This is a genomic window from Streptomyces sp. NPDC005408, from assembly GCF_040606445.1.
In the GTDB taxonomy this organism is placed as follows: domain Bacteria; phylum Actinomycetota; class Actinomycetes; order Streptomycetales; family Streptomycetaceae; genus Streptomyces.
On the sequence record NZ_JBEXEX010000013.1, the window covers coordinates 74,648 to 173,421 of the forward strand.

A 98,774-nucleotide genomic window follows, 5' to 3' on the forward strand; every position below is an offset into this window, starting at 1 on the left:
AGGACGTCCCCTGGCCGTGCAACTCCACCAAGTACATCTCGCACTTCCCGGAGACCCGCGAGATCTGGTCGTACGGCTCCGGCTACGGCGGCAACGCCCTGCTCGGCAAGAAGTGCTACGCGCTGCGCATCGCGTCCGTCATGGCACGCGACGAGGGCTGGCTCGCCGAGCACATGCTGATCCTCAAGCTGACCCCGCCGCAGGGCGCGTCGAAGTACGTCGCCGCGGCCTTCCCGTCCGCCTGCGGCAAGACCAACCTCGCCATGCTGGAGCCCACCATCTCCGGCTGGACCGTGGAGACCATCGGCGACGACATCGCCTGGATGCGCTTCGGCGAGGACGGCCAGCTGTACGCGATCAACCCGGAGGCCGGTTTCTTCGGCGTAGCGCCCGGCACCGGTGAGCACACCAACGCCAACGCCATGAAGACCATGTGGGGCAACTCGGTCTTCACCAACGTCGCGCTGACCGACGACAACGACGTGTGGTGGGAGGGCATGACCGAGGAGCTGCCCGCGCACCTCACCGACTGGAAGGGCAACGACTGGACGCCGGAGTCCCAGACCCCGGCCGCCCACCCGAACGCCCGCTTCACCGTCCCGGCCGGGCAGTGCCCGATCATCGCGCCGGAGTGGGAGGACCCGAAGGGTGTGCCGATCTCGGCGATCCTCTTCGGCGGCCGCCGCGCCACCGCGGTGCCGCTGGTGACCGAGTCCTTCGACTGGCAGCACGGTGTCTTCCTCGGTGCGAACGTCGCCTCCGAGAAGACCGCCGCCGCGGAGGGCAAGGTCGGCGAGCTGCGCCGCGACCCGTTCGCCATGCTGCCGTTCTGCGGCTACAACATGGGCGACTACATGGGCCACTGGCTCAAGGTCGGCAAGAACGCCGACGCGTCCAAGCTGCCGAAGATCTACTACGTGAACTGGTTCCGCAAGAACGATGCGGGCAAGTTCGTCTGGCCGGGCTTCGGCGAGAACGGCCGCGTCCTGAAGTGGATCGTGGAGCGCCTGGCGGGCAAGGCCGAAGGCGTCGAGACGCCGATCGGCATCCTGCCGACGCGTGACGCGCTCGACACGGACGGCCTCGAACTGCCCGAGGCGGACCTGGACTTCCTGCTCAAGGTCGACAAGGAGGTCTGGCGCGAGGAGGCGGCGCTGATCCCCGAGCACCTCAACACCTTCGGCGACCACACGCCGAAGGAGCTGTGGGACGAGTACCGCGCGCTGGTCGCCCGTCTCGGCTGAGGACCCTTACCGCCTGAACTGAAGAAACGTCGCGGCGGGCCTGCCCGACGTCCGCCCTGACCTGTGGGGTCACACTCGGCCCGCCGCGTCCCCGGCCCCCGGAGCCCCCTCACGGCTCCGGGGGCCGGATCTTTTTCTTACGTGGCACCCGGCCCGCGCGCCTCTGCGGCACGCGGGCCGGGGCCGTCAGTGGGCGCCTGCCGGTTCGAGGGCGGCGGAGTGCACGTCCATCCGCTCGGCCGCGAGGATCGCGGCGGCGGTGTCCGCGCGGGAGGCGGCGACGACGAGGGCACGGCCCGCGATGGCGTGGGCGCGGCGGTGGAGGACACCGGGGTCGGCGGTGGTGAGACCGGCGTGCCGGGCGGGCGGCGCGCCGCGCAGCCGGGCGACCTGCTCGGCGATGCGCTCGCCGGCCTCGTCGAGGCCCAGCTCGTCGGTGACGGCGAGGAGCGCGGACAGGTGACCCGCGAGCTGGATGTCCAGCTCTTCCTCGCGGCTGCGGTGCGGGTAGTCGGCCTGCATGCGGTCGACCGACTTGGTGCGGATCGGCTCGTACATGGGATGGCCTCCTGCGTGGGTCGTCAGGAGACCATCCTAGCTTGGATTCCGTCTAAAGTTGAGCTGGATCCGGTAAGGCGTGCCGGAGAGGGCCTACGGCTGGCTGTAGCCGTCCAGGAACGTCCCGATCCGCGTCACCGCATCGGCAAGATCCTTCACCGCGGGCAGCGTCACGATCCGGAAGTGATCGGGCTCCGGCCAGTTGAAGCCCGTACCGTGCACGACCATGATCTTCTCGGCGCGCAGCAGGTCGAGCACCATCTGCCGGTCGTCCTTGATCTTGTAGACCTTGGGGTCGAGCCGGGGGAACAGATACAGCGCGCCCTTCGGCTTGACGCAGGTCACGCCCGGGATCTGGGTGAGCAGGTCGTACGCGATGTCCCGCTGCTCCAGGATCCGCCCGCCCGGCAGGACGAGGTCCTCGATGGACTGCCGGCCGCCCAGCGCGGTGGCGACCGCGTGCTGCGAGGGCATGTTCGCGCACAGGCGCATATTGGCGAGGATGGTCAGGCCCTCGATGTACGAGGCGGCGTGCGCCTTCGGGCCGCAGACCGCCAGCCAGCCGGAGCGGTAGCCCGCCACGCGGTAGTTCTTGGAGAGCCCGTTGAAGGTCAGGACCATCAGGTCCGGCGCGACCGTGGCGGTCGGCGTGTGCGTGGCGCCGTCGTAGAGGATCTTGTCGTAGATCTCGTCGGAGCAGACGATCAGGTTGTGCCGGCGGGCGATCTCGGTCAGGCCGCGCAGCATCTCGTCGTCGTACACCGCACCCGTGGGGTTGTTCGGGTTGATGATCACGATCGCCTTGGTGCGGTCGGTGATCTTCCGCTCGATGTCGGCGAGATCGGGCATCCAGTCGGACTGCTCGTCGCAGCGGTAGTGCACGGCGGTGCCGCCCGCGAGCGACACGGACGCGGTCCACAGCGGATAGTCCGGGGCCGGTACGAGCACCTCGTCGCCGTCGTCGAGCAGCGCCTGCATCGACATCTGGATCAGCTCGGAGACCCCGTTGCCGAGGTAGATGTCCTCGACGTCCAGGTCGATGCCCTTGGTCTGGTAGTGCTGCATCACCGCGCGGCGTGCGGACAGCAGGCCCTTCGCGTCGCCGTAGCCGTGTGCGTCGCCGAGGTTGCGGAGGATGTCCTCCAGGATCTCGGGCGGGCACTCGAAACCGAAGGCCGCGGGGTTGCCGGTGTTGAGCTTGAGGATGCGGTGACCTGCTGCTTCAAGCCGCATTGCCTCCTCGAGGACGGGGCCCCGGATTTCGTAACAGACGTTTGCGAGCTTCGTCGACTGGATCACCTGCATGTCCGTGAGCTTACGGGCGCGTAAAGCTGATCGCTTGGTGTTTTCGGCCACCGGGACCTGGCGCGAATGTCCGGTTTGTTGCATCGGCCGGTGAGAGCGCCCGCTTCCCTTCGAAAGGGCCGTCGGTACGGTCCGTACGCCTGCGGTTTGCGTTGTTGCGGCCGGAAGCGGAAGGTCCGGTGTTGTCCTCGTCACCTTGTCGGTGGTGCGGCCTACGGTGGGCGCCATGACTCCGCTGAGCTTCGACCGCCACTGCGCGGAAATCGTCACCCAGACCGAGCTGTTGAGGACCTGCGTCGACGGCGCGGACCTCACGACGCCCGTGCCGTCCTGCCCCGGCTGGAACGTCGGCCAGTTGGTGCGCCATCTCGGCGGCGGTCAGCGCTGGGTGGAGGCGATGGTAAGGACCCGGGCGACGGAGCCCGCCTCCGACGATCACTTCCGCGATCTCTCCCCGTACGCCGACGAGGACCCTGCCGTGCTCGGACCCTGGCTCACCGAGGGCGGCGCGCGACTGGCGGACACCCTGCGGGCGGCCGGCCCCGACGCGAAGGTGTGGACCCCGGTCCCGGGGGAGACGGCGGCCTTCTTCGCCCGGCGCTTCGCGCACGAGACGCTCGTCCACCGGGCGGACGCGACCTTGGCCATCGGCGCGGATTTCACCGCCGGCCAGGAGGTCGCTCTCGACGCTCTCGACGAGTGGATGGAACTCGGCTCGCTGCCGCAGGTCTTCGACTACCACCCCGAGCAGCGCGAACTGCTCGGCCCCGGCCGCACGGTGCACCTCCACGCCACCGACACCCCGCCGGAGGCCGCGGCCGAGTGGGTGGTGGACCTCACCGGCGACACGATCACCTGGCGCCGCGCCCACGAGAAGTCGGCGGTCGCGGTACGCGGCCCGCTGACCGGGCTGTTGCTGGTGGTGTACGGACGGCGGCCCGCGCGAAGTGAGGGCATCGAGATCTTCGGCGCCGAGGAGCTGCTCGACTTCTGGCTGGAGAGGGTGGGCTTCGGCTGACGGGCGGGCGGCCGGACGGCAGGTGGCTGACCGGCCATCGAGCGTGCTGCACGCCAGAGTTACGGTGCCGGGATGCGAATACCCCGTCAGGCAGCGCGCGTTGCCGTACTCGACCCCGATGGTGCTGTGTTCCTCTTCCGCTACGACAACGAAGAGGTCGGCGTCCACTGGGCGATGCCCGGCGGCGGTCTCGAGCCCGGTGAGACCCCGCAGGAGGGCGCTCTGCGCGAGCTGCGTGAAGAGACGGGCTGGACCGATCTGGAGCCCGGGGCGCTGCTGTGCACCTGGGAGCACGACTTCACGCGGGCCGGTGTCCCCGTGCGCCAGCACGAACACATCTATCTGGCGGACGGTCCCCGCCGGGAGCCCGCGGACCATGTCGCGGCCGCGCACGCCGAGGACAAGATCCTCAGCTGGCGCTGGTGGACCCCGCGGGAGCTGGCGGACTCACCCGACGCCCTGTGGCCGCCCGATCTCCCGGCGCTGCTCTCGGCCAGGGCTCCCGGTCAGACCAGTGGCTTCACTGACATCAGCAGGTGCTGATGCAGGGGCCGCGCCCCGTCGTCCGAAGCCGGTGACAGGCCCGTGAGCATGGCGCGTTGCCCGGGGCCCAGCAGCTCGAACCGGACGACGGACGCGTCGAAGGAGGCGAGCGCGTCGATCAAGTACGAGGGGTTGAAGGCGACCGTCACATCGTCGGCGCTCGTGAGGACGGCGGGCAGTCTCTGTGAGGCGACGTCGTCCTCGTAACCGGCTTGCACATGGACCGAGTTGTCGCAGAACGCGAGCTGGAGCGGGCTGTCGCCCTCCGCGACCACGGCGACGCGCCGTACGGCGTCGAGCAGCGGGCCCAGGTCCGCCGAAGCGACGATCGGCCGGTCCAGCGCGAACAGCTTGTCGTGGCGCGGCAGTCGGCCTTCCAGGAGGCGGCTCGTGATGCGCATCCCGCCGTTCTCAAAGCCGATGGAGCCGCCGTCCAGGGCGACGCGCACCGTGCCGGACCGGTCGAGGGAACGGGCGATCTCGGTCAGCCGGCGCGCGGACACGACGACATCGGCCGCGACATCGGGCGACTCGGGCTGCCATACGAGTGAGCGCACCGCGTAGCGGTACCGGTCCGTCGCAGCCAGCGTCATCGTCCCGCCGTCGAGGCCCACCCGGATTCCGGTGAGGACGGGCAGCGCGTCGTCGCGGCCCGCGGCCACCGCCACTTGGGCGACGGCCGCGGCGAACGCCTCCGCGTCCACCTCGCCGCGGAAGTCCGGCAGTTCAGGCAGCGCCGGACAGTCGTCGAGCGGCAGCACCGAGAGCCCGAACCGGGCGCCGTCACCGGCCACGGAGAAGCGTGATCCCTCCACCGCGCAGTCCACCGGCCCCTTCGGCAGCACACGGCAGATGTCGAGCAGCCGGCGCCCCATGACCAGCACCTTTCCGGGCCGTACGGTCTCCGCCTCGACCTCGATACGGGCCGACGCCTCGTAGTCGAGTCCCGAGATACGCAGCCGGTCCCCGTCCGCTTCGAGCAGTAGCCCGCCCAGCACGGGCACGGGCGACCGCGTGGGAAGTACGCGCGCCGCCCAGCCGACGGCATCGGCGAAGGTGCTGCGCTCTGTCCGGAACTCCATGCGTGGGCCCTCTTCCCCTCGATCGAGGGCGTGACGCTATCGACTGCCACTGACAGTGACCCCCTTGATGGTCCCGGCCCCTTGACGGTCCCGTTCCGCGCTCACATACTGGCGGCCAAATCGATTTGGCCGAATCGATTTGGCCTCCGTCCGGGCCGGATCTCGGCTGCCGTCATCAACGCCGAGGCCGTCGGCAAGGAGATCGACAAGCGCGCCGACGTGCCCAAGACCATCCGCGGCGACGCGGTCACCTCCCTCGCCGGCGGTCTCTTCGGGCTGCCCCTGATGGTGACCAGCGGCGAGAACATCGGCATCGTGCGCGTCACCGGCGTACGCAGCCGCTACGTCACCGCGGCAGCCGGGGCCGTACTGATCGTCATCGGCTTCCTCGCGCCCGTCACCCGCGCCATCAGCGTGATCCCCTCGGCCGTCGTCGGCGGCACCGCCATGGTCGTCTTCGCCGTGATCACCGTGCTCGGCGTGCAGATGCTGGGACGGTCCGACCTCGACCGGCACACCAACACCTTCATCTGCGCCGTCGCGCTCGCGCTCGGGCTGCTGCCGATCCTCATACCCGGTGTGTACACAGGCTTCCCGTCGGGCGTACGGATCCTCCTCGAAAGCGGCGTCGCCGTAGGGGCGTTCGTGGCCGCCGTCCTCAACATCCTCTTCCACCACGTACGTCCGCGGCTGACGCGCGACCCGGCCCCCGTCACTGCCCCCGCCTCTGCCCTCGCCACGGAAAGCGACCGATGAACCACGACCTGACAGCCGACTTCCTCACCGGCAGCGGCGAACCGCAACTCTTCCTACCCGATGCGGTGTTGATGACCGAAGGCATCATGGACGGCCACGCGGTCGTCGTCGCCGACGGCTTCTTCCGCGCCGTCGGACCGTCGGCAGAGCTGGAGCGTACGCATCCGGATCTGACGCCGGTCCGGCTGCCCGGACATCTCCTCATGCCCGGATTCATCGACACGCACCACCACCTGACGCAGAGCTTCGGATCGGCGCTCGCCTACGGGGAGCCGTCGGAGATCTTCCGGCGGGTATGGGTGCCGCGATCCATGTCAACGAGCATCTGGCCGGTGTCGAGCGCTCGCTCGTACGGCACGGCGTGCGGCCCCTTGAGTATCTGCACCAAGTCGGCGCGCTGGGTCCGCAGTTGCTCGCCGCGCACACCACCCTGCTCACGCCCGGCGAGCTGACCCTGCTCGCCGGCACCGGGACCGCCGTCAGCTACAACCCCGTCGCCAGCGCCTGGAAGGGCAACGCAGTCGCCCCGGCGACCGCCATGGCCGAGCGCGGAATCCGCTTCGGCCTGGGCACGGACGGCACGCGGGGCGACGCGTTCCGGCTGGCCGAGGCGGCGGAGTTCGCGCAGCGGCTCGCGTACGGGATGGCCGGCGGCGACTCCTCGTGCGGCGCCGGCTGGACCTGGCTGGAGCACGGCACCGGCGGTGGCGCGGACGCGGCCGGACTCGGGGCGCGTACGGGCCGGATCGCCGAGGGCGCCGCCGCCGACTTCCTGCTCGTCGACGTCTGCACACCGGAGATGGGGCTGTCCTGGGATCTGCCCTGGGAGCTCGTACGGCGAGGCAACCGCGACCAGATCACGGCGGTGTACGTGGGCGGCCGACTGCGGCTGTGGCGCGGCAGGCCGACCGACTGGGACGGCCCGGCGCTGGTACGGCAGGCCGCCGAACTCGCCCGCGAGGTGGTGGGCCGCGCCTCCATCACCCGCGCGCACCCCACGTCCACGCAGGCACGGGCGGCGCGGTGAGCACGGAGACGGTGGCGGTCCTCGCGGTTACGGTGGCGCTCGCCGCGTTCGTCCAGGGCACCAGCGGCCTGGGCTTCGCACTGATCGTCGCGCCGGTGGCCGGGCTGCTCGATCCAGCCCTGGTCCCGGTGTTCGTCCTCGCGTCGATGATCCCGCTGAATCTGTACGTAGCCTGGCGCGAGCGATCCTCGCTGGACCTGCGGGGAGCGGGCTGGATCACGGCGGCCCGCCTCGCCGCGACCCCGGCCGGACTCGCCCTGCTGTGGGTGATCCCGGACCGCAGAATCGGCCTGTTCGTGGGGGCGGCGACGGTCCTCGCGGCCCTGGTGAGCCTGGCCGCACCGGTGTTCACGCCGGGGCGCGGGGCGTACGTGGGCGCCGGCGTCGTCACCGGTCTGACGGAAACGGCGACGGGAGTGGGCGGCCCGCCGCTCGCCCTCGTCTACCAGCACCGCCCCCCGGCGGAACTGCGCTCGACGGTCGCGGTCTGCTTCCTGGTGGGGGAAGTCGCGTCCCTGGCACTGCTGTTCGCGACGGGCCGGGGAAACGCGTCCCAACTGGGCTGGGCGGCTGTGCTGCTTCCGGCCCTGGCGACGGGCGCGTGGCTGAGCCGCCTGGTCCACGGGCGGGTGGACGCGCGGCAGATGAGGTTGTTCGTGCTGGGGTTCGCGGTGGTGTCGGGGGCGGTGCTGATGCTGGGCACGTGAGGACGGGCACGGCCCGCCGCAGGCGTCACCCCCCTCCCCGCAACGACGACGCCCTGGCAATCACCTCCGGCTCGGGCACCGCCCCCATCGTTCCCACGACCACGTCCCCCCGCAACCGCGCCAGCAGCAGCTCCACCGCCGCCGACGCCGCCTCGTCCAGGTGCAGGTCCACCGCCGTCAGCGGTGGCTCGCACGTCCGGGCCCGCAGGCCGTCGTAGCGCGTCGCCACCAGGACGTCGTCGGGGATACGGCGGCCGCTGTCCCGGATCGCCCTGACCGCGCCCACCGCGAACGCATCCACCAGCGCGCACACCGCGTCGGTCCCGGGGTGGTCGGCCAGCAGCGCCGCGCACGCGTCGTATCCGGCCTGCTCGCCGCCCTCCTCGGGAGCCGTCACCACGATCGGGGCCCAGCCGTGCTCCGCCGCCACGCGTTCGAACGCCGCGCGCGCGTCCACCGCCGAATGGCGGGAACCCGCGCCGATCAGGAGGGCTGGACGGCGGGCACCCTGCTCGCGCAGATGGGTCAGCAGCAGCTCGGCGACCAGGCCGCCACGCAGATCGACGTACGGAGCGTCGTCCTCGGGCGAGACGGGCCGCCCGAGCGCCACATACGGCAGGCCGCGCTCGCGCAGCTGCGCCGCGGCCGCGTCGTTCACGTCGGGCTCGACGACGATCGCGCCGTCGATGTCCACGGAGTACAGCGCCGAACCCGACTGCACGGGCGGTACGAGCACGAGCGCGTAGTCGTGGACCAGGGCACGCTCGGCTGCCGCTGCCGCGACCTCCATGTAGAACCCGAGATGGGAGGGGCCGCCGGCCACCGCGAAGGGCATCGAGGAGGCGAGCGCGATGGCTTTGGCCTGACCACGGCGCAGGCGCTGGGCGCGCAGATTCGGGCGGTAGCCCAGCTCGGCGGCAACTTTCTTGATGCGTTCGCGCGTCTTGGGGTCGACCTTGCCGAGCCCGTTCAGGGCGTGCGAGACAGTCGTCCGGGACACCGCGGCCGCCTTGGCGACATCCGCGATCGTCGGCGGCCGGGCGGCGCCGGAACCGGGACCGGACGTGGGACCGGAAGTGGGCATCTGCGCGGACGCTCCTCGCTCGCTGCGGACGGGTGACCCTCCACATCTTCGCCGAAGCCGCCCGCCCGATGCCCCGGCCACCAAAAACGGGCGGCCGGGGCATCGAGCCTGCTCAGGACTCCGGGCATTCCTTCCAAGCGAGCCGATAGATGGTGTTGATGGAACCGTCCGTCGAGTCCATCGTCATGAAGCTGGTTGTTTTCTTGGGGTCCGATGTCCCGGCGGCCACGCGCACTTCGGTGTTGATGTTGAAGTTACGCTTCACCCCGCACGGTGCCCATACCAACTGACCCCATTCCGTGGAGTCCGTCGCCTGCCAGTTGTCGTCGAGCGGCCCCTTGAAGCCGTGATTTCTCGCCGCCGTATCCGGCGATCCCTGGAAGTAGTACGACGATTTCTGCAGGGCCGTGGCGCCGGTCTGGAGGCTCGCGAAGCCTCGGTAGTCGGCGCTGGCTATCGCGTACGTGAAGCCCTGGGGGACATGGACGACCAGGTTGAGCTGGCAGTTCTTGCGGAAGTCGGTCGGGCTCGCGCCCACGCCCACCTTCGCGAGGTACTCGCTGTACGTGACGGTGAAGGCGGTGTTGTCCTCGGACACGGCCACCGCGGCGGACCCGGGGCGACAGCCCGATCCATTGACCGTGGCGACGTCGATCGTGATTTTGTCCGGGGGCGCGATGTGGACCGCGGAAGCGTCCTGAGCGGCCAGCAGCGAAGCGAGAATTGCCGCTGTCGCGCCGCCCGCGAAAAGTGCACGGGACATGATTCTCCCATCGGGGAAATGTGAGGGGTTCATCCGGAACAGGCCATGGTTAGCCATGGACATGTCAACTCTTCAAACATTTCTTGGCCTTCTCGAAGAGCCGGATCGACTGGAATGGTAGATACCAACGCAGGGGCTGGCTAGGGCCGTTATCGGCCAGCCGCACCCCGGCAGGGCCGCACGCAAGGGCGAGGCCCCGGGGAGCACTCTCGTGTTCCCCGGGGCCGCTCGGACCGAATGTCAGCCGTTGATGCAGGTGTTGCCGAAGGCCGGGTTCAGCAGGCCGATCACGCTGATCGTGTTGCCGCAGACGTTGATGGGAATGTTAATCGGAACCTGAACGACATTGCCGGACAGGACGCCGGGGTTACCCACGGCGAAGCCGTCGGCGTCCACGTCCGCCATGGCGGGGGCGGCGGCGCCCAGGGCCATGATGATGCCCGCCACGACGGCTGCAGCCTTCTTGTACTTCATTCTGTGATCCTTTCGGCAGTGGTGCCGTACGCAGGCGCGACCGTCGCGCTGCGCTGCCAGTTCCCTGTTCATGAACACCGCTGCAGGGACTAGTGACGAATGGGTCCCCGCAAAGAGACCTCAATATGGCCGCCAGTTCGAAAAGTCACTCGTATGCCTCGTCGCCGCTTTATCCAACTGCCGAGTAGTTTCTTTGAGATATCACTCATCCTGCTTCTCAGGACGCATTTTCTATTTCATTGGAACATTTGACGCCCTGAATGAGCGCGCCCCCGAACGCGTGGCGCTCGGGGGCGGACTCACGACCGAAAGTGCTCAGCTGCCGGTGCTTCCGTTGCCGGACGCGATCGGGATGTTGTCGAGGATGTGCGACAGCGGGTCGTCGCCCTTGACCTGAGTGGAGTTCTCGGTGCACTGCTGGTTCTGCTGGCTCGTGATGAGGTCCTGGACGGTGATCGGGACGACGCCCACGACGGAGCCGACGTCGCCCTTGATCGGCAGTCCGATGCAGGGCTTGTTGAGGGAGCCCTGGATGAGGCCGATCTGCGGGCTGAAGTCGCCGTGGGTGGCGGAGTTGCCGTAGATCTGCGAGGCGCCCTCGCCGCTTACCGAGGTCACCTCGTCGTTGCCGATGGCCAGAGCCTGCGGGGCCATCGAGGCGCCGACGCCCACCATCGAAGCCGTGACGGCCGCAGTCGCCAGAATCTTCTTGATCACTTTGTGTCCCTTTTCGCTTTGATCGATCGATCGTGGAGCAGGCTGATCAACTGCGCCCAACGGGGTTTGGTTCCGCGCATTCACCCGAATGCCGCAGCATTTTGATATGTGGTGCGCGCGCAAATATCGGCGGAGGGCCTCCAGGGCCCTCCGCCGATGGGAGCAGATCGTCGCGCGCCACCCGGATGCGTCATGCCAACTGGAGGCACGACTGCCCCACGACACAATGCGCCGCCGGCTGGAGGCCTGCAACCGGAGCAGATGCTATGTACGGTCTGCACGGCCATTCCATCACTACTGGAGGGGCGGGCGGCCCCGAATTCACCCGTTTGCCGAATGAATTCGCGGCGGTCTGAGCAATTCCGAATTGAGGCACAATGAGGGCGTCCAGCACGCAAATCGAAGCGGTGAAAACAATATGACAATGACAGCGCATGGGCCGGTGTCCGTAGCGCAGCCGAGACGCCATAGGGCCCACTGGAGCGACATCGGCGGCGGTCGTCCCTTCGCGTGGCTGCTGGTGATCACGGGTGCGGCGGGTCTGCTGGCGTCGTGGGTGATCACGATCGACAAGTTCAAGCTGCTGGAGGACCCGGGTTTCACGCCGGGGTGCAGTCTGAATCCGGTGGTGTCCTGCGGGAACGTCATGAAGAGCGGGCAGGCGTCGGCGTTCGGGTTCCCGAATCCGATGATGGGGCTTGTGGCGTACTCGATGGTGATCGCGATCGGGGTGGCGCTGCTGGCGGGGGCGCGCTACCGGCGCTGGTACTGGCTGGGGCTCAATGCCGGGTGCCTGTTCGGGGTCGGCTTCTGCACCTGGCTGCAGTACCAGTCGCTGTACGAGATCAACGCGCTGTGCCTGTGGTGCTCGCTGGCCTGGGTCGCCACCATCGTGATGTTCTGCTACGTCACGTTGCACAACATCGAGCACCGGATCATCAAGGTCCCCGACGGACTGCGCAAGGGGCTGCTGGAGTTCCACTGGATGCCGCCGGTGCTGTGGATCGGCATCATCGGCATGCTCATCCTGACCCGCTGGTGGGACTTCTGGACCAGCTGAGCTCAACTCCCGTACATACACCACAAAGACCCCGGCACTGGCTTGTGCCGGGGTCTTCGGTGTGATGCTCAGATTCAGCTGCCGGTCGCGGCGTTGCCGGACAGGACTGGGATGTTGTCGAGGATGTGCGACAGCGGGTCGTCGCCCTTGACCTGGGTGGAGTTCTCGGTGCACTGCTGGTTCTGCTGGGTCGTGAGGATGTCCTGGACGGTGATCGGGACGACACCCGCGACGGAGCCGACGTCGGCCTTGGCGGGCAGTCCGATGCAGGGCTTGTTGAGCGAGCCCTGGATGAGGCCGATCTGCGGGCTGTAGTCGCCCCACGTCTCGGAGTTGCCGTAGACCTGGGTCGAGTTGCTGCCGCTGTCCGACGTCACCGTGTCGTTGCCGATGGCCATAGCCTGCGGGGCCATCATCGCGCCCGCGGCCGCCACGGAGAGGGTGGCCGCCGCAGTCGCCATAACCTTCTTGAGCATGTTCCGTCCTTATGTTTCGTGGATGCCCCCGGTGGAGCTCCCTGGACAACTACCACCCGCGAGCATTGGTTCTCCCGGTTCACTCAAATGGCCCCGTGCCGGCGCGCTCGTAGGGAAATTGGGCCGAACAGGGGGCACCGGCAGTGTTGGCCGTGTCATCTCTATGGGTAATCCGTTTCGATTGGTGTGAGCCCTAATGTTGGGCAGAACATCGAACAGAAGGTGCTATCTCCCATGAAGACTGCCAAGAAGGCCGCCCTGGTTCTGGCCGCCGCCGGCCTCGCTGCCGGGTCCGCCGCCGGCGCCGCGTTCGCCAATGCCGGAGCCGAAGGTATCGCCGCCCACTCGCCGGGTGTGCTGTCGGGCAACCTGGTTCAGGTGCCGGTGCACGTGCCGATCAACGTCTGCGGCAACACTGTCAACGTGATCGCCGCTCTCAACCCGACCTTCGGCAACGCCTGCCTGAACCGCTGACCTTGCTTCACGCATAAAGGTGGCGCAACCGGCTTCGCACCGGTTGCGCCACCTTTTTCGGTTCTGAGCCGGGAAAACGGTGGGAGGGGGTGCGACCGCCGACGGTCGCACCCCCTCCCCAACACGCTGCCGCGGGCGGCCGGTTCAGCCGCCCAGCTCGACCCCGCCGAGCATGGGCGTGAGCTTGCCGGCCGTCTTCAAGACCTCCTGAGGGGCGTTGCCCTTGAGGTTGTTCACATCCATGGCCGTGCCGGCGACGTCCTTCACCATGTTCTTGCCGCCGTTCAGCACCGGCGCCTGTCCGAGGGTCTCGGCAAGACCGCCGTTGAGGCTCATGGGGGGCATGGGCGTCGTCGGCGCAGCCATTGCGGGAGACGCCGCCCCCATAGCCACTACGGAACCGGCAACGATCGCAGCAACCCTCGAGTACTTCATCTCTTCGAATCCCTTTCTCCGACGGCGTTTCTCGCCGTCGTCGACATGGGTAACGAGACCTGACCGGAGGAGAAACCCCCGGTTCCGGGCATTTCTCGACACGCCACACCATCGCGTGTACCGCGAAGATTCTCGTATCACCTGCTATTGGGTAGAACAGCCTTTGCGGCAAAGGTATTCACAGCCCGGTGCCGGGCCCGTCGCTCGGGGACGGACCCGGCACGATGGCGAAGTCTCGGTGGTCAGAGGTTCGCGCACTTGTTGCCGAAGGCCGGGTTCAGCAGGGCGATCACATTGACCGTGTTGCCGCACACGTTCACCGGCACGTGCACCGGCACCTGGACGACGTTGCCGCTGACTACGCCGGGGGAGTGTACGGCGGCGCCCTCGGCGGACGCGCCGTTGCCGTGGGCCGAAGCCGCACCCGCGGCACCCATCAGCGCTGCAGCGCCCGCGGCGGCAATGGCACCGGCCTTGACGAAGTTCTTCATCACACGATTCCTTTCGGTTCGGTCCTTGGAGCAACCGCTTAACGAGCCGTCAGCGCATGGGATGTGCGCGATCACCCGATGGTTTATTCCTGTGCGGCAGTGAGAGCGGCCGGACGTGCTGTTTTATGGGCTTCGGCAGGGCCCCTGCCGGCAGGTCCAGATGGCCGTACGCGAGTCTGACGTGATTTCCAACTAGCTTTCTGACAAAGTGCACTCCTGTTTTGCGACTTCGACATGTTCTACGTCGATTCTGTTCTTCGCGGGACTGCTGGTTCGTGATCGTTTACTCCAAGTCCGCGCTTGGCGCTGGAGGTTCAGGCAGGGTGCCGGTCATGGAGCCAGCCCCGGCGCGGCGGCGGACCGGGGAGCGTGTCGGCGGCGCCCCCCGGTTGCGGCGGATAGCGGGAGAGCCGGGTCCACTCCATGTCGGGTCTGCCGGGCAGGGTGCGGCCGGCCGCGGCCCACTCCCGCGCGAGCTGTTCGTAGATGGGGCTGGTGCCGGCGGGCGGACTTGCCGGATTCGGGGCTGAGAGCGTCTGGACGCGCTGCCATCGGGCAGAGGCGTTGGTCCTTGCCATACGACCGCCAACGCGCACCCGCGGGCGAAGTCACTGCCGCGCTGGGGTATTGGGGGACAGGAGGAACGGTTTTTCGACCCTGTCGCACGTAACGGTGAGATTTATCCTCGCGACACGATGCACAGCGGCGGGATTCGCCACCGCGGCCGTGAAGATACGGAAACGGCCCGCGGAAGGAAGCGATGCGACGATCGTATGGTTCAACTGCACCGTGGGAACCTCATCGCGTCCTGGCAGTTGTAGTTCCTCCATCCAGGTGAAGGAGTGAGGTCGCCGTGGCCTGCAGGGCATTAGGGTGCCGAGCCATGACCACTGCTTCCACTTCTAAAAACTCCGTCGTGCGCAGCCATTTGGGCACCCTTTCAGTACTCGCGTGGACCGGGGATCCCGAAGAGGGCAACGACATGCCCTATCTGATCGCCTACTCCCTGGGCAACGGCAAAGAGGGCGCCGAGGCGGGCGAGGCAGCCGTCCTCGCGGTGATCGACGAGCTTGGGCTCACGGTGGGCGGCGGCCTGTACGACGCCACCCGCGCGAACAACTCCCCGATCCGGCTGCTCGTCGAGGGCGGCAAGGCCGTCGTCAACATGCCGTATCTGACTGCCCAGTGCGCGGCCCCGCAAGAGTGGCTGAGCGCCGTCGAGCAGCGCGGCCATGCGCACTTCATGGTGGCCAGCCGCCCCTGGCCCGAGGCGGTCCCGGGCAAGCCCGTCACCGAAGAGATGCTCCAGGCCTTCCTCGGCGACGAGGACACGCTCACCAGCGCGGCCCACATCCTGCTGCCGGTGAGCAAGCTGCGCCGCTGATCCCGGCGCCGAGGAGCGGCAGTTCACGGTCACGAGGTTGCGAAGCAACACGGCCGCTACCTCCTGTAGTCCGAGTTGGCCATGCCTGCCCCACGCGACGGATCATGACGCGATCACGTTGCTGCGGACAGGGGAACTTTGCACCGATTCAGCCATCTGGCTCGTTGGTCCAGGCAGCAGAGAGTCTGCGCACAGAGGGGACATACGTACCAATGAAGTTGACCACCCGCGGGTCTCTTGCGGCATTCATGGCGTGCATGGCTTCGGCGGTGGCGGCCGCACCCGCCGTCGCCGGGCCGTCGGTTCCGGTCACCCTGCCGCTGGAGAGCCTGGAGACGGTCCTGCCGGTCGAGGCGCCGGCCCTGCGCGCCGGAGTGCCTGTGCCTGTCCCCGGCGCCCCCGATGGGCCGCGCTACGCCACCGGGAAGCTGCTGCCCGAGGGCACTGTGCCGCAGGTGCCGTTCACCAGCACACTGCCGGAGACGCTCCTCGAAGCCCCCGTCGAGAACCCGCTCGGCGAGGGCAACATCGGGGTGGCGCGCGCCGCCTCCGAGGCCACCGACCTGAAGCTGACCAGCCCCGGCGCCTCCGTCGGCGCCCCCGTGTCCGAGCCGCGTGCCGACCTCTTCGGCCGGCCCGAGGCGGTCCTGCCGGAGCTCTCCGTGCTGACCCCGACGCTGCAGGGCACCCCGGCCGCCGATCTGCTGCTGCGCTGACCGCCCGCCTCCAGGTGGCCGGAAGCCCCACCCCCGGGCACCCGGACGAGAACCCTTTCGCCGCCCCGTCGTTGTCAGCACGAAGCACGGCCAGTCACAAGAGCGGACGAATGCGAGGGGGCGGACGGCATGGGCCTCACCATGCACAGCGGCGCTGCGGGCATACGGGGAGGGATCCTCACCCGGCGCATCGTGGTGCGCGCGGCCTTCACCATCGGTGTGATCGCGGGCACGGCCGGGGCGCTCGCGCCGATCCTCGCCAGGAAGGCGGGACGGCCGACGACGCGCGCGCCGCGCACACCCGGACGTGAGCTGGAGCGGTTCACCGAGATGTACCGCGGCCGCCACATCCAGGGCACGGCGGCCTTCATGGTGCCTGCCGGCGGTGGCACCGGGCGCGCTGCCGCCGTCGCCCTGCCGAGCGTCGAGGTCCGTATCGACGGACGCCCGCTGCATGTCATGCGGCGGGCGGACGGCAGTTATCTGAGCCTGGTCAACCACTACGAGTCGTTTCCGACGCTGCGTGAGGTGGCACGTGCCGCCGTCGACGAACTCGGCACCGCCCAGTTGTCGACGACTCCTCTGCACAGCGTCTGAAGCGGGAGGGAGGGCGGCACCGGTGTACACCCGCAAGAACCAGCGAAATCTCACCCGTACGGAGAAGAAGCGTCTGGTCAGCGCGATTCTGGAGCTCAAGCGCTCAGGGCGCTACGACGAGTTCGTCAGGATGCACGGCGAGTACTACGTGCCCGACGCTGAGGACGGTCCGAGGGTGGCCCATATGACTCCCTCGTTCTTCCCCTGGCACCGCAGATACCTGCTGGAGTTCGAACGCGCCCTGCAGGCCGTCGATTCGGGGGTGTCGATTCCGTACTGGGACTGGACGGCGGACGACACACCAGCGTCGTCGCTGTGGGCGGAGGACTTCCTCGGAGGCAACGGCAGGAAGGGTGACCGGCAGGTGATGACGGGCCCCTTCGCCTACGGCAACGGGAACTGGCGGCTCACGGCCAGGGTCACCGACGGCAAGTTCCTCACCCGCAACTTCGGCCGCCCCGCCGATCCCCTGTCGCTGCCGACCAAGGCGGAGGTGGCCAAGGCGCTCCGCCAGCCGCTCTACGACGCAGCGCCGTGGGACAGCACCTCGACCTCGGGCTTCCGCAGCGAGATCGAGGGGTGGGGAGCCGGCGGCTCCCAGCGGTGGCGCAACCACAACCGGGTCCACCGCTGGGTCGGTGGGGTGATGGTGGGCGCCACCTCGCCCAACGACCCTGTCTTCTGGCTCCACCACGCGTTCATTGATCTCCTGTGGACCCGCTGGCAGAGCGCGCATCCGGGCTCCGGCTATCTGCCGCGCAAGAAGCTGCCGGAGTCCGATCCGCAGTACGGGCGGGTCTTCGGCCTCGACGAGCCGATGCCCCCGTGGAATGTGCCGCCCTCCGCGCTCCTGGACCACAAGCGCTTCTACCGCTACGAGGCGTGACACGACTGTGGCCTCCCCCTTTCCACAAGGGTGAGGCCACAGTGCTCGTGATGGGGATCAGCCGCCGTAGCCGCCGTGGTCCTTGTCGCCGTAGCCGCCGTGGTCCTTGTCCGAGTCCGAGGCGTTCACGCACTGGTTGCCGAAAGCCGGGTTGAGCAGCGCGATCACGTTCACGGTGTTGCCGCAGACGTTGACCGGGATGTGGATGGGCACCTGGACCGCGTTGCCCGAGCCGACACCGGGGGAGTGAGCGGCGACACCGTGCGCTCCGGCGTCGGCGGCGGCCAGGCCGGCACCACCGGCCAGGATCGCACCCGTGCCGGCGACGACAGCGGCTGCCTTCGCGATACGCGACATCAGTTCTCCTTGCAAGATCAGAGCTCGACCGCAGGGCTTGCGGCCTTCACGTTGCTTCAACGCCGTAACGCATGGCCGGTAACGGATGAAAATCAAACTCATCGCCATGGACGGCACCTGACCGGAAACCGTCCCTTGTCGGCCGACCCGGATCCCCCAACAATGCGCATGACAAACCGAAGACCCCTTCGGTCACAGAAGTCGCAAGAGGGGACCCCCACATGAACAAGCCTCTCGTCGGCGCATGCCTCGCCCTGGCACTCCTCGGGGCGGGCGCGGCACCCGCGGTCGCGGTCACCACCGCGGACACGGCGCCGGCCGGCACGACCACCGCATCATCCCGGGCCACGGCCCAAGCCGACGTCAAGGCGGTCGACTTCGCCGGGACGGTGGCGCTCAGCAACTGCTCCGGATCGGTGGTGCGTATGCCCGCATCGGAGCCGGACGACCCGGCCCTCGTGCTCTCCAACGGGCACTGCATAGAGAGCGGCTTCCCGGCCGCGGGCGAGGTCATCGTCGATCAGCCGTCCAGCCGCAGCTTCAGCCTGCTCAACTCCGCGGGCAGCAGAGTCGCCACGCTGCGGGCGAGCAAGATCGCGTACGCGACGATGACGGACACCGACATCTCGCTGTACCAACTCACCAGCACCTACGAGCAGATACAGAGCCGCTACGGCATCAAGGCGCTCGAACTGAACGCCGCCCACCCGGTGCAGGGCACCGCCATCAAGGTCGTGTCCGGGTACTGGAAGCGGATCTACAGCTGCAATGTCGACGGCTTCGCCTACCGCCTGAAGGAGGGTGAGTGGACCTGGAAGGACTCGGTCCGCTACACCTCCAGCTGTAACACGATCGGCGGCACCTCGGGCTCGCCGGTCCTCGACAACGCCACCGGCAAGGTCGTCGCCGTCAACAACACCGGCAACGAGGACGGCCAGCGCTGCACCGACAACAACCCGTGCGAGGTCGACGAGAACGGCAAGGTCACGGTGCGCCAGGGGATCAACTACGCCCAGGAGACGAACGTGATCGTCCCGTGCGTCGGCCTCGACAACAAGATCGACCTGGGCCGGGCGGGCTGCACGCTGCCCAAGCCGTAGGCCGTGTCTTCGAAGTCCCGCCGACCGTGACCCGGGCCGAGGTCACGCCGTTGGACTTGCGTGATCAGTTATAGGAAGGCCGCCGCTGTCGCGGCCGTCGTCTGTGCCGTGGTGGTGCCTGCCGTGGGCAGTGCGCACGCAGCCACGGCCGACGGCGGCCGCGGACAGTCCGGCGAGATCGACAGAAATCTCATCAAGGCGCCGCCCGGAGGCGTCCTCGCCCCCGTCGCGAATGCCGTTCCCGCTGCCGGAGGGCTGCTCTCACCCAAGTAATCCGTTCGTATGTTCGAATTCGGAGGTACCCTGGAGACATGGCAGCACATCTCCAGGGTTCACTCTTCGACCAGACCGACGAGATACGTCTCGGTCCGCTGAAGGGCGTCCGGCGGACCGTGCTCGGTGACGGGGCATGGATCGATCTGCTGCCCGGCTGGCTCGGCGGGGCCGACGCTCTCTTCGAGGAGCTGGTCTCCTCGGTGCCGTGGCGGGCCGAGCGGCGGCAGATGTACGAGCAGATGGTCGACGTGCCACGGCTGCTCGCCCACTACCGCGAGGACGACCCTCTCCCGCACCCCGTCCTCGACGAGGCCCGCGCCGCGCTGTCCGCGCACTACGGCCCGGAGCTCGGCGAACCGTTCATCACCGCCGGGCTCTGCTACTACCGGGACGGTCGCGACAGCGTCGCCTGGCACGGCGACACCCATGGGCGGGGCTCCCGGGAGGACACCATGGTCGCCATTCTGTCCGTCGGCGACCCGCGCGATCTGGTGCTGCGGCCGCGCAGCGGTGACCGGCTGCCCCTGCGCAGGCCGCTCGGGCACGGCGATCTGATCGTGATGGGCGGGTCCTGTCAGCGGACCTGGGAGCACGCCGTGCCGAAGACGGCGCGCTCCGTGGGGCCGCGCATCAGCATCCAGTTCAGGCCGCGCGGGGTGAGCTGAGGAGACTCACGCGGGTGTCCGGCGGACCGAGCGGCCCGCCAGTACATCCGTACGCGAACCGTCCTCGATCACGAACCTGCCGTCGATCAGCACATACGGGATGCCGAAAGGCAGCGTACGAGGGGCGTCGAAGGTCGAGCCCGCCGCGACCGTGTCCGGGTCGAACAGCACCAGGTCTGCGCGGTAGCCCTCGCGGACCAGGCCGCGGTCCGGCAGGCGCAGCCGGGCGGCCGGGCGGGAGGTCAGGTGGGCGACAGTCTCCTCCAGGGAGAGGATGCCCAACTCCCGTGCGTACCGGCCGAGATACTGCGGGAAGGTGCCGTACGCCCGCGGGTGCGGCTTGTGCCCCTGCAGGATGCCGTCGCTGCCGCCGGTGTGCACGCGGTGGCGCATGATCTGCCGGACGTTCTCCTCGTGGCCGACGTGCTGGAGGATCGTCGAGCCGAGGCGGTCGTCGACGAGCAGACGGCGGGCGGTGGTCCAGGGGGGTTCGCCCCGCGCATCGGCCGACTGCTGGATCGTCCTGCCGACGCAGCTCGCGAGCCCCGGGTCGCTCACGCCGGAGATCTCGATCGTGTCCCACTCGATGGGCACTCCGTGGCAGCCGTCCGAGCCGATCTCCTCCAGGTGGTGGCGGATCTTCTCGGCGCTCTCGTCGTCCTTCAGGCGGGCGAGGACCTTCTCGAGCCCGCCCTCGCTCGCCCAGCTCGGGAGCATCGCGACGAGCGTGGTGCAGCCGGGGGTGTACGGGTAGGTGTCGAGGCTGATGTCCGCGCCGGCGTCGAGGGCCTTGTCGAGCAGGGCGAGCAGATCGGGGGCCTTGCCCTTGTTCACGCCGAAGTTCATGGTGGCGTGCGCGAGATGGAGGGCGCAGCCGGCGTCGCGGGTGAGGCCGACCATCTCCTCGTAGGCCTCCAGGGCCCCGGCGCCGTACGAGCGGTGGTGCGGGCAGTAGTAGCCGTCGTAGCGGGCCACCACCCGGCACAGCTCGGTCAGTTCGGCGTTGTTCGCGTACATGCCGGGGGTGTAGGTCAGGCCGGACGACATGCCGACCGCACCCTGTTCGAGCCCCTCGGCGACGAGCTGCTTCATGCGCTGGAGTTCGGCATCGGTCGCCGGGCGGTCGTCCCAGCCCACCGCGTACATCCGGACGGTGCCCTGCGGGACGAGATACGCAGCGTTGACCGCGATGCCGCGGTCGAGGCGGTCCAGATATTCGCCGACCGTGCGCCAGTCGAAGTCGATGTCGCTGCCGTCGCCGTTCCAGCCGGTGATGGACTTGCGGACCTCGGTGAGAGTCGCGTCGTCGACGGGCGCGTACGACAGACCGTCCTGGCCGAGGACTTCGAGGGTGACGCCCTGCGCCGCCTTCGCCTTGTGCGCCGGGTCGCGCAGCAGGGCGAGGTCGCTGTGCGCGTGCATGTCGATGAAGCCGGGGGAGAGGGCGAGTCCGTGCGCGTCGAGGGAGCGGGTGGCGGACAGCGCGGGGTCGCCCTGGCGGCGTACGGCGGCGATACGGCCGCCGTCCAGGCCGACGTCGGCGCGGTACGAGGGCCCGCCGGAGCCGTCGATGACGCGCACGTCGCGGATGACGAGATCCATGGCCCGGCCTCTCAGAAGAAAGTGCGGATGTAGTCGGTGACCGTGCCGTCCGCCTCGACCAGCGGGATCAGCTGCCACTTGTCGAAGCTCGTGCACGGGTGGGACAGGCCCATGCCGACCCAGTCACCGACCTCCAGGTCAGCCTCCGGGGTGGTGCGTACCCAGCCGTGCTGGTCGGACAGGCCGCTGACGGTGATGCCTTCGGCCGTGCGGATCTCGCCGGTGCGGGCGTCGCGGACGACCTGGGCCTCGGGGAGATCGAGGTCGTACGCCGCGTCCCGCTTGCCCGCGTTGACGAAGGCCTGCTCGGGGGAGGGCCGGGAGACGACCTGGGCCCAGAGGCGGAAGGCGGGCTGGAGCCGGCCCTCATCGGGGATGCGGTTGAAGGGGGTGAGGTGGCGGTAGTGGCCGTCGTCGTGCGAGACGTACGCGCCGGAGCGGAGCAACTTCAGTACTGGGAGGGAGAGTTCGGGGATCTCGGCGAAGACGTCGGCGACCGCGTCGAACCAGGCGCTGCCGCCCGCGCTGACGACGATCTCGTCGGTGCCGCCGAAGCGGCCCGCCTTGTCGAAGTCGGCGGCGAGCGCGGTGAGCCGGCGCAGCCAGGCGCGCACGCGGTCGCCGTCGGCCTGCGGGACCTCGCCCTCGTAGCCGGCGACGCCGACGAGGCGGAGGGTGCCGGCCGCGGCGACGGCGTCGGCGACGGCGGCGCAGTCGGCCTCCGTGCGGGCTCCGGTGCGTGCGCCGTCGCCGGCGCCGAGTTCGACCACGACGTCGAGGGGCCGGGACGCGCCTCGCAGTGCCTCGTCCATCAGCTCGACGCCGCGTACGGAGTCGACGTAACAGATGAACCGGAAGTCCGGGTCGGCGTCCAGCTCGTGTGCGAGCCAGCGCAGGGCGGCCGGGTCGACGACCTCGTTGGCGAGGAAGATCCGCTGGATGCCGTAGGCGCGGTAGACGCGGGCCTGGTGGGGGACGGCGGCGGTGATGCCCCAGGCGCCGTGTGCGAGCTGGCGGGCGAAGAGCTGGGGGGACATGGAGGTCTTGCCGTGCGGGGCGAAGGCGAGGCCGTGGCGCTCGGAGTACGTCTCCAGGAGGGCGAGGTTGTGCTCGACGGACTCGGCGGAGAGGGCGAGTACGGGGGTGGTGAAGCCGCCGGTGAAGAGGTTGCGGCGCTCGGCGGCGAGGGAGCCGACGGTGAGGTGGGCGGTCTCGGCGTCCGGGGGGAGTGCCTTGAAGCGGTGGTCGACGGGTTCGTCGGCGAGTCGTCCGACGGGGGTGTCGCCTGCCATGGATCCTCCTCGGGGCCTGTAACGACTGGCGTTGCATTATCTGCAACGCCCATTGCGCATCTCGCTAACGGCTGTCTAACATCCGAGCCAACGCCGGGTCAATGGTGCGCCCGGCGGCCGACCAGTGAGGAGCCTGAGCGATCGTGACCGCCACCGTGCCCGGATCCGGACCCGTGGACATCGTCTGCCTCGGCGAGTCCATGGTCACGTTTCTGCCCACGGCGCCGGGCCGCCTCGCCGACGTGCCCTCCTTCGTACGCGGCATCGGCGGGGCCGAGTCCAATGTGGCGTGCGGTCTCGCGGCGTCCGGCCACAGCGCCAAGTGGGTGGGCCGCGTCGGCGCGGACGGCTTCGGTGAGCACCTGGTCGAGGCGATCGCGTCGTACGGCGTCGACACCTCGGCGGTCCAGCGGGATGCGCTGCGGCCGACGGGGATCTACTTCCGTACGGCGGGCGACCGCGCGGACGGCGCGCACGAAGTCCTCTACTACCGGGCGGGATCCGCGGCGTCGGCGATGTCGCGGTCGACGCTGCCGGACGAGGACGTGTGGTCGGGGCGGATCCTGCATCTGTCCGGGATCACCGCGGCGCTGTCGGCCGACTGCCTGGCGCTGATGCGTGACTTGACGGCTCGGCGCCCGGGGCGCCCGCTCGTCTCCTTCGACGTCAACCACCGCCCCGGCCTGTGGCGTGACGAGGGGGGCCCACGGGTCCTGCTCGACCTGGCCCGGGGTGCGGACATCGTCTTCGTCGGCGAGGACGAGGCCGAGGAGGCATGGGGGGTGCGGGGCGCGGATGCGATCCGGGAGGCGCTCCCGGAGCCGGACGTGGTCGTGGTGAAGCGGGGGGCGGAGGGTGCGGTGGCGTACGCCCGCCGCGCCGAGCCCGGCGGGGCTGAAGTGGACACCGTCACCCACGCGTCGGCGCCCCGCGTCGACGTCGTCGCCCACGTCGGCGCCGGCGACGCCTTTGCCGCCGGGTTTCTCTCCGCCACCCTCCGCGGGCTCCCCGCCCACGCCCGGCTGCGGCACGGGCATCTCATGGCCGCCGCCACCCTCACCGTCGCCGGGGACCTAGCCACCCCGCCGACGCGGGCGCATGCCGACCGGCTGGCCGCACTCGAGGACCGCGACTGGGGGAGACTGCGACTCGGCCCCGGCTGGACCGCGGCCGCGGAGCAGGGCCCGCAGGACCCGCAGGAGGTACGTATCCCATGAGCCAGACCGTCGACCGCGCGCTGAGCATCCTTCCCTTGCTCGCCCAGGGACCCGCCGACCTCGGACAGGTCGCCGAACGCCTCGGCGTGCACAAGTCCACCGCGCTGAGACTGCTGCGTACGCTCCACGAGCACGGACTCGTCTACCGGCAGCAGGACCAGCGCTACCGCCTCGGCGCCCGCCTCTTCGCCCTCGCCCAGGAAGCCGTCGAGAACCTCGACGTACGCGAGATCGCCCACCCCCATCTCGTCGCCCTCAACGAGCAGATCGGGCACACCGTCCATCTCGCCGTGTACGAGGAGAGCGAGGTCCTCTACATCGACAAGGTCGAGAGCCGCTATCCCGTCCGGATGTACTCCCGGATCGGCAAGCCCGTCGCGATCACCGTCGCGGCCGTGGCGAAACTGCTCCTCGCCGACCTTCCCGAGCCCGAGCGCCGTGCCCTCGCCGAGAAGCTCGACTACCCCATGTACACATCCCGTTCGATCCCGAACTCCGCCGCGTTCCTCAAGGAGCTCGGCGTCGTACGCGAACAGGGATGGGCCACCGACCTCGGCGGCCACGAGGAGTCCATCAACTGCATCGGGGCCCCCATCCGCGGCGCGGACGGCCGGGTCGTCGCCGCCATGTCGGTCTCGGCGCCGAATGTCGTCGTCACCGCCGAGGAACTCCTCACCCTCCTCCCGCTGGTGCGCCGCACCGCCGACGCCATCACCCGGGAGTACTCGGGAGCTGTGCCCGATTCAAAATCCCCATCCCCGAAGGAAGCTTCATGAGCGAGAAGACCGCGATCACCCCCGCCACCCACACAGCCCCGCCCGCCAAGTTCTCCCACGGGGTCAAGAAGGGCAACATCCTCCAGGTCGCCGGGCAGGTCGGCTTCCTGCCCGCCGTCGAGGGCGAGGCGCCGACGCCCGCCGGGCCGACCCTGCGTGAGCAGACCCTCCAGACCCTCGCCAACGTCAAGGCGGTCCTCGAAGCGGGCGGCGCGAGCTGGGACGACGTGATGATGACCCGCGTCTATCTCACGGACGTCGGCCACTTCGCCGAGATGAACGAGATCTACAACGCCTACTTCGAGGAGCAGGGCCTCAAGGAGCCCGCCTCGGCCCGTACGACGGTCTACGTCGGCCTCCCCGCAGGCCTCCTGATCGAGATCGACGCCCTGGCAGTCCTCGGCTGAATCTGCGACTGACATCCGTCTGATCTTGTCCAACCCCCCACTGCACGGGGCGGTGCTCTTCCCCCGAGCGCCGTCCCGCGGTCCCCCGCGCCCCCTTTTTCGCATCGCGGCTTCACGTGGTCGTCCGGCTTTCCCGGGCTCACCCCGCGATTCGCGTTGCCCGGAAACAGAGAGACTCCCCATGTACATCGCCGCTGACGCCCCACCCCCACCACCGCCCCACACCGGCGGACTGCTCCTCCTCATCGACGGCACCGCCGGGCTGCTGACCGTCGCCGCCCTCGGTATCGCGCTCCTCCTCTTTCTGATCATCAAGGTCAGGCTGCAGCCGTTCGTCGCGCTGCTCGCCGTCTCCATAGCCGTCGGCCTCGCCGCCGGTCTCTCGGTCACCGAACTCTTCGGCACCGTCCAGAAGTCCGCCGCCGTCTCGGTCATCGAGTCCGGTATGGGCGGCATCCTCGGACACGTGGCGATCATCATCGGTCTGGGCACCATGCTCGGCGCGATACTCGAAGTGTCCGGCGGCGCCGAGGTGTTGAGCTCCCGGCTGCTGCACCTCTTCGGCGAGAAGCGCGCCCCGCTCGCCATGGGCCTCACCGGCCTGATCTTCGGTATACCCGTCTTCTTCGACGTCGGCATCTTCGTCCTCGCGCCGATCGTGTACGCCGCCGCCAAGCGCTCCGGCAAGTCGATCATCCTCTACGCGATGCCCCTGCTGGCCGGTCTGTCGATGACCCACGCCTTCCTGCCGCCGCACCCCGGCCCGGTCGCCGCCGCCGGTCTGCTCCATGTCTCGCTCGGCTGGGTCATCCTGATGGGCATCGTCGTCGGCCTCCCGGCGGTCCTGGCCGCCTGGGTCTACGCCGCCTGGATCGGCAAGCGCCTGTTCGTCGAGGTCCCGCAGGACATGGTGGAGGCCGCGGAGGACGCGAAGGCCGCCGTCGTCGCCGAGCAGACCGCCACCGGACGCACCCCGCAGGAGCGCCCGGTCTCCCTCGGCACGGTCCTCGCCATCATCGGTACGCCGCTGGTCCTGATCCTCGCCGCGACGTTCTCCTCCATCGCGCTGGACCCGTCCACCCTGCGCTCGGTCATCGAGTTCTTCGGCAGCCCCTTCGTCGCCCTGACGATCGCCCTGCTGATGGCGTACTACCTGCTGGGCCTGCGCCGCGGCTGGTCCCGTAAGTCCCTGGAGACCGTGTCGACTTCCTCGCTGAAGCCGGTCGGCAACATCCTGCTCGTGGTCGGCGCGGGCGGCGTCTTCGGCGCCGTACTGAAGGCCAGCGGTGTCGCCCAGGCGCTCTCGGACGCCTTCAACGACATCGGTCTGCCGGTCATCGTGCTCGCCTATCTGATCTCGCTGGTGCTGCGTGTGGCCCAGGGTTCGGCGACGGTCGCGATCGTCACCACGGCGGGCATCGTGCTGCCGCTGGTCGAGAACGGCGACCACTCGCAGGCCTTCCTTGCTCTGGTCATCATGGCGATCTCGGCCGGCTCGATCTTCGCGTCGCACGTCAACGACGGCGGATTCTGGATCGTGGCCAAGTACTTCGGGATTTCGGAGCGGGACACGCTGAAGTCGTGGACGGTCCTGGAGTCGGTGCTGTCGGTCGCGGGCTTCGTGGTCGCCGCGGCGATCAGTCTGGCCGTCTAGGCCCTGCCCCGCGTACGCGGAAGGGGCGCCCGGTACCGAGGTACATTTCCGGGCGCCCCTTCGCTCACGTATCAACTCGTGCAGTACTGCTGCTCCTTGCCGATCGACCGGTACATGCAGTCCGCGTTCTCCAGCAGCTGGAGTACCGCGTCCTTGTTGCGGCTCGTCTCGCGCTCGATCACCTCGTCGGGCGGGTAGAAGCCGCCGCCGCCCGAGGACGGATACATCTCGAACGTGTAGCTGAAGATCTTCTGGTTGCCCCACAGCCAGTCGTCGATCGTGCCGTCCGTGATGTACAGCTCGCTCGACTGCTCGGGCGTGTAGCCGTTGCTCGCGGCCATCTTCTGGCCGACGGCGGCGTGCGCGTCCCGGTCGTCCTGGGTGAGGCCGGGGCCGGTGTCGTTGTAGGTGTAGCCGTACGGCCAGAGGACCAGCTCGCTGTACGTGTGGAAGTCGATGCCCGCCTTGATCTGCTGCTTGCCTCCGACGACCCGGCTGCGTACGAAGTTGGCGACGACCTTCACCTCGGGCGCGGACTCGCCGGCCGTGCCCCGGTAGGTGTCGGACGACGTGCTGCCGGACGAGCCGCCGCAGCAGCCCCACTTGTAGGCCCAGTTGCGGTTGAGGTCCGTACCGACGTACGAGGAACCGGAGTTGGGCTGCCGGTTCTTGCGCCAGCTGCGGTACGAGCCGGTGGCGATGTCGTACTCGCCGCCGTCGGGGTTGAGGTCGGGCACGATCCAGATCTCGCGGCCGTTGACGGCGTTGGTGACCCGGGAGTCCTTGCCGTAGCCCGCGCCGAGCTCGCGCACCAGATAGAGCGCCATCTCGACCGTGAGGTGCTCGCGCGCGTGCTGATGGTGGGTGAAGAGCACTTCGGGCTCGGCCTCGTCGGTGCCCACATTGTCGCTGATCTTGATGGCGACGATGTCCTTGCCCTGGTACGACTTGCCGATGACGCGCTTGCTCATGATCGACGGATACTGCGCGATGCGCTGGTCGAGCTCGGTGCTCATCTCGGCGTAGTTGTGGTACTTGGAGTCGGCCGACGGGAAGTCCATCGGCCGGACGGCCGTCCCGTCGCGGCGGTCGGGAACCTGGCCCACCGCCCGCAGTTTGTAGCCGAGGGCCTTGAGCTTGGCGGCCTCCGTCGGGTCGGCGGAGACGACGACCACATGGCCGTCGGAATCGTCGATGGTCACGCCCGTCCTGGCGAGCGCGGTGCGCGTGACCTTGTCGGCGTGGATGTCGATCTCGTACTGGCGGATGTCCTCGTCCGTGGAGACGGGGGGTGGCGCCGATGCGGTGGCGGTGGCGTTGGCGGTGATCGGTGCGGCAAGTGCCAGTGCCAGCAGGGCCGCCAGTGCCGCGGACCTTCTGCCGCGGATGCGAAGTCGCATGCTGTCTCCTGGGTGTGGAGTGTGGGGGGTTGATCAGTTGCGACGCATGTCGTGCGGGTGTGCGCACATGGTGATGCTCTGGCATGACCCGGTCAAGGGGCAGGCTTCGGCCATACGCGGTGGAGCGCGGGCTCGGCGAGGGCGGCGTGGGCACCGTTCATCTTGTACGCCCAGTTGACGGACGCGCGGCGGCGATGAAGGCGGCGCGTCCCGAACGTGACGCGGATGCAGTAGTCCGGTCACCTGCTTGACCGCAATCCCGCCCGGTGACCGAAGGGCTGGGCGCACAGGCCCTCTTGCGCGATCTCCCCCGACCCCGCTTTGGTGGCCTCGGTGACCTCAGTCACATCCTGGGACGAGCGGAAGGCGGCCACGCTCATGGCAGGCACCACCGAGAGCAACGCGACGGACGAGTCCGTCTACCGCCCGCGCAAGTCGAGTTGGAAGTACATCGGCCCCGGAATCGTCGTCGCCGCGACCGGCGTCGGAGCCGGCGACCTCGTCGCGACGCTCATCGCGGGCAGCAACTTCGGCTACACCCTCCTGTGGGCCGCCGTCATCGGCTGTGTCGTCAAGATCTCCCTCGCCGAGGCGGCGGGCCGCTGGCATCTGTCCACCGGCCGTACGCTCTTCGACGGCTGGGCGAGCCTCGGCCGCTGGACCACGTGGTTCTTCGTCGTCTACGTCGTCATCTGGGGCTTTGTGTACGGCGCAGCCGCGATGTCGTCCAGCGGCCTCCCGCTCCAGGCCCTCTTCCCCGACGTCATGGGCCTCAAGTGGTGGGCGATGCTGACCGGCGTGGTCGGTCTGATCTTCGTCTGGTTCAACAAGTACGACGTCTTCGAGAAGGTCATGACCGTCCTCGTCGGCGTGATGTTCGTGGTCACCGTCTATCTGGCGATACGGGTCACCCCGAACCTCGGCGACGCGTTCGCCGGACTGCTGCCCGTCCTGCCCGACGAGAAGGACTCGATCCTCAACACCCTCGGCCTGATCGGCGGCGTCGGCGGCACCATCACCCTTGCCGCGTACGGCTATTGGGTCAACGCCAAGGGCTGGACCAACACCAGCTGGATGAAGGTGATGCGGCTCGACAACCGGGTCGCGTACATCACCACCGGCATCTTCGTCGTCGCGATGCTGTTCGTCGGCGCCGAGATGCTGCACTCGGCGGGCGTCGCCATCGCGAGCGGCGACAAGGGTCTGGTCCAGCTCAGCGACATCCTGGCGGACCGCTACGGCTCGGCCACCGCAAAGCTCTTCCTCGTCGGCTTCTTCGCGACGTCGTTCACCTCGCTGATCGGTGTCTGGCACGGCGTCAGCCTGATGTTCGCGGACTTCGTCGAGCGCTATCGCAGGGACAGGGCGGGCGCCGTGGACACCGAGCTCAGTGGCGAGGCGGTGGCCGCGGGCAAGCGCGAGAGGTCGGGCCCCTTCCGGGCGTATCTGCTGTGGCTGACCTTCCCGCCGATGATCCTGCTCTTCCAGGGCCAGCCGTTCCGGCTCGTGATCATCTACGGAGTGCTGGGCGCGGCCTTCATGCCGTTCCTGGCGCTGACCCTGCTCTGGCTGCTCAACTCCAGCCGTGCGCCGAGGGAATGGCGCAACGGAATCCTGAGCAACGCCATGCTGGTGATCGCAGGACTGCTCTTCCTGGTGCTGTGCATCAAGCAGATCGCCGACCAGCCGTGGTCGGAGTTCTTCTGACCTGGGGCACCGTCAGAGGCGTACGGCCCGGACGCCCTCGGTGTCCGGGCCGTACAGCATTCCGTCCCGCACCACCGGGTCGTCCGCGAGCGCCCCGTCGCACGCGAGCCGCCACCGGGGTTCACCGGTGGCGATGTCGTAGGCCCACCAGGCGGTGTCATGGCCGACGAGGGCCAGCCGCCCGGCCGGGACCGGCAGCGTCCAGGACGGCTGATCGCGGTCCTGGCGCCAGAGCTGTTTGCCGGTCAGGGCCGAATGGGCGAGGACATAGCCGGGGCGGTCCTCCCCCAGCTGTTTGCCGTCCTCGCCGTGGTAACTGTCGCCGGACGAGAGCAGGATCGTGTCGCCGTACGGAACGACCTGGTCCCGCGCGTACTGCGCCGTCGCCGCCGTCCAGGTCCGGCGGCCGTCGTCGGCGGCGTGTGCGTGCAGACGGCCGCGGCCGTCGTGCAGATACACCGCCTTGCCGTCAGGGGTCGCGGTGATCGTTCCGTCCAGGGCCGGGACGTCCCAGCGCGGGGCGCCGCCGTCCGCGTCGTATGCGTACAGACGGGTGCTGCCCATGGGGCCCGAGACCAGATGGACGGTATCGGGCCCGAGCGCGAAGGCCGGGGCCTCGGTACCCCGGGCGCCCGGGACCCGCCAGCGTTCGCGTCCCGTCGCCGGATCGCAGGCGGCGACGCCATCGGGCGTGCTCCGGAAGAGGACGCCCCGCTTCGGATCGGGTGTGAAGAGCCAGGACATGTCGGTGCGCCACAGGACACGGCCGCTGCCTGCGTCGATCCCGCACAGCGCACCCTGCTCCAGCACCTGGCCGTCTTCGTCGCTCCGCGCGCGCAGCTGTACGCAGAGCACACTGCCGAGCACGAACGGCCGGTCGGGCTCACCCTCTTCCACGAGCGGCCCGGCACGCCACAGCCGCTTGCCGTCGCTGCTGCGGTAGGCGTGGACGAGGCCGTCCTGGCTGACGCGGAAGACCCTGCCGCCCGCGACCGCGACCATGTCGGGTTCGGTCCCCCTCGACGTGCCGCCCTTCGTGCTCCAGCGGGTGTCGCCGGTCCGTGCGTCCAGGGCGTACAGCAGATCGGGTCCGACGGTCGCGGCATAGACCGTGCCGCCGTCGACCGTGAGCTCGCCGTAGACGCCTTTGTCGAACGTCCAGGCCGTGGCCCGTTTCTTCGGCCCGCTCTCCTGCGCAGTGCACGCACCCACCAGGCCCGCCGCGCCCACCAGGCTCAGCACACCCAGCGAGCCGCGCAGCAGAGTGCGGCGGCCGATACCGGAGTCGTCCCCCATCGCGTTCACGGACGCAACGTACAACAACGCGTAGCAGCGCCACCGTGGGGGCGGTGGCGCTGCTGTCTCAGGGCGTGCGAGCAGTGGTTACGGGAGAGCGTGGACGTGCGGGCCGACCGCGTTCGACCAGGCGTTGCCCGACTTCGCGTCCCAGTTGGTGGACCAGGTCATCGCACCGCGCAGCGACGGGTACGTCTTGGACGGCTTGAACGATCCGCAGTTCGTGCCCCGGGCGAGGCAGTCGAGGGCGTTGTTCACGATCGTCGGCGAGACATAGCCGCTGCCCGCGCCGCTGGTCGATGCGGGCAGACCGAGCCCGACCTGGGCCGGGGCGAGACCGCCCTCCAGCTGGATGCAGGCGAGCGCGGTGAGGAAGTCCACCGAGCCCTGCGAGTAGACCTTGCCGTCGCAGCCCAGCATCGAACCACTGTTGTAGTACTGCATGTTGACGACGGTCAGGATGTCCTTGATGTTGAGCGCCGTCTTGAAGTACTCGTTCGACGTCGACTGCATGTCGATGGTCTGCGGCGCCATGGTGATGACGAGCTTGGAGCCCGCCTTCGACGAGAGCGACCTGAGCGCCTGCGCCATGTACGTGGAGTTGAGGCCGTTCTCCAGGTCGATGTCGACGCCGTCGAAGCCGTACGTCTGCATCATCGAGTAGACGGAGTTGGCGAAGTTCGTGGCCGAGGTCGAGTCGTTGATCGAGACGGTGCCGTTCTGGCCGCCGATCGAGATGATCACGGACTTGCCTGCCGCCTGCTTGGCCTTGATGTCGGCCTTGAACTGGTCGACGGTGTAGCCGCCGAGCCCGGCCGAGTCGAGGTTGAAGGTGACACCGCCCGGTGTGCCGGTCGCGTCGGCGAAGGAGACCGCGATGATGTCGTAGTTGGCGGGCACGTCGCTGATCTTCTGGACCGTGGCGCCGTTGTTGAAGTTCTGCCAGTAGCCGGTCACCGCGTGCTTGGGCACCGTACCGCCGCCCCCTCCGCCGCCGGAGGCCGAGGTGGTACCGGTCACCGCGGCGGACTTCGCGGACTCACCGGCCGCGTTGGTCGCGGTCACCTGGAACTGGTACGAGGTGGAGGCGCTCAGCCCGGTCGCGGTCGCCGACGCACCGGTCACCGACTGCACCTTGCTGCCGTTCTGGTAGAGGTTGTAACCCGTCGCGCCTGTCACCGCGTTCCAGGACAGCGCCACGGAGGACGAGGTCACGGAGCCCACCGCGACACCGGCCGGGGTGGCAGGCACGGTCGGCGAGGGGTCACCGCCACCGCCACCGTCCGGGCCGAAGACGTTCACATCGTCGGCGTAGTAGGCGGCCTGCCCGTACCAGCCGTGCGTGTAGACCGTCACCGAGGTCGTGCTCGAGCCGGTCGTGAACGTGGTGGTCAGCTGCTTCCAGCCGGCTGAGTCGGGCGTCCAGGTGGACACGTCCGTCGTGCCGGTGCCGCTCGCGCCAAGGTAGGTGTACCCGCCCTGCACCCACGCGCTGAGCGTGTACGTCGAGTTGGGCTTCACCGCCACGGTCTGCGTGCACTTGGCGTTGTCCTGCCCCGCGGGAGTCCCCTTGAGTGCGGAGGCGCCGCCGTGGACGGGCGAGGAGACATTGGTCCCGCTGCCGGCGGAACAGGTCCAGTTGGCGAGCCCGGACTCGAAGCCGGCGTTCTTGGCGACATTGACGTCGACGGCCTGGGCGGTGCCTGTGATGCCCACGAGGGTGAGGCCGGTTCCGGCAGCGAGTGCGAGCACTCCGCCGAGCCATCTTCGGGAGAGTCGTCTCCGAGAGCGTGTGGTGCGGTCCACTTGCTGCCTCCGGTGGGGGAGTTGGGGGTGTGGAGGGGATTGAGGAACGGTGGCCACCGCTGGGCGTAAAACTGGTCCAGACCAATCGGGTTGTCAAGACCTGTGGCACCGATTCGTATACACACACCCCTGCGCAGGCCGGTGGGCGGGTCGAGGAGTCAGGCCTCGTCCTGCAGCCGGTCCGCGGCGTACCCCGCCACACACCCCACCACCAGCACCGCGTTGGACAGCAGCACGCCCTCGGCGGCCAACTCCCGCCACTGCACCGCCATGTTGAGCGCCTGTGCCACGACCGGCACCGCGAAGGCGGCCGTCAGATGCGCGGGCACCGACTCCCGGAACGGCTCACGGTGGATCCGCGCCGCCGCCCAGGCGGCCAGCGCGATGCACAGAGCGTTCGGCACATGGATCAGCAGCAGCCTGCCGCCGAAGGTGTCCAGGCGCGGGCCCGTCGCCAGATGGTCATAGACGACCGTGGCCTGCAAATACTCGCTGAAGACGAGCACGACGGCACCGGCCCCCCAGGCCCGTACGAGCGCGAACAGCGCCGCACCGCGCCGCTCCTGGTGCGCCCTCTGGTAGCCGTACCGCGTCATCGCTTCATGACCGTGATCGAAGCAATGATCTTCTTCAGATCGCCGTCAGCGAGCCGGCCGCCGGCCGCGTCGATCCGTACGGCATAGGCCCTGTCCCGCGCGTCCAGTCCGGCCACGATCACGCCCTTGATCCGCGTCCCCTGCTGCGTGAACTCGAAGTCGACCCGGCGCGCCTCCTCCTCGCCCCTGGGTCCCTCGACCCGGATCTCCCGCTGCCCCTGGAGCTTCGAACCGAGCGCGATGCCCGCCTCGGCGGCGATCGCGGCCTCCTCGGCGGAGTCGGCCTCGGTGTAGTCCAGCTGGACGGTGATCATTCCGACCGCCTTGCCGTCGGCGGTGAGGGTGGCAGCAGCCGCGTTGTGCTTGCTGCGCTGGGCATCGCTCTGCGGTACGAAGGCGGGCGGATGGGCGACGGTCACGGCCGGCGTGCGGAGGGTCGCCCACCCCTCGGGAGCCTGGCCGGCCGTGTCCGTACCGCATCCGGCGGCCAGCAGAGCGACACCTGCGAGCAGCCAGGAGCCGGTCGTCTTCCTTCTCATCGCATGTCCTCCCTCGCCCGTCGGCCGGTCAGTTCGCGCAGTAGCTGTACGGCACATAGTTACGACCATTCCCATGGGGTGCTCCCAGGAACTCCGCGGCATTGAGGGTCTCCTCCTTCTTCTCGGTGGAGACCGAGAAACCAAGGCTCAGCCCCAGATTCAGCTCGAAGCCGTACTCCGCCGCCTCCGTCTTCCCGGTGTAGGTCGTCTTGCTGGACAGGCCCTCGTCGAAGAGCAACTGCCCGAAGGGGTCGTCGGCACCCGGCCGCCGGGTCGGAGCATGGTCGTTGAACATATAGGTGAAGGGCGCGCCGTACTGCCCGCTCCCGTCCAGCCAGTCCTGCGCGACCTTCCGCCCGGCATCGCCATCGGCTCCCGGCGGGAAGCTGAGCGAGTTGGTGACCACCTCGATCCCGGTGGCCGGATCGCCGCCCTTCGCCCCGGCGCTGCCGCCGCGCTTGTCCTTCCCGGACTTGCCGTTGTCGCCGCCGACCTTGGCCCCGTCCTTGGTCGAGCCCTTCTCGACGGTCCGGGTCATGTCGATCCGCACCAGCTTGCCGGTCTTCTTGTCGTGCGTGACGGTGATGGTCCCGGTCTGCGTGGTCGACGCGGACGCCTCCCCGCTGAGGGGACCTGCCTCGTAGCCGACCTTGGTCCCGTACTCGACGGACGCGCTGTACGTGTACGAGTTGGTGCCGTTGAAGTCGTTGTCGGTCCAGGTCGCCTCGGGCGTGAACTTGAACGATCCGCCGAGGGTGCCGCTGAGCTTCTTCTCGTCCCCGGCGGAAATCTTCAGCCCACCGGCGGCGGAGGTTTCGAGGGCGACCTTGCCGTAACTGATGTGGCGGTTGCCGAGCTTCTCCTCGATGCGCTTGCGCAGCTTCTCCTCCTCGGCCATCGGCCCCTTGCCGAAGAAATAGAGGATGCTGCTGCCGAGCCCGCCGCCCTGGGAGTTGGCGTGCCGGTTGGCGAGCTCGTACGTCTTGAGGGACTCGAGATCATCCCGGAAGGCCGCGGCGTCCGCCTCGCTTTCGAAGACCCAGGTGTCCCCATTGGTGACCTTGATCCCGGCCCCGAGCTCGACCTTGTCCGAGCCGAACTTCCCGACCTTGGCCCCGGGCTTCCAGTCCTTCTTGGCGGCGACGGACGCCGCGTCGGTGAAGGTCATCATGACCCGCTGGTCCCGGTCGTCGACGGCGCCGTCGCCGTTGACGTCGGAGTTGGCCTTGAAGGTCTGCTGCTGGAAGCCGTACTCCTCGCCCCATTCGATGAAGAGGACCTTGGCCTTGGCGCCGGCCTTGTCGGTGATGGAGGAGATCTGGCAGAGAGGGGGTTCGTAGTCGGCGTCGGTTTTGGGTTTGGCCTGGGGGTCGGGGGCCGAGCTGCAGGATCCACCGGTGATCACGCAGATGATCTTGTCGCCGATCATCCGGCCCACGCCCAGCGTCGTCACCGCGGCGATGACAGCGATCAGGACAACCAGCATTCCGATGTACTCAACGGCGGTGGTGCCTCTGTCGCCTGCCGGGTTCCGCGCCCGGCGACCTCTTGTGCGCCTCATCCGCCGTCCCCCTCGGTGGCCATGCCTCTCGTACAAGGAATCGGGGGGAGCGTACGAAGGAGTGCGCCGGGCTGGCGTGGGCCCGGAGACCCAACACGGGCCCAAAACGGTCCAGGGCCCTGGCGAATTCACTCCCGTGAAACGAGAGTTAACCTCTGACGCCTTCGCCCGTTTTCGCCTGTGCGGAGCGTGTGCGAGTTGTGGCCCAGAGATCTGAAAGGTGTTCTCTGCCTCGTATGACGCCGATAAAGTGCGGGGCAGAAGCACGGAGCAGTAGGTATCTGCGGTCGCCGGGCCCCCGGCGTCCGGGGCTGAACGGGGAACCAGCGTGCCGACCGCGATAGCTGTCACCAGCGCCGATCTGGTGCTGCCGCCCACCGACCACCAGACGCCCACCGCGGCACTGCTCCACTCGCCCGACGCCCAGCCCCTGGACGCCGCGCTCGCCGACATGACTGTGCTGCTGGAGCAGCACGGCTATGTGATCGCGCTCTATCCCGCGACCATTCCCGTTGCCCACGAGCGCCGGCTGCACACAGTTCGCTCGGTCCTGGAGAGCGACCGGATCGCCTATCTGAAGCTGGATCTGCCGCCGCTGGGCGTGGCCGTACTGGTACGCCAGCTACGGCAGTTGTCGATCTGCGACTTCAGCGCGGGCGTCGTGGCCTCCGCCGCCCGTCTGCTCTCCCACTACATCTACGCGGGCGCGCTGCTGAACTCCGTGACCAGGCTGGACCGCGTTCCGGTGAGCCTGAAGTCCCATGCCAAATCGTGGGTCCCCGGTTCCCAGTTCGCTGTGCTGGCCAACCCGAACCCTCAACTGGTCAAGATCGGCGCCGGCGAACTCACCGGTCCCCAGTTCGGTACGCAACTGCTGGTCGGAAAAGGGCAGTTGCAGAGCGAGTGGGTGAGCTCGACGCTCGCCCCCGCCTGGCAGGTGCAGGGCCTCCAGGAAACCGCGCTCCCTTCCGATTCCCCCCGCTGGTGGGGCACGTCCAGACTGATCGAATTCGCCGCCTATCTGCCCGATATCTCCGTGCTCTACCAGCTGGTTTCATCCGTACGGCGAGAGGTGTGCACCTGGTGCGGAATTGAACTCATAGGTGATCGCTGCGGCTTCTGCTCGGCACCGCTTGCCCATGCCGAGAACCAAACGCACACGACTGGTGTCCTGAACCAAGGGGCCCCGATGCATCAGGGTTCGTAACCGGCCGTTCGGGCCGTCCCCCGGAGGCTCCACCTCACCGGCCCAGCCGCAGCAGCTCAGGTAAGTGCACAGTTCCGACTCTGTCCGCTCCCTCAACGCTCCTGAACGAGGTTCTCCCGCCCATGAATTCACGTCAGCGCCGTGGCGTCATACTTCTGCTCCTGTCGGTTCTCTGCGCCTTCGGTGTGTTCGCCGGTGTCCTGTCGGTCATCAGTGATGTGAATTCCAAGGTCGGGCCCGAGGTGACGGCTTACCGGATCAAGACCGACGTGGCACCGTACACGGCCCTGGAGCCCGGGCAGTTCGAGAAGATTTCGATGCCCAAGCGCTGGCTGTCGCAGAATGCCGTCACCGATCTCGCCGTGGTGAGGGGAAAGATCGCCGTCACGCAGCTCAAGAAAGGCTCGCTGCTGCAGGACGACATGATGGTGAAGAAGCCCGCGGTCGGCAATGGTGAGCAGGAGATCGCCATCATGATCGACGCGGCCACCGGTGTGGCAGGAAAGATCACGCCAGGTTCCCTGGTCAATATCTTCGCCACCTTCGCCGGCAAGAAGGAGGGCGAGGCGGACCAGTCGCGCATCATCGTGCCCAACGCCAAAGTCATCGACGTCGGCCGGATCACCGCGCTCCAGCCCGACAAGAACGACCGCGGCAGCGGACTCACCCAGGCCGTGCCCATCACCTTCGCCCTCAACACCACGGACGCCCAGCGCCTCGCCTACGCCGAGTCCTTCGCCGAACACGTCCGCCTGGCCCTCCTCGGCAACTCCAGCCCCACCACGCTGCGCCCGGGGGACAGCACCTACACCCTCGACGAAGACAAGAACAAGTGAGGGCTGCATGACCACGCGAATCATCCCGGCAGTCGGCGACGCCGACGCCGCCCGGTCCATCACCACCCTGCTCAGCCAGCTCCCCGACGCGGAGCCGGCCGGCCCGGTGGGCGACTCGACAACGCTCCTCGACACCCTGGCCCGGCTGGCCGGAGAGTCGATCGACGAGCTGCCCGAGGTCGTCCTGGTGCACGAGCGGATCGGGCCGGTTCCGGCGCTCGAGGTGATCCGGGAAGTGGCCCTGCGTTTCCCCGCGGTCGGGGTCGTGCTCATCACCTCCGACGCCAGCCCCGGGCTGTTCTCGGCGGCCATGGACTCGGGTGCACGAGGTCTGATCGGTCTGCCGCTGAGCTACGAGGAGTTGGTCACCCGGGTTCAGGCGGCGGCCGGCTGGTCCGTCGGAGTGCGCCGCCACCTCGGCCAGGGCACAGAGGTCTTCTCCGGTCCCGGCGGCACCGTCGTCGCCGTGGCGGGCGGCAAGGGCGGCGTCGGCACCACGCTGACCGCGGTCCAACTGGCCCTGGCCGCACAGGCCTCCGGCCAGCACACCGCGCTCGTGGACATGGACCTGCAGGCGGGCGACATCGCCTCGTATCTGGATGTGCAGTTCCGCCGCTCGATCGTCGATCTGGCGGGGATCCAGGACATCTCGCCCCGGGTGCTCCAGGACGTGGTCTTCCACCACGAGAGCGGCCTTGGCCTGCTGCTCGCCCCGGGCGAGGGAGAGCGCGGCGAGGAGGTGACCGACCGGGTGGCGCGGCAGGTCGTCAGCGCACTGCGCCAGCGCTACCAGGTCGTGGTCGTCGACTGCGGTTCGCAGATGAGCAGCGCCAACGCGACCGCCATCGAGATGGCGGAGAAGGCGGTCCTGGTGACCACTCCGGACGTGGTCGCGGTGCGCGGGGCCAAGCGCATGGTCCGGCTCTGGGACCGGCTGCAGATCCGCAAGGCGGAAGAGACGGTCACGGTGGTCAACCGCCATATACGCAATACGGAAATCCAGCCGCCGCTGATCGAGCGGATCACCGGCACCCGCGTGGCGCGGATCGCCGTCCCGTCGAACTTCAAGGAACTCCAGGGTGCGGTCGACGCCGGCCGTATGCAGGATCTGGAGGCCAAGAGCACCGTGAAGCAGGCGCTGTGGGGCCTGGCCGGAGAACTCGGCCTGGTGAATACGGCGGAGATCGAGGGCAGGACCAAGGCCAAGGGCGGACGGTCAGCGAATGACCGGGGGTCGCTCACGTTCGGTCGCCGCTCACGTGGTGACGCATCGAGTGAAGGGAAGTGGGGGGCAGGGGGATGAGAAACAGATGGAGCAGCAGACATCAGCGGGACGAGGAACGCGACAGGGGCCAGATAGCCGTCGAGTTCGTCGGCATGCTGCCGCTGATTCTCCTTACGTGTGTGCTGCTCTGGCAGGCCGTGCTGTTCGGATACGCGTACACCCTGGCGGGCAACGGCGCGGACCGGGCGGCGCACGAGGCGGCCGTGAACTACCTGCGTCCCGACCAGGGCGCGCAGTGCCAGGAGGGCGCACGCCTGGGAGTGGCCGACCCGGACTACGACTTCGTAGCCGAGTGCACCGAGGATCTCGGGCACAACTCAATGCGGGCGAGCGTCGTGGTGAAGGTGCCCGTCCTGATACCCGGCCTGATCGACTACTCGTTCGGCACGGTGACCGGCAGGGCCAGTTCACCGCTGGAGGAGGACTGAACCGATGACCAGGCGCAGAGACGACAAGGGCGCGACCGCGGTCGAGTACATCGGATTCCTGCCGATCCTGATTCTCATCGGGATCTGCCTGCTCCAGTTCGGTCTGGCGGCATACGCGATGCAGCAGGCCGGCACGGCGGCGCGTACCGCGGCCCGCATCAGCTCTCAGAGCAACGACGACGTTGCGGCCAAGGCTGCGGGTGAGGCGGCCGTCAGCGACCTCATCAAGGAAGGAACCCGCGTCGACATGGGCGGTTCGGCCGACGACGCCACGGCGACGGCCACCGTCCGGATCCCCTCGGTCATCCCCGGGTTCCACTTCGACCCGGTGAAGCGTACGTCCACCATGCCGCGCACCGACGAATAGACCGGCACAGCGAAAGAGTTGGAGAACCGATGAGCCTTCTGGAGCGCCGAGGCGCCCCCGAGGAGAACGGCGGGAACCGTGAAGACGGTCATCTCGTCGCGACCTACCGGGCGAAGCTGCTTCAGGAGATCGACCTCGCGGAGATGTCTGCGCTGGCCGCGGTGGAACGCCGCGTCCGGCTGGAGCGCGTGCTGGGTCACATCATCAGCCGGGAAGGCCCCGTCCTCTCCACCGTCGAGCGCGCCCAGCTGATCAGGAGGGTCGTCGACGAAGCCCTTGGACTCGGCATTCTCGAACCTCTCCTGGAAGACGCGTCAGTCTCCGAGATCATGGTCAACGGCCCGGACCAGATCTTTGTGGAGCGCGGTGGCAGGGTCGAGCAACTTTCGATGCGCTTTGCCTCCAACGACCAGCTGATGCAGACCATCGAGCGCATCGTCTCCACGGTCAACCGCCGGGTGGACGAGTCGAATCCGATGGTCGACGCCCGGCTGCCCAGCGGCGAGCGCGTCAACGTGATCATTCCTCCTCTGTCGCTGACCGGCCCCATCCTCACGATCCGCCGCTTCCCCAGAGCCTTCACGCTGCGCGAGCTGATCGGCCTGGAGTCGCTCGACGAGCCCATGCTCTATCTGCTCTCGGCGCTCGTGCAGTCCAAGATGAACATCATCGTGTCCGGCGCCACCGGCACCGGAAAGACGACGCTGCTCAACGCCCTGTCCGGACTGATTCCCGAGGGCGAACGTGTGATCACCATCGAGGACTCGGCCGAGCTGCAGCTGCAGCAGTCGCATGTGATCCGGCTGGAGTCCCGCCCTCCGAACGTCGAGGGCAAGGGGCGGATCACCATTCGTGACCTCGTCCGCAACTCGCTGCGTATGCGCCCGGACCGCATCATCGTCGGCGAGGTCCGTGGCGGCGAGACGCTCGACATGCTCCAGGCGATGTCGACGGGCCACGACGGCTCGCTCGCCACCGTCCACGCCAACAGTGCCGAGGATGCGCTGATGCGACTGCAGACCCTCGCCTCGATGTCCGAGGTGGAGGTCCCGTTCGCGGCCCTGCAGGATCAGATCAACTCCGCCGTCGATGTCATCGTGCAGCTGACCCGCCATGCCGACGGCTCCAGGAAGATCACCGAGATCGCGCTTCTCGACTCGCACGGGCGGGAGCCCTTCAAGATCGCCTCGGTGTGCCGGTTCCTCTCCCAGCCGATGGGAGCCGACGGGAAGATCCACGGGCACTTCGAGTACTACCCGCTGTCCCGCCGTCTCGCCGACCGCCTCTTCATGGCCGGCCAGCCCGTCCCTCAAGCCTTCGGTATCGCACAGTCCGACGAACAACTCGCCTCCAGAGAAGCCAAGTAGCGAGCAGGTGTCAGGAATGAATCGACTGGATCAGCTGACGATCGGCGCCACACTGCTCTTCAGCGCGCTCCTGATCGCGGGTGTCCATACGTACGCCTCGGGCAAGGCCCAGCGCGCGGCGCTCGAACTGCGCCTGTCGTCGACACAGCAAATCGCCACCCCCGGGCGGCGACGGCGCTTCCGGGGCGTCGACCGCAGACTGAAACAGACCCGCTTCGGCAAGAAGATCGAGCTCCGGCTCGCCGCCACCGGTCTCGATCTCACGCCAGGTGAGTTCTTCGTCTACATGGTCGCCGCCGTCGCCGGCTTCTGGCTCCTCGCCAGCTCGGTGCTCGCGTCCTTCTTCGGCCCGATCGCCGGACTGATCGCGCTCTGGTCCGCCTTCGCGTTCCTCAACTGGCAGCGCCAGAAGCGCATCGAGAAGTTCATCAACCAGCTGCCCGAACTCTCCCGCATCATCGCGAACGCCACCCAGGCGGGGCTGGCCCTGCGGATGGCGATCAGCCTGGCCGCCGAGGAGCTGGAAGAGCCTGCGGGAGACGAACTGGCCAAGGTCGCCAACGCTCTCGCACTCGGGCATTCCATCGACGACGCCCTGGGAGAGCTCGCGGACCGGCTGCCCTCCCGCGAACTAGTCGTCCTGGTCACCACCCTCGTGCTCTCCAACCGCTCCGGCGGCGCCATCGTCAGCTCTCTGCGCAACCTCACCGAGACGCTGGAAGAGCGCAAGGAGACCCGGCGCGAGGTCAGGACCCAGCTGTCGCAGGTGACGCTGACCGCGTACATCGTCCCCGGCATGGGACTCGCGATGCTGATGCTGATGGACAGCGTCTGGAGCGGCGCACTGGACAAGATCACCGGAAACACCCTGGGGCAGGCGGTCGTCCTGCTCGCCCTGGGGCTCTACCTGGTCGGCTTCTTCCTCGTCCGCCGACTGGCCAAGATCGAAGTCTGAGGGCCGCCATGGAACTGTTGCTCGCACTCGCCGCCGGACTGTCCGTCACCGGCATGTTCTACGGGATCAGGCTCTACCGCGCCGACGCCAGGCTGCCGTCCGACCTGGCCGTCGCCCTCGAAGTGGGCTCCACCCGCACCACCGCCGTCGGCGGCGGCATCGACCGCCTGGGCATACGCTACGCGCCCGCGGTGCTGCGCATGATGGGACCCAAGCGCGTCAACAAGCTGCGCATACGGCTCGACATGGCGGGCAACCCCGGCGGTCTGACCGTGGACCGCTACGCCGCCCGCCGCGCCGTCTACGGCTTCATCGGCGCGCTCGGGGCGTTCGCCCTGCTCATCAACGCGCACCCCTTCTTCGCGCTGCTGTTCGTGGCCTTCGGTATCTGGTGGGCGGAGGTGGGAATCTGGGCGGCCACCCGGGCGCGCAAGGCCGCCATCGAGCGCACGCTGCCCGACTTCCTCGATGTGCTGGCGGTCGTCGTCTCGGCCGGCCTCGGCTTCCGCCAGGCCCTCGACCGAGTGGCGGAGCGGTACCGGGGGCCCTGGGCCGACGAGCTCAAGATCACGCTCCGTCAGATGGACATGGGCATGAGCCGCCGCGATGCCTTCGAACAGCTCCGCAAGCGCAACGCGTCCGAGCAGGTCGCCCAGTTCGTCACCGCGCTCCAACAGGGCGAGGAACTCGGTGCGCCCATCGTCGACACCCTGATCGCCATCGCCAACGACATGCGCCGTACGGACGCCCAGAATGCCCGCCGCAGGGCGTCCAAAGCCGTACCTCAGGCGACGGGCATCGTGACCATGCTCATGGTCCCGGCCACGATCCTGCTCATCGGCGCGGGCATGTTCCTCGGCTCAGGCATGAGCATCGGCGGATGAGCAGGGGATCCTGCGGAAGGGGGAAAGCTCCATGGCACTGCACCAGGTGTCCACCGGACCGGCCGGCACCATGACGGCGGACGGCGTGCTCGGCGTCGCATCCGGCGATGTCGTTCCCGCCGAGCCGGCGCTCAAGATTCAGCTGAGCGCGCTCCAGGCCATGTGCCGTCAGGTCTTCGGATTCCGGCTGGCGATGATCGCGCTGGCCACCCCCTTCGCCGTCGTGGGCGCGGCATCCGGCTGGCCGACCCTCCTCGTCGGCATCGCCATCCTGGTCACCTTCATGGGCTCCTACGTCCTCTTCCGTGACTGGGAGCGCTTCGGTCCACTCCTGCTGCAGCACCCCTGGCTGCTCGGCATCGACGCCTTCTTCGGCGCGCTGCTCCTGATCACCGCAACCCCGGCCAGCCCCCTGAGCTACGTCACCATCTGTACACCGCTGCTGGCCGGCCTTGTCTACGGATGGCGAGGTGCCGGCGTCTTCGCCGCACTGACCATCCTGATCATCTTTGCCGCTTACGCCGCCAACACCCAGCTCCAGGTGTCGATCGCCGGTTCCACGCTTCTGCCCGGCCTGTGCGCCGTGCTGGGCGCGGTCGGAGTCAGCCTCCGCCAGTTGATGCTCCGTTTCGGTACGGCGACCCAGGCACTGAGCGACGTACGCTCGCGGCTCGCTGTGACCGAGGCCGTCCAGGGGGAACGTGCCCGTCTGGCACGCGAGATGCACGACTCGGTCGCCAAGACCCTGCACGGTGTGGCGATGGCCGCAGACGGACTGGCCTCCTCCGCCGACCGGATGGACCCTCTCACCGTCAAACACCAGGCCGACATGGTCGCCAGATCCGCCCGCCGTGCTGCCGCCGAATCCCGCGAACTGCTCTCCGACCTGCGACGCCAGACCGATCTCGGAGCCGCCGGGGTGGACGTGGTCGCAGAACTCGGCGCCCGTACGGATGACTTCGCCCGGCGGACCGGGTTGCGAGCCACCTGGCGCAGGCTCGGTGAAGCGTCCGTACCCGGCGTCCCCCACGCTGTCGCCCGGCACTTACTGACCATCGCGTCCGAAGCGATGGAGAACGCCCAACGCCATGCAAGGCCCACCTATGTCGACGTGTCCGTAGGGGTCGTCGACAGAGCGCTGCGCATCAGCGTCTACGACGACGGGTGCGGCCTGCCGCCGGGCACGTCACTCGACGACCTCAGAAAAGCGGGTCACTTCGGACTCGTCGGCATGGTCGAGCGCGCCGCCGGAATCGGCGCCCGAATCCGCATCGGACGTGGACGGGCGACCAAAGGAACCGAAGTCCGACTCGAGATCCCCGTCAGCGCACTCCTGCCCAGCGGTCTGCCGCCCGCCGTACACCCGTCGCTCACGCACTAGCCAGTCCCCACCCACACCAGTCCCCCACACACTGAAAGGAGGCCGCACCATGCCGGACGATTCGTCGTACACGTCAGGACAGCAATTGCCGTCGTCGCACGTGTCCCAGCACACGTCCTCGCACAGCACACCCATCCGCTCCGAGCACACACCTGCGCAGGTACCACTTCCCCCGCCGGCCGCGGCATCCGGAGGGTTCCCCGCCCTCCCCGCTCCGGTGACGCCGACACCGCTTCGCGTCGTCGTCGCCGACGACAACCCCGTCGTACGGGCCGGGCTCCACGTGCTGCTCTCCGGTCGCGAGGACATCGCGGTCGTCGCCGAGGCAGCCGACGGGCGCGAGGCCTATGAGGCGGTCCAGCAACACCGTCCGGACGTGGTGCTGCTCGACGTCAGGATGCCGGGCGTCGACGGCATCTCCGCGCTGCCGCATCTGGTGCGCATCGCCCCGGTGATGATGCTGACGTACAGCCGTGAGAGCGAGATCGTGCAGGAGGCGCTGCGCCTGGGGGCGGGCGGCTACCTGGTCCACGGCGAGTTCACCGCCGACCAACTCGTCGACGCCGTACGGGACATCACGCAGGGCCGGGCCCACTTCACGGTGACCGCGGCCAATGCACTGCTCGCCCACATGAGAGGCGAGCCTACGCCGGCCGGGCCTCAGGCCCTGCCGGACGGGCTGGGACAGGTGTTCACCACCGGTGTGCCCAATCAGGGTGCGACTGCACACGGTTCCGTACCGCAAACCGATCCGCGCCAGACGTCCAACTTCGGGCTTCAGGGCGGCCCCTATGTATCAAACTCATTGCAGCCACAGCAGGACTCTTCGCGTATGCAACCGAATGTGGGACAGTCGTCCAAGACGGAGTTCAGGCTGAGTTCGAGGGAGGTGGAGGTGATGGATCTGATCGCGTCGGGCATGACCAATCAGCAGATCGCCGCCACCTGCTTCATCAGTGAGAAGACGGTCAAGAACCACATCAACCGCATCTTCGCCAAACTGCACAGCACCAGCCGCAGTGAGGCCATCGCGGTATGGCTCGGCACGGCACATGGTCACGGCGGTGGCGGTGGCGGTATGCCGAGGGGAGGCGCGGGCCATGGCTGACGGCACGGCGGTGCGCGCTGCGGGCCATCGGGCCCACCTTCCGAACGGCCAGGCCCATCCTTCTCTTTGGGCCTTGGATTGGGCCCTGGGACCCTCTGCCGGGACCACCGGTCCGTCGTACGTTTCTCGTGTCGAAAGCGGCACCGGCCAGGAGGAAGCCGGTTACGCGGAAGGCACACAGGAGACTTGCGAACCGGCCGGTGTGCGGCCGGCCGGACCCGGAGGGGAACATCATGTCGAAGGACATCGCGCTCAAGACGGCGGTTGCGACTCAGCTTCGTGTGAGCGGCTGGAAGAACACGGCGATCGAGCGGATGAGCCGCAGGGCCGACAAGGGTCAGACCTCGGTCGAGTACATCGGCATGCTGGTGGCGGTCATTGCGATCATCGCGATCATCGTGACGATGAAGCAGGACATCGGCGAGACGATCGGCAAGAAGATCAAGCAGGTTGTCGGCACGGCCGGCGGCTGACACTTGCTGGAGTGACCCGCAGGCAACGCGAGGCAGGGCAGGCTTTCCCCATCTACATCACGGTGGTGGCGGGCCTGCTCTTCCTCGCGTTCGCGTATTTCGTGGTCGGCGTGTCCGCCGACCAGCGAAATGGCGCCCAGGGTGCTGCCGACGCCGCCGCGCTGGCCGCAGCCCGGGATGCGCGCGATCAGATCGTCGACAAACTGCTCGGGCCGAAGCTGCCGGACGACTGGGCGGACCTCATTCTCGGACGAGGGTTCGGCCCCGGCGCGGTATGTCAGGCCGCCGATGAGTACGCGCAGAAGAATGACTCGGACAGGACCAGTTGCCTGCCCTACTACGGGGAGTACTGGGGTTTCACGGTCGGGGTCGAAACCAAGAAGACCATCGGTGATTCGGTGATCCCGGGTACTGCGGACGAAAAGGGCGAGGCCAAAGCCAGGGGTGTTGTCGTGCCGAAATGTTCGCTCAGAGGAGCGAAGCTGGATTGCGACGGCCTGGGCTCGTTGATCGATCCGGACGACCTGGGTAGCGTGCCGGACCTGGCTGATCTTTTCACCGTCCGTCTGATCGACGCGAACTGACCGAGTGACAACTAGCAGAGGAATTGCAGTCATGAGCATGCGGCAGATCTCACAGGCGCGCAGGACGGCGGCGGCCGTCACCGCGGCGGTGGCGCTGATTTTCACGCTGGCCGCGTGCGGCAGCGACGGTGACAAGCCCGACAAGAGCGCCAACGCCGGCCAGTCGTCGGCCCCGGACAACGGAGGCGCGGTTGACCAAGGGGGCAAGGGAGATCCAGGCAGCGCCAAACCTCAGCCGGACAAGGTCATCGCCACCTTGAAGGGCGAAAAGGGCATCGAACTGGATATCACCGCCGCCGTACGGGACTCCGGTGGCTTCGTCACCATTAATGGGAACCTTCGGAACACTACGGACCAGGACTTCCAGGACACGACGGACTGGCGTGGATCCGAGTTGGAGATCGCACAGGCCGTCGGAGGCGGGTCGCTTGCCGGGGCCACTTTCGTGGATTCCAAGGAGAAGAAGCGCTACTACGTCCTGCGAGACACCGAGAACCGTCCCCTCGTAACCACTCTCAGCAGCGTCGCGGCCAAGGCCAGTGTGCCTGTGTTCATGCAGTTCCCGGCGCCGCCCGAGACCGTGAACCAGGTGACGTTCTCGCTACCGACCTTCCAGTCTGTGGCGCTCCGGCTCGGAAGCGAGTGAGGCATGCGAGTCAGCACTGGATTCGTGCGTGGCAGGGCCGTGTTCATCGGCTCCATCGCCCTTGCTCTGACCGTTGTTGCCGTCCCGTCGGCAGGCGCCGACGATGGACCGCGCCCCAAAGCCGAGTCCGTGTACGAGGGGAAGATCGACGTCAGTGACCCCGACCTCAAGATGGTCGACGGCGCGACGCTCGCCTCGCCCAAGGTTCTGGAAATCAAGCAGGTCGTCGGCGACGAGGCGGGCAATGAGCAGCGCGAGGACTCGAATTCCGAGGTCAAGTTCAGCCTGCAGGCCGAGGTCCTCTTCGGCAAGGACAGCGCAAAACTGAGCAGCGACGCCAACTCACGTATCAAGGCGATTGCCGAGGAGATCAAGAAGCAGAACGCCAAGAAGGTTCGGGTGTTCGGCTTCACGGACGACCTGGGCTCGGCCGAGCACGGTGATGTGCTGTCCAAGCAGCGCGCCGCCGCGGTGCACGGTGTGCTCTCCCAGGAACTCGCCGCCGTAGGCATCACCTACGAGATCCGGGGATACGGCGAACAGTTCCCGATCGCCGAGAACAACTCCGAGGAGAACCGACGGAAGAACCGGCGTGTGGAGGTCTCCTTCCCGCGCGGCACTGCTTCCTAGACATCCTGGACTGCGTGGGCTCCGCCGCAATCTCCTTGCAGCGGGGCCCACGTCCCGTGTCCGCCCGAGGTGAGCCCGACTTTGGGCCCTGGGGCCCACGACTGTGCGTGGACCGCGCTTTAGCGTCGTGTGCATGTCGCGTATGGGGGTAGTGCGTCAGCTTCGCCGGCGGATGCGTGCGCTGTTGCCGCGCACCGATGCCAGGGCGCTCGGGCTGCGGAAGTCGCAGTCGGGGCAGACGGCGGTGGAGTACATCGGTCTGGTCGTCGTCGTGATCGCCATCATCGGCGCGCTGGTGGCGACGGGTGGTGTACCCGAGGTGGGCAAGGCCATCGGGAACAAGATCTGCCAGGCGGTCGGCGGCAGTTGTGGCGTCGATGGCGGGGGAGACCCGCAGGCGGGCGGAAACCCTTCCGAGGACGACCAGCCCGCCTCCGACGACGGAACCGGCGACGCCTCCGAAAAGCCCCAGTCCCAGCTCGACTACGAGAAGGCCCTCAAGGAGCTTCAGGACGCGCAGAAGGACGAGAAGTCCAACCAGGACAAGGCCATCGAGGCCGCAAAGGAACTCGCGAAGATCCTCGCCGACGAACTCGGCATCACCGACGCGCTCGACTGCATCACCAAGGGCGACATGGGCGCCTGCACCGAGACGCTCATCAATGTGCTCCTCAGCCTCATCGGCGGCGCCGTCGGGAAGCTTGCCGCGAAGTACGGGGCGCCCTGGAAGTGGAAGAAGGCCGTCGAGCTCGTCAGGAGGCTCAAGAAGCATGGCGGGGAGTTGTACGACGGGCTCAAGGGGCTCATCAAGAACCGCAAGCGTGTCAAGGACGCCGAGAAGGCGCTCGAGGATGCCAGGAAGAAGTGGGACCCCGACAAGCCGAAGAAGCCCGACAGGCCGACGTGTCTTGCCAGCCACAGCTTCCTTCCTGGTACGGGGGTTCTGCTCGCGGGCGGAGTCAGTGTTCCGATCGAATCGGTACGTGTGGGGGAGCAGGTCGTCGCGACCGATCCGGCGAGTGGGGTCACCGCGCTGCGGCGGGTCACGGACACCTTCACGACGTACGACGACAAGCACTTCACCCGGCTGAGCACACCCGCGGGCACGGTCACGGCCACGGACACGCACCCCTTCTGGCTCAGCAATGAGCGGCGGTGGGCGGACGCCGCCGAGGTCGCAGCCGGGGACGAGCTGCGGCTGCCGGGCGGGGGCTCGCTCGTGGTCACCGCGGTCTCCCGGTACACCGAGCGGCGGACCACACACGACCTCGCGGTCGCCGGTATCCACGCGTACTACGTGGGAATCGGGTCCTCGTACGCCCTCGTGCACAACAACAATCCCTGCAAGGAGTGGGAAGCGGATCCCAGCGTCAAGGGGCCCGCGGCCGGGAAGAAGCTGAAGCCGCCGCATCAGCGCCACACCGTCGCCGGTGCGAAGAACGGCATGGTGAAGGAGAAGAACACCGTCATCCTGAAGGGGCGCGAGGCCGAGATCGAGGGCGATATCCAGGGCATCGCGGAGGGCAAGGCGAAGCTCGTCGACAACGGCAGCGCGTATGAGATCAACGGCCGCAAGTACGGGGTCGAGGAGAACGGCCGGACCTTCCCGATATCCGGCAACGGGCTCGTGGAGCTGAACCGGAACGAATACGCGGCCCTCAAAGAGATCGCCAAGGCGGGCGGGCGGACGGACGTGCCGGCGTTGACTCGGAACCCGCGGTTCGCGAACAATCCTGAGGTCGTGGAGAAAGCCAAGAAGATCTACGACGGGACGTACCCGTGACGGGTGATCTGTTCACCGTGGCCGTGCTCGAACCCGACGCGCTCGTCGCCGCTCTCGCCGATTGTGTGGGGGTCACTCCCGCCGATGTCGATGTCGCCGACGCGAACGGGGACCCGGAGGCGCGGAACTGGGACGCCCCCGTGCTGTGCGTCTACACCCGGCTGCCCGGTGGGGGCCTCGGCCTCATGCTCGATGTGTACGTCGCGGAGGGGGCCGGCGAGAGAGAACCTGCCGGCGAACTCGACGAGGCCGGCCTGGCGCGCAGGCTCGCGGCGCGGGCGGGGACGACCGTGCTGCACCCGGCCGAGTCGGTCCCGCCGAGCGCGTACTGGGCGGTGACCGCGGAGGGTCTGGTGACGCGCGCCCGGCTGTACGACCCGGACGAGCACGAGGATCCATACGTCGTCGACGCCGTCGAGGCACCGGTGCCGGATCTTCCGGACGCCCAGGTGACGGTGCTGCCGGAGATCCTGCGCGAGGAGCGCATCGACATCCCGGTGACCGATGCCTTCACGGCCGTCGTCCCGGACAGCTCGGCGGGCAGCGAGGCGGACGCGGCCCGCATCGGCCTGGTGATGTGGGAGCGGCTGGTGCGCAGGCTCGAACGGGACTGGGCACCGTCGGGACGGTATCGCCCGGATCTGTACGAGGAGGATCTGTCCGAGCGCGACGAGCTCGAGGTGCTGGAGCCGCGGCTTCCGGAGGCGTACGTGAAGCCCTTCCGTACGGCGCTCGGGCAACTCGACGACCTCTTCCGTACGCATACGGTGCCGACGGATGCCGACGACGCGGCGCAGTGGTGGCGGGGCCGGCGGCCCCGGCGCGTCCCCTGGGAGGACGAGGAAACGGGGGAGCGGACATGAAAGTGCCTTTCGGCGCATGGCTTCGGGACGAGCTGGGGGTGCCACGGCGCGCCCGGCTGCTGGAGAGCAGCCCGCGGTCCGCGGTGTGGCGCGTCCGGCTGGACGGGGGCACCGCCGTCGTCAAGCAGCTCGTCGCGGGCGCGGGAGCCGATGAGCGGTACGCGCGCGAGGTGGCCGCGCTGCGGCTCGCCGGTCCGGTCCAACCACCTGTTGTGCCACGACTTTTGGGCGTGGATCCCGACGAGCGCGTACTGGTGCTGGAATACGTGGAGCACAGGCCGCCGCGTGCGGGCTGGGAGGTCCAGTACGCGACGGCGCTCGCCCGGCTGCATGCGGCGGGCGCGGAGGGGGGCGGCGCGGAGCTGCCGCCCTGGGCCGGGCCGGACGCGAAGGACACCGTGTCGTTTCTGGGCTTGGCCGACGCGCTCGGGGTCCGGATCCCGAACGGCGTCGAGGAGGAGCTGGCTCAACTCCTCGACAGACTTGGCGAATTGAACGGGCCGCGCGCCCTGCTGCACGGCGACCCCTGCCCGGGCAACGATCTGCACACCGGCGACGGCATCCGCTTCATCGACTTCGAGCAGGCCTGCCTCGGCAATGCGCTGATGGAGCTGGCGTATCTGCGGATCGGCTTCCCCACCTGCTGGTGTGTGACCTCAGCACCCGAGCCGCTGCTGACGCAGGCTGAAGCCGCATACCGCGCGACCTGGCGGGAGGCGACCGGTACGGAGGTCGAGGGTGAGCTCGCCGACGCCTGTGCGGGGTGGCTGATCCGGGGCGACGCGCTGGTCCAGCGTGCGGAGCGCGGGACCGTCGATCAGTTGGCCCGGGTCATGGACGAGGACTGGACGTGGGGGACGGTGAGCGCGCGGGAGCGGCTGGTGCACCGGCTCGCAGTGGTGGCCGGGATGAGCGGCGGCAGTGAAGCGGTGGGCGGCCTCGGGCGGCTCGGCGCGGACATGCGTCTGGCCGTGCTCGACCGCTGGCCAAGACTCCGGGCCGTGCCGAGCCGCAGGCTGTAGCCGACGCCGAGCTGCAGGCCGTAGCCGGGCGGCGTTTGGGTCCGTGGGCCCATGCGGGGGCGTGAACACCGCTGTTAGCGTGCGGCGACCGAACCCTGACAACGGACGAGGTGGGCACGGATGAGGCGGCGTACGGGAGTGGTGGCAGCGGCCTTGGCCCTTGCCGTGGGGCTCACGGCCGGCTGCGGTGGCGCGGACGACACCGCCGGAAAGCCGCAGCAGCCGAAGAAGGAGACCGCCGCCACGCCCGCCACCACCCGGGCACCGACTCCGCAGGCCCCCACCCCGGCTGCCCCCGCCACGCCCCAAAAGGACCTCTCCAAGGCCGACTTGGAGAAGGCGATCCTCGCCACGGGCGACGCGGCGGGGTTCAACGCCGGCCCCCTGGGCGCCCCGCCGTCCCAGGGCGAGAGTGCCGACAAGCCCGAATGCGCCCCGCTCACCGCCGTCATCAACGGCAAGCCCGAGCCCCTCGCACAGGCCTCCGCCTATCGCCAGCTCACGGGCGCCAAGGACAACCGGCCGGCCGTGTCCGAGTTCCTCACTGCCCACGGGGTGCAGGGCGCGGCGACGGTACTGAGCCGGTTGCGTACCGCCGTCGATGCGTGCGAGGGCGGCTTCACGGCGAGCGGCGGTGAGGGGTCGTCGAGGTACAAGGGCGTGAAGGCGCTGCCGGTCGCCAGGGTCGGCGACGACGCGTTCGCCTATCAGGTCACCGGCGACTTCGAGGGGCTTCCCGTACCCCTGGTCTTCCAGGTCGTACGGTCCGGCGGCACGCTCGCGACCTTCTACACCGGGAACTTCGAGGGGCCGCAGACCCCGAAGATCCCGTCCGTCCTCCTCACGGCACAGACGGCGAAGCTCAGGTAATCGTCAGCTGCGGGCCGGGGCGCAGCCCCCATTCCGCCATCGCCCCGGCCTCCGCCTCCAGCACATGCCGCGCCCGCAGCCGCGGCATGCCGAGCCGTCCCGGCTTCATCGTGTGGACGTCGAGGACCCTCAACTCCCTGTCCAGGTACGCCACATCGATGGGGAAGCGCATGCGGAAGGTGTGCACGCTGTTGCACGGCGTCAGCAGGATCGCGCCCTCGATCCCGTCCCGTCCCAGCAGCCCGCGCCGCCGCGGCCCGTACGAAGCGGCGATCTCCACCGGGACACCGCTCTTGTGCCCGGCCACTCTCAACGTCCCTGTGCCGTTGTGCCATTGACGCCGTCCACCCATGGTCGTAGACCGTAGCGCCCGGCGTACGGCTAGGGGGTGTCTTTTGGATCAGGCCGGATCAGTGAGCGGCCCGCCGCGGAGCGGCTGATGTCACTGCGGTGCGTGCGATCGCAAGGCGGAGGATGGGGGTCCCCCCGCCGAAGGCAGGGGGAGAGCCGACGCGGAGCGTCGGCGACTGACGACAACGCAGCGTGGGGGCACCTCCCGTGCCCGAAGGGCTACGGGGGAGTGCGTGCCAGGGCACGCGAGCCCGGCAAGATTCGAAAGACACCCCCTATGGGCCCCGGATCAGCGGGAGTGGGCCCCAGGGCCCATGACCGGCCGGGAATCGCGGCCTACGATCGCTTCCGTGTACGCCACGCTGATCGCCGCCGCCGCCCTGTGGGGCGCCGTCGCGGGGCTGTTCGTCCCGCGCGCCGCGTACCGGCTCTCCGTCGAGCCGGAGGAGGAGTGGCGCGACGCCTGCCCCGCCGGGCACCCGTTCACCGGGCCCGCGCAGGGCTGGATCGGCGGGGCGCGGTGTGCGGCCTGCGCCACGGCCGTTCCGGCCCGTACGGCAGAAGGCGAAGGCGCGGGTGAAGGCACGGCGGCCCGCGAACCCGACGCGCCCGCCACAACCGCGCCCGCAGCAGAAGCCCCCGCCCCTTGCTCCCAGCCGCTCGTTCCGCTCGTCAGCGCCCTTGTCTGCACGGCCCTCGCCGCCGCCACCGGGCCGCGCCCCGAGCTGGCCGTCTGGCTGCTGATCACGCCCATCGCCGTACTGCTGGCCCTCGTCGACCGCAACGTCCACCGCCTGCCCGACCAGCTGACCCTCCCGCTCGCCGCCGCGGCCGCCGCCCTCCTCGGGCTCGCCGCGCTGCTCCCCGGCGACGGCGGCTCCTGGCCCACGGCACTGCTCGGCGGGCTCGCCCTCGGCGCCGCCTACTTCGTGCTCTTCCTGATCCACCCGAACGGCATGGGCTTCGGCGACGTCAAGCTCGCGCTCTCGCTCGGCGTCGTCCTCGGCTGGTACGGCTGGGCGGTGCTCTTCGCCGGAGCCTTCGCGGGCTTTCTGCTCGGCTCGCTGTACGGGCTCGGGCTCATGGCCCTGCGCCGCGCGAGCCGCAAGACCGCGATCCCCTTCGGGCCCTTCATGATCGTGGGCGCGCTGGCTGGAGTGCTGCTCGGAGCTCTCGCGGCGGCTCCGTAGGACCGCCTGCCGCCCGCCACCCGTCGCACATACCTACAAGACAACGCGGCCTTCGCCGCGCAGTATCGACGGTATGGACAACAAGCCGGTCAACCTCACCGAAGCCCTCGCCTCCTTCGACGAGGTCTACAGCCCCCGCATCGTCGCCCGGATGAACGACTACGACGTACGGATCGCCCACACCGCCGGAGAACACGTCTGGCACGTCCATGAGGACACCGACGAGTTCTTCCTCGTACTCGACGGGCGTTTCGACATCGCCCTGCGTGCCGCCGACGGCACCGAGTCCACCGTCGAGCTCCACCAGGGTGACACCTACGTCGTCCCGAAAGGCGTCGAGCACAAGCCCTCCTCGCCCGGCGGCTCGATCCTGATGTTCGAGCCCTCCGGTACGAAGACGACGGGCGACCGGCACGACGGCGAGATTCCCGAGCATGTCGACAGCACCACGGGACACGACCTTTCATGAGCGGATCGAGTCCGGGATGCCCGTCTAGCATCCGGATGCATGCGGACATTTTCTGACAATGCGGCGGTACGGCGTGGAGTTCTGCGGTCCCTGATCCCCGCCCCCTCGCCGGAGCCCGGGGCCCGCCCCGCTGCCCGCTTCCCCGCCGCCCTGCTCCCCTGGAGCTGGGCGGCGGCGTTCCTTCTGCTCTATGCGACCGTCGCCGTACGCCGCCACATGCTCATGCGCACCACCGGCTACGACCTCGGCATCTTCGAGCAGGCCCTACGCGCCTACTCCCAACTGCGGCCGCCCATCGTCCCGTTGCGCGGGGACCACTTCAATCTGCTCGGCGACCACTTCCATCCGGCGCTCGCCGTCCTCGCCCCCCTCTACCGCCTCTGGCCGTCCCCCCTCTGTCTCCTCGTCGCCCAGTCCGCGCTCCTCGCGCTGGCCGCCGTGCCGCTCGTGCGCTGGGCCCTGCGGGTGCTCGGCCGCCGCCCTGCGCATGCCGTCGCCGTCGGCTACGGCCTGAGCTGGGGCATCGCATCGGCCGCAGCCTTCGACTTCCACGAGGTCGCGCTCGCCGTTCCGCTGATCTCCTTCGCCCTGGAGGCGCTCGGCCGGCAGCGCTGGGTGCAGGCCGTCGCCTGGGCGGCCCCGCTGGTCCTGATCAAGGAGGACCTGGGCCTCACCCTCGCCGCCCTCGGCGGCTACGTCGCGTGGAAGGGGCCACGCCGCCTCGGCGCGATCACCGCCGCCGCAGGACTGCTCGCATCGGCGATCGAGATCAAGCTGCTGCTGCCCGCCTTCAACCCGGCCGGCGGCTACGCACACGGCGAGAACCTCGCCGAAGGCAGCCACAGCTCGCTGCTCAGCACCATCGCCTTCGCCCCGCTGGACGCCCTGCGCCCCGACGTCAAAGCCATGACCCTGGTCCTGGTCTTCGCCCCGTCCGCGCTGCTCGCCCTGCGCTCATCGGTGGCGCTGCTCGCCGTGCCCACACTCGCCTGGCGGATGCTGTCGCAGAACGCCTTCCACTGGGGCACGTCCTTCCACTACAGCGCCGTCCTGATGCCGATCGTCTTCGCCGGTCTCATCGACACCCTGCGGCAGTGGCGCGGCGTGGACCATCCGCTCTCCACCCGCCATCTGCGCGCCTCGCTCGTCACGGTCCTCGCGGTCACCGTCGTCATGCTGCCGTCGTTCCCCCTCGCCCAGCTGGCCCAGCGCGCCACCTGGCACACCACGCCGCACATCCGGGCGGCCCGCTCGCTGCTCGCGCAGATCCCCGACGGTGCGACGGTCGCCGCCTCCAACCGCCTTGCCCCACAGCTCACTTCACGCTGCGAGGTCGTCCTGTTCCCGACCTTCCCGGTTCACGCGCGGCTGTACGAGTACGACACGAAGCAGCTGCCCCGCCCCACCGCGGAGTGGATCGTCCACGACAGCAGCGCGCCCGAGGCATGGCCCTACCGGACGGGTCACTGGCCCTACCCACCCGAGCAGCAGGCCGCCGAACTGGACGCCGCTCAGCGCAAGTACGGCTACGAGCGTGTTGCCCAGCGCGACGGCATCACCCTGCTGCGCCTCACGCATGCGCGCCGACCGTGACCCTCCCCACCGTCAACTCGGCCTGTCCCTGAAGGATTTCGCCGACCCGGTCGGCCTGCTGCTCCAGTTCCCGGCGGCTCGCGGCCGTCTTCAGCGCATCCCCGATAGGCTCCACGGTCACAGTGATCCGCCGCCCCGACCGCCGCTGGTGCCAGACACCGGCGACGGTCCCGCCGACGAGCACGACCGGGAAGTTCCCGGCCTGCCCGCCGGCCAGCGCCCGCTCGTACGCGGCTCCGGGGAACAGCAACTCGCGCGGCTGCGAGGCGATGGCGTACGCGTCGAAGTACGGCAGCAGCCGTACGCCCTGCGGAAGTTCGTCCGGGAACCCGGCATCGCCCGCGGCCACCCATGCCGGGCTGCCCTCGAACACGACCTCCTCGATGCGTGCCCCGTCCGCGAGCGAGGCGAAGAGGTCGGCGGCCCAACCCCTGGGTGCGGCAAGCCACTTGGCGAAGTGCTGCGGTGTCGCGGGCCCGTAGGCGCGCAGATAGCGGTCCACGAGCGCGGCCAGTGCGGCAGGCCCGTCCATGGGGGTGATGCCGGGACTGGTGTAGGTCGCCTTGCGGCCGCGGTTGGGCGCGAAGCGGAGCACCCCGCGGTGCGCGGCCCTGTGCATGACCTGGCGCCAGCGCGGCCACTTGTCCTGGAAGGCGTCCATCACCCGGTCCCCGGCCCAGGAGCCGGTTCGCGCGACGATCGCCTCGGTCAGCTCGTCGATCGTCAGCTCGGCGCCGGCGAGTGCGTCCCCGATGGCCGCGACGACCTGGTCGGTCTGCTCGGCCGTCATCCGTACGTCCGCGGGCTGGGGGCTCGGGCCGGCCGGGATCGCGGACAGCGCACCGGTCCACAGCGGAAGATCGGCCGCGGGCAGCAGATGAACGGTGCCGCGCGGCCCGTACGTCTTCACCAGGCTTCCTTCGCTCCACAGTGCCTCGCGCACATCGGCCCGGGTCGCGCCGCCGTCCAGCCGCAGGGCGAGCGACAGCTCGGCGGCGGACAGCACCTGCGCATGCGCCCCGAGCATGGCGGCGGCGATCCGGGCGGGGGAGCTCTTGGCGGGTGCGGCCAGTCCCTGGCGCGCCAGCCTGCGGGCACTGGCCTGGGTCCACGTCACACTGCGTTTCGTCATGCGGACGACTCTAGGAGCCATATAGGCCAGTTCCTGTCCTCGTTGCGAAGGGGCTGAACCAACCCCCGCCGACTCCCGTACGGTGGAGTACTGGCGAAACGGTAAGTACTGGTCGGACGAGAGGAGTTGGCGTGGGCAAGGTGAAGTCGTCCTACAGCTGCGGTCTCGACGCCGCCGTGGACGTCGTCGGCGGCAAGTGGAAAGCCCTCATCCTGTGGGCGCTGCACGACGGGACGTACCGCTTCGGGGAGCTGAAGCGCCATGTGAGCGGCGTCAGCGAGAAGATGCTCATCCAGCAGCTGCGCGAGCTGGAGGCGGACGGCGTTGTGCATCGCGAGGTGTACCGCGAGGTCCCGCCACGGGTGGAGTACTCCCTCACCGAGCTGGGCCAGGCGCTCAACACCGCACTGCTGCCGCTCGGGGAGTGGGGCGACGCCTTCATGGGGCAGATTCTCGCCAACAAGGCCAAGGAACAGGCCGTCTGACAGGGAGCCGCCGCCCAGCGTCAACGATGAGCCCGAAGCCGGGTCCCTCTTGGGGGGTACGGCCCCCGGGCGGGCTCCGGCCCCGGAAGCCGCCGCTTTCCGGGCCCGGCCCAGGGTGCCCGCGTCGCCTCCGTATCCGGAGCGTGGCTACGGCATGGCGTGGCACTCAGCACCACTTACGAAGGGTTATGGTGGAAACCCCCCCTCGGGCCGGTCCGTATCCCCCCCCACGGACCGGCCCGTTTTTTCCCTCCGCCTTCTTGGGCGCTCTCTCAGCCGCGCCCGGCCCAGATGTTGGTGCCCGCGGTGTCCACGGCGAAGGTGTCGATCTCCTTCAACTCCTCGGCGCTCAGGGGCGGCCCGGCCAGCGCCGCGACGTTCTCCTCCAGCTGCTGCACGCTGGACGCGCCGATCAGCGCGGAGGTCATCCGCGGGTCCCGCAGCACCCAGGACAGCGCCAGCTGGGCGAGCGACTGACCGCGCGACACGGCGATGTCGTTCAGACCGTTGAGACGCCGGGTGACCTCGTCGGAGAGCAGGTTCGGGTCCAGGGACTTGCCCTGCGTGGCCCGCGAGCCCTCCGGGATGCCCTTGAGGTACTTACCGGTGAGCAGGCCCTGCGCGAGCGGCACGAAGGAGATGCAGCCCATGCCCGCGTTCTCCAGCGTGTCGAGCAGTCCGTCGTCCTCGATCCAGCGGTTGATCATGGAGTACGAGGGCTGGTGGATGAGGGCGGGGACGCCCATCTCCTTCAGCAGTCCGGCCGCATCGGCGGTCTGCTCCGCGTTGTACGACGACACACCCACGTACAGCGCCTTGCCCTGCTGCACGGCGGAGGCCAGCGCGCCCATCGTCTCCTCGAGCGGAGTCTCCGGGTCGAAGCGGTGGGAGTAGAAGATGTCGACGTAGTCGAGCCCCATCCGCTTCAGGGAAGCGTCGAGGGAGGAGAGCAGATACTTCCGCGAACCCCACTCGCCGTAGGGACCGGGATGCATCAGATAGCCTGCTTTGGTCGAAATGACCAGTTCATCGCGGTACGCAGCGAAGTCCTGCGCAAAGATCTTGCCGAAATTGAGCTCGGCCGAACCGGGCGGCGGCCCGTAGTTGTTCGCCAGGTCGAAGTGCGTCACACCCAGATCGAAGGCGCGGCGCAGGATGGCGCGCTGCGAGTCCAGGGAGCGGTCGTCGCCGAAGTTGTGCCAGAGGCCGAGGGAGATCGCGGGGAGCTTGAGCCCGGAGCGGCCACTGCGCCGGTACTCCATCGACTCGTAGCGGTCCGCGTAGGCTCGGTAGGAGGAGGAATCAGTCACGCATCCCTCCTTATCACGGACTTGTGACAGACCGGGTTGGGCCGCTGTGGCCCGTGCGCAGTACTGTGGCGGCTTCGGGGACTGCCGCACACGGGGGTCAGGGACTGTGCTGCATCTCCTGGGGACTGTGACATCAGCGGCCGGCGCCGCGGAGCCCCAGACCCCGCGCAGTAGGGCCGGTGAGCCCGACAGAACCGAGAGGTGAACTCAGTGAACTTGCGCGACCTGGTGTACGGGCTCTACGCACGCCGGGTGGAAGGCCGCCTCGACCACGCCCAGGTGCCCAAGCACATCGGCGTCATCCTCGACGGCAACCGTCGCTGGGCCAAGGCGTCCGGCGGCACCGCCGCGCAGGGCCACAAGGCCGGGGCAGACAAGATCTCCGAGTTTCTCGGCTGGTGCCACGAGACCGATGTCGAGGTCGTCACGCTGTGGATGCTGTCCACGGACAACTTCGACCGGCCCGAGGACGAGTTGATCCCGCTGCTCGGCATCATCGAGGACACGGTCCGTGACCTGGCCGCCGACGGCCGCTGGCGTGTCCACCACGTGGGCACGCTCGACCTGCTGCCCGCCCGCACCCAGTCCGTAGTGAAGGAAGCCGAACAGGCGACCGTCGGCATCGACGGAATACTTGTGAACGTCGCTGTCGGCTACGGCGGCAGGCAGGAAATCGCGGACGCCGTCCGCTCCCTCCTCCTGGAGCACGCGGACAAGGGCACCAGCTTCGAGGAGCTCGCCGAGATCGTCGACGTCGAGCACATCTCCGAGCACCTCTACACCCGCGGCCAGCCCGACCCCGACCTGGTCATCCGTACCAGCGGCGAGCAGCGGCTGTCCGGATTCATGCTCTGGCAGAGCGCCCACTCCGAGTACTACTTCTGCGAAGTCTTCTGGCCCGCCTTCCGCAAGGTCGACTTCCTGCGCGCGCTGCGCGACTACGCGGCGCGTCACCGCCGCTACGGCGCCTGACGGGATTCCCGCGGCTCACGTACACCCGGGTGAGTGCTGTCACCCCGTGTTCATCCATGCGCCGTCATATGCCATGGCATGGCTGCGCATGTTCGAGGGAATATCCCTTCCAGAGTGAGTGGCATGGAGTCCGCTCACCCGGGAGGCCCTTTGCACCAGGACGACCGTGCAGTACCTGCACGGACGACGGGGAGGGCCGGTGTTCGGCCCGCGCATCGGCGCCCGAGCCCGGCCCCATCCCCCCGCGACGCCGTCGCAGTCGCACCCCGACCTCATCCGAGGGGGTACGTCCTTCCGTGGTGAACAGCACAAAGCGCCGCATGCCCGACAGGCGCACCTACGTTCTCGACACCAGCGTCCTGCTGGCCGACCCGAACGCTCTGACCCGCTTCGACGAGCACGAAGTCGTGCTCCCGATCGTGGTGATCACAGAGCTGGAGGCCAAGAGGCACCACCCGGAGCTCGGTTACTTCGCCCGCCAGGCCCTGCGCCTGCTGGACGATTTCCGTATCCGCTTCGGACGCCTCGACGCCCCCATCCCCATGGGCGACCTCGGAGGCACACTCCGTGTCGAGCTCAACCACTCCGATCCCGGCGTCCTTCCGGCCGGCTTCCGATTGGGGGACAACGACTCACGGATTCTGGCGGTGGCCCGCAATCTCCAGGCCGAGGGGTACGACGTCACGGTCGTCTCCAAGGACCTGCCCCTGCGTATCAAGGCCTCGTCCGTCGGCCTGCTGGCCGAGGAGTACCGCGCCGAGCTGGCCATCACCGACTCCGGCTGGACCGGAATGTCGGAACTGCCGCTCTCCGCCGAACAGGTGGACCTGCTGTACGGAGAGGAGACGCTGTACGTCCCCGAGGCTGCCGAACTGCCCGTCCATACGGGCCTCGTCCTGCAGTCCGAGCGGGGCAAGGCACTGGGCCGGGTCTCGGCCGAGGGCAATGTGAAGCTGGTGCGCGGCGACCGGGAGGCCTTCGGCATCCACGGCCGCAGCGCCGAGCAGCGCATCGCGCTCGATCTGCTCCTCGACCCGGACGTCGGCATCATCTCGCTCGGCGGCCGGGCCGGCACCGGAAAGTCGGCGCTGGCCATGTGCGCCGGTCTCGAGGCGGTCCTGGAGCGCAGGCAGCATCAGAAGGTAATGGTCTTCCGGCCGTTGTACGCCGTGGGCGGCCAGGAGCTCGGCTATCTGCCCGGCACCGAGGCCGAGAAGATGAGCCCCTGGGCGCAGGCCGTCTTCGACACGCTCTCGGCCGTGGCGGGCCGGGACGTGATCGAGGAGGTGCTGGGGCGCGGCATGCTCGAGGTCCTGCCGCTCACCCACATCCGGGGCCGCTCGCTGCATGACGCGTTCGTCATCGTCGACGAGGCCCAGTCCCTGGAACGGAACGTCCTGCTGACTGTTCTGTCCCGTATCGGGGCCAATTCCCGGGTTGTTCTCACGCATGATGTGGCACAACGGGACAATCTGCGCGTCGGCCGATATGACGGAGTCGTCGCCGTCGTCGAGAAGTTGAAGGGTCATCCGCTCTTCGCGCATGTCACCCTCACCCGCTCCGAGCGCTCGCAGATTGCGGCGCTTGTGACCGAAATGCTGGAGGAAGGCTAGATCTAGCCCGGAATACAAGCTGTTGGTGCAGTACGGCAGTTGGCGCCGCCCGGCAAAGCGCAAGAGCGTAGCCGGGCGGCGTCGTGCTGTCCCCCGGTTTCCGTAAAACCCCTGGCCCAAACGGCATGTGACCTTTCACACGCAACGAAGAATTGCCTTGCGGCGTCGGCTTCCGGCAAAGTCTTGCTTCCGTCAGGCCCCGCATACGACACACCAGCACCACCCGGTGCACCGCACCACACAACTCAAGACCTGCCGTCGTGTGCCGCCCGAGAGCTTCATGCGGCTTCTCCCGTGAGGGAGTTGCCCACCGGGTCCGCGCCTCCCGTGACCCAAGTAGTAGGGAGGCCAGTGCCAGGGGCACGATTGCGCTCGCGAGGTCACCGAAGCGGGCGATGCTGGAAGGAAACCGTGTGAGCCGGATCTCGGTCCGGGGATTCGCCGTGGCATCTGCCACTGCGGTCACCACCGTCGGCGCCGTCGTGGGCGTTGCGTCGGGCAATGTCCAGCCCTCGAGCGACAACCTCGAGGCAACGGCAGCCGACGCGACACTCCTCGCAGACATACCCGTGGGCCACCAGGCCCAGATTCAGGTCTCGTCCCTGACGCAGCAGGCCGACGCACAGGCCGCTGCCGCCGACGCGGCCGCGAAGAAGTCTGCCGAGGAAGCCGCCCGCCTCCAGGCCGCCAAGACCGCCGAGGCGAAGAAGGAAGCCGCCGAGGAGAAGGCGCAGCGCGAGGCCGATGCGAAGGAGCGCGCCAGCCGCGACTCCGTGCGCGACGCGTCGAGCTTCTCCGCGAAGAGCTCCTACTCCGTCGCCGAGGTCCAGGCGATCGCACGGCAGATGATTCCTGCCGACCAGTTCCAGTGCTTCAGCAACATCGTGGACCACGAGTCCAGCTGGAACTACCAGGCCCAGAACGCCTCTTCCGGCGCCTACGGTCTCGTCCAGGCGCTGCCGGGCTCGAAGATGTCCTCGGCCGGCGCCGACTGGCAGACCAACCCCGCGACTCAGATCAAGTGGGGCCTGAACTACATGAACAGCCGCTACGACAGCCCCTGTGGCGCGTGGTCGTTCTGGCAGGCCAACAACTGGTACTAGTTGCGGCCGACGCTCAACTTCGCAGAGCCCCTCACCGTCATACGGTGAGGGGCTTCGTGCGTGTACCGTCGTCGGAACAGCTCCGGGGGGAGTGGTGGGGGGAAGAGGAAAGATCATGTCAAGACTGCCAGGCTGGCTCGCCGGGATGGGCGCCTCTCTGACCCGGATCGGCGAGCACCTGGAAGAGCGCCGCACCGAGGCGGCCGAGGACGAGGTGCCCGGCGCCGTCCTGCCCGCCGTACCGGACAGTGTCCCGCCACCGCCCTCCTACGCCCCCGCGATAGCCGCCAGGCCCGATCCGGTCGCGGCCATCCCCTGGGGCATCCGCGTCGCCGCCGAGGCCGGCTGGCGGCTGCTCGTACTGGCAGGCACGCTCTGGGTGTTGATACGGGTCATCAGCGCCGTACAGCTGGTGGTCCTCGCCTTCGTCGCGGCGCTGCTCGTCACCGCCATGCTCCAGCCCACCGTCGCCCGGCTGAAGAGGCTCGGCCTGCCGCGCGGACTGGCCACCGCGGTCACCGCGATAGCGGGCTTCGTCATCATGGGGCTGGTCGGCTGGTTCGTGGTCTGGCAGGTCATGGACAACCTCGACAATCTCTCCGACCGGGTCAGGGACGGCATCGAGGAGCTCAAACGCTGGCTGCTCGACAGCCCGTTCCATGTCACCGAGCAGCAGATCAACGACATCGCCAAGAACCTCAGCGACACCATCGGGACCAACACCGAGGAGATCACCTCGGCCGGTCTGCAGGGTGTGACGGTGATGGTGGAGATCCTCACCGGGATACTGCTGGCGATGTTCTCCACGCTCTTCCTGCTGTACGACGGGAAGCGCATCTGGCAGTGGGTGCTCAAGCTGGTCCCCGCACAGGCACGCGAGGGTGTCGCAGGAGCCGGTCCGCGCGCCTGGCGCACGCTCACGGCCTATGTGCGCGGCACGGTGATAGTGGCGCTGATCGACGCGATCTTCATCGGCCTCGGCATCTACTTCCTCGATGTCCCCATGGCCGTACCGCTCGCCGTGTTCATCTTCCTGTTCGCCTTCATCCCGCTCGTCGGCGCCGTCATCTCCGGCGCGCTGGCCGTCGTCGTCGCACTGGTCACCCAGGGCGTGTTCACCGCGCTGATGGTGCTGATCGTCGTGCTGGCCGTGCAGCAGATCGAGGGCCATGTGCTGCAGCCGTTCATCCTGGGCCGCGCGGTCCGGGTGCATCCCCTCGCCGTCGTCCTCGCGGTCGCGGCGGGCGGCATGACCGCGGGCATCGGCGGCGCGGTGGTGGCGGTGCCGCTGGTGGCGGTGACCAACACGGTCGTCGGCTATCTGCGCGCGTACAGCAAGGAACAGGCGCTGCGTGCCGCGCCGCCGCCGCACGGCGCCACGGCTATCGAGGTCGCGCCGACCCCGGCACCCGCGACAGCCGGGGCCGCGGAGGACAGGGAGTGATATCCGAGCCGGAGCTGGTGGGGGAGGAACAGCCGCTCGGCGATGCGGAGATCCCCCGGCAGCACGGCGGTGGAGCGGACGCGGCCGACACGGACGCGGCCGATTCGGCCATGCCCGAGACGATCGCGGGCACGGCCACCGGTGTCCCGGCCTGGCGCTCCCGTCCGGCCTGGGTATGGGCGCTCGGCGGGGCACTGGTCGCATCGGCGCTGTGGGCGGGCGGTGTCTACGCATACAAGAGCAGGGACCCGGACCTCGGCGGATACCGCGTGAGCCGCAATCTCTGTCTGGAGACCGAGCTGAAGGCGCTGTCCACCGCGATCGGGAAGGTGGAGTCCCGGACGCCGATGGGGCGGGAGCACACCAGCCTCGACGTGGCCTACTGCTGGGCCGGCCTGACCCCGTCGGACCAGCCGGCGCCGAAGCCGGATGAGAACGGCCCGGAAGCGGCAACCGCGGAGGTCTACTTCACCTACGAACTGCACAAGAAGACCGACCCGGGGCCGGAGTTCGACGCCGGCGTCGGCATGCAGGGGATCTACGGGGACGAAGGGGTCCGGCTCGAGCGGGTCGAAGGACTCGGCGAGCGGGCCTACTTCGTCCTGGACGACACGAGCGACGACGTGCCGACCCTCCATGTGCTGGACGGGCAGGCGGTGCTCACCCTGGACGTACAGCCCGTGGGGCCGGACGACACCGACGGCGAGACCCCGCACGAGGATCTGTCGGGGATCCGGCCCTTCATGATCGAGGACATGAGGGACCTGATGGCCAAGCTGCGGAGCTGAACGTACGACAAAGGCGCCCCCGTCGGCTCGGCGCCTTCGTACATGGACCGTGATGGACTGTGTACGGACCTACTCGGCCAGGGCGGCCTCGGCGTCCAGGGTCGTACCGACCGCCTGGATCACCGCGGCGATCTTGAAAGCCTCCTGGACCGTCTCGCGGTCCACACCGGCCTTACGGAGCACCTGCTCGTGCGAGTCGAGGCACTGGCCGCAGCCGTTGATCGCGGACACGGCGAGCGACCAGAGCTCGAAGTCGACCTTCTCCACACCCGGGTTGCCGATGACGTTCATCCGCAGACCGGCGCGCAGCGTCCCGTACTCCGGGTCGGAGAGCAGATGCCGGGTCCGGTAGAAGACGTTGTTCATCGCCATGACGGCGGCGGCCGACTTGGCGGCGGTGTACGCCTCGGGCGAGAGGTTGGCCTTGGCCTCCGGCTCCAGCTCGCGCAGCACCTTCGGCGAGCGCGAGGCGATCGCGCAGGCCAGGACGGTGCCCCAGAGCTGCTGCTGAGGCAGGTCACTGCTGCCGATCACCGAACCGAGGTTCAGCTTAAGGTCCTTGGCGTAGTCCGGTACGGCGGACTTGAGGTTGTCGAGAGACATCTCGGATCACTCGCCCGACAGGAGTGCGACGGGGTCGAGGGTGTTCTCGCCCTTGGTCCAGTTGCACGGGCACAGCTCGTCGGTCTGCAGGGCGTCCAGCACCCGCAGGACCTCCTTGGGGTTACGGCCGACGGAGCCGGCGGTCACCATCGTGAACTGGATCTCGTTGTTCGGGTCGACGATGAAGACGGCGCGCTGCGCGAAGCCGTCCTCGCCCTCGATGCCGAGGTCGCGCATCAGCTCGTGCTTGGAGTCGGCCAGCATCGGGAAGGGCAGGTCACGCAGGTCGGCGTGGTCCTTGCGCCAGGCGTGGTGGACGAACTCGGAGTCGCCGGAGAAGCCGAGGATCTGGGCGTCACGGTCGGCGAACTCGTCGTTCAGCTTGCCGAAGGCGGCGATCTCGGTGGGGCAGACGAAGGTGAAGTCCTTGGGCCACGCGAAGACGACCTTCCACTTGCCCTCGTAGGACTTGTGGTTGATCTCCTCGAACTCCTTGCCGCTCTCCAGCGAGACGCAGGCGGTCAGTTCGAACGTGGGGAACTGGTCACCGACAGTGAGCACGCGCTCTCCTTGCACAGGTGGATTTCCCTTGTGGGGTCTTCCAGGGGGTTGGACGGAGCTTGATCCTGGCACAGGGTGCATTGATCACAGAAATAGCTAGACTCGGTCGTCATGATCGGAGGCAGTTATCAGTGAGCGGGACAAACAGGATCAAACAGCCGAGCCTCGCGCAGCTGCGCGCCTTTGCGGCCGCGGCCGAGCATCTGCACTTCCGGGACGCCGCGGCAGCAATCGGGATGAGTCAGCCCGCGCTCTCCGGGGCCGTGTCCGCGCTGGAGGTGGTACTGGGCGTCCAGCTGCTGGAGCGTACGACGCGCAAGGTGCTGCTGTCCCCGGCCGGGGAGCGGCTCGCGGTGCGGGCCAAGGCGGTGCTGGACGCGGTCGGCGAGCTGATGGAGGAGGCCGAGGCGGTGCGGGCCCCCTTCACCGGGGTGCTCAGGCTCGGTGTGATTCCGACCGTCGCTCCCTATCTGCTGCCGAACGTGCTGCGGCTCGTCCACGACAGGTACCCGGACCTCGATCTCCAGGTACACGAGGAGCAGACCTCCTCGCTCCTTGAGGGGCTCGGGGCCGGGCGGCTCGATCTGCTGCTGCTCGCCGTGCCGCTGGGGGTGCCCGGGGTGATCGAGCTGCCGCTGTTCGACGAGGACTTTGTGCTGGTCACGCCCGAGGACCACTGGCTGGGCGGACGGCAGGACATCCCGCGGGACGCACTGCGCGAGCTGCATCTGCTGCTGCTCGATGAGGGGCACTGTCTGCGCGACCAGGCACTCGACATCTGCCGGGAGGCGGGACGCACCGAGGGTGCTCCGGTGACCACGACCGCGGCGGGTCTGTCGACGCTGGTGCAGCTGGTCGCGGGCGGGCTCGGTGTGACCCTGTTGCCGCGTACGGCGGTCGATGTGGAGACCGGCCGGGCCGGGCGGCTGCAGACGGGGTACTTCGCGGAGCCCGCGCCCGCACGCCGGATCGCCCTGGCGATGCGCGCGGGTGCGGCACGCCAGGGCGAGTTCGCGGAGTTCGCAGGGGCGCTGCGGGAGGCGATGCGCCCGCTGCCCGTACGGGTGCTCGGCTGACTGGTCGGCCGGTTACTCCGTACGCAGCCCGTCCGGGCGCATCATCCGCCACAGCGGCGGCAGGCTCAGCAGCGTCACCAGCAGGATCAGGGCGGCTCCGACCCCGGTGATCGGCGCGAACGCCCACCAGTCGGCGACCTGCTTGTTCACCAGCTTCAGCAGGACGAGGCCGAGCCCGATGCCGCCCGTGACCGCGAGGACGAGCCCCAGCGCGATCGGCACGGCCGTCTGCCACAGCACCGACCAGCTCAGTGTGGCGCGGCGGGTGCCGAAGGCGACGAGCACCGACAACAGCCGCTTGCGGTCGCGGAGTTGCTCCAGGGTCGAGACCAGCAGCGACGCGGCGATCAGCAGCATCGTCGCCGTCGCGCCGACGAACAGACCGGTGCGTACGCTCGAGAACTGACTGTCACGCTCGAAGTTCTGCAGCGTGGAGACCCGGGTCAGCGGGTCGATGCCCGCCGCGGTGTTGCGTGCGTACTCGGCGGCGTCGGGCACATCCGGGTCGAGCTGGATCATCGCTCTGGCCCTGGGCACGCGCAGCTTCGACACATCGACTGTGGACGGCGTGGCCATGATGCCGAAGGACTTCTGCCCCATCGGGTCCGTACGGGAATCGACGTTCCTGGCGGAGGCGGGGATGCGCCACAGCACCGGCTCGGTCTTCTTCGGCATGCCCTCCGACGTGTACTCAGGCGGGTGCAGGTTGACCTGCGCGCCCGCGCGGGCCGTCTCGGCGAGATAGTCGTCGGGGGGCCCGTCGCCGCCGTGCGTACGGGCGATGAAGACGTCGCCGTCCTTGCAGGAGGGCAGCTTCGCCAGCTCCCGCAGCGACGGGCAGTCGGCGACGGTGATCGAGGTGGTGGGGATGAAACTCTCACCCTTGCGCTGCGGTCCTGGCCGCTCGACGGACGCCTCGATGATCCCGATCACGCCCGAGACACCCTTGGTCGCCGTGTACTTCTGGATCATCTCGCGGGCCACGGAGCCGTCCGCTGCGCTCGCGTGCGTCTCCAGCTGGGCCCGGGCCGAGTCCATGCCGGTCGGCTTCATGAAGTCGCTCTGTACGGAGGCGAAGAGCATCTGGAGCGCGATGGCTCCGGCCGCCGCGACGACGATGCCGCTGACCGCGCGGGCCGCCGTGCCGCTGCTCAACTGGAGTCTTCGTACGGCAAGTTGCCAGGAGACCGGGCCGCCGCGAAGACGGCCGACCACCGCCTCGACCAGCCACGGCAGCAGCGTCGTGACGCCGATCAGCACGAGCAGTGCGCCGCCCGCGATCTGATAGGTGGCGATCCGGGTGTCCCCCATGCCGACCTTGCCGGTCTGGGGCAGCAGCAGGGCGAGACCGGCCGTGGGCAGCAGCAGCCGCCACCACAGCCGCCGTCGGCGCGGTGCCGTGTTCCGTACGACACCGAGCGGCTCGATCGACACGCCTCGCAGCGTGAAGAGGGTGACCCCGATCGCGGATGCCGGTACGGCGACGACGATCAGCGCGGTCAGCGCCGGGCTCGGCACGATGTCGAACGGGAACGCGTTGACGTTCCAGACCGTCACCGAACCCGCCAACTGTCGTATCAGCGCGAAGAATCCGGCGCCCGCCGCCAGGCCGAGCAGCGCACCGCACAGTGACTCACCGGCTGCGATCCGCCGTGTCATCGCCTGGTCGGAGCCGACGAGACGCAGAGCGGCCAGCCGGCGGTCGCGCTGCTCGCCGCCGAAGCGGACGGCGGTGGCGATGAACACGGCCACCGGCAGGAGCAGAGCCACACAGGTCATCAGGATCACGAGCAGCAGTACGGCGTTCAGTGGTTCGCTCTTGCCCTCGTTGTCGCCGTAGCTCACAGCGCGCCAGTCGGCCGTCTGTGCGGAGAGGGTGTCGTTTCCCGCGTAGTAGCGCAGCTCGGCCGGGCCGATCAGGCCGCGGTCCTCGATGGTCGCGGTGATGCGATACGGCAGCCTGCCCTTCAGCAGGGCCCCTTCGGGGGAGTCGAGCAGTTCGGCGAGGGCGGGGGAGACGGCCATCTCGCCGGGCCCGGGCAGCTTCGCCAGGCCGGGCGGGGCCGGCGCGTGGGCGCCCTCCGGCCGGATCAGGGTGCCGCCGATGGTGTCGCCGCGGTAGAGCGTGCTGGTGGCGGCCATGAGGAAGGAGCGCTCGGAGCGCTTCACGCCGTTGTCGAAGGTCACCGTGCGGGCCGACTCGCGGTCTTCGCGGCTCTGGATGAGATGCGGCACGGATGCGGCGACCAGGAGAAGGGACACGCCCAGGCCGACGCCGATGGCGGTGAGGATCGTACGGGTCCAGCCGCGCCGGCCGCCGGTGACGGCGAACCGGATGCCCAGGGACAGATCTCGTATCCAGGTGGCGGCGCTGCTCATGCCACGCCCGCCATGTCGCGCAGCTTGCCGTCGCGGACGATGACTTCGCGGTCGGAGTACGCGGCGACCCGGGCCTCGTGGGTCACGAGGACGACCGCGGCGTTGGTGTCGCGGGCCGCGTCGGTGAGCAGCTGCATCACGCGCTCGCCGTTGAGCGAGTCGAGCGCGCCGGTCGGCTCGTCGGCGAAGAGCACGCGCGGTGAGGTGACCAGCGCGCGGGCGACGGCGACGCGCTGCCCCTGTCCGCCGGAGACCTCGCCGGGCCGCTTCTGCCCGACGTCGGAGATTTCGAGGCGCTCCATCCACTGCTGTGCGGCGCGCTCGGCCTCCTTGCGCCGGGTGCCGTTCAGGCGCAGCGGCAGGGCGACGTTCTCGGTGCAGGTCAGTTCGGGGACGAGCTGGCCGAACTGGAAGACGAAGCCGTACTCGCTGCGGCGCAGCGCACTGCGTGCGGAGTCCGGCATCGCGGTGAGGTCGCGCCCGCCGTAGGTGATGGTGCCCGCGTCGGGCCTCACGATCCCGGCGAGGCAGTGCAGCAGGGTCGACTTGCCGGAGCCGGAAGGACCCATGACGGCGACGACCTCGCCGGGGTGGATGGAGAAGGACGCCCCGTCGAGTGCGGGGGTGGGGCCGTACGCCTTGTGCAGATCCTCGGCGACGAGCAGCGAGCCTGCGGGGGTCATCCGCGCACCGCCTCGGCGAGCTGGTCGAGCCGGGCTGCGGTCAGCTCCAGCCACCTCAGATCGGCTTCGAGATGGAAGAGGGCGTGGTCGCAGATGAGCTGATCGGCGAGGTCACCGCGGCGCTTGCGGTCGGTGAGGATACGCATCAGCCGCAGGTGCTCGGCCCGCTGCGTATCGAGCAGATCGGCGGCGCTGCGGCCGGTGAGCAGCGCGAGGACGACCTTGGTGTAGAGGGTCGACTGGAGATACGGCTCGGGCTTCTCGGGCTGGGCGAGCCACTGCGAGACGTCGGTGATCCCGGCGTCGGTGATGGCGTACCGCTTCCGCTCGGGCCCGCCGCCGGCCTCTATGCCGTCGACCTGGACGAGGCCGTTCTTCAGGAGGCGGGACATGGTCGAGTAGACCTGCCCGTAGTGGAGCGGCCGGTCGTGGCCGAACATTTCGTCGAAGGCGCGCTTGAGGTCGTAGCCGTGGCGCGGGCCGGACTCGAGGAGTCCGAGCAAGGTGTGACCGATGGACATGGAGAGCACTCTACATGCGGTGTATACGCGGTGTGTATACCCGGGGGGTATAGCTCCCCGTCAGTCACATCCCTCACGCGGTCAGGCAACCTTCCGGGGCCCTGGGGAGTCGGTTCCATGAGACGGGGTGCTGATTCTCACGTCCGGAAAAGACCGGATCGGTTGCCCTTTGTCTGTACGAGCAGTGTTAGCTTTCTGAGCTGATTCCGGGCCGATTCCGGGCATCCACCACAGAAAACGACGAGCGGAGCGACGAAGCGATGGGCCGAGCGGAAGCGCGACAGGCCCGGCAGCGCGGGGCGCGCCGGGCGAAGAAAGCCAAGCCCACGGGCATACGGCGCTTCTTCACCTGGCGGAAGCTGCTGGGCACCTTCCTCGGCTTCTGCCTGCTGGCGATGGGCGCGTTCTTCGTGATCTATCTGCTGGTGCCCGTGCCCTCGGCCAATGCTCAGGCCGAGATGCAGAGCAACGTCTACAAGTACAGCAACGGCAAGATCCTCGCCCGCACCGGCAAGATCAACCGCGAAATCGTCGGGCTCGAGAAGATCCCCAAGGACGTTCAGGACACCTTCGTCGCGGCCGAGAACAAGACCTTCTACAAGGACTCCGGAGTCGACTTCAAGGGCACCGCCCGCGGCCTGATGAACACCCTCACGGGCAAGGGCAAGCAGGGTGGCTCCACCATCACCCAGCAGTACGTCAAGAACTACTACCTGAACCAGGACCAGACGGTCACCCGCAAGCTCAAGGAGCTGGTGATCTCGCTCAAGGTGGACCAGAAGAAGGACAAGAGCGAGATCCTCGCCGGGTACATCAACACCAGTTACTACGGGCGCAGTGCGTACGGAATCCAGGCCGCGGCCCAGGCGTACTACCGCAAGGACGCGAAGGACCTGAACGTCGCCGAGGGCGCGTATCTCGCCGCTCTCCTCCAGGCCCCCAGCCAGTACGACTTGGCGGTCGCCACGGAAACCGGCAAGAAGCTCGTCACCGAGCGCTGGAACTACGTACTCGACAACATGGTCGAGGAGGGCTGGCTCGACTCCGGCAAGCGCGCGGGTCTGAAGTTCCCCAAGCCGAAGGAGCCGAAGGCCGCCCCCGGCATGGAGGGCCAGACCGGCTACCTCGTCGACGCGGCCAACGCCGAGCTGGAGCGTCAGAACATCAGCGAGGAGCAGATCAAGGCCGGCGGCTGGACCATCACGCTCAACATCGACGAGAAGCGCCAGAAGCAGCTGGTCAAGTCGGTGAACAAGCAGCTCGAGGAGAGGCTCGACCGCAAGAAGGACAAGGCCGACGCGACCGTCCAGGCGGGTGCGACGTCTGTCGACCCGAAGACCGGCCACGTCGTCGCGCTCTACGGCGGCATCGGTGCCACCGAGCACTGGCTGTCCAACGCGACCCGCCGCGACTACCAGCCCGCGTCGACCTTCAAGCCCGTCGTCCTCGCCTCGGCCCTGGAGAACGGCGCCGAGACCCAGGACGGCGTGAAGATCGGCCTCAAGACCAAGTACGACGGCACCAGCAAGCGGCCCGTCGAGGGCAGCGACACCCCCTTCGCGCCGGAGAACGAGGACGACAGGGACTACGGTCCGGTCAGCGTTCAGCGGGCGACCAACAGCTCGATCAACTCCGTCTTCGCGCAGATGATCGTGGACGTCACCCCTGCCAAGGCGAAGAAGACCGCGCTCGACCTCGGCATGAAGGACGGCAAGGACTTTCCGGAGCGGCCCGCGATGTCGCTCGGCACGATGGGCGCCTCCACCTGGGACATGGCCGGGGTGTACGCGACCTTCGACAACCATGGCAAGAAGGTCACGCCGACCATCGTGAAGTCCGCCGAGCGCCAGTCCACCAAGGCCGATCTGGACGACCCGATCGGCGACCAGAAAATCAGCCGCGAGGCCGCGGACACCACGACGGCGGCCATGACGGGCGTCGTGAAGTCCGGCTCCGGCACCAACGCGGCCGGCGACTACCAGGCGGCGGGCAAGACCGGTACCTCGGAGAACAACCGCTCGGCCTGGTTCGTGGGCTACACCCCCGAACTGGTCACCGCTGTCGCCCTGTTCGGCGAGGACCCCAAGGGCGGGCAGGTCACGCTGACCAACACCGTCAACGAGGGCCGCGCCAACGGTGGTGGCGTCCCGGCGAAGATCTGGAAGCAGTACACGACGGGCGCCCTGGACGACGAGGCGGCATCCGCCGAGTTCGACCTGGAAATCGCAGAGGGCGCGACCGCGGACCCGGATCCGACGCCGACGGAGACCCCGTCCGAGACGCCCTCGGAGACCCCGTCCGAGAAGCCCACCAAGACTCCGAAGGACAAGCCCACCAGGACCCCGACGGACAAGCCCACCAGGACCCCGACGGACGATCCGACGCAGACGCCGACGGAGACGCCGACCATCACGCCGCCGACCGATCCGGGCGACGGCGGGCCCGGCGGGCCGAACGGCAATCCCGTCGTCAAGCCGTAGGCCGTACGACAGAACCCGCACATGACGGTGCCCGCGGATCCCTCGATCCGCGGGCACTGTCATGTGCGGTGCCGGCTCAGCCGCCGTTCACCTCGGGTCATGTACGGGTGGGGACCTCGAACCAGACGACCTTGCCGGTCGACAGGCGAGTGGCTCCCCACCGTCTGGCCAGCCGGTTGACCAGGAAGAGTCCGCGTCCGCCCTCGTCGGTGTCCCGGGCCCGCCGCTGCCTCGGCAGCTGCGGAGAGTCGTCGCCGACCTCGCAGCGCAGCACTTCCGTACGCAGCAGCCGCAGCGTCACCGGTCGCTCGGCATACCGCACGGCATTGGTCACCACTTCGCTGACCAGCAGTTCCACCGAATCGGACAGGTCCTCCAGATTCCACCGGGCGAGCGCGCGCCGGGCCAGCCTGCGGGCCCGGCCGGGTGCGGAGTCCTCGGGCTCCAGGAACCAGTACGCGACATCACTCGGCGCGATCCCGTCGAAGCGGGCCGCGAGCAGCGCGATGTCGTCGTCCCGGTCGCCCGGGCCGAGCATGTCGAGCACGTCGTCGCAGAGCGCCTCCAGCGGCGGCGAATGGTCGGGCCCGGTCAGCTGGGCGGTGGCGGCAAGCCGCTCCCGCAGCTGCTCGATCCCCGTCCACACATCGCGCAGCCGGGACTCGACCAGACCGTCGGTGTACAGCAGCAGGGTCGCGCCGGCCGGGGCGTCCAGCTCCACGGCCTCGAAGTCCACTCCGCCCACGCCGATCGGCGCTCCCGGCGGTACGCGCAGCACCTCGGCCCGCCCGCCCAGGTGCAGCAGGATGGGCGGCGGGTGGCCCGCGTTGGCGATGGTGATGCGGTGCGAGACGGGGTCGTAGACGGCGTACAGGCAGGTCGCCATCCGGTCGGTGCCGAGCCGCTGGGCCTGCTCGTCCAGATGGTGCAGAACCTCCTGCGGCGGCAGGTCGAGCCCGGCCAGGGTCTGCGCGGTGGTCCGCAGCTGGCCCATGATCGCGGCCGAGGTCATGGAGTGCCCCATGACATCGCCGACGACCAGCGCCACCCGGCTGCCGGGCAGCGGGATCGCGTCGTACCAGTCGCCGCCGACGCGGGCCGTCTCGGCGGCCGGCAGATAGCGCGAAGCGAGCCGTACGCCGGTCGGCTGGGGCAGCGAGTCCGGCAGCATCGTGCGCTGCAGCTCGTCGGCGATGTACGCCTCGCGTCCGTAGAGCACGGCCTTGTCGATGCCGAGCGCGGTGTGCGTCGCCAACTGGGCAGCGACCAGAAGGTCGTTGGGCTCGAAGGCGGGCCGGTCGGGACGGCGCAGGAAGACCGCGGCGCCGATCACGCGCCGCCTGCCGCGGAGCGGGGCGAGTATCGCGCGATGGCCGCTGGGCACGGTCCGTCCGTCGCCCAGCAGCTCGGGCAGCGCTGCCCGAGCGGCCGCGGAGTCGCCGAAGACCGGCCGCACGCCGCGCAGCACCTCGGAGAGCGCACCGCCGGACCGCACCTCGCACAGCTCGGCGGCCGGTGAGAGGTCGGTCTGCGGGTCGAGGACCGGGATGGGGAGTGCTGAGCCGAGATCGGCGTCCTCACCGGCTAAACGCAGCCTGTCGGTCCTGCGCAGCCGCAGGACGAACGGCGAAACGGGCCGCTCGTCGCCCACCGGCAGCGGGTCGCGGAGATAGACGAGGATCGCGTCGGAGAAGGTCGGCACGGTCGCTCTGCACAGCCCGAGGACGATCTCGTCCAGATCTATCCCGCGTGCGATACGCCGCGTCGCGGCTCCCACGAAACGCAGCCGGTCGCCTTCGCGGCGTGCCGTCCCCGCCAGGTCCTGAGGGGGACCGGACGGTGAGGGCACCGGCGATGGGCCGGTCGCCTCCGACCGCGGCCGGGTGCGTTCCTGCGGCCGGGCAGCCAGGGGCTGCCGGCCTTCATGGGAGGTGGGCTGCTCCGTCACTCGTGGGATTCCGTCCGTCCGGGCCGGTTGTGCGATGCAATCGCCTCGTGAGGTGCTGTGCTACCTCGGGGGATAACCCCCGAACCCCCGGGTGAAACAACCGCTCTGCGGGCGGCGTCGACAGGATGGCAGGCATCCGGCACAGCTCCACCCCCTTGGCACTGCCTCGTGATGACTTACGGTCAGGTCGTGTGCTGCGCTCAATGGTTGCCGAAACGGCGCAGCCTTGCGGACGACGATCCTACGTTTGCCCCCAGGGGGCGCATCAAGGGTCTCACGAGGTCGTATGCGCCGGAGTGTGTTCCCGTACCGGAACCAGCCACACCGTTCATCGCCGCCCCGGGAGACTGCGGACGACTCACGAGGTGAGCTGCGCGGGAGTCCGGCCCCAGTCCGCGGGCAGCTCGGGAACCCGCCAGGACGGGTCGGGCCGCCAGCCCTCCCAGCCGTCCGAGAACGGTGCTCCCCAGGCCCTGATGACCTCCACGGCCGCCTCGCCCGCCTCCCGTACCCGCTCCGCCTTCCCGGCGTCCATCAGGCCGACGAGCTGGGCCTGGCCGAACTCGTCCTCGTCGTGCCAGCGCCAGCTGCGGTCCGGGTAGACGGACAGGTCCAGAAAGTGGTCCTCGGAGTCGATGCCGCCCGCCCAACGAGTGCGTGGCTCTTCGAGGTTGACGTACCAGTTGCGGAAGCGCCAGTCGCGCTCCCAGAACAGCCACACCGACCACGGCTGCCCGGGCCGCGCCAGCTTCAGCACCCCCGCGCCGGACCAGCGGGCCCGGGTGACGGTGCGGGGCGCGGTGTAGCGGGTGGCCAGCGGCTCCTGGTGGACGGGCGTGCCGTCGGCGAGCACCGGCTTCACGCACTCCGTGCCCGGCGCCATCCACACCGCGAGCAGCTCCTCCGTGTCCTGTACGACGGTCACGGGGCGGCAGATGTGGACGGCGGCGCCCGACAGGTCCGGGGCATGGCCGCGATAGCGCCAGAGGATGTGGTCCCCGGGCGTCCAGCGTGCGATGCGTTCAGTACCTGTCATGAGCAGATCTTAGGAGGACGGCACGGGCCCTGCTGCGACCCAGGTCACGGCCGTCATGTCACGGATGCGTCATACGCAGCACGTCAAGCGCCTCGTCGAGCTGCTCGATGGTCAGCACTCCACGCTCCACATAGCCGGACTCGAGGACGACCTCGCGGATGGTCTTGCGTTCGGCCAGCGACTTCTTGGCGACCTTGGCCGCCTCCTCGTAGCCGATGTACTTGTTCAGCGGGGTGACGACGGAGGGCGAGGACTCGGCGTACTCCCGGGCCCGCTCGACGTTGGCCGTGATGCCGTCGACGGTACGGTCCGCGAGGAGCCGCGAGACGTTGGCGAGCAGCCTGACCGACTCCAGCAGATTCTTGGCGATCACCGGGAGCATCACGTTCAGCTCGAAGTTCCCGGCGGCGCCGGCCGTGGCGACGGTGGCGTCATTGCCCGTCACCTGGGCCGCGACCATCAGCACGGCCTCCGGGATCACCGGGTTGACCTTGCCGGGCATGATCGACGAGCCGGGCTGCAGATCGGGAAGGTTGATCTCGGCGAGCCCGGTGCGCGGGCCGCTCGCCATCCAGCGCAGATCGTTGGAGATCTTGGTGAGCGAGACGGCGATCGTACGCAGCTGACCGGAGGTCTCCACGAGCGCGTCACGCGCGCCCTGCGCCTCGAAATGGTCGCGGGCCTCGGTCAGCGGCAGCCCGGTGGCGCGGGCGACCTCGGCGATGACCTCGGCCGAGAAGCCGGGCGGGGTGTTGATGCCGGTGCCCACCGCCGTGCCGCCGAGGGGGAGTTCGGCGAGGCGGGGGAGCGATGCCTCGAGCCGCTCCACGCCGTACCGGATCTGCGCGGCATAGCCGCCGAACTCCTGGCCCAGGGTGACGGGGGTGGCGTCCATCAGGTGTGTACGGCCCGACTTGACGACATCCGCGAACTCGGCGGACTTGCGCTCCAGCGAGGCCGCCAGATGATCCAGCGCCGGGATCAGATCGCGCGTCACGGCCGCCGTCGCCGCGATGTGGATGGAGGAGGGGAAGACGTCGTTGGACGACTGGGAGGCGTTCACATGGTCGTTGGGGTGCACCTCGCGGCCGAGGCGCTCGGTGGCGAGCGTGGCGATGACCTCGTTGGTGTTCATGTTGGAGGAGGTGCCTGAGCCGGTCTGGAAGACGTCCACCGGGAAGTGCTCGTCCCAGCGGCCGTCCGCGACCTCGGCGGCGGCGTCGGCGACGGCGCGGGCGATGTCCTTGTCGAGCACACCCAGTTCGGCGTTGACCTGGGCCGCGGCCGCCTTGATGCGGGCCAGAGCCTCGATATGGGCCCGCTCGAGGCGCTGGCCGGATACGGGGAAGTTCTCCACGGCCCGCTGGGTCTGGGCCCGCCACTTGGCATGGGCGGGAACCCGCACCTCACCCATGGAGTCGTGCTCGATCCGGTACTGGTTCGCGTCGTCCATCGCCGCCATGCCTCCTCGAAGCTTCCTGAAAAGGTGAGCACTTGTCTTGTTCTGGCTATTCCCCATTGCGCTACTCGCCAGTAAATACCCCAGTCAACGACAAACCGGGGAGGCGCAATGCTGCATACCCTTGGGGGACGACCCCCAGGCCCCCGCAACACGGGACGAAGACTTCGCTGTACCGTCGCGGCCGCCGCCGCACTGGCGGCCGGACTTGGCGGAATGACCACCACCGCACAGGCTGCCCGGGCCGACGAGACCCGAGCCGCCTTGTCCGTACCGCTCCCGCCCGAACTGGAGACCATCCGCGCGGCCGAGGCCGTCAAGCTCTACGGCAGCCCCGCCGAACGCCCGCTCGCCGAGCGAAAGACCGGCCTGATCTCGCTCGGCGACAGCGAGATCTCCGGCGAGGGCGTCGGCACCTACGAACCCGGCACCAACGGCCCCGACAACTGGTGCCACCGTTCCCCCGACGCCGCCATCCACCGCACGGGCATCGCGGCGGACGTCACGTACAACGTGTCCTGCTCCGGCGCGTACACCGGGAACATCCGGATCGGCGGCTCGAAGCAGTACGCCGACGAGCTGGTCCAGAGCGACGCTCTCGCGGTGAAGGCGCGCAACACCCGTATCAAGATGGTGCTGTTGGTGGCCGGTGCGAACGACGATCTGCAGTTCGGCCCGGTGATGACCGACTGCGTCACGCGCTATGTGCTGATCCAGGGCCCGTGCGAGCCCAAGTACGCCCCGGGCTGGCAGGTCCGCGTCGACGGCCTGGTCCCCAAGGTCGAGCAGACGGTACGGGACCTGCGCACCGTGATGCACGACGCGGGCTACGCCGACGGCGACTACAAACTGGTCGTGATGGGCTACCCGAGCCCCATCGGCCCGGACTTCCGCGACAACCCGAACTTCCCCGGCAAGCTGATCTGCGGCGGCATGGGCTACGACTCCGACACCGTCTGGGGCCGCAACACGGCCGTCCCCGCCTTCGAGCGGGGCATGCGCAAGGTGGCGCAGTCCACGGGGGCGGTGTTCCTGGACAACTCCCGGCTCTTCCACGGCCATGAGATCTGCATGGAGGACACCTGGGCGCGGGGTCTGTACGTCGACGTCTCCAACCCCTTCCCGCCGGACTCCAATTCGGTCCGCCAGTCCTTCCACCCGAATGTGCGCGGGCATGCGGCTTTCGCGTCCTGCCTCACCCAGCTCTACAACTCGGGTCTGCGCGAAGCGAGTTGTGCAGACGTGGCGTCGAGCGGGAAGCCCGCGCTGTACGCGGGGGCTTGGGACGACGCGTACAGGCCGCTGCGGAACGAGGCGACCGGCTCGTGCGTGGACGTCGCGGGCGCGGTGAGCCGCAACGGCACGGGCGTGCTGGGCTGGGACTGCCACGGTGGGCGTAACCAGGGGTGGTGGTACGACGAGGCGCGCAGGTCACTCCATACGGAGCTGACGCAGGACCGGTGCCTGGATGTGCCGGGCGGGAGCTATGCGGCCGGCGCGGCGGCGATCGTGTGGAACTGCCACGGGGGTGCGAACCAGCAGTTCGTCCGCACGGGCGGGACGATTCGCCCGGCGTCGGCGCAGGGCTTGTGCCTGACGACGGCGTCCGGGAGGGACGCGCTGCGGCTGCAGACTTGCACGGGCGCGGCGAACCAGCGCTTCGGGTAAGGCAGTTCTCTCCGCCGGTCGGCCTGAATCTTCAGGCCGACCGGCGGAAACTTCAGCCCCGCCGGCGATTGAGGCGCGGGGTCCGGGGTGGAGCCCCGGTTACGGGCGCAGGCGCTACGCCAGCCCCGGCCCCCGCACCGGGATCGACGTGAACGTAGGCGCCGGCGCAGGCTCAGTGAAGAAGTCGTTCCCCTTGTCGTCCACGACGATGAACGCGGGGAAGTCCTCCACCTCGATCCTCCACACCGCCTCCATCCCCAACTCCTCGTACTCCACGACTTCGACCTTCTTGATGCAGTCCTGCGCCAGCCGCGCCGCAGGCCCACCGATCGAGCCCAGGTAGAAGCCGCCGTGCGTGCCGCACGCGTTGGTGACCTGCTGCGAACGGTTGCCCTTGGCGAGCATCACCTTGGAGCCGCCCGCAGCCTGGAACTGCTCGACGTAGGAGTCCATACGGCCCGCCGTCGTCGGGCCGAAGGAGCCGGACGCGTAGCCCTCGGGCGTCTTCGCCGGACCGGCGTAGTAGACCGGGTGGTCCTTCAGGTACTGCGGCATCTCCTCGCCCGCGTCGAGACGCTCCTTGATCTTGGCGTGCGCGATGTCGCGGGCCACGACCAGCGGGCCGGTGAGGGACAGCCGGGTCTTGACCGGGTACTTGGTGAGCTCCGCGAGTACGTCGTCCATCGGCCGGTTCAGGTCGATCTTCACGACGTCTCCGGCCTCGTCGAGGTGCTCGTCCGTCGTCTCCGGCAGGAAGCGCGCCGGATCCGTCTCCAGCTGCTCCAGGAACACGCCCTCGGCGGTGATCTTCGCGGTGGCCTGGCGGTCGGCCGAGCAGGAGACGGCGATCGCGACGGGGAGCGAGGCGCCGTGGCGCGGCAGGCGGACGACGCGGACGTCGTGGCAGAAGTACTTGCCGCCGAACTGCGCGCCGATGCCGATCTTCTGGGTGAGCTCGAAGACCTTCTCCTCGAGCTCCTTGTCGCGGAAGCCGTGGCCGGTGGGCGAGCCCTCGGCGGGCAGCTCGTCGAGGTAGTGCGCGGAGGCGTACTTCGCGGTCTTCAGTGCGAACTCGGCGGACGTGCCGCCGATGACGATGGCGAGGTGGTACGGCGGGCACGCGGCCGTACCGAGCGAACGGATCTTCTCCTCCAGGAACTTCATCATGGAGGCCTCGTTCAGGACCGCCTTGGTCTCCTGGTAGAGGAAGGACTTGTTGGCGGAGCCGCCGCCCTTCGCCATGAAGAGGAACTTGTACGCGCCGCCGTCGGTGGCGTAAAGCTCGATCTGGGCGGGGAGGTTGGAGCCGGTGTTCTTCTCCTCCCACATGGTGAGCGGAGCCATCTGCGAATAGCGCAGGTTGAGCTTGGTGTACGCGTCGTAGATGCCGCGCGAGAGGGCTTCCTCGTCGCTGCCCTGGGTGAGCACGTTCTGGCCGCGCTTGCCCATGACGATCGCGGTGCCGGTGTCCTGGCACATGGGCAGCACGCCCGCGGCCGCGATGTTGGCGTTCTTCAGGAGATCCAGGGCGACGAACTTGTCGTTGGAGGAGGCCTCCGGGTCGTCGATGATGCGGCGCAGCTGCGCGAGGTGGGCGGGCCGCAGATAGTGCGAGATGTCGTGCATGGCCTCGGCGGCGAGCTTGCGCAGCGCCTCCGGCTCGACCTTGAGGAACGTACGGCCGTCGGCCTCGAAGGTGGAGACTCCCTCGGCGGTCACCAGCCGGTACGGCGTGGTGTCCTCTCCCAGCGGGAGCAGATCGGAGTACGCAAACTCTGGCATTACGGCCATTCCTCACTCGGCAGACAGCGACGCGGCCTCCATTGGCAACGCGCGCCCTCCAGCGTAGAACGCGGTTCGCTGCCGCGGTCTGTGAGGTAGGGCTCACCCGGCGCCCTGCCGGGCCGCCGAAGCCGCGCCGTACCGCGTGAGCCCATAGGGGGTGTCTTTCGGATCTTGCCGGGCTCGCGTGCCCTGGCACGCACTCCCCCGTAGCCCTTCGGGCACGGGAGGTGCCCCCACGCTGCGTTGTCGTCGGTCGCCGACGCTCCGCGTCGGCTCTCCCCCTGCCTTCGGCGGGGGGACCCCCATCCTCTGCCTTGCGATCGCACGCACCGCAGTGACATCAGCCGCTCCGCGGCGGGCCGCTCCGATCCGGCCTGATCCAAAAGACACCCCCTAGTCGCGATCTATCGCGTTTCGCTACGCTGATTCCGTGGACCTCGACAAGCACTCCCCAAAGCCCGCCGCCCCGGCCGAGCCCGCCGAGCCCGGCGACGCCATCCGTGCCTCCGATGCCGACCGCGACCGGATCGCGGACATCCTCAGGGACGCCCTGGCCGAGGGCCGGCTGGACGCCGAGGAGCACTCCGAGCGGATCGACGCCGTCTACCGCGCCAAGACCGTCGGTGAACTGGAGCCGCTCGTCCGGGATCTGCCCGCGACCGGCAAGAGCGCCGACTCGCCCGCGTACACCTACGGGCCCGACGAGCCGGACGGGCCCGGCGAGAATCTGATCGCCGTCTTCTCCAGCTCCACCCGCAAGGGCCGCTGGCGCGTCGGCCGCCGCACCAACGTCTTCTCTCTCTTCGGCAGCATCGAGATCGATCTCACCGAGGCGCTGTTCGGGCAGCGGCTGACCGTGATCAACGCGACCTCCATCTTCGGCAACGTCGAGATCCGGGTCCCGGAGAACATCTCACTGCGCGGCAGCGGCACCGGGTTCTTCGGCAACTTCGACGTCCTCACCCTGGAGGCCGCCGACCCCGAGGCCCCGGTCGTCGTCGTGAACGGGTATTCGGTTTTCGGCAATGTCGAAGCCAAGCCCAAGCGGGGCCGGTTCATTGCCGATCTCCATGACCGCCTGCGCAAACACCTCGGCTGACGGCTCCGCCCCGGAGTACTTTCCGGCCGCGAGCGCCCGCCCGCAATTCCGTACATCGGAACTCAGTGCCACTCAGTGAATAGGAGTGCGCACAGCGGGTAGGGAGTGCTGCATCGTCTCTCGCTCGCGAAGCCGTCGTCAGGAGTAGACCGTGCTGCAACTGCCGCATCAGTCCTTGCAGGTGGCCGCCGTTCCGACCCAGCGAATTCCCGCTCGGGAAGATCAGGCAGGACCCTGGCATGCGGAGGCGGTGTGCCGGCGGGACGAGGCCGGGCTGTTCTTCGCCCCGTCGAAAGAACCGACGGCCGCGCGGCTGTCACGCGAGGAGGCCGCGAAGCGGGTCTGTGCCCGCTGCCCGGTGATGGTCGAGTGCCGGGAGCATGCGCTTCTGCAGCCCGAGCCGTACGGCGTGTGGGGCGGGCTGACGGCCGCCGAGCGCCGCGTGGTGCTGGCCCGGCGCAGGCGGCGCGAGGTCGAGCTGAAGAAGCCCGCGTCGGCGGCCTGAGGCGTAAACGCGCACATCGCACATACGGGAAGGGGCGCCCCACCGCACATGAGGGCGCCCCTTCCCGTATCCGCTTCGCGAGCGAGCTACGGACAGCTACTTGGCGCGGTCGAAGTCGATCGCGCTGTACGCACGCAGCTTCGACAGCCGGTGCGTCGAGTCGATCTGCCGGATCGTGCCGGACTTGGAGCGCATCACCAGCGAGGACGTGGTGGCGGTCTCGCCGCGGTAGTGGACGCCGCGCAGCAGTTCGCCGTCGGTGATGCCGGTGGCGACGAAGAACACGTTCTCGCCGCTGACCAGGTCGTTCGTGTGCAGCACCCGGTCCAGGTCATGACCGGCGTCGAGCGCGCGCTGCCGCTCGGCGTCGTCCTTGGGCCAGAGCTTGCCCTGGATCGTGCCGCCGAGACACTTTATGGCGCACGCGGAGATGATGCCTTCGGGCGTACCGCCGATGCCCATCAGGATGTCAACGCCGGTGCCTTCGCGTACGGCCATGACCGAGCCCGCGACATCGCCGTCCGAGATGAACTTGATACGTGCGCCGGTCTCGCGGATCTCCTTGACGATGCCCTCGTGGCGGGGGCGGTCCAGGATGACGACGGTGACGTCCTCGGGCGAGGAGTTCTTGGCCTTGGCGACCCGGCGGATGTTGACCGAGACGGGGGCGTTGATGTCGACGAAGTCGGCGGCCTCGGGCCCGGTGACGAGCTTGTCCATGTAGAAGACCGCGGACGGGTCGAACATGGTGCCGCGGTCGGCGGCGGCCAGGACGGCGATGGCGTTCGGCATGCCCTTGGCGTTGAGCGTGGTGCCGTCGATGGGGTCGACGGCGATGTCGACCTCGGGGCCTGTCCCGTCGCCGACCCGCTCGCCGTTGAACAGCATCGGGGCTTCGTCCTTCTCGCCCTCGCCGATGACGACGACGCCGTTCATCGAGACGGTGGAGACGAGGGTCCGCATGGCCTTGACGGCCGCTCCGTCCGCGCCGATCTTGTCACCGCGGCCGACCCACCGGCCCGCGGCCATGGCTGCGGCCTCGGTGACCCGGACGAGCTCCAGTGCGAGGTTGCGGTCGGGGGCCTCGGGAGAGACCTCGAGCTGGGACGGGAGATGATGCTCGGTCATCGGAGCGCACCTTTCTGTACGACGACGGCCGGAAAGAGGGTGATCCGACTCTATCGGTACGTCGACAAATTGAGCAGAGGGGGCCACGTTTGAGCACGCGCCCTTGATGCGACCATGGGGGCGTGGCAGGTATGCGAGGCAGACAGACGGTGCGCGACATGGTGCTGTCGATGGCGGTGATCGGCGCCGTCGTCGCAGTGATCTATGTGTTCATTCCGCACGACGAAAAGGCAGACCCGGTCAAGGCGGTCGACTACCGCGTGGAGCTGCTGACGGCACGGCGGGCGGCGCCGTATCCGGTGGCCGCGCCGGAGGGCCTTGCCAAGGAGTGGAAGCCGACCTCGGTCTCGTACAAGGGGACCGACGACGACGCCTGGCACCTCGGCTTCCTGGACCCGGACGGCGAGTACGTCGCCGTCGAGCAGTCCACGGCGCCCGCCGGGAAGTACATCCCCAAGGTCAGCCAGCAGGCCGCGAAGACGGACCGCACGCAGCAGATCGCGGGCGTGACCTGGCAGCGCTGGGAGGGCCCGAAGTACGACGCGCTGGTGCGCGAGGACAAGGGCTCGACGACGGTCGTCACGGGCACGGCGTCGTACGAGCGGCTGGCGCAGCTCGCCGCCGCGCTTGAGTCCAAGAAGTCCTGAGCGGCCCGGGCGACCTGGGCGTACGAAAAGGCCGCCGCACCCGGAGCGGGTGCGGCGGCCTTTCGGTGCCGTGCGTCAGACGGAGGTGACGACCTCGTCGTACGCCAGACGCGGCGAGCGCGGGAACCAGGCGTCGTCGCCAGGCTTGCCGATGTTCACGATCATCAGCGGGGTGTGGTCGTCGTCCAGGAACTCCTTCTGGACGCCCGCGAAGTCGAAGCCCGTCATCGGTCCTGCGGCCAGGCCGGCGGCGCGGACGCCGACGATGAAGTACGCGGCCTGCAGCGCGGCGTTGATCTGCGCGGAGTGCTCGCGGACCGGGCGCTCCGAGAAGAACAGATCCTTGGCCTGCGGGAAGCTCGGGAGCAGCTGCGGGAGCTCCTGGTGGAACTCGTTGTCCGCGGCGAGGATCGCCACCAGCGGGGCTGCCGCCGTCTTGGGCCGGTTGCCCTCGGCCATGTGCTGGACCAGGCGCTCACGAGCCTCGTCCGAGCGGACCAGGACGACGCGCAGCGGGGTCTGGTTGAAGGCGGTCGGGCCGTACTTGACGAGGTCGTAGATCGCCTGGACCTGCTGCTCGGTCACCGGCTCGTCGGTGAACGTGTTGGCGGTACGGGCCTCACGGAAGAGGAGGTCCTGGGCGGCGGAGTCAAGTGCGAGGGTCATGCTGGCGGTACCTTCCGGGGGCGGGCAGAGGAGCTTTACGGCGGGTGTAACCGCACCCCGGTAGGTTAAATTTCAACTACAGCCCGATCGTGACCCGACTCACACCGGGGCCGTCCTGGGGAGCGCCCCTGACCTGCTCAGTCTTCGTCGGTCCCGGTGTTTTCGGCGGCCGCGTCCCCGTCCCCATCCCCGCCCTCGGACAGCGCCGCATCGAGCCGGGCGCGGGCGCCCTCCAGCCAGCGGCGGCAGACCTTCGCCAGCTCCTCGCCGCGCTCCCACAGGGCCAGCGACTCCTCGAGCGTCGTGCCACCCGCCTCCAGGCGGCGCACGACATCGATCAGCTCGTCCCGCGCCTGCTCGTAGCCGAGCGTGCTCTCTTCCGTCTTGGCTGCCATGCCGCCCACCCTATTCGTCCCGTTCGCACTCACTCGGACACCCGTACCGCGAACTCGCCCTCGGCGACCCGCGCCCTCAGCTCGTCGCCCGCGGCGACCTCCTCCGGCGAGCGGACCACCGCGCCGTCCGCGCGCTGCAGCACCGCATACCCCCGCTCCAGCGTCGCCGCGGGCGACAGCGAGACCACCCGCGCCCGGGTGTGCGACAGCTCGGAGTCGGCGCGGTCCAGCAGATGACCGAGCACCCGCCGGCTGCGGGCCACCAGCGCGTCGACCTCCGCCTCGCGCTCGTCCACCATCCGGTGCGGGTGCTCCATCGACGGGCGGGCCAGCGCATGGGCAAGCCCGCGCTCCTCGCGGTCGAGCAGCCCCTGCACGGTGCGCAGCGCGCGGTCGCGGAGCTGTCGCACCCGGTCGATCTCCTCGCCCACGTCCGGGACGACCTTCTTGGCCGCGTCCGTCGGCGTCGACGCCCGCAGGTCCGCCACCAGGTCGAGCAGCGGCGAGTCCGGCTCGTGCCCGATCGCCGACACCACGGGCGTACGGCACTCGGACACCGCCCGCACCAGCTGCTCGTCCGAGAACGGCAGCAGATCCTCCACGCTGCCGCCGCCGCGCGCCACGATGATCACGTCCACGTCCCGGTGCTCGTCCAGCTCCTTGACCGCCTGGACGACCTGGGTCACCGCGTGCACGCCCTGCACGGCGACATTGCGCACCTCGAAGCGGACGGCCGGCCACCGGCGCCGCGCCATCTCCAGCACATCGCGCTCGGCCGCGGACGCCCGCCCGCACACCAGACCCACCAGGTGCGGCAGGAACGGAAGGGCCTTCTTGCGATCGAGGGCGAACAGCCCCTCCGCGCCCAGGGTCCGCTTCAACTGCTCGAGGCGCGCGAGCAGTTCGCCGATCCCGACCGGCCTTATCTCCACCGCCCGCAGCGACAGCTGCCCCCGCGGCGCGTACCACTCCGGCTTGGCGTGCACCACGACGCGCGCGCCCTCAGCCACCACATCCGCGACCGCGTCGAAGACCTGCCGGAAGCAGGTGACGCTCACGGAGATGTCGTACGAGGGATCGCGCAGCGTCATGAAGACGACGCCGGCGCCCGGCCGCCTCGACAGCTGGGTGATCTGCCCCTCGACCCAGACCGCGCCGAGCCGGTCGATCCACCCGCCGATGAGCCGTGACACCTCGCCGACCGGCAGAGGAGCTTCCGCGGACGTGTTGAGAGCCATACGGGCGAGCGTATCGGCCGCGTACGACAACGCCGCCGACGCCGGGCGCAGGTGCGGCAGGTGCGACAGCGGCTACTGCGGCTCGGACGTATCGGGGCGGCCCAACTGCACCGCCAGCACGATCAGCCCCACCCCGAGCCACACCACGCCGACCACCTGCGCCGAGCCCGCCGCCTCCACGATGACCGCGACGGTCACCGCCGCGCCCAGCAGCGGAACCACCAGATGCCGCAGCCAGTCGGGAGCTCCGTCGCCCCGCTTCACCACGAACCATCCGATCACGGACGCGTGCAGCAGCGTGAACGCCGTCAGCGCCCCGATGTCGACCACCGACACCAGATGGTCCAGCCCGTCGTCGCGCCGCGCCGCCCACACCGCGGCCACCATCGTCACGGCCGCGGCCAGCAGCAGCGCGAGCCGCGGCACACCCGAGTCCGTACGGGACAGGACGCGCGGCAGCCTCCGGTCCCTGGCCATCGCGAACAGCAGCCGGCCCGCGGCCGCCTGCCCGGCCAGCGCCGCGAACGCCGCCCCGATCGCCTTGCTCACCGCGACCAGGTCGTGCAGCCAGCCCCCGACAGAGGCGTCCACGGCGTCGTAGAAGGCCGATCCCTGCTTGGCCGGTTCGGCGGCCAGCTGCGCGGACGACAGCGGCTCCAGCAGCGCCACGAGATAGCTCTGCGCGATGAACAGCACGCCCGCCAGCGCCAGACAGAACAGCACCGCCCTCGCCACCTTGCGCGAGCCGCCCGTGACTTCCTCCGCGAACGAGGCGATGGCGTCGAAACCGAGATACGACAGCACCGCCACCGACACCGCGCTCAGCACCGCCGTCGTGGAGAAGCTCCCGTCACCGGTGAAGGGCGACAGCAGGCCGCGCTGCGCGCCGTCCTGCGCCAACGCAACCACCGCCGACACCATGAACACCAGCAGCACCACGATCTCCATGGCGAGCACCGCGAAGCCGACCCGCGCCGCCGCCCGGACGCCCCACAGATTCAGCAGCGTGGTCACCACCACGGCGATCCCGGTCCACACCCACCGGTCGACCTCCGGGACCAGCGCCTCCATGGCGATCCCGGAGAAGAGATACGCGACGGCCGGAATCAGCAGATAGTCGAGCATCGCCATCCACCCGGCGATGAACCCGGGTCCGTCGCCCAGCCCCTTGCGCGCGTACGTGAAGACCGAGCCCGCCTGGGGGGCGACCCGCACCATCTGTGCGTAGCTGAAAGCGGTGAGAGCCATGGCGATCGTGGCGACGACATAGACGAGTGCGACGGCTCCGTCGGACTTGGCGTCGAGGGTGCCGAAGACGCCGACGGGCGCCATGGGAGCGATGAACAGCAAGCCATAGACGACGAGATCCCGGAATCCGAGCGTGCGCCGCAGTTCACCCCCGGTGCCGTGCCCCTTCTCCGACACTTCCGCTGCCGCCATCGCGTCCCTCCGTCGCTCCGTACCGGCTCAGTCTTCCCTCCATGGGTGATCTCTCGCCTCTCCGACGCGGCCTTACGATGGGGGGCATGACTGCTGCGACTCCCTCCCGACGCGTCCTGCTCGCTGCTCCCCGTGGCTACTGCGCGGGCGTGGACCGCGCCGTCATCGCCGTGGAGAAGGCCCTGGAGCAGTACGGGTCGCCGATCTACGTCCGCCACGAGATCGTCCACAACAAGTACGTCGTACAGACCCTGGAGAAGAAGGGCGCCATCTTCGTCGACGAGACGGCGGAGGTCCCCGAGGGGTCGATCGTCATGTTCTCCGCCCACGGCGTGGCGCCGGTCGTCCACGAGGAGGCGGCGCAGCGCAGGCTCGCGACCATCGACGCGACCTGCCCGCTGGTCACCAAGGTCCACAAGGAAGCCGTCCGCTTCGCCAATGAGGACTACGACATCCTGCTGATCGGCCACGACGGCCATGAGGAAGTCATCGGCACGTCCGGCGAGGCGCCCGAGCACATCACGCTCGTCGACGGCCCCGAGGACGTCGCGAACGTCTCCGTACGGGACGAGTCGAAGGTCGTCTGGCTCTCCCAGACCACGCTCTCGGTCGACGAGACGATGGAGACGGTCGACGCCCTCAAGACGAAGTTCCCCCAGCTGATCTCGCCGCCGAGCGACGACATCTGCTACGCCACGCAGAACCGCCAGATCGCGGTGAAGCAGATGGGCGCGGAGGCGGACCTGGTCATCGTCGTCGGCTCCAAGAACTCCTCGAACTCCGTACGGCTGGTCGAGGTGGCGCTGGGCGCGGGCGCGCGCGACGCCCATCTGGTGGACTTCGCCGACGAGATCGACGAGGCCTGGCTGGAGGGCGTCTCGACGGTCGGCCTCACGTCCGGCGCTTCGGTACCCGAGGTGTTGGTCGAGGGTGTTCTGGAGTGGCTCTCGCAGTGCGGCTTCGAGGACGTCGAGATCGTCAAGGCGGCGGAGGAGTCGATCACGTTCTCGCTGCCGAAGGAGCTGCGGCGGGACCTGCGCGCGGAGGCGGCGGAGCTGTCGGGCAAGCCGGGGGAGCAGTCCGGGAGGGTGTCCGGGGCGTGACTGTCAGCGGCTGCCCGTAACGTTGTGTCCATGAACGTGTTCGGAGTGGACATCGGCGGATCCGGCATCAAGGGCGCACCCGTGGACCTTGAGCGCGGCGATCTGGCGCAGGAGCGCTTCAAAGTTCTGACCCCGCACCCGGCGACACCCGATGCGGTGGCGGACGGCGTCACCGAGGTGGTGAGCCATTTCGGCTGGTCGGGCCCGGTCGGCATTACCTTCCCCGGTGTCGTCACTGGCGGTGTCACCCGCACCGCGGCCAACGTCGACAAGGGCTGGGTCGACGTGGACGCCTCCAAGCTGCTGGGCGAGCGGCTCGGCGGCCTGCCGGTGACGATCCTGAACGACGCGGACGCGGCGGGCGTCGCAGAGATGACCTTCGGTGCGGGCCGCGGCCGGAAGGGCACGGTGATGCTGCTGACGTTCGGTACGGGCATCGGCAGCGCGGTCTTCATCGACGGCCGCCTGGTCCCGAACACCGAACTGGGTCATCTGGAGCTGCACGGGAACGACGCCGAGAAGCACGCCTCGACGAAGGTCAAGGACGACGAGGGCCTGAGCTGGCACCACTGGGCGCACCGAGTGCAGAAGTATCTGGAGCATGTGGAGATGCTGTTCTCGCCGGAGCTGTTCATCATCGGCGGCGGGGTGAGCCGCAAGGCGGACAAGTTCGTGCCGCTGATCAAGGGGATCAGGGCAGAGATCGTCCCGGCGGAACTGCAGAACAACGCGGGCATTGTGGGCGCGGCGATGGCAGCGGCCGACAGATAGCGGCGGAGCCCGAGGCCCCCGGCCCAGGTGCGCCACGGACGCTGGAAACGTGGGGGTTCGCTCGCGAAGCCCACCACCGGACAGCAACCACCAACGCCCCCCGGCCCACGTGCGCCACGGACGCTGGAAACACGGGGGTCGCTCGCGAAGCCCACCACCGGACAGCAACCACCAACGCCCCCCGGCCCACGTGCGCCACGGACGCTGGAAACAGGGTCAGCGGCGGCGCGGCGGCCCGTCGCGGCCGGTGCGGCGCTGACGGCGGCTCATCATCCGTACCTTCCGTACGCAGGTGATGAGACCGGCGATCAGCGTGCCGCCGTACAGCCACCCGGCGTGCACCGCGAGCGCCGTGATCACGGCCATCGTCTGCCCGCCGAAGCCCCCCGTTCCGCCGGAGATCGGCACGATCCCGACCGTGAAGGCGATCGGCACGCTGATCGGCGCGGTGACCAGGTCGGCCTCCCGCACCCAGAGCGCGGTCAGCGCGCTGACGGGCAGGAACAGCAGCCCGTACACCACCGCGGCACCGTCGAACAGCAGCCAGTCCAGGCAGCCGAGCACAAACATCGTCGCGGCCCCGAAGAGCCCGCCGCCGAGTCCGGTCAGCCGGGGCTTGGGCAGTCGTCGCAGGGCGAGCACGACCGGGGGCACGGTCCGCGCGGGCCGGGCGGAGACCTGGTACACCGCGGGGCCCTCGGCGAGCGCGCCCTGCGGGGCAAGGGGGCTTTGCGGGGTGAGAGGGGGCTGCGGCCGCTGCCGGCGCTGAGAGTGACTTGTCCTGTGCTGCTCCACCCGGACAACGTAGGTCGCATCCAGGGAGGAATCCGGCATGGGACACGCCCTTTGGGTGACCTTGGCGTTGAGTTCGACTCCCGGCTGCCGTCGTTGCCCGGCTTGACCCGCCCGTAAACTGGGGGATCGGCCCACCTTCGGGCCGTAGGCCATCAGCCAGTCCTCACTCCAGGAAGTCGCCAACGTGTCGCTCACGATCGGAATCGTCGGTCTGCCGAATGTCGGCAAGTCGACCCTGTTCAACGCCCTGACCAAGAACGACGTGCTGGCGGCCAACTACCCGTTCGCCACGATCGAGCCGAACGTCGGCGTCGTCGGCGTCCCGGACCCGCGCCTGGCCACGCTCGCCGGGATCTTCGGCTCGCAGCGGATCCTCCCCGCCACGGTCGACTTCGTCGACATCGCCGGCATCGTGCGCGGCGCGAGCGAGGGCGAGGGCCTGGGCAACAAGTTCCTGGCGAACATCCGTGAGTCGGACGCGATCTGCCAGGTCATCCGCGCTTTCAAGGACGAGAACGTCGTCCACGTCGACGGCAAGGTCTCGCCGAAGGACGACATCGAGACGATCCACACCGAGCTCATCCTCGCGGACCTCCAGTCGGTCGAGAAGGCGATCCCGCGCTTGACGAAGGAGTCCCGCCTCCAGAAGGAGAAGGCCGCGGTCCTGGCGGCGGTCGAGGAGGCCCAAAAGATCCTCGAGGAGGGCACCACACTCTTCCATGCGGGCATCACCGCCGGCACCGAGAAGGGCAGGCTCCTCCACGAGCTGCACCTCCTCACCAGCAAGCCCTTCCTCTACGTCTTCAACGTCGACGAGGACGAGCTGGTCGACGAGGACTTCAAGAACGACCAGCGCGCGCTGGTCGCCCCGGCCGAGGCGATCTTCCTGAACGCCAAGATCGAGTCCGAGCTGATCGAGCTCGACGACGACGAGGCGCTGGAACTGCTCCAGTCGATGGGCCAGGACGAGCCGGGCCTGGCGACCCTGGGCCGTGTCGGCTTCGACACCCTGGGCCTGCAGACGTACCTGACGGCGGGCCCGAAGGAGACCCGCGCCTGGACGATCAAGAAGGGCGCGACGGCCCCCGAGGCGGCCGGTGTGATCCACACCGACTTCCAGAAGGGCTTCATCAAGGCGGAGGTCATCTCCTTCGCCGACCTGGTGGAGACGGGCTCGGTGGCGGAGGCCCGCGCCAAGGGCAAGGCCCGCATGGAGGGCAAGGACTACGTCATGCAGGACGGCGACGTGGTCGAGTTCCGCTTCAATGTGTAGCGGGTGACGTATCACCACGTCGCTGATCTGGCAAACATGCAGGTCAGAAGGGGTCCGACCCTCCGAGGTCGGGCCCTTAGTTTTTTCCCGTGCTGGATAGGTGCTGGATAATCTGATCCCTCGTCACCTGCACCGTGCTGGATCGGTGCTGGGTGCAGGAGGCGCCCGTGCTGAGTAGTGAACCGACGCTGGGTGAGCGCGCGGGTGGGAGATCCGGTTTTTCCCTCTCGTTATGTGCTGCAGTGCGGCTCAGTACGAGCGGGGAGGGTACGGACTCCAGCCGTGGAGGAAGGGCTCAAGATCGGCGGCGCCGGGTTTGGGTGGCGTGGGGAGCTTTGGCGCTGAGGCGGTCTCGGTGAGTCGTTGGAGGTGCGTGGACGCGAACGCGAGCCATTCCTCGATCTCGGCCTTCTTCTCGCCGGGCGGGAGCGCTGCGGCGTGACTGCGCACGGCGGCCATGTACTCGGCGAGGCGCGTGGCTCGGTGCCAGGCTTCGGCCTGCTCGTCGAGGTGTTTGACGCGGTAGGCGTGGGCGCAGGCAGTGCGGGCTTCTTGCATGGCGGCTTCCCAGCGGCGCCGTCTCTCTTCGGCGGCCAGCTGGTCTGCGCGGCGTCGGCGCACGGCGGCTTCTCCGCGGAGCGTGATCTCCTGTGCGATTTCGGCGAGTTGGTCTTCGAGGGGCCGAGTGGCGTTGTCTGCCCATTCCGTGGCGCGGTGCGGGTTTCCGCCGCGGAGGATGAAACGCAGGCGGTCGGAGAGGGTGTAGTCGAAGCGGGGGATGCGCATCCAGGTGTGCTTCTTGGCGTCGGCGAGTTCTGTGTCGGTGGGGATGTGTTCGCTGCGGTCCTGTTCTTGGAGAACGAGGAAGCCGACCGTTTCTCCTTGAGCGGTAATGGTGAAGTGTGGCTCGACTCTGCGGCGTCGGTGGGGTGGGGGAGCGCCTTGGGTGGGGCCGAGTGCCGCGACGTGGCCTTGTTCTTGAGCGGCGGTGATGAGCGACTGGATGATGCGCAGGGCTCGCCCTTGAACGGTTTTGGTCAATCCCATGGGCTGGGGCTGCTTTTGGAGTGCGGCCACCATGGCGTGGGGGCGGGTGAGCCGGGTGGGCACGGGGAGTGGAGCGAGTTCCGCGAGACGCCAGGTGGGAAGGTCGACGAGCTTGATTTCATAGCCCTGGTGGGTGTGATATCCGCAGAGCTCTTGAGTGTTGGGGATCTTGCCGGACTTGCGGGTGATGTTGACGCGTGAGACCCAATTCACTGCGTGAGGGCCGGTGCCGATGGGCTTTATGAGGCAACCGTTGTTGGCAGCCAGTTCTTCGAGGAGCTGGTCGGCGTAGATCGCGTGGGTCTTCGGCGTGGTTCTCGGACGCGGCTTTCTTGCGCCTGCGCTCGGAGCTTCGGGTGTGAGGCTGCTGGCTTCTGCGGGGGAGCTGTTCTCGGCGCCGCTACATTGCCGCCCCTTATTGGTGAGCTCGGCTGTCCAGTACCCCCGGCGTTTGGTGATCTTTACGAGCCCTCGGTTTTGCAGGGCTTGCGCGCTGACCTTGTAGGTAGTGTCGTTCCAGGTTCCGTCGGGGCATCCGTTGCTGATCCAGTCGAGCACGGCTTGCTGGCGTTCATTGAGATCTCGCTGCACGTTGCCCTTCCCCAAGGTGCAGTCATTGCTGCTGTGGAGTAGATGCCCTGTCGCAGTTGGGCCAAGCCGGGGTGTGGCGGGGCAAGCGTGTTCTCCGAGTTACGGCTTCTCCCTTTCCCTGGAGCGAGCCCGGAGCTAGCTATTGCGCGGCATGACAGGGCGGGGCTCCGTAGCGTGAGCGTCAGCGAATTTCACAGATGAGTTTGTAGATCGTCGCGTGCTGCCTTCCGGTGAGCGGTCAGGGGGTGGCGGTGGATCTACAAGTATTCGGCGGATTCCCGGTTTCGGTAACCGGTGATCCGCCGCTATGTTGCGCCCCGCACGGGACGGCGACGGTCCGGCGAGGCAGGCGCGCAGGCGTGGTCCGGCTACTCGGAAGGGCCGCATCGGCGGAGAGGGCAGCGGAGTGCCTCCGGGGCGTGGGGCCGCAGGGGGTCCGCGGACGACGAGGAAGAGGAGCGGCTGACTGTCACCTGGCGACCATCAGGTGACCGCCACTCGCCGGGCGCTTTGTCGGGTCCCGGGAAACGATGGGAGACGTCACCGCTCGCAACCATCCGCCGACACGCCGAGCGAAACACCCGAACCGCGCTGGAAGGACACGCTATGACCGCGCCCCCAAGGCTCCGACTGCACCAGGGGTGCGGTCCTGGTGGGGAATCCCGTATGCCACCGCCGAGCGGTACCGCCGGCCGGTGGTCGCGGATTTCGCTCCGGACCGCCCCTATGACCGCAAGGGCGTCGTCTCTGTCCAGCCCGACAGCGGCGACTGGCTCGAAGCGGACAGCGGAACGGGCGAGGACTGCCTGAACCTGAACGTGTGGGCCCCGGAGCAGCCGGCCGGGAAGGCACTGCCGGTGGCCGTGTACATCCATGGCGGCGGATTCGAGTACGGCGCGAACACACAGATCACCTCGAACGCCGCCGGACTCGCCACGACAGGGCGCGTGGTGGGTGTGTCGGTCAACTACCGGCTCGGCGCGCTGGGCGCGCTCTCGCTCTCCCAGTACGGCGGCGCCCTGGCTGAGGCCAGCAACCTCTTCCTCCAGGACGTCATCGCCGCGCTCACCTGGATCCGGCGGAACATCGCCCACTTCGGCGGCGATCCCGACAACGTCACCGTCTACGGCCACAGCGCCGGCGCCTACTCCACCTTCGGGCTGCTCGGCGCCTCCTCCGCCGACGGCCTGTACCGGCGGCTGGCCGGGTTCTCCGGCGGGCCCGCCCGCAGCATTCCGGCCTGGTGGGCCGAGGAACTCGCGCACCGGTTCGTCACCGAACTCGGCGTCGCGGGCAACCCGGAGAAACTGCTCGACCTCGACACGACCTCCCTGAGGGACGCCCTGAGCAAGGTCGCCCCGACGGATCTCGGAGTCCGGGGCGGGGTGGACAACCAGGCCACCGGCGTCGTCCTGGACCTCGGGCAGCCCGGCGCGGTGGTGCACGCCCACCCCATGGACGTCCTCGCCTCGGGCGCGCACCGCAATGTCGACGTGCTGCTGAGCATGGCCAGCGACGACATGGGCTGGTGGGTGGCGAACGACCTCGACCGGTTCGACCCGCACACCCTCGACCGCATCGTCGACGAGGTCGCGGGGTGGCGTATTTCCCGCTCTCGCGCGAAGAAGATCGTCGACGCCTACGACCAGGGCGGCCGGACCCCGGCCGAGGTCCGCGCCGCGGTCATGGCGGACTACCTCTTCGCGCTCCCGGCCGCCCGCGGCGCCCTGGCGCACGCCGCCGCGGGCGGCAACGCCCATCTCCTCATGATCGGGCCCGCCGAGGGCGCGCCCGCGGTGCACGGCACCGAGATGTACGCCCTGGTCGGCCAGGAAAAGCCGGGCCGCAGCCCCGAACAGACCGAGCGTGACACGCGTATCCGCGACATCGTCCTCGACTTCGCCACCGGCGAGCAGACCCGTCTATGGCCCGCCGTCACGGACAAACCCACCTCCGCAAGCGTCGGCAACCCGCCCTTCGAGGCCACCGCCCACTACCAGCAGGTCCTCGACCTGTGGGAGGGCATCGACCGCCCCTGACAGCCGGCGGGGGATACGGACCAGCACACCACGGGCGCGAACAGAAGAAGGAGCTCGGCATGAGCCGACCGACAGCAGCCGGCGACGCCGCACCGGCGACGATGCGGGCCGTCGTCGTCAGCCGGCCCGGCGGCCTGGACGCACTGGAGATCCAGGATGTGCCGGTGCCGGTACGCGAGCCCGGCTGGGTGCGGATCAGGGTGAAGGCGTTCGGCGTCAACGAGTCCGAGGTCTCCACCCGCAAGGGCGAGTCCGACGCGGAGGTCACCTACCCGCGCATCCCCGGCATCGAGGGCGTCGGCCTGGTCGATGACGCCGACGAGGACAGCGGACTGCGCCCGGGACAGCAGGTGGCCACCATGATGGGCAACATGGGCCGCTCCTACGACGGCGCGTACGCCCAGTACGTCACCGTCCCCGCGGCACAGGTCATCCTGTTCGAGACCACCCTGCCGTGGGACGTGGTCGGCGCCCTGCCCGAGATGTTCCAGACCGCCTACGGATCCCTGACCCGCGGCCTGGACCTCAAGGCCGGACAGACCCTGCTGATCCGCGGCGGCACCTCCACGGTCGGGCTGAGCGCGGCGGCGATGGCCAAGGACATCGGCGCCACCGTCATCTCCACCACGCGTCACGCCGGGCGTGCCGACGAACTGCGGGCCATGGGCGTCGACCATCCGATCGTGGACAACGGACACATCGCCGAGAAGGTCCAGGACCTCGCACCGCAGGGCGTGGATGCCGCGCTGGAACTGGTGGGCTGCACAGCCCTGCCGGACACCTTCGGATGCGTGCGCGTGCACGGCACCGTCTGCTTCACCGGCGCCCTGGGCGGCGCGTGGGCCATCCCCGACTTCACCCCGTTCATGATCCCCAGCGGGGTGCGGCTGACCAGCTACGCGGGCGAGGCCGGCGACCTCCCGGCCGACGTCTTCGCCCATCAACTCCAGGCCATCGCGGAGGGACGCCTCAACGTCCCGGTCGCGAAGGTCTACCACGGCCTGGAACAGGTCCGTGACGCCCAGGCCGACGTCGAGTCAGGCACCACGCCGGGCAAGCACGTCGTCGTCCTGGACGACTGAGAACTGATCGCGGGACGCGACAAGGTCATCGCACACACCGTGCGCAGTGAGTACCTCAGCCCGGCGGTGAGCGTCGCCGCTGGTCGTTGTTTCCGAAGGAGAGAACAGATGGCGGACCAGACAGCAGCAGACTTTTTCGGCGCCACGACCATCCGGCCCCCGTTGGACCCGGAGCTCGCGCCCGTCGAGGAGGCGCGGGGCGCTGTTTTTCCGGTCCTGTCGGATGCGACCCTGCCAGAGATCCGACGGCAGATCGCCGAGGGTTCTCCCGGGTTGGATTCGGAGGCTCTGACGGTGGGCGGCAGGGTGCGGGTGGAGGAGCGCCAGGTACCGGGGCCGGAAGGCGCGCCGGACATCACTCTGCTGATCCTCAGCCCCGTCGAGGACCGAGGCCCCAAGGGAGGCATCCTCAGCCTCCACGGTGGCGGGATGATCATGGGGGGACGCCGGGACCACGTGAGTCATGTCCTTCCCCATGTGATCGATGGGAGTGCGGTCGTCGTGTCGGTCGAGTACCGACTGGCGCCGGATCACCCCGATCCCGCGCCGGTCGAGGACTGCTACGCGGGGCTGGTGTGGATGGCGAAGAACGCGGCCGAGCTCGGTATCGACCCTGAGCGGCTCCTGATCGCCGGAGTCAGTGGCGGCGGCGGCCTCGCGGCGGGGACCGCGCTGCTCGCCCGCGACCGCGCCTTTCCCTCGCTCAGCCACCAGATTCTGATCTGCCCCATGCTCGACGACCGCTTCGAGACGCACAGCAGCCGCATGGTGGACCGCGAAGGCGTATGGGACCGCCACAGCAACCTGTACGCGTGGACCTCCGTGCTGGGCGAGCGGCGCGGCGGCCCGGACGTGTCGCAGTACGCCGCGCCGGCCCGCGCCGAGGACCTCAGCCGGCTGCCGCGCACCTACATCGACACCGGCTCGGCGGAGGGGTTCCGCGACGAGATCCTGACCTACGCCGGCCGCCTGTCCGAGGCGGGCGTGAGCGTCGATCTCCACATGTGGGCCGGAGGCTTCCACGGGTTCGACATGACGGTGGATCATGCGGCTGTGTCGCGCGCTTCCAGCGCGACCCGCGAGGAGTTCATCCGGCGGGCTCTTGATGCTTGATCGCCGGGCTTCGAGGCCGTCCGCGTCCTCAAGGGCGTGTTCGAGCGGGCGACACCGACGTCGTCGACCGCTACGTACGCCCCGACTACATCCAGCACAACCCACTCGCACCGGACGGCGCCGAGACGCTGAAGAATCTGGGCGTCGGCTTTCACCAGCAGCTCCCGGACGCCGAGTACGACGTCATACGGGTGATCTCCGAGGGCGACCTGGTGCTGGTCCACTCGAACGTAGTGACGACGCCGGGCGCGCGGGGCGCGGCGGTGTTCGACATCTTCCGCTTCCAGGACGGGAAGATCGCCGAGCACTGGGACGTGAGCCAGAACGTGCCGGAGACCTCCGCGAACGACAACACCTTGTTCTAGGCGCTGTTTCTCGGATCTCCTGACGTGAGTGGGGTGTTGGGGCAGGCTGGCGGTATGGGCCGTGGGGATCTGACGAATGCGGAGTGGGATC

98 protein-coding genes and 1 pseudogene (1 of these 99 cut by a window edge) are annotated in these 98,774 nt (G+C 68.9%); 60 read left to right on the top strand and 39 right to left on the bottom strand.

Annotated elements, in window-relative coordinates:
- Positions 1-1,244, top strand: the 3' portion of a protein-coding gene (locus ABZS64_RS15205; protein WP_355828552.1) for a phosphoenolpyruvate carboxykinase (GTP). The gene continues 580 nt to the left of window position 1, outside the view; the window shows 1,244 of its 1,824 coding nt (coding positions 581-1,824); its start codon lies off the left edge, out of view; its stop codon occupies positions 1,242-1,244.
- A 186-nt stretch (positions 1,245-1,430) separates the two neighbouring features.
- On the opposite strand, the gene ABZS64_RS15210 is transcribed toward ABZS64_RS15205, so the two are convergent.
- A complete protein-coding gene (locus ABZS64_RS15210) occupies positions 1,431-1,802 on the bottom strand; it encodes a hypothetical protein (RefSeq protein WP_355828554.1) in 372 nt (123 codons plus the stop codon).
- 93 nt (positions 1,803-1,895) lie between these two features.
- Positions 1,896-3,107, bottom strand: coding sequence for a pyridoxal phosphate-dependent aminotransferase (locus tag ABZS64_RS15215; RefSeq protein ID WP_355828556.1), 1,212 nt, complete (start codon positions 3,105-3,107; stop codon positions 1,896-1,898).
- Positions 3,108-3,333: 226 nt separating this feature from the next.
- Here ABZS64_RS15215 and ABZS64_RS15220 point away from each other — a divergent pair, with 226 nt between their 5' ends.
- Together ABZS64_RS15220 and ABZS64_RS15225 are read left to right on the top strand one after the other, a co-directional pair.
- Positions 3,334-4,125 (top strand): maleylpyruvate isomerase family mycothiol-dependent enzyme, encoded by a 792-nt coding sequence (locus ABZS64_RS15220; RefSeq protein ID WP_355828558.1) that lies wholly within the window; start codon positions 3,334-3,336, stop codon positions 4,123-4,125.
- Positions 4,126-4,197: 72 nt separating this feature from the next.
- Positions 4,198-4,668, top strand: coding sequence for an NUDIX domain-containing protein (locus tag ABZS64_RS15225; protein WP_355828561.1), 471 nt, complete (start codon positions 4,198-4,200; stop codon positions 4,666-4,668).
- On the opposite strand, the gene dnaN is transcribed toward ABZS64_RS15225, so the two are convergent.
- Positions 4,632-5,750: a DNA polymerase III subunit beta gene (dnaN, locus tag ABZS64_RS15230; protein ID WP_355828564.1), complete on the bottom strand. Its 1,119-nt coding sequence runs from the start codon at positions 5,748-5,750 to the stop codon at positions 4,632-4,634. The genes ABZS64_RS15225 and dnaN overlap by 37 nt on opposite strands.
- Positions 5,751-5,831: 81 nt before the next feature.
- Between dnaN and ABZS64_RS15235 the strand changes: the two genes are divergently transcribed.
- From ABZS64_RS15235 to ABZS64_RS15245, 3 genes and pseudogenes are all read left to right on the top strand, one after another.
- On the top strand, positions 5,832-6,506 hold the full coding sequence (locus ABZS64_RS15235; protein WP_355828567.1) for a solute carrier family 23 protein: 675 nt from the start codon (positions 5,832-5,834) through the stop codon (positions 6,504-6,506).
- A pseudogene (locus ABZS64_RS15240) lies at positions 6,503-7,533 on the top strand (amidohydrolase family protein). Before ABZS64_RS15235 ends, ABZS64_RS15240 begins: the two are co-directional and overlap by 4 nt.
- Positions 7,530-8,240 (top strand): sulfite exporter TauE/SafE family protein, encoded by a 711-nt coding sequence (locus ABZS64_RS15245; protein WP_355828570.1) that lies wholly within the window; start codon positions 7,530-7,532, stop codon positions 8,238-8,240. Before ABZS64_RS15240 ends, ABZS64_RS15245 begins: the two are co-directional and overlap by 4 nt.
- A gap of 25 nt (positions 8,241-8,265) precedes the next feature.
- Here ABZS64_RS15245 and ABZS64_RS15250 read toward each other — a convergent pair whose 3' ends face one another.
- The 4 genes from ABZS64_RS15250 to ABZS64_RS15265 all read right to left on the bottom strand — a co-directional run bounded on the left by ABZS64_RS15250 (position 8,266) and on the right by ABZS64_RS15265 (position 11,278).
- Positions 8,266-9,324 (bottom strand): LacI family DNA-binding transcriptional regulator, encoded by a 1,059-nt coding sequence (locus ABZS64_RS15250; protein ID WP_355828573.1) that lies wholly within the window; start codon positions 9,322-9,324, stop codon positions 8,266-8,268.
- Positions 9,325-9,436: 112 nt separating this feature from the next.
- On the bottom strand, positions 9,437-10,087 hold the full coding sequence (locus ABZS64_RS15255) for a DUF4360 domain-containing protein (protein WP_355828576.1): 651 nt from the start codon (positions 10,085-10,087) through the stop codon (positions 9,437-9,439).
- A 240-nt stretch (positions 10,088-10,327) separates the two neighbouring features.
- A complete protein-coding gene (locus ABZS64_RS15260) occupies positions 10,328-10,561 on the bottom strand; it encodes a chaplin (protein WP_355828579.1) in 234 nt (77 codons plus the stop codon).
- Between the two features lie 315 nt (positions 10,562-10,876).
- Positions 10,877-11,278, bottom strand: a complete 402-nt coding sequence (locus ABZS64_RS15265) for a rodlin (protein ID WP_355828582.1) — start codon at positions 11,276-11,278, stop codon at positions 10,877-10,879.
- 418 nt (positions 11,279-11,696) lie between these two features.
- Between ABZS64_RS15265 and ABZS64_RS15270 the strand changes: the two genes are divergently transcribed.
- Positions 11,697-12,338 carry a vitamin K epoxide reductase family protein gene (locus ABZS64_RS15270; RefSeq protein ID WP_355828584.1) on the top strand — a complete coding sequence of 214 codons (642 nt, stop codon included), beginning with the start codon at positions 11,697-11,699 and terminating at the stop codon, positions 12,336-12,338.
- A 74-nt stretch (positions 12,339-12,412) separates the two neighbouring features.
- Here ABZS64_RS15270 and ABZS64_RS15275 read toward each other — a convergent pair whose 3' ends face one another.
- Positions 12,413-12,814, bottom strand: coding sequence for a rodlin (locus tag ABZS64_RS15275; protein WP_355828587.1), 402 nt, complete (start codon positions 12,812-12,814; stop codon positions 12,413-12,415).
- A 234-nt stretch (positions 12,815-13,048) separates the two neighbouring features.
- On the opposite strand from ABZS64_RS15275, the gene ABZS64_RS15280 reads away from it, so the two are divergent.
- Positions 13,049-13,288, top strand: a complete 240-nt coding sequence (locus ABZS64_RS15280; RefSeq protein ID WP_355828590.1) for a chaplin — start codon at positions 13,049-13,051, stop codon at positions 13,286-13,288.
- A 144-nt stretch (positions 13,289-13,432) separates the two neighbouring features.
- Here the strand turns inward: ABZS64_RS15280 and ABZS64_RS15285 are convergent, their stop codons facing one another.
- The 3 genes from ABZS64_RS15285 to ABZS64_RS15295 all read right to left on the bottom strand — a co-directional run bounded on the left by ABZS64_RS15285 (position 13,433) and on the right by ABZS64_RS15295 (position 14,792).
- Positions 13,433-13,624: a hypothetical protein gene (locus ABZS64_RS15285; RefSeq protein WP_355828593.1), complete on the bottom strand. Its 192-nt coding sequence runs from the start codon at positions 13,622-13,624 to the stop codon at positions 13,433-13,435.
- Positions 13,625-13,965: 341 nt separating this feature from the next.
- Positions 13,966-14,160 (bottom strand): chaplin, encoded by a 195-nt coding sequence (locus ABZS64_RS15290; protein ID WP_355828836.1) that lies wholly within the window; start codon positions 14,158-14,160, stop codon positions 13,966-13,968.
- 368 nt (positions 14,161-14,528) lie between these two features.
- A complete protein-coding gene (locus tag ABZS64_RS15295; RefSeq protein ID WP_355828596.1) occupies positions 14,529-14,792 on the bottom strand; it encodes a hypothetical protein in 264 nt (87 codons plus the stop codon).
- A 305-nt stretch (positions 14,793-15,097) separates the two neighbouring features.
- Here ABZS64_RS15295 and ABZS64_RS15300 point away from each other — a divergent pair, with 305 nt between their 5' ends.
- The 4 genes from ABZS64_RS15300 (at position 15,098) to ABZS64_RS15315 (ending at position 17,797) form a co-directional block, all read left to right on the top strand.
- Positions 15,098-15,598, top strand: a complete 501-nt coding sequence (locus ABZS64_RS15300; protein WP_355828599.1) for a DUF5949 family protein — start codon at positions 15,098-15,100, stop codon at positions 15,596-15,598.
- A gap of 257 nt (positions 15,599-15,855) precedes the next feature.
- Positions 15,856-16,314 carry a hypothetical protein gene (locus tag ABZS64_RS15305; protein WP_355828602.1) on the top strand — a complete coding sequence of 153 codons (459 nt, stop codon included), beginning with the start codon at positions 15,856-15,858 and terminating at the stop codon, positions 16,312-16,314.
- A 129-nt stretch (positions 16,315-16,443) separates the two neighbouring features.
- Complete coding sequence (locus ABZS64_RS15310; protein ID WP_355828605.1) at positions 16,444-16,911, top strand: tyrosinase family oxidase copper chaperone; 468 nt, start codon at positions 16,444-16,446, stop codon at positions 16,909-16,911.
- Positions 16,912-16,933: 22 nt separating this feature from the next.
- Complete coding sequence (locus tag ABZS64_RS15315; protein ID WP_355828607.1) at positions 16,934-17,797, top strand: tyrosinase family protein; 864 nt, start codon at positions 16,934-16,936, stop codon at positions 17,795-17,797.
- A gap of 57 nt (positions 17,798-17,854) precedes the next feature.
- Here ABZS64_RS15315 and ABZS64_RS15320 read toward each other — a convergent pair whose 3' ends face one another.
- Positions 17,855-18,154 carry a chaplin gene (locus ABZS64_RS15320; RefSeq protein ID WP_355828610.1) on the bottom strand — a complete coding sequence of 100 codons (300 nt, stop codon included), beginning with the start codon at positions 18,152-18,154 and terminating at the stop codon, positions 17,855-17,857.
- A 221-nt stretch (positions 18,155-18,375) separates the two neighbouring features.
- On the opposite strand from ABZS64_RS15320, the gene ABZS64_RS15325 reads away from it, so the two are divergent.
- The 3 genes from ABZS64_RS15325 to ABZS64_RS15335 are packed head-to-tail and all read left to right on the top strand — an operon-like array spanning position 18,376 to position 20,195.
- Entirely contained in the window at positions 18,376-19,254 is an 879-nt protein-coding gene (locus ABZS64_RS15325) for a serine protease (protein WP_355828613.1), read from the top strand.
- Between the two features lie 60 nt (positions 19,255-19,314).
- Entirely contained in the window at positions 19,315-19,527 is a 213-nt protein-coding gene (locus tag ABZS64_RS15330) for a hypothetical protein (RefSeq protein WP_355828615.1), read from the top strand.
- Between the two features lie 38 nt (positions 19,528-19,565).
- Complete coding sequence (locus ABZS64_RS15335; protein WP_355828618.1) at positions 19,566-20,195, top strand: alpha-ketoglutarate-dependent dioxygenase AlkB; 630 nt, start codon at positions 19,566-19,568, stop codon at positions 20,193-20,195.
- A 6-nt stretch (positions 20,196-20,201) separates the two neighbouring features.
- Here ABZS64_RS15335 and ABZS64_RS15340 read toward each other — a convergent pair whose 3' ends face one another.
- Positions 20,202-21,797 carry a D-aminoacylase gene (locus tag ABZS64_RS15340; protein ID WP_355828620.1) on the bottom strand — a complete coding sequence of 532 codons (1,596 nt, stop codon included), beginning with the start codon at positions 21,795-21,797 and terminating at the stop codon, positions 20,202-20,204.
- Positions 21,798-21,808: 11 nt separating this feature from the next.
- A complete protein-coding gene (locus tag ABZS64_RS15345; RefSeq protein WP_355828623.1) occupies positions 21,809-23,089 on the bottom strand; it encodes an amino acid deaminase in 1,281 nt (426 codons plus the stop codon).
- A gap of 143 nt (positions 23,090-23,232) precedes the next feature.
- Between ABZS64_RS15345 and ABZS64_RS15350 the strand changes: the two genes are divergently transcribed.
- The 4 genes from ABZS64_RS15350 to ABZS64_RS15365 all read left to right on the top strand — a co-directional run bounded on the left by ABZS64_RS15350 (position 23,233) and on the right by ABZS64_RS15365 (position 27,143).
- Positions 23,233-24,306: a sugar kinase gene (locus tag ABZS64_RS15350; protein WP_355828625.1), complete on the top strand. Its 1,074-nt coding sequence runs from the start codon at positions 23,233-23,235 to the stop codon at positions 24,304-24,306.
- Positions 24,303-25,082 carry an IclR family transcriptional regulator gene (locus ABZS64_RS15355; RefSeq protein ID WP_355828628.1) on the top strand — a complete coding sequence of 260 codons (780 nt, stop codon included), beginning with the start codon at positions 24,303-24,305 and terminating at the stop codon, positions 25,080-25,082. The genes ABZS64_RS15350 and ABZS64_RS15355 overlap by 4 nt, the downstream gene beginning before the upstream one ends.
- Positions 25,079-25,489 carry a RidA family protein gene (locus ABZS64_RS15360; RefSeq protein ID WP_355828631.1) on the top strand — a complete coding sequence of 137 codons (411 nt, stop codon included), beginning with the start codon at positions 25,079-25,081 and terminating at the stop codon, positions 25,487-25,489. The genes ABZS64_RS15355 and ABZS64_RS15360 overlap by 4 nt, the downstream gene beginning before the upstream one ends.
- A gap of 181 nt (positions 25,490-25,670) precedes the next feature.
- The gene (locus ABZS64_RS15365) at positions 25,671-27,143 is read left to right on the top strand and encodes a gluconate:H+ symporter (RefSeq protein ID WP_355828634.1); all 1,473 of its coding nucleotides are present in this window, start codon (positions 25,671-25,673) and stop codon (positions 27,141-27,143) included.
- 71 nt (positions 27,144-27,214) lie between these two features.
- Here the strand turns inward: ABZS64_RS15365 and ABZS64_RS15370 are convergent, their stop codons facing one another.
- Positions 27,215-28,543, bottom strand: coding sequence for a M14 family metallopeptidase (locus ABZS64_RS15370; protein WP_355828637.1), 1,329 nt, complete (start codon positions 28,541-28,543; stop codon positions 27,215-27,217).
- Between the two features lie 378 nt (positions 28,544-28,921).
- Between ABZS64_RS15370 and ABZS64_RS15375 the strand changes: the two genes are divergently transcribed.
- Positions 28,922-30,250 carry an Nramp family divalent metal transporter gene (locus ABZS64_RS15375; RefSeq protein WP_355828839.1) on the top strand — a complete coding sequence of 443 codons (1,329 nt, stop codon included), beginning with the start codon at positions 28,922-28,924 and terminating at the stop codon, positions 30,248-30,250.
- Between the two features lie 12 nt (positions 30,251-30,262).
- On the opposite strand, the gene ABZS64_RS15380 is transcribed toward ABZS64_RS15375, so the two are convergent.
- From ABZS64_RS15380 to ABZS64_RS15400, 5 genes are all read right to left on the bottom strand, one after another.
- A complete protein-coding gene (locus ABZS64_RS15380) occupies positions 30,263-31,546 on the bottom strand; it encodes a PQQ-binding-like beta-propeller repeat protein (RefSeq protein ID WP_355828842.1) in 1,284 nt (427 codons plus the stop codon).
- A gap of 87 nt (positions 31,547-31,633) precedes the next feature.
- A complete protein-coding gene (locus ABZS64_RS15385) occupies positions 31,634-33,298 on the bottom strand; it encodes a glycosyl hydrolase family 18 protein (protein ID WP_355828640.1) in 1,665 nt (554 codons plus the stop codon).
- Between the two features lie 212 nt (positions 33,299-33,510).
- On the bottom strand, positions 33,511-33,948 hold the full coding sequence (locus tag ABZS64_RS15390) for a hypothetical protein (RefSeq protein WP_355828643.1): 438 nt from the start codon (positions 33,946-33,948) through the stop codon (positions 33,511-33,513).
- Positions 33,945-34,487 carry a hypothetical protein gene (locus ABZS64_RS15395; RefSeq protein ID WP_355828646.1) on the bottom strand — a complete coding sequence of 181 codons (543 nt, stop codon included), beginning with the start codon at positions 34,485-34,487 and terminating at the stop codon, positions 33,945-33,947. The genes ABZS64_RS15390 and ABZS64_RS15395 overlap by 4 nt, the downstream gene beginning before the upstream one ends.
- Positions 34,488-34,515: 28 nt before the next feature.
- Positions 34,516-35,973, bottom strand: coding sequence for a hypothetical protein (locus tag ABZS64_RS15400; RefSeq protein WP_355828649.1), 1,458 nt, complete (start codon positions 35,971-35,973; stop codon positions 34,516-34,518).
- 403 nt (positions 35,974-36,376) lie between these two features.
- Between ABZS64_RS15400 and ABZS64_RS15405 the strand changes: the two genes are divergently transcribed.
- From ABZS64_RS15405 to ABZS64_RS15490, 18 genes are all read left to right on the top strand, one after another.
- On the top strand, positions 36,377-37,255 hold the full coding sequence (locus ABZS64_RS15405; RefSeq protein ID WP_355828652.1) for a hypothetical protein: 879 nt from the start codon (positions 36,377-36,379) through the stop codon (positions 37,253-37,255).
- Between the two features lie 122 nt (positions 37,256-37,377).
- Positions 37,378-38,091 (top strand): Flp pilus assembly protein CpaB, encoded by a 714-nt coding sequence (gene cpaB / locus ABZS64_RS15410; RefSeq protein ID WP_355828654.1) that lies wholly within the window; start codon positions 37,378-37,380, stop codon positions 38,089-38,091.
- 7 nt (positions 38,092-38,098) lie between these two features.
- On the top strand, positions 38,099-39,394 hold the full coding sequence (locus tag ABZS64_RS15415; RefSeq protein WP_355828656.1) for an AAA family ATPase: 1,296 nt from the start codon (positions 38,099-38,101) through the stop codon (positions 39,392-39,394).
- Entirely contained in the window at positions 39,391-39,804 is a 414-nt protein-coding gene (locus ABZS64_RS15420; RefSeq protein ID WP_355828658.1) for a TadE family protein, read from the top strand. Before ABZS64_RS15415 ends, ABZS64_RS15420 begins: the two co-directional genes overlap by 4 nt.
- A 4-nt stretch (positions 39,805-39,808) precedes the next feature.
- Positions 39,809-40,171, top strand: a complete 363-nt coding sequence (locus tag ABZS64_RS15425) for a TadE/TadG family type IV pilus assembly protein (RefSeq protein WP_355828660.1) — start codon at positions 39,809-39,811, stop codon at positions 40,169-40,171.
- A 29-nt stretch (positions 40,172-40,200) separates the two neighbouring features.
- Positions 40,201-41,538, top strand: coding sequence for a CpaF family protein (locus ABZS64_RS15430; protein ID WP_355828663.1), 1,338 nt, complete (start codon positions 40,201-40,203; stop codon positions 41,536-41,538).
- A gap of 16 nt (positions 41,539-41,554) precedes the next feature.
- Complete coding sequence (locus tag ABZS64_RS15435) at positions 41,555-42,493, top strand: type II secretion system F family protein (RefSeq protein ID WP_355828665.1); 939 nt, start codon at positions 41,555-41,557, stop codon at positions 42,491-42,493.
- A gap of 8 nt (positions 42,494-42,501) precedes the next feature.
- Entirely contained in the window at positions 42,502-43,377 is an 876-nt protein-coding gene (locus ABZS64_RS15440) for a DUF5936 domain-containing protein (protein ID WP_355828668.1), read from the top strand.
- A gap of 70 nt (positions 43,378-43,447) precedes the next feature.
- On the top strand, positions 43,448-44,758 hold the full coding sequence (locus tag ABZS64_RS15445) for a histidine kinase (protein ID WP_355828844.1): 1,311 nt from the start codon (positions 43,448-43,450) through the stop codon (positions 44,756-44,758).
- A gap of 49 nt (positions 44,759-44,807) precedes the next feature.
- Positions 44,808-45,866, top strand: a complete 1,059-nt coding sequence (locus tag ABZS64_RS15450) for a response regulator transcription factor (protein ID WP_355828670.1) — start codon at positions 44,808-44,810, stop codon at positions 45,864-45,866.
- A gap of 233 nt (positions 45,867-46,099) precedes the next feature.
- The gene (locus tag ABZS64_RS15455; RefSeq protein ID WP_355828673.1) at positions 46,100-46,339 is read left to right on the top strand and encodes a hypothetical protein; all 240 of its coding nucleotides are present in this window, start codon (positions 46,100-46,102) and stop codon (positions 46,337-46,339) included.
- Positions 46,340-46,350: 11 nt separating this feature from the next.
- The gene (locus tag ABZS64_RS15460; RefSeq protein WP_355828676.1) at positions 46,351-46,923 is read left to right on the top strand and encodes a pilus assembly protein TadG-related protein; all 573 of its coding nucleotides are present in this window, start codon (positions 46,351-46,353) and stop codon (positions 46,921-46,923) included.
- A gap of 31 nt (positions 46,924-46,954) precedes the next feature.
- Positions 46,955-47,569 (top strand): hypothetical protein, encoded by a 615-nt coding sequence (locus ABZS64_RS15465; protein WP_355828679.1) that lies wholly within the window; start codon positions 46,955-46,957, stop codon positions 47,567-47,569.
- Between the two features lie 3 nt (positions 47,570-47,572).
- Positions 47,573-48,199 (top strand): OmpA family protein, encoded by a 627-nt coding sequence (locus ABZS64_RS15470; protein ID WP_355828681.1) that lies wholly within the window; start codon positions 47,573-47,575, stop codon positions 48,197-48,199.
- Positions 48,200-48,332: 133 nt separating this feature from the next.
- The gene (locus ABZS64_RS15475) at positions 48,333-49,982 is read left to right on the top strand and encodes a polymorphic toxin-type HINT domain-containing protein (RefSeq protein ID WP_355828684.1); all 1,650 of its coding nucleotides are present in this window, start codon (positions 48,333-48,335) and stop codon (positions 49,980-49,982) included.
- A complete protein-coding gene (locus ABZS64_RS15480; RefSeq protein WP_355828687.1) occupies positions 49,979-50,845 on the top strand; it encodes a hypothetical protein in 867 nt (288 codons plus the stop codon). Before ABZS64_RS15475 ends, ABZS64_RS15480 begins: the two co-directional genes overlap by 4 nt.
- On the top strand, positions 50,842-51,867 hold the full coding sequence (locus ABZS64_RS15485) for an aminoglycoside phosphotransferase family protein (protein WP_355828689.1): 1,026 nt from the start codon (positions 50,842-50,844) through the stop codon (positions 51,865-51,867). The genes ABZS64_RS15480 and ABZS64_RS15485 overlap by 4 nt, the downstream gene beginning before the upstream one ends.
- Positions 51,868-51,987: 120 nt before the next feature.
- On the top strand, positions 51,988-52,737 hold the full coding sequence (locus ABZS64_RS15490; protein ID WP_355828692.1) for a hypothetical protein: 750 nt from the start codon (positions 51,988-51,990) through the stop codon (positions 52,735-52,737).
- On the opposite strand, the gene ABZS64_RS15495 is transcribed toward ABZS64_RS15490, so the two are convergent.
- On the bottom strand, positions 52,730-53,089 hold the full coding sequence (locus tag ABZS64_RS15495; protein ID WP_355828694.1) for a DUF192 domain-containing protein: 360 nt from the start codon (positions 53,087-53,089) through the stop codon (positions 52,730-52,732). The two genes, ABZS64_RS15490 and ABZS64_RS15495, sit on opposite strands and share 8 nt — an antisense overlap.
- Positions 53,090-53,438: 349 nt before the next feature.
- On the opposite strand from ABZS64_RS15495, the gene ABZS64_RS15500 reads away from it, so the two are divergent.
- From ABZS64_RS15500 to ABZS64_RS15510, 3 genes are all read left to right on the top strand, one after another.
- A complete protein-coding gene (locus tag ABZS64_RS15500; protein WP_355828697.1) occupies positions 53,439-54,278 on the top strand; it encodes a prepilin peptidase in 840 nt (279 codons plus the stop codon).
- 73 nt (positions 54,279-54,351) lie between these two features.
- The gene (locus ABZS64_RS15505; RefSeq protein ID WP_355828699.1) at positions 54,352-54,747 is read left to right on the top strand and encodes a cupin domain-containing protein; all 396 of its coding nucleotides are present in this window, start codon (positions 54,352-54,354) and stop codon (positions 54,745-54,747) included.
- Positions 54,748-54,786: 39 nt separating this feature from the next.
- Positions 54,787-56,340, top strand: a complete 1,554-nt coding sequence (locus ABZS64_RS15510; RefSeq protein WP_355828702.1) for a DUF2079 domain-containing protein — start codon at positions 54,787-54,789, stop codon at positions 56,338-56,340.
- Here the strand turns inward: ABZS64_RS15510 and ABZS64_RS15515 are convergent.
- Positions 56,318-57,472: a winged helix DNA-binding domain-containing protein gene (locus ABZS64_RS15515; RefSeq protein ID WP_355828704.1), complete on the bottom strand. Its 1,155-nt coding sequence runs from the start codon at positions 57,470-57,472 to the stop codon at positions 56,318-56,320. The genes ABZS64_RS15510 and ABZS64_RS15515 overlap by 23 nt on opposite strands.
- A gap of 131 nt (positions 57,473-57,603) precedes the next feature.
- Between ABZS64_RS15515 and ABZS64_RS15520 the strand changes: the two genes are divergently transcribed.
- On the top strand, positions 57,604-57,957 hold the full coding sequence (locus ABZS64_RS15520; RefSeq protein WP_355828707.1) for a helix-turn-helix domain-containing protein: 354 nt from the start codon (positions 57,604-57,606) through the stop codon (positions 57,955-57,957).
- Positions 57,958-58,229: 272 nt separating this feature from the next.
- Here ABZS64_RS15520 and mgrA read toward each other — a convergent pair whose 3' ends face one another.
- Positions 58,230-59,267 carry an L-glyceraldehyde 3-phosphate reductase gene (gene mgrA, locus ABZS64_RS15525; RefSeq protein WP_355828710.1) on the bottom strand — a complete coding sequence of 346 codons (1,038 nt, stop codon included), beginning with the start codon at positions 59,265-59,267 and terminating at the stop codon, positions 58,230-58,232.
- Between the two features lie 210 nt (positions 59,268-59,477).
- On the opposite strand from mgrA, the gene ABZS64_RS15530 reads away from it, so the two are divergent.
- The 5 genes from ABZS64_RS15530 (at position 59,478) to ABZS64_RS15550 (ending at position 65,187) form a co-directional block, all read left to right on the top strand.
- Positions 59,478-60,239 (top strand): isoprenyl transferase, encoded by a 762-nt coding sequence (locus ABZS64_RS15530; RefSeq protein WP_355828712.1) that lies wholly within the window; start codon positions 59,478-59,480, stop codon positions 60,237-60,239.
- A gap of 296 nt (positions 60,240-60,535) precedes the next feature.
- Positions 60,536-61,852, top strand: a complete 1,317-nt coding sequence (locus tag ABZS64_RS15535; RefSeq protein ID WP_355828715.1) for a PhoH family protein — start codon at positions 60,536-60,538, stop codon at positions 61,850-61,852.
- A gap of 413 nt (positions 61,853-62,265) precedes the next feature.
- On the top strand, positions 62,266-62,955 hold the full coding sequence (locus ABZS64_RS15540; protein ID WP_355828718.1) for a transglycosylase SLT domain-containing protein: 690 nt from the start codon (positions 62,266-62,268) through the stop codon (positions 62,953-62,955).
- Between the two features lie 115 nt (positions 62,956-63,070).
- Entirely contained in the window at positions 63,071-64,399 is a 1,329-nt protein-coding gene (locus tag ABZS64_RS15545; protein WP_355828721.1) for an AI-2E family transporter, read from the top strand.
- A complete protein-coding gene (locus ABZS64_RS15550) occupies positions 64,396-65,187 on the top strand; it encodes a hypothetical protein (protein ID WP_355828724.1) in 792 nt (263 codons plus the stop codon). Before ABZS64_RS15545 ends, ABZS64_RS15550 begins: the two co-directional genes overlap by 4 nt.
- Positions 65,188-65,256: 69 nt before the next feature.
- Here the strand turns inward: ABZS64_RS15550 and ABZS64_RS15555 are convergent, their stop codons facing one another.
- A complete protein-coding gene (locus tag ABZS64_RS15555; RefSeq protein ID WP_355828727.1) occupies positions 65,257-65,790 on the bottom strand; it encodes an alkyl hydroperoxide reductase in 534 nt (177 codons plus the stop codon).
- A gap of 6 nt (positions 65,791-65,796) precedes the next feature.
- A complete protein-coding gene (locus ABZS64_RS15560) occupies positions 65,797-66,351 on the bottom strand; it encodes a peroxiredoxin (protein ID WP_355828730.1) in 555 nt (184 codons plus the stop codon).
- 131 nt (positions 66,352-66,482) lie between these two features.
- Here ABZS64_RS15560 and ABZS64_RS15565 point away from each other — a divergent pair, with 131 nt between their 5' ends.
- Positions 66,483-67,427 carry a hydrogen peroxide-inducible genes activator gene (locus ABZS64_RS15565; protein WP_355828733.1) on the top strand — a complete coding sequence of 315 codons (945 nt, stop codon included), beginning with the start codon at positions 66,483-66,485 and terminating at the stop codon, positions 67,425-67,427.
- 12 nt (positions 67,428-67,439) lie between these two features.
- On the opposite strand, the gene ABZS64_RS15570 is transcribed toward ABZS64_RS15565, so the two are convergent.
- The 3 genes from ABZS64_RS15570 to ABZS64_RS15580 are packed head-to-tail and all read right to left on the bottom strand — an operon-like array spanning position 67,440 to position 71,010.
- Positions 67,440-69,806, bottom strand: coding sequence for an FtsX-like permease family protein (locus tag ABZS64_RS15570; protein ID WP_355828736.1), 2,367 nt, complete (start codon positions 69,804-69,806; stop codon positions 67,440-67,442).
- Positions 69,803-70,489: an ABC transporter ATP-binding protein gene (locus ABZS64_RS15575; RefSeq protein WP_355828737.1), complete on the bottom strand. Its 687-nt coding sequence runs from the start codon at positions 70,487-70,489 to the stop codon at positions 69,803-69,805. The genes ABZS64_RS15570 and ABZS64_RS15575 overlap by 4 nt, the downstream gene beginning before the upstream one ends.
- Positions 70,486-71,010, bottom strand: coding sequence for a PadR family transcriptional regulator (locus ABZS64_RS15580; protein ID WP_355828740.1), 525 nt, complete (start codon positions 71,008-71,010; stop codon positions 70,486-70,488). The genes ABZS64_RS15575 and ABZS64_RS15580 overlap by 4 nt, the downstream gene beginning before the upstream one ends.
- A gap of 260 nt (positions 71,011-71,270) precedes the next feature.
- On the opposite strand from ABZS64_RS15580, the gene ABZS64_RS15585 reads away from it, so the two are divergent.
- Positions 71,271-73,490 (top strand): transglycosylase domain-containing protein, encoded by a 2,220-nt coding sequence (locus ABZS64_RS15585; protein ID WP_355828743.1) that lies wholly within the window; start codon positions 71,271-71,273, stop codon positions 73,488-73,490.
- A 97-nt stretch (positions 73,491-73,587) separates the two neighbouring features.
- Here the strand turns inward: ABZS64_RS15585 and ABZS64_RS15590 are convergent, their stop codons facing one another.
- From ABZS64_RS15590 to ABZS64_RS15600, 3 genes are all read right to left on the bottom strand, one after another.
- On the bottom strand, positions 73,588-75,438 hold the full coding sequence (locus ABZS64_RS15590; protein ID WP_355828746.1) for a SpoIIE family protein phosphatase: 1,851 nt from the start codon (positions 75,436-75,438) through the stop codon (positions 73,588-73,590).
- Between the two features lie 358 nt (positions 75,439-75,796).
- Positions 75,797-76,474: a DUF402 domain-containing protein gene (locus ABZS64_RS15595; protein WP_355828749.1), complete on the bottom strand. Its 678-nt coding sequence runs from the start codon at positions 76,472-76,474 to the stop codon at positions 75,797-75,799.
- Between the two features lie 58 nt (positions 76,475-76,532).
- Positions 76,533-77,927: a class II fumarate hydratase gene (locus ABZS64_RS15600; RefSeq protein ID WP_355828751.1), complete on the bottom strand. Its 1,395-nt coding sequence runs from the start codon at positions 77,925-77,927 to the stop codon at positions 76,533-76,535.
- 222 nt (positions 77,928-78,149) lie between these two features.
- Here ABZS64_RS15600 and ABZS64_RS15605 point away from each other — a divergent pair, with 222 nt between their 5' ends.
- Entirely contained in the window at positions 78,150-79,601 is a 1,452-nt protein-coding gene (locus ABZS64_RS15605; protein WP_355828754.1) for a ricin-type beta-trefoil lectin domain protein, read from the top strand.
- Positions 79,602-79,715: 114 nt separating this feature from the next.
- On the opposite strand, the gene ABZS64_RS15610 is transcribed toward ABZS64_RS15605, so the two are convergent.
- The gene (locus ABZS64_RS15610; RefSeq protein WP_355828756.1) at positions 79,716-81,392 is read right to left on the bottom strand and encodes a fumarate hydratase; all 1,677 of its coding nucleotides are present in this window, start codon (positions 81,390-81,392) and stop codon (positions 79,716-79,718) included.
- Positions 81,393-81,816: 424 nt separating this feature from the next.
- Between ABZS64_RS15610 and ABZS64_RS15615 the strand changes: the two genes are divergently transcribed.
- Positions 81,817-82,485: a DUF1707 domain-containing protein gene (locus ABZS64_RS15615; RefSeq protein ID WP_355828758.1), complete on the top strand. Its 669-nt coding sequence runs from the start codon at positions 81,817-81,819 to the stop codon at positions 82,483-82,485.
- Between the two features lie 151 nt (positions 82,486-82,636).
- Positions 82,637-82,990 carry a WhiB family transcriptional regulator gene (locus ABZS64_RS15620; RefSeq protein ID WP_355828761.1) on the top strand — a complete coding sequence of 118 codons (354 nt, stop codon included), beginning with the start codon at positions 82,637-82,639 and terminating at the stop codon, positions 82,988-82,990.
- Between the two features lie 96 nt (positions 82,991-83,086).
- Here the strand turns inward: ABZS64_RS15620 and glpX are convergent, their stop codons facing one another.
- Complete coding sequence (gene glpX, locus ABZS64_RS15625) at positions 83,087-84,118, bottom strand: class II fructose-bisphosphatase (RefSeq protein WP_355828764.1); 1,032 nt, start codon at positions 84,116-84,118, stop codon at positions 83,087-83,089.
- Between the two features lie 122 nt (positions 84,119-84,240).
- On the opposite strand from glpX, the gene ABZS64_RS15630 reads away from it, so the two are divergent.
- Positions 84,241-84,765, top strand: coding sequence for a DUF4245 domain-containing protein (locus ABZS64_RS15630; protein ID WP_355828767.1), 525 nt, complete (start codon positions 84,241-84,243; stop codon positions 84,763-84,765).
- Positions 84,766-84,840: 75 nt separating this feature from the next.
- Here ABZS64_RS15630 and ABZS64_RS15635 read toward each other — a convergent pair whose 3' ends face one another.
- The 4 genes from ABZS64_RS15635 to ABZS64_RS15650 all read right to left on the bottom strand — a co-directional run bounded on the left by ABZS64_RS15635 (position 84,841) and on the right by ABZS64_RS15650 (position 88,504).
- On the bottom strand, positions 84,841-85,431 hold the full coding sequence (locus ABZS64_RS15635) for a malonic semialdehyde reductase (protein ID WP_355828769.1): 591 nt from the start codon (positions 85,429-85,431) through the stop codon (positions 84,841-84,843).
- Between the two features lie 137 nt (positions 85,432-85,568).
- Positions 85,569-85,826 carry an exodeoxyribonuclease VII small subunit gene (locus ABZS64_RS15640; RefSeq protein WP_355828772.1) on the bottom strand — a complete coding sequence of 86 codons (258 nt, stop codon included), beginning with the start codon at positions 85,824-85,826 and terminating at the stop codon, positions 85,569-85,571.
- A gap of 29 nt (positions 85,827-85,855) precedes the next feature.
- Positions 85,856-87,064, bottom strand: a complete 1,209-nt coding sequence (xseA, locus tag ABZS64_RS15645; protein ID WP_355828775.1) for an exodeoxyribonuclease VII large subunit — start codon at positions 87,062-87,064, stop codon at positions 85,856-85,858.
- A 72-nt stretch (positions 87,065-87,136) separates the two neighbouring features.
- Positions 87,137-88,504: an APC family permease gene (locus tag ABZS64_RS15650; protein ID WP_355828779.1), complete on the bottom strand. Its 1,368-nt coding sequence runs from the start codon at positions 88,502-88,504 to the stop codon at positions 87,137-87,139.
- 77 nt (positions 88,505-88,581) lie between these two features.
- Between ABZS64_RS15650 and ABZS64_RS15655 the strand changes: the two genes are divergently transcribed.
- The gene (locus ABZS64_RS15655; RefSeq protein WP_355828782.1) at positions 88,582-89,607 is read left to right on the top strand and encodes a 4-hydroxy-3-methylbut-2-enyl diphosphate reductase; all 1,026 of its coding nucleotides are present in this window, start codon (positions 88,582-88,584) and stop codon (positions 89,605-89,607) included.
- Between the two features lie 30 nt (positions 89,608-89,637).
- A complete protein-coding gene (gene ppgK, locus ABZS64_RS15660) occupies positions 89,638-90,378 on the top strand; it encodes a polyphosphate--glucose phosphotransferase (protein WP_355828784.1) in 741 nt (246 codons plus the stop codon).
- A 216-nt stretch (positions 90,379-90,594) separates the two neighbouring features.
- Here ppgK and ABZS64_RS15665 read toward each other — a convergent pair whose 3' ends face one another.
- Positions 90,595-91,173, bottom strand: coding sequence for a DUF6542 domain-containing protein (locus tag ABZS64_RS15665; RefSeq protein WP_355828787.1), 579 nt, complete (start codon positions 91,171-91,173; stop codon positions 90,595-90,597).
- Positions 91,174-91,357: 184 nt separating this feature from the next.
- Here ABZS64_RS15665 and ychF point away from each other — a divergent pair, with 184 nt between their 5' ends.
- Positions 91,358-92,446 (top strand): redox-regulated ATPase YchF, encoded by a 1,089-nt coding sequence (ychF, locus tag ABZS64_RS15670; RefSeq protein ID WP_355828790.1) that lies wholly within the window; start codon positions 91,358-91,360, stop codon positions 92,444-92,446.
- A 249-nt stretch (positions 92,447-92,695) separates the two neighbouring features.
- On the opposite strand, the gene ABZS64_RS15675 is transcribed toward ychF, so the two are convergent.
- Positions 92,696-94,084 carry a hypothetical protein gene (locus ABZS64_RS15675; protein WP_355828793.1) on the bottom strand — a complete coding sequence of 463 codons (1,389 nt, stop codon included), beginning with the start codon at positions 94,082-94,084 and terminating at the stop codon, positions 92,696-92,698.
- A 641-nt stretch (positions 94,085-94,725) separates the two neighbouring features.
- Between ABZS64_RS15675 and ABZS64_RS15680 the strand changes: the two genes are divergently transcribed.
- The 4 genes from ABZS64_RS15680 to ABZS64_RS15695 all read left to right on the top strand — a co-directional run bounded on the left by ABZS64_RS15680 (position 94,726) and on the right by ABZS64_RS15695 (position 98,683).
- Complete coding sequence (locus ABZS64_RS15680) at positions 94,726-96,123, top strand: carboxylesterase family protein (protein WP_355828796.1); 1,398 nt, start codon at positions 94,726-94,728, stop codon at positions 96,121-96,123.
- A gap of 59 nt (positions 96,124-96,182) precedes the next feature.
- Positions 96,183-97,205, top strand: coding sequence for a zinc-binding dehydrogenase (locus ABZS64_RS15685; protein WP_355828799.1), 1,023 nt, complete (start codon positions 96,183-96,185; stop codon positions 97,203-97,205).
- 108 nt (positions 97,206-97,313) lie between these two features.
- Positions 97,314-98,318 (top strand): alpha/beta hydrolase, encoded by a 1,005-nt coding sequence (locus ABZS64_RS15690; protein ID WP_355828803.1) that lies wholly within the window; start codon positions 97,314-97,316, stop codon positions 98,316-98,318.
- Positions 98,315-98,683, top strand: a complete 369-nt coding sequence (locus ABZS64_RS15695) for a nuclear transport factor 2 family protein (RefSeq protein WP_355828806.1) — start codon at positions 98,315-98,317, stop codon at positions 98,681-98,683. Before ABZS64_RS15690 ends, ABZS64_RS15695 begins: the two co-directional genes overlap by 4 nt.
- The last annotated feature ends 91 nt before the right edge of the window (positions 98,684-98,774 follow it).

Excerpts from the sequence above, each read along its gene's own strand:
- ABZS64_RS15210 (WP_355828554.1), bottom strand. The coding sequence starts at position 1,802 with ATGTACGAGCCGATCCGCACCAAGTCGGTCGACCGCATGCAGGCCGAC.
- ABZS64_RS15215 (WP_355828556.1), bottom strand. The coding sequence starts at position 3,107 with ATGCAGGTGATCCAGTCGACGAAGCTCGCAAACGTCTGTTACGAAATC.
- ABZS64_RS15220 (WP_355828558.1), top strand. The coding sequence starts at position 3,334 with ATGACTCCGCTGAGCTTCGACCGCCACTGCGCGGAAATCGTCACCCAG.
- ABZS64_RS15225 (WP_355828561.1), top strand. The coding sequence starts at position 4,198 with ATGCGAATACCCCGTCAGGCAGCGCGCGTTGCCGTACTCGACCCCGAT.
- dnaN (WP_355828564.1), bottom strand. The coding sequence starts at position 5,750 with ATGGAGTTCCGGACAGAGCGCAGCACCTTCGCCGATGCCGTCGGCTGG.
- ABZS64_RS15250 (WP_355828573.1), bottom strand. The coding sequence starts at position 9,324 with ATGCCCACTTCCGGTCCCACGTCCGGTCCCGGTTCCGGCGCCGCCCGG.
- ABZS64_RS15255 (WP_355828576.1), bottom strand. The coding sequence starts at position 10,087 with ATGTCCCGTGCACTTTTCGCGGGCGGCGCGACAGCGGCAATTCTCGCT.
- ABZS64_RS15260 (WP_355828579.1), bottom strand. The coding sequence starts at position 10,561 with ATGAAGTACAAGAAGGCTGCAGCCGTCGTGGCGGGCATCATCATGGCC.
- ABZS64_RS15270 (WP_355828584.1), top strand. The coding sequence starts at position 11,697 with ATGACAATGACAGCGCATGGGCCGGTGTCCGTAGCGCAGCCGAGACGC.
- ABZS64_RS15275 (WP_355828587.1), bottom strand. The coding sequence starts at position 12,814 with ATGCTCAAGAAGGTTATGGCGACTGCGGCGGCCACCCTCTCCGTGGCG.
- ABZS64_RS15280 (WP_355828590.1), top strand. The coding sequence starts at position 13,049 with ATGAAGACTGCCAAGAAGGCCGCCCTGGTTCTGGCCGCCGCCGGCCTC.
- ABZS64_RS15285 (WP_355828593.1), bottom strand. The coding sequence starts at position 13,624 with ATGAGCCTCAACGGCGGTCTTGCCGAGACCCTCGGACAGGCGCCGGTG.
- ABZS64_RS15290 (WP_355828836.1), bottom strand. The coding sequence starts at position 14,160 with ATGGGTGCCGCGGGTGCGGCTTCGGCCCACGGCAACGGCGCGTCCGCC.
- ABZS64_RS15295 (WP_355828596.1), bottom strand. The coding sequence starts at position 14,792 with ATGGCAAGGACCAACGCCTCTGCCCGATGGCAGCGCGTCCAGACGCTC.
- ABZS64_RS15300 (WP_355828599.1), top strand. The coding sequence starts at position 15,098 with ATGACCACTGCTTCCACTTCTAAAAACTCCGTCGTGCGCAGCCATTTG.
- ABZS64_RS15305 (WP_355828602.1), top strand. The coding sequence starts at position 15,856 with ATGGCTTCGGCGGTGGCGGCCGCACCCGCCGTCGCCGGGCCGTCGGTT.
- ABZS64_RS15310 (WP_355828605.1), top strand. The coding sequence starts at position 16,444 with ATGGGCCTCACCATGCACAGCGGCGCTGCGGGCATACGGGGAGGGATC.
- ABZS64_RS15320 (WP_355828610.1), bottom strand. The coding sequence starts at position 18,154 with ATGTCGCGTATCGCGAAGGCAGCCGCTGTCGTCGCCGGCACGGGTGCG.
- ABZS64_RS15325 (WP_355828613.1), top strand. The coding sequence starts at position 18,376 with ATGAACAAGCCTCTCGTCGGCGCATGCCTCGCCCTGGCACTCCTCGGG.
- ABZS64_RS15335 (WP_355828618.1), top strand. The coding sequence starts at position 19,566 with ATGGCAGCACATCTCCAGGGTTCACTCTTCGACCAGACCGACGAGATA.
- ABZS64_RS15340 (WP_355828620.1), bottom strand. The coding sequence starts at position 21,797 with ATGGATCTCGTCATCCGCGACGTGCGCGTCATCGACGGCTCCGGCGGG.
- ABZS64_RS15345 (WP_355828623.1), bottom strand. The coding sequence starts at position 23,089 with ATGGCAGGCGACACCCCCGTCGGACGACTCGCCGACGAACCCGTCGAC.
- ABZS64_RS15355 (WP_355828628.1), top strand. The coding sequence starts at position 24,303 with ATGAGCCAGACCGTCGACCGCGCGCTGAGCATCCTTCCCTTGCTCGCC.
- ABZS64_RS15360 (WP_355828631.1), top strand. The coding sequence starts at position 25,079 with ATGAGCGAGAAGACCGCGATCACCCCCGCCACCCACACAGCCCCGCCC.
- ABZS64_RS15365 (WP_355828634.1), top strand. The coding sequence starts at position 25,671 with ATGTACATCGCCGCTGACGCCCCACCCCCACCACCGCCCCACACCGGC.
- ABZS64_RS15370 (WP_355828637.1), bottom strand. The coding sequence starts at position 28,543 with ATGCGACTTCGCATCCGCGGCAGAAGGTCCGCGGCACTGGCGGCCCTG.
- ABZS64_RS15375 (WP_355828839.1), top strand. The coding sequence starts at position 28,922 with ATGGCAGGCACCACCGAGAGCAACGCGACGGACGAGTCCGTCTACCGC.
- ABZS64_RS15380 (WP_355828842.1), bottom strand. The coding sequence starts at position 31,546 with ATGGGGGACGACTCCGGTATCGGCCGCCGCACTCTGCTGCGCGGCTCG.
- ABZS64_RS15390 (WP_355828643.1), bottom strand. The coding sequence starts at position 33,948 with ATGACGCGGTACGGCTACCAGAGGGCGCACCAGGAGCGGCGCGGTGCG.
- ABZS64_RS15395 (WP_355828646.1), bottom strand. The coding sequence starts at position 34,487 with ATGAGAAGGAAGACGACCGGCTCCTGGCTGCTCGCAGGTGTCGCTCTG.
- ABZS64_RS15400 (WP_355828649.1), bottom strand. The coding sequence starts at position 35,973 with ATGCTGGTTGTCCTGATCGCTGTCATCGCCGCGGTGACGACGCTGGGC.
- cpaB (WP_355828654.1), top strand. The coding sequence starts at position 37,378 with ATGAATTCACGTCAGCGCCGTGGCGTCATACTTCTGCTCCTGTCGGTT.
- ABZS64_RS15415 (WP_355828656.1), top strand. The coding sequence starts at position 38,099 with ATGACCACGCGAATCATCCCGGCAGTCGGCGACGCCGACGCCGCCCGG.
- ABZS64_RS15420 (WP_355828658.1), top strand. The coding sequence starts at position 39,391 with ATGAGAAACAGATGGAGCAGCAGACATCAGCGGGACGAGGAACGCGAC.
- ABZS64_RS15425 (WP_355828660.1), top strand. The coding sequence starts at position 39,809 with ATGACCAGGCGCAGAGACGACAAGGGCGCGACCGCGGTCGAGTACATC.
- ABZS64_RS15430 (WP_355828663.1), top strand. The coding sequence starts at position 40,201 with ATGAGCCTTCTGGAGCGCCGAGGCGCCCCCGAGGAGAACGGCGGGAAC.
- ABZS64_RS15435 (WP_355828665.1), top strand. The coding sequence starts at position 41,555 with ATGAATCGACTGGATCAGCTGACGATCGGCGCCACACTGCTCTTCAGC.
- ABZS64_RS15440 (WP_355828668.1), top strand. The coding sequence starts at position 42,502 with ATGGAACTGTTGCTCGCACTCGCCGCCGGACTGTCCGTCACCGGCATG.
- ABZS64_RS15445 (WP_355828844.1), top strand. The coding sequence starts at position 43,448 with ATGACGGCGGACGGCGTGCTCGGCGTCGCATCCGGCGATGTCGTTCCC.
- ABZS64_RS15450 (WP_355828670.1), top strand. The coding sequence starts at position 44,808 with ATGCCGGACGATTCGTCGTACACGTCAGGACAGCAATTGCCGTCGTCG.
- ABZS64_RS15455 (WP_355828673.1), top strand. The coding sequence starts at position 46,100 with ATGTCGAAGGACATCGCGCTCAAGACGGCGGTTGCGACTCAGCTTCGT.
- ABZS64_RS15465 (WP_355828679.1), top strand. The coding sequence starts at position 46,955 with ATGAGCATGCGGCAGATCTCACAGGCGCGCAGGACGGCGGCGGCCGTC.
- ABZS64_RS15470 (WP_355828681.1), top strand. The coding sequence starts at position 47,573 with ATGCGAGTCAGCACTGGATTCGTGCGTGGCAGGGCCGTGTTCATCGGC.
- ABZS64_RS15475 (WP_355828684.1), top strand. The coding sequence starts at position 48,333 with ATGTCGCGTATGGGGGTAGTGCGTCAGCTTCGCCGGCGGATGCGTGCG.
- ABZS64_RS15485 (WP_355828689.1), top strand. The coding sequence starts at position 50,842 with ATGAAAGTGCCTTTCGGCGCATGGCTTCGGGACGAGCTGGGGGTGCCA.
- ABZS64_RS15490 (WP_355828692.1), top strand. The coding sequence starts at position 51,988 with ATGAGGCGGCGTACGGGAGTGGTGGCAGCGGCCTTGGCCCTTGCCGTG.
- ABZS64_RS15495 (WP_355828694.1), bottom strand. The coding sequence starts at position 53,089 with ATGGGTGGACGGCGTCAATGGCACAACGGCACAGGGACGTTGAGAGTG.
- ABZS64_RS15505 (WP_355828699.1), top strand. The coding sequence starts at position 54,352 with ATGGACAACAAGCCGGTCAACCTCACCGAAGCCCTCGCCTCCTTCGAC.
- ABZS64_RS15510 (WP_355828702.1), top strand. The coding sequence starts at position 54,787 with ATGCGGACATTTTCTGACAATGCGGCGGTACGGCGTGGAGTTCTGCGG.
- ABZS64_RS15515 (WP_355828704.1), bottom strand. The coding sequence starts at position 57,472 with ATGACGAAACGCAGTGTGACGTGGACCCAGGCCAGTGCCCGCAGGCTG.
- ABZS64_RS15545 (WP_355828721.1), top strand. The coding sequence starts at position 63,071 with ATGTCAAGACTGCCAGGCTGGCTCGCCGGGATGGGCGCCTCTCTGACC.
- ABZS64_RS15555 (WP_355828727.1), bottom strand. The coding sequence starts at position 65,790 with ATGTCTCTCGACAACCTCAAGTCCGCCGTACCGGACTACGCCAAGGAC.
- ABZS64_RS15570 (WP_355828736.1), bottom strand. The coding sequence starts at position 69,806 with ATGAGCAGCGCCGCCACCTGGATACGAGATCTGTCCCTGGGCATCCGG.
- ABZS64_RS15575 (WP_355828737.1), bottom strand. The coding sequence starts at position 70,489 with ATGACCCCCGCAGGCTCGCTGCTCGTCGCCGAGGATCTGCACAAGGCG.
- ABZS64_RS15580 (WP_355828740.1), bottom strand. The coding sequence starts at position 71,010 with ATGTCCATCGGTCACACCTTGCTCGGACTCCTCGAGTCCGGCCCGCGC.
- ABZS64_RS15585 (WP_355828743.1), top strand. The coding sequence starts at position 71,271 with ATGGGCCGAGCGGAAGCGCGACAGGCCCGGCAGCGCGGGGCGCGCCGG.
- ABZS64_RS15595 (WP_355828749.1), bottom strand. The coding sequence starts at position 76,474 with ATGACAGGTACTGAACGCATCGCACGCTGGACGCCCGGGGACCACATC.
- ABZS64_RS15600 (WP_355828751.1), bottom strand. The coding sequence starts at position 77,927 with ATGGACGACGCGAACCAGTACCGGATCGAGCACGACTCCATGGGTGAG.
- ABZS64_RS15605 (WP_355828754.1), top strand. The coding sequence starts at position 78,150 with ATGACCACCACCGCACAGGCTGCCCGGGCCGACGAGACCCGAGCCGCC.
- ABZS64_RS15610 (WP_355828756.1), bottom strand. The coding sequence starts at position 81,392 with ATGGCCGTAATGCCAGAGTTTGCGTACTCCGATCTGCTCCCGCTGGGA.
- glpX (WP_355828764.1), bottom strand. The coding sequence starts at position 84,118 with ATGACCGAGCATCATCTCCCGTCCCAGCTCGAGGTCTCTCCCGAGGCC.
- ABZS64_RS15635 (WP_355828769.1), bottom strand. The coding sequence starts at position 85,431 with ATGACCCTCGCACTTGACTCCGCCGCCCAGGACCTCCTCTTCCGTGAG.
- ABZS64_RS15640 (WP_355828772.1), bottom strand. The coding sequence starts at position 85,826 with ATGGCAGCCAAGACGGAAGAGAGCACGCTCGGCTACGAGCAGGCGCGG.
- xseA (WP_355828775.1), bottom strand. The coding sequence starts at position 87,064 with ATGGCTCTCAACACGTCCGCGGAAGCTCCTCTGCCGGTCGGCGAGGTG.
- ABZS64_RS15650 (WP_355828779.1), bottom strand. The coding sequence starts at position 88,504 with ATGGCGGCAGCGGAAGTGTCGGAGAAGGGGCACGGCACCGGGGGTGAA.
- ABZS64_RS15655 (WP_355828782.1), top strand. The coding sequence starts at position 88,582 with ATGGGGGGCATGACTGCTGCGACTCCCTCCCGACGCGTCCTGCTCGCT.
- ppgK (WP_355828784.1), top strand. The coding sequence starts at position 89,638 with ATGAACGTGTTCGGAGTGGACATCGGCGGATCCGGCATCAAGGGCGCA.
- ABZS64_RS15685 (WP_355828799.1), top strand. The coding sequence starts at position 96,183 with ATGAGCCGACCGACAGCAGCCGGCGACGCCGCACCGGCGACGATGCGG.
- ABZS64_RS15690 (WP_355828803.1), top strand. The coding sequence starts at position 97,314 with ATGGCGGACCAGACAGCAGCAGACTTTTTCGGCGCCACGACCATCCGG.